Source organism: Mesorhizobium sp. M0954, from assembly GCF_040319155.1.
Lineage (GTDB): Bacteria > Pseudomonadota > Alphaproteobacteria > Rhizobiales > Rhizobiaceae > Mesorhizobium.
Map to the genome: position 1 here is coordinate 1 of NZ_JAMYNR010000018.1, position 115,343 is coordinate 115,343.

Annotated in this window: 91 protein-coding genes and 11 pseudogenes (1 of these 102 running past the window's edge); 65 read left to right on the forward strand and 37 right to left on the reverse strand. The window is 60.3% G+C overall.

The genetic code is table 11. From position 1 onward, the window contains the following. The 3 genes and pseudogenes from NKH93_RS22735 to NKH93_RS22745 all read right to left on the reverse strand — a co-directional run. Positions 1-162, reverse strand: a pseudogene (locus NKH93_RS22735) (ABC transporter permease); the annotation flags it as partial. Continuing rightward, complete coding sequence (locus NKH93_RS22740) at positions 155-1,669, reverse strand: sugar ABC transporter ATP-binding protein (protein ID WP_352692791.1); 1,515 nt, start codon at positions 1,667-1,669, stop codon at positions 155-157. The pseudogene NKH93_RS22735 and the gene NKH93_RS22740, both read right to left, overlap by 8 nt. A gap of 86 nt (positions 1,670-1,755) precedes the next feature. Further along, entirely contained in the window at positions 1,756-2,745 is a 990-nt protein-coding gene (locus NKH93_RS22745; RefSeq protein ID WP_352692793.1) for an autoinducer 2 ABC transporter substrate-binding protein, read from the reverse strand. A 161-nt stretch (positions 2,746-2,906) separates the two neighbouring features. Here NKH93_RS22745 and NKH93_RS22750 point away from each other — a divergent pair, with 161 nt between their 5' ends. Both NKH93_RS22750 and NKH93_RS22755 read left to right on the forward strand, forming a co-directional pair. Next, entirely contained in the window at positions 2,907-3,965 is a 1,059-nt protein-coding gene (locus tag NKH93_RS22750; RefSeq protein WP_352900603.1) for a LacI family DNA-binding transcriptional regulator, read from the forward strand. A 2,158-nt stretch (positions 3,966-6,123) separates the two neighbouring features. After that, positions 6,124-6,648, forward strand: a complete 525-nt coding sequence (locus NKH93_RS22755; protein ID WP_352749830.1) for a Ros/MucR family transcriptional regulator — start codon at positions 6,124-6,126, stop codon at positions 6,646-6,648. A gap of 99 nt (positions 6,649-6,747) precedes the next feature. On the opposite strand, the pseudogene NKH93_RS22760 reads toward NKH93_RS22755, so the two are convergent. The 3 genes and pseudogenes from NKH93_RS22760 to tssH all read right to left on the reverse strand — a co-directional run. Continuing rightward, positions 6,748-6,921: pseudogene (locus NKH93_RS22760) on the reverse strand (DUF736 domain-containing protein); the annotation flags it as partial. Between the two features lie 229 nt (positions 6,922-7,150). Then, positions 7,151-7,276, reverse strand: a pseudogene (locus tag NKH93_RS22765) (FadR/GntR family transcriptional regulator); the annotation flags it as partial. Between the two features lie 303 nt (positions 7,277-7,579). Next, positions 7,580-10,330, reverse strand: coding sequence for a type VI secretion system ATPase TssH (gene tssH / locus NKH93_RS22770; RefSeq protein ID WP_352972171.1), 2,751 nt, complete (start codon positions 10,328-10,330; stop codon positions 7,580-7,582). A 67-nt stretch (positions 10,331-10,397) separates the two neighbouring features. On the opposite strand from tssH, the gene NKH93_RS22775 reads away from it, so the two are divergent. The 18 genes from NKH93_RS22775 to NKH93_RS22860 are packed head-to-tail and all read left to right on the forward strand — an operon-like array spanning position 10,398 to position 30,814. After that, complete coding sequence (locus NKH93_RS22775) at positions 10,398-10,619, forward strand: hypothetical protein (protein ID WP_352746876.1); 222 nt, start codon at positions 10,398-10,400, stop codon at positions 10,617-10,619. A 47-nt stretch (positions 10,620-10,666) separates the two neighbouring features. Then, entirely contained in the window at positions 10,667-11,845 is a 1,179-nt protein-coding gene (gene tssA / locus NKH93_RS22780) for a type VI secretion system protein TssA (protein ID WP_352972173.1), read from the forward strand. A gap of 6 nt (positions 11,846-11,851) precedes the next feature. Then, positions 11,852-12,388 (forward strand): type VI secretion system contractile sheath small subunit, encoded by a 537-nt coding sequence (gene tssB, locus NKH93_RS22785; RefSeq protein WP_352452817.1) that lies wholly within the window; start codon positions 11,852-11,854, stop codon positions 12,386-12,388. 2 nt (positions 12,389-12,390) lie between these two features. Next, complete coding sequence (gene tssC / locus NKH93_RS22790) at positions 12,391-13,893, forward strand: type VI secretion system contractile sheath large subunit (protein WP_023720342.1); 1,503 nt, start codon at positions 12,391-12,393, stop codon at positions 13,891-13,893. Between the two features lie 46 nt (positions 13,894-13,939). Then, complete coding sequence (locus tag NKH93_RS22795; RefSeq protein ID WP_352972175.1) at positions 13,940-14,401, forward strand: Hcp family type VI secretion system effector; 462 nt, start codon at positions 13,940-13,942, stop codon at positions 14,399-14,401. Then, positions 14,388-15,143 carry a type VI secretion system baseplate subunit TssE gene (gene tssE / locus NKH93_RS22800; RefSeq protein ID WP_352749835.1) on the forward strand — a complete coding sequence of 252 codons (756 nt, stop codon included), beginning with the start codon at positions 14,388-14,390 and terminating at the stop codon, positions 15,141-15,143. The genes NKH93_RS22795 and tssE overlap by 14 nt, the downstream gene beginning before the upstream one ends. A gap of 1 nt (position 15,144) precedes the next feature. Then, positions 15,145-17,019 carry a type VI secretion system baseplate subunit TssF gene (gene tssF, locus NKH93_RS22805; RefSeq protein ID WP_352972177.1) on the forward strand — a complete coding sequence of 625 codons (1,875 nt, stop codon included), beginning with the start codon at positions 15,145-15,147 and terminating at the stop codon, positions 17,017-17,019. Continuing rightward, a complete protein-coding gene (gene tssG, locus NKH93_RS22810; RefSeq protein WP_352972179.1) occupies positions 16,983-18,044 on the forward strand; it encodes a type VI secretion system baseplate subunit TssG in 1,062 nt (353 codons plus the stop codon). Before tssF ends, tssG begins: the two co-directional genes overlap by 37 nt. Further along, positions 18,041-19,516 (forward strand): type VI secretion system-associated FHA domain protein TagH, encoded by a 1,476-nt coding sequence (tagH, locus tag NKH93_RS22815; RefSeq protein WP_352972181.1) that lies wholly within the window; start codon positions 18,041-18,043, stop codon positions 19,514-19,516. The genes tssG and tagH (NKH93_RS22815) overlap by 4 nt, the downstream gene beginning before the upstream one ends. Positions 19,517-19,519: 3 nt before the next feature. Continuing rightward, the gene (gene tssJ / locus NKH93_RS22820; protein WP_352452813.1) at positions 19,520-19,975 is read left to right on the forward strand and encodes a type VI secretion system lipoprotein TssJ; all 456 of its coding nucleotides are present in this window, start codon (positions 19,520-19,522) and stop codon (positions 19,973-19,975) included. Positions 19,976-20,014: 39 nt separating this feature from the next. Further along, positions 20,015-21,349, forward strand: coding sequence for a type VI secretion system baseplate subunit TssK (gene tssK / locus NKH93_RS22825; RefSeq protein ID WP_023720336.1), 1,335 nt, complete (start codon positions 20,015-20,017; stop codon positions 21,347-21,349). A 4-nt stretch (positions 21,350-21,353) separates the two neighbouring features. Beyond that, positions 21,354-22,676, forward strand: a complete 1,323-nt coding sequence (icmH, locus tag NKH93_RS22830; RefSeq protein ID WP_352972184.1) for a type IVB secretion system protein IcmH/DotU — start codon at positions 21,354-21,356, stop codon at positions 22,674-22,676. A 1-nt stretch (position 22,677) separates the two neighbouring features. Then, positions 22,678-26,214 carry a type VI secretion system membrane subunit TssM gene (gene tssM, locus NKH93_RS22835; protein ID WP_352972186.1) on the forward strand — a complete coding sequence of 1,179 codons (3,537 nt, stop codon included), beginning with the start codon at positions 22,678-22,680 and terminating at the stop codon, positions 26,212-26,214. Next, entirely contained in the window at positions 26,196-26,738 is a 543-nt protein-coding gene (gene tagF / locus NKH93_RS22840; protein WP_352972188.1) for a type VI secretion system-associated protein TagF, read from the forward strand. Before tssM (NKH93_RS22835) ends, tagF begins: the two co-directional genes overlap by 19 nt. After that, complete coding sequence (locus NKH93_RS22845) at positions 26,738-27,841, forward strand: DUF2169 family type VI secretion system accessory protein (protein WP_352692826.1); 1,104 nt, start codon at positions 26,738-26,740, stop codon at positions 27,839-27,841. The genes tagF and NKH93_RS22845 overlap by 1 nt, the downstream gene beginning before the upstream one ends. Beyond that, entirely contained in the window at positions 27,838-28,863 is a 1,026-nt protein-coding gene (locus NKH93_RS22850; protein WP_352725107.1) for a beta-ketoacyl synthase N-terminal-like domain-containing protein, read from the forward strand. Before NKH93_RS22845 ends, NKH93_RS22850 begins: the two co-directional genes overlap by 4 nt. Then, positions 28,860-29,978: a DUF4150 domain-containing protein gene (locus NKH93_RS22855; RefSeq protein ID WP_352692830.1), complete on the forward strand. Its 1,119-nt coding sequence runs from the start codon at positions 28,860-28,862 to the stop codon at positions 29,976-29,978. The genes NKH93_RS22850 and NKH93_RS22855 overlap by 4 nt, the downstream gene beginning before the upstream one ends. Next, entirely contained in the window at positions 29,975-30,814 is an 840-nt protein-coding gene (locus NKH93_RS22860; protein WP_352972190.1) for a hypothetical protein, read from the forward strand. Before NKH93_RS22855 ends, NKH93_RS22860 begins: the two co-directional genes overlap by 4 nt. On the opposite strand, the gene NKH93_RS22865 is transcribed toward NKH93_RS22860, so the two are convergent. Genes NKH93_RS22865 through NKH93_RS22875 form a run of 3 tightly spaced genes read right to left on the reverse strand, consistent with a single transcriptional unit; the run spans position 30,784 to position 33,944 of the window. Next, positions 30,784-31,176 (reverse strand): hypothetical protein, encoded by a 393-nt coding sequence (locus NKH93_RS22865; RefSeq protein WP_352746843.1) that lies wholly within the window; start codon positions 31,174-31,176, stop codon positions 30,784-30,786. The genes NKH93_RS22860 and NKH93_RS22865 overlap by 31 nt on opposite strands. Next, positions 31,176-31,601, reverse strand: coding sequence for a DUF6484 domain-containing protein (locus NKH93_RS22870; protein WP_352692836.1), 426 nt, complete (start codon positions 31,599-31,601; stop codon positions 31,176-31,178). Before NKH93_RS22870 ends, NKH93_RS22865 begins: the two co-directional genes overlap by 1 nt. Positions 31,602-31,613: 12 nt before the next feature. Further along, positions 31,614-33,944, reverse strand: coding sequence for a type VI secretion system Vgr family protein (locus NKH93_RS22875; RefSeq protein WP_352972192.1), 2,331 nt, complete (start codon positions 33,942-33,944; stop codon positions 31,614-31,616). Positions 33,945-34,187: 243 nt separating this feature from the next. Between NKH93_RS22875 and tagH (NKH93_RS22880) the strand changes: the two genes are divergently transcribed. The 8 genes and pseudogenes from tagH (NKH93_RS22880) to NKH93_RS22915 form a co-directional block, all read left to right on the forward strand. Then, positions 34,188-35,243, forward strand: a complete 1,056-nt coding sequence (gene tagH / locus NKH93_RS22880; RefSeq protein ID WP_502896479.1) for a type VI secretion system-associated FHA domain protein TagH — start codon at positions 34,188-34,190, stop codon at positions 35,241-35,243. A gap of 289 nt (positions 35,244-35,532) precedes the next feature. Continuing rightward, positions 35,533-37,041, forward strand: a complete 1,509-nt coding sequence (tssL, locus tag NKH93_RS22885; protein WP_352972198.1) for a type VI secretion system protein TssL, long form — start codon at positions 35,533-35,535, stop codon at positions 37,039-37,041. A gap of 22 nt (positions 37,042-37,063) precedes the next feature. Continuing rightward, positions 37,064-40,627 (forward strand): type VI secretion system membrane subunit TssM, encoded by a 3,564-nt coding sequence (gene tssM, locus NKH93_RS22890; RefSeq protein WP_352972200.1) that lies wholly within the window; start codon positions 37,064-37,066, stop codon positions 40,625-40,627. 172 nt (positions 40,628-40,799) lie between these two features. Beyond that, positions 40,800-41,573 (forward strand): PP2C family protein-serine/threonine phosphatase, encoded by a 774-nt coding sequence (locus NKH93_RS22895; protein ID WP_352692841.1) that lies wholly within the window; start codon positions 40,800-40,802, stop codon positions 41,571-41,573. Positions 41,574-41,578: 5 nt separating this feature from the next. Next, complete coding sequence (locus tag NKH93_RS22900; RefSeq protein WP_352972202.1) at positions 41,579-44,266, forward strand: serine/threonine-protein kinase; 2,688 nt, start codon at positions 41,579-41,581, stop codon at positions 44,264-44,266. 108 nt (positions 44,267-44,374) lie between these two features. Further along, complete coding sequence (locus tag NKH93_RS22905) at positions 44,375-44,785, forward strand: DUF1036 domain-containing protein (RefSeq protein WP_352725114.1); 411 nt, start codon at positions 44,375-44,377, stop codon at positions 44,783-44,785. Beyond that, positions 44,782-47,115: a M23 family metallopeptidase gene (locus NKH93_RS22910; protein WP_352972204.1), complete on the forward strand. Its 2,334-nt coding sequence runs from the start codon at positions 44,782-44,784 to the stop codon at positions 47,113-47,115. Before NKH93_RS22905 ends, NKH93_RS22910 begins: the two co-directional genes overlap by 4 nt. 225 nt (positions 47,116-47,340) lie before the next feature. Further along, a pseudogene (locus NKH93_RS22915) lies at positions 47,341-47,514 on the forward strand (HU family DNA-binding protein); the annotation flags it as partial. A 41-nt stretch (positions 47,515-47,555) separates the two neighbouring features. On the opposite strand, the gene NKH93_RS22920 reads toward NKH93_RS22915, so the two are convergent. From NKH93_RS22920 to NKH93_RS22935, 4 genes and pseudogenes are all read right to left on the reverse strand, one after another. Further along, positions 47,556-47,993 carry a TA system VapC family ribonuclease toxin gene (locus NKH93_RS22920; protein WP_352725118.1) on the reverse strand — a complete coding sequence of 146 codons (438 nt, stop codon included), beginning with the start codon at positions 47,991-47,993 and terminating at the stop codon, positions 47,556-47,558. Beyond that, positions 47,990-48,216: pseudogene (locus NKH93_RS22925) on the reverse strand (CopG family transcriptional regulator). The gene NKH93_RS22920 and the pseudogene NKH93_RS22925 overlap by 4 nt, the downstream one beginning before the upstream one ends. Then, entirely contained in the window at positions 48,191-48,349 is a 159-nt protein-coding gene (locus NKH93_RS22930; RefSeq protein WP_502896482.1) for a hypothetical protein, read from the reverse strand. Before NKH93_RS22930 ends, NKH93_RS22925 begins: the two are co-directional and overlap by 26 nt. 781 nt (positions 48,350-49,130) lie before the next feature. Further along, the gene (locus NKH93_RS22935; RefSeq protein WP_031212166.1) at positions 49,131-49,667 is read right to left on the reverse strand and encodes an OmpA family protein; all 537 of its coding nucleotides are present in this window, start codon (positions 49,665-49,667) and stop codon (positions 49,131-49,133) included. Positions 49,668-49,852: 185 nt separating this feature from the next. Here NKH93_RS22935 and NKH93_RS22940 point away from each other — a divergent pair, with 185 nt between their 5' ends. Then, a complete protein-coding gene (locus tag NKH93_RS22940; protein ID WP_031212167.1) occupies positions 49,853-50,446 on the forward strand; it encodes a DUF6931 family protein in 594 nt (197 codons plus the stop codon). A gap of 74 nt (positions 50,447-50,520) precedes the next feature. On the opposite strand, the gene NKH93_RS22945 is transcribed toward NKH93_RS22940, so the two are convergent. From NKH93_RS22945 to NKH93_RS22955, 3 genes are all read right to left on the reverse strand, one after another. Further along, complete coding sequence (locus NKH93_RS22945) at positions 50,521-51,774, reverse strand: caspase family protein (RefSeq protein WP_352694411.1); 1,254 nt, start codon at positions 51,772-51,774, stop codon at positions 50,521-50,523. Between the two features lie 11 nt (positions 51,775-51,785). Beyond that, positions 51,786-52,895, reverse strand: coding sequence for an OmpA family protein (locus NKH93_RS22950; RefSeq protein ID WP_352725121.1), 1,110 nt, complete (start codon positions 52,893-52,895; stop codon positions 51,786-51,788). A 447-nt stretch (positions 52,896-53,342) separates the two neighbouring features. Next, a complete protein-coding gene (locus NKH93_RS22955) occupies positions 53,343-54,425 on the reverse strand; it encodes a sensor histidine kinase (protein ID WP_352694415.1) in 1,083 nt (360 codons plus the stop codon). 335 nt (positions 54,426-54,760) lie between these two features. Here NKH93_RS22955 and eglC point away from each other — a divergent pair, with 335 nt between their 5' ends. The 3 genes from eglC (at position 54,761) to NKH93_RS22970 (ending at position 59,305) form a co-directional block, all read left to right on the forward strand. Next, complete coding sequence (gene eglC, locus NKH93_RS22960; RefSeq protein ID WP_352972208.1) at positions 54,761-56,152, forward strand: endo-1,3-1,4-beta-glycanase EglC; 1,392 nt, start codon at positions 54,761-54,763, stop codon at positions 56,150-56,152. Between the two features lie 97 nt (positions 56,153-56,249). Next, positions 56,250-57,995 (forward strand): type I secretion system permease/ATPase, encoded by a 1,746-nt coding sequence (locus NKH93_RS22965; RefSeq protein ID WP_352972210.1) that lies wholly within the window; start codon positions 56,250-56,252, stop codon positions 57,993-57,995. Next, positions 57,995-59,305, forward strand: a complete 1,311-nt coding sequence (locus tag NKH93_RS22970; protein WP_352972212.1) for an HlyD family type I secretion periplasmic adaptor subunit — start codon at positions 57,995-57,997, stop codon at positions 59,303-59,305. The genes NKH93_RS22965 and NKH93_RS22970 overlap by 1 nt, the downstream gene beginning before the upstream one ends. Before the next feature lie 37 nt (positions 59,306-59,342). On the opposite strand, the gene NKH93_RS34345 is transcribed toward NKH93_RS22970, so the two are convergent. Both NKH93_RS34345 and NKH93_RS22980 read right to left on the reverse strand, forming a co-directional pair. Further along, positions 59,343-59,681, reverse strand: coding sequence for a hypothetical protein (locus NKH93_RS34345; protein WP_502896480.1), 339 nt, complete (start codon positions 59,679-59,681; stop codon positions 59,343-59,345). Between the two features lie 386 nt (positions 59,682-60,067). Further along, entirely contained in the window at positions 60,068-60,493 is a 426-nt protein-coding gene (locus NKH93_RS22980; protein ID WP_352453897.1) for a YidB family protein, read from the reverse strand. Positions 60,494-61,015: 522 nt separating this feature from the next. Here NKH93_RS22980 and NKH93_RS22985 point away from each other — a divergent pair. Further along, positions 61,016-61,189 carry a hypothetical protein gene (locus NKH93_RS22985; RefSeq protein WP_352972214.1) on the forward strand — a complete coding sequence of 58 codons (174 nt, stop codon included), beginning with the start codon at positions 61,016-61,018 and terminating at the stop codon, positions 61,187-61,189. 384 nt (positions 61,190-61,573) lie between these two features. On the opposite strand, the gene NKH93_RS22990 is transcribed toward NKH93_RS22985, so the two are convergent. Genes NKH93_RS22990 through NKH93_RS23000 form a run of 3 tightly spaced genes read right to left on the reverse strand, consistent with a single transcriptional unit; the run spans position 61,574 to position 63,649 of the window. Continuing rightward, positions 61,574-61,978 carry a TadE/TadG family type IV pilus assembly protein gene (locus tag NKH93_RS22990; protein ID WP_352972216.1) on the reverse strand — a complete coding sequence of 135 codons (405 nt, stop codon included), beginning with the start codon at positions 61,976-61,978 and terminating at the stop codon, positions 61,574-61,576. Further along, positions 61,968-62,408 carry a TadE/TadG family type IV pilus assembly protein gene (locus tag NKH93_RS22995; protein WP_352972218.1) on the reverse strand — a complete coding sequence of 147 codons (441 nt, stop codon included), beginning with the start codon at positions 62,406-62,408 and terminating at the stop codon, positions 61,968-61,970. Before NKH93_RS22995 ends, NKH93_RS22990 begins: the two co-directional genes overlap by 11 nt. Positions 62,409-62,413: 5 nt before the next feature. After that, a complete protein-coding gene (locus NKH93_RS23000; protein ID WP_352972220.1) occupies positions 62,414-63,649 on the reverse strand; it encodes a pilus assembly protein TadG-related protein in 1,236 nt (411 codons plus the stop codon). Between the two features lie 201 nt (positions 63,650-63,850). On the opposite strand from NKH93_RS23000, the gene NKH93_RS23005 reads away from it, so the two are divergent. Continuing rightward, a complete protein-coding gene (locus NKH93_RS23005; RefSeq protein ID WP_352450274.1) occupies positions 63,851-64,024 on the forward strand; it encodes a hypothetical protein in 174 nt (57 codons plus the stop codon). A 322-nt stretch (positions 64,025-64,346) separates the two neighbouring features. On the opposite strand, the pseudogene NKH93_RS23010 reads toward NKH93_RS23005, so the two are convergent. Both NKH93_RS23010 and NKH93_RS23015 read right to left on the reverse strand, forming a co-directional pair. Continuing rightward, positions 64,347-64,563, reverse strand: a pseudogene (locus tag NKH93_RS23010) (transposase); the annotation flags it as partial. A gap of 119 nt (positions 64,564-64,682) precedes the next feature. Beyond that, positions 64,683-65,021 (reverse strand): hypothetical protein, encoded by a 339-nt coding sequence (locus tag NKH93_RS23015; protein WP_352972222.1) that lies wholly within the window; start codon positions 65,019-65,021, stop codon positions 64,683-64,685. Between the two features lie 176 nt (positions 65,022-65,197). On the opposite strand from NKH93_RS23015, the gene NKH93_RS23020 reads away from it, so the two are divergent. After that, the gene (locus tag NKH93_RS23020) at positions 65,198-65,500 is read left to right on the forward strand and encodes a KOW domain-containing RNA-binding protein (protein WP_352972225.1); all 303 of its coding nucleotides are present in this window, start codon (positions 65,198-65,200) and stop codon (positions 65,498-65,500) included. 489 nt (positions 65,501-65,989) lie between these two features. Here the strand turns inward: NKH93_RS23020 and NKH93_RS23025 are convergent, their stop codons facing one another. Then, the gene (locus NKH93_RS23025) at positions 65,990-66,460 is read right to left on the reverse strand and encodes a KTSC domain-containing protein (protein WP_352517826.1); all 471 of its coding nucleotides are present in this window, start codon (positions 66,458-66,460) and stop codon (positions 65,990-65,992) included. 20 nt (positions 66,461-66,480) lie between these two features. Between NKH93_RS23025 and NKH93_RS23030 the strand changes: the two genes are divergently transcribed. The 14 genes from NKH93_RS23030 to NKH93_RS23095 all read left to right on the forward strand — a co-directional run bounded on the left by NKH93_RS23030 (position 66,481) and on the right by NKH93_RS23095 (position 79,601). Continuing rightward, positions 66,481-66,714: a hypothetical protein gene (locus NKH93_RS23030; protein WP_352815993.1), complete on the forward strand. Its 234-nt coding sequence runs from the start codon at positions 66,481-66,483 to the stop codon at positions 66,712-66,714. Between the two features lie 313 nt (positions 66,715-67,027). Then, positions 67,028-67,270: a GcrA family cell cycle regulator gene (locus tag NKH93_RS23035; protein WP_352473685.1), complete on the forward strand. Its 243-nt coding sequence runs from the start codon at positions 67,028-67,030 to the stop codon at positions 67,268-67,270. 425 nt (positions 67,271-67,695) lie between these two features. Next, positions 67,696-69,723 carry a conjugal transfer protein TraG gene (locus NKH93_RS23040; RefSeq protein ID WP_352815991.1) on the forward strand — a complete coding sequence of 676 codons (2,028 nt, stop codon included), beginning with the start codon at positions 67,696-67,698 and terminating at the stop codon, positions 69,721-69,723. A 120-nt stretch (positions 69,724-69,843) separates the two neighbouring features. Then, complete coding sequence (locus NKH93_RS23045) at positions 69,844-70,257, forward strand: CopG family transcriptional regulator (protein WP_352547797.1); 414 nt, start codon at positions 69,844-69,846, stop codon at positions 70,255-70,257. Next, positions 70,254-71,222: a P-type conjugative transfer ATPase TrbB gene (trbB, locus tag NKH93_RS23050; protein WP_352547796.1), complete on the forward strand. Its 969-nt coding sequence runs from the start codon at positions 70,254-70,256 to the stop codon at positions 71,220-71,222. The genes NKH93_RS23045 and trbB overlap by 4 nt, the downstream gene beginning before the upstream one ends. 11 nt (positions 71,223-71,233) lie before the next feature. Beyond that, entirely contained in the window at positions 71,234-71,542 is a 309-nt protein-coding gene (locus tag NKH93_RS23055) for a TrbC/VirB2 family type IV secretion system protein (protein WP_352547795.1), read from the forward strand. After that, a complete protein-coding gene (locus tag NKH93_RS23060) occupies positions 71,542-71,814 on the forward strand; it encodes a VirB3 family type IV secretion system protein (protein ID WP_352571685.1) in 273 nt (90 codons plus the stop codon). The genes NKH93_RS23055 and NKH93_RS23060 overlap by 1 nt, the downstream gene beginning before the upstream one ends. Next, positions 71,808-74,258 (forward strand): conjugal transfer protein TrbE, encoded by a 2,451-nt coding sequence (gene trbE / locus NKH93_RS23065; RefSeq protein WP_352972227.1) that lies wholly within the window; start codon positions 71,808-71,810, stop codon positions 74,256-74,258. The genes NKH93_RS23060 and trbE overlap by 7 nt, the downstream gene beginning before the upstream one ends. After that, on the forward strand, positions 74,255-74,980 hold the full coding sequence (trbJ, locus tag NKH93_RS23070) for a P-type conjugative transfer protein TrbJ (RefSeq protein ID WP_023718720.1): 726 nt from the start codon (positions 74,255-74,257) through the stop codon (positions 74,978-74,980). Before trbE ends, trbJ begins: the two co-directional genes overlap by 4 nt. 36 nt (positions 74,981-75,016) lie before the next feature. After that, the gene (gene trbL, locus NKH93_RS23075) at positions 75,017-76,339 is read left to right on the forward strand and encodes a P-type conjugative transfer protein TrbL (RefSeq protein WP_352711461.1); all 1,323 of its coding nucleotides are present in this window, start codon (positions 75,017-75,019) and stop codon (positions 76,337-76,339) included. Further along, entirely contained in the window at positions 76,340-77,071 is a 732-nt protein-coding gene (gene trbF, locus NKH93_RS23080; protein ID WP_352458767.1) for a conjugal transfer protein TrbF, read from the forward strand. After that, entirely contained in the window at positions 77,061-78,089 is a 1,029-nt protein-coding gene (gene trbG / locus NKH93_RS23085; protein WP_352517829.1) for a P-type conjugative transfer protein TrbG, read from the forward strand. The genes trbF and trbG overlap by 11 nt, the downstream gene beginning before the upstream one ends. A 10-nt stretch (positions 78,090-78,099) precedes the next feature. Beyond that, a complete protein-coding gene (locus NKH93_RS23090) occupies positions 78,100-79,317 on the forward strand; it encodes a TraB/TrbI/VirB10 family type IV secretion system protein (protein WP_352972238.1) in 1,218 nt (405 codons plus the stop codon). Between the two features lie 11 nt (positions 79,318-79,328). Next, the gene (locus tag NKH93_RS23095) at positions 79,329-79,601 is read left to right on the forward strand and encodes a DUF2274 domain-containing protein (RefSeq protein ID WP_352517831.1); all 273 of its coding nucleotides are present in this window, start codon (positions 79,329-79,331) and stop codon (positions 79,599-79,601) included. 175 nt (positions 79,602-79,776) lie between these two features. Here the strand turns inward: NKH93_RS23095 and NKH93_RS23100 are convergent. Further along, a pseudogene (locus NKH93_RS23100) lies at positions 79,777-80,720 on the reverse strand (IS630 family transposase). Positions 80,721-81,031: 311 nt separating this feature from the next. Here NKH93_RS23100 and NKH93_RS23105 point away from each other — a divergent pair. From NKH93_RS23105 to NKH93_RS23120, 4 genes and pseudogenes are all read left to right on the forward strand, one after another. Continuing rightward, the gene (locus NKH93_RS23105; RefSeq protein ID WP_352518140.1) at positions 81,032-83,536 is read left to right on the forward strand and encodes a hypothetical protein; all 2,505 of its coding nucleotides are present in this window, start codon (positions 81,032-81,034) and stop codon (positions 83,534-83,536) included. A gap of 1,669 nt (positions 83,537-85,205) precedes the next feature. Next, on the forward strand, positions 85,206-85,922 hold the full coding sequence (locus tag NKH93_RS23110) for a hypothetical protein (protein WP_352518139.1): 717 nt from the start codon (positions 85,206-85,208) through the stop codon (positions 85,920-85,922). A gap of 173 nt (positions 85,923-86,095) precedes the next feature. Continuing rightward, a complete protein-coding gene (locus tag NKH93_RS23115; protein WP_352518138.1) occupies positions 86,096-87,418 on the forward strand; it encodes a hypothetical protein in 1,323 nt (440 codons plus the stop codon). A gap of 208 nt (positions 87,419-87,626) precedes the next feature. Beyond that, positions 87,627-88,785, forward strand: a pseudogene (locus tag NKH93_RS23120) (IS110 family RNA-guided transposase). An 840-nt stretch (positions 88,786-89,625) separates the two neighbouring features. Here NKH93_RS23120 and NKH93_RS23125 read toward each other — a convergent pair. Both NKH93_RS23125 and NKH93_RS23130 read right to left on the reverse strand, forming a co-directional pair. Beyond that, positions 89,626-90,351: a thermonuclease family protein gene (locus NKH93_RS23125; RefSeq protein WP_352815980.1), complete on the reverse strand. Its 726-nt coding sequence runs from the start codon at positions 90,349-90,351 to the stop codon at positions 89,626-89,628. Between the two features lie 99 nt (positions 90,352-90,450). Continuing rightward, on the reverse strand, positions 90,451-90,723 hold the full coding sequence (locus tag NKH93_RS23130; protein WP_352547770.1) for a hypothetical protein: 273 nt from the start codon (positions 90,721-90,723) through the stop codon (positions 90,451-90,453). Between the two features lie 923 nt (positions 90,724-91,646). Between NKH93_RS23130 and NKH93_RS23135 the strand changes: the two are divergent. After that, positions 91,647-91,925 (forward strand): annotated as a pseudogene (locus tag NKH93_RS23135) (integrase core domain-containing protein); the annotation flags it as partial. Between the two features lie 124 nt (positions 91,926-92,049). Here NKH93_RS23135 and gmd read toward each other — a convergent pair. The 3 genes and pseudogenes from gmd to NKH93_RS23150 form a co-directional block, all read right to left on the reverse strand. Continuing rightward, positions 92,050-93,120 carry a GDP-mannose 4,6-dehydratase gene (gene gmd / locus NKH93_RS23140; RefSeq protein WP_023718702.1) on the reverse strand — a complete coding sequence of 357 codons (1,071 nt, stop codon included), beginning with the start codon at positions 93,118-93,120 and terminating at the stop codon, positions 92,050-92,052. Between the two features lie 140 nt (positions 93,121-93,260). Then, positions 93,261-93,582: pseudogene (locus tag NKH93_RS23145) on the reverse strand (nodulation factor ABC transporter ATP-binding protein NodI); the annotation flags it as partial. A 482-nt stretch (positions 93,583-94,064) separates the two neighbouring features. After that, complete coding sequence (locus NKH93_RS23150; protein ID WP_352815978.1) at positions 94,065-94,439, reverse strand: hypothetical protein; 375 nt, start codon at positions 94,437-94,439, stop codon at positions 94,065-94,067. A 797-nt stretch (positions 94,440-95,236) separates the two neighbouring features. On the opposite strand from NKH93_RS23150, the gene NKH93_RS23155 reads away from it, so the two are divergent. From NKH93_RS23155 to NKH93_RS23175, 5 genes and pseudogenes are all read left to right on the forward strand, one after another. Next, positions 95,237-96,226: a nodulation protein NodZ gene (locus NKH93_RS23155; protein ID WP_352726134.1), complete on the forward strand. Its 990-nt coding sequence runs from the start codon at positions 95,237-95,239 to the stop codon at positions 96,224-96,226. A 242-nt stretch (positions 96,227-96,468) separates the two neighbouring features. Next, on the forward strand, positions 96,469-97,884 hold the full coding sequence (locus NKH93_RS23160; protein WP_352815976.1) for a mannose-1-phosphate guanylyltransferase/mannose-6-phosphate isomerase: 1,416 nt from the start codon (positions 96,469-96,471) through the stop codon (positions 97,882-97,884). Positions 97,885-98,521: 637 nt separating this feature from the next. Next, positions 98,522-98,830, forward strand: a pseudogene (locus NKH93_RS23165) (DUF4917 family protein); the annotation flags it as partial. A 237-nt stretch (positions 98,831-99,067) separates the two neighbouring features. Next, positions 99,068-99,526: a (2Fe-2S)-binding protein gene (locus NKH93_RS23170; protein WP_352739852.1), complete on the forward strand. Its 459-nt coding sequence runs from the start codon at positions 99,068-99,070 to the stop codon at positions 99,524-99,526. Between the two features lie 3 nt (positions 99,527-99,529). After that, on the forward strand, positions 99,530-101,731 hold the full coding sequence (locus tag NKH93_RS23175; RefSeq protein ID WP_352815974.1) for a xanthine dehydrogenase family protein molybdopterin-binding subunit: 2,202 nt from the start codon (positions 99,530-99,532) through the stop codon (positions 101,729-101,731). Between the two features lie 712 nt (positions 101,732-102,443). Here the strand turns inward: NKH93_RS23175 and NKH93_RS23180 are convergent. The 4 genes from NKH93_RS23180 to NKH93_RS23195 form a co-directional block, all read right to left on the reverse strand. Then, on the reverse strand, positions 102,444-103,634 hold the full coding sequence (locus NKH93_RS23180) for a tyrosine-type recombinase/integrase (RefSeq protein ID WP_352541476.1): 1,191 nt from the start codon (positions 103,632-103,634) through the stop codon (positions 102,444-102,446). Next, positions 103,634-103,879: a helix-turn-helix domain-containing protein gene (locus NKH93_RS23185; protein ID WP_352541475.1), complete on the reverse strand. Its 246-nt coding sequence runs from the start codon at positions 103,877-103,879 to the stop codon at positions 103,634-103,636. Before NKH93_RS23185 ends, NKH93_RS23180 begins: the two co-directional genes overlap by 1 nt. A gap of 64 nt (positions 103,880-103,943) precedes the next feature. After that, positions 103,944-104,192 carry a helix-turn-helix transcriptional regulator gene (locus tag NKH93_RS23190; RefSeq protein ID WP_352816193.1) on the reverse strand — a complete coding sequence of 83 codons (249 nt, stop codon included), beginning with the start codon at positions 104,190-104,192 and terminating at the stop codon, positions 103,944-103,946. A gap of 523 nt (positions 104,193-104,715) precedes the next feature. After that, positions 104,716-105,243, reverse strand: coding sequence for a DUF5996 family protein (locus tag NKH93_RS23195; RefSeq protein WP_352920909.1), 528 nt, complete (start codon positions 105,241-105,243; stop codon positions 104,716-104,718). A gap of 27 nt (positions 105,244-105,270) precedes the next feature. Here NKH93_RS23195 and NKH93_RS23200 point away from each other — a divergent pair, with 27 nt between their 5' ends. Beyond that, positions 105,271-106,146, forward strand: a complete 876-nt coding sequence (locus tag NKH93_RS23200; RefSeq protein ID WP_352449995.1) for a MurR/RpiR family transcriptional regulator — start codon at positions 105,271-105,273, stop codon at positions 106,144-106,146. Positions 106,147-106,219: 73 nt separating this feature from the next. Here the strand turns inward: NKH93_RS23200 and NKH93_RS23205 are convergent, their stop codons facing one another. The 3 genes from NKH93_RS23205 to iolD form a co-directional block, all read right to left on the reverse strand. Next, positions 106,220-107,035, reverse strand: a complete 816-nt coding sequence (locus NKH93_RS23205; protein ID WP_352541473.1) for an SDR family oxidoreductase — start codon at positions 107,033-107,035, stop codon at positions 106,220-106,222. A gap of 3 nt (positions 107,036-107,038) precedes the next feature. After that, positions 107,039-107,938, reverse strand: coding sequence for a myo-inosose-2 dehydratase (gene iolE, locus NKH93_RS23210; RefSeq protein WP_023676597.1), 900 nt, complete (start codon positions 107,936-107,938; stop codon positions 107,039-107,041). 125 nt (positions 107,939-108,063) lie between these two features. After that, positions 108,064-109,911, reverse strand: a complete 1,848-nt coding sequence (iolD, locus tag NKH93_RS23215) for a 3D-(3,5/4)-trihydroxycyclohexane-1,2-dione acylhydrolase (decyclizing) (RefSeq protein WP_352541472.1) — start codon at positions 109,909-109,911, stop codon at positions 108,064-108,066. Between the two features lie 107 nt (positions 109,912-110,018). Between iolD and iolG the strand changes: the two genes are divergently transcribed. The 5 genes in view from iolG to NKH93_RS23240 are tightly spaced (at most 10 nt apart) and all read left to right on the forward strand, a layout consistent with a single transcriptional unit that may run on beyond the window. Beyond that, complete coding sequence (gene iolG, locus NKH93_RS23220; protein WP_352972232.1) at positions 110,019-111,026, forward strand: inositol 2-dehydrogenase; 1,008 nt, start codon at positions 110,019-110,021, stop codon at positions 111,024-111,026. Between the two features lie 3 nt (positions 111,027-111,029). Beyond that, positions 111,030-112,466, forward strand: coding sequence for an NAD-dependent succinate-semialdehyde dehydrogenase (locus NKH93_RS23225; RefSeq protein ID WP_352541470.1), 1,437 nt, complete (start codon positions 111,030-111,032; stop codon positions 112,464-112,466). 10 nt (positions 112,467-112,476) lie between these two features. After that, a complete protein-coding gene (locus NKH93_RS23230; protein ID WP_352920914.1) occupies positions 112,477-113,292 on the forward strand; it encodes an HpcH/HpaI aldolase family protein in 816 nt (271 codons plus the stop codon). Then, positions 113,292-114,257: a hydroxyacid dehydrogenase gene (locus NKH93_RS23235; RefSeq protein WP_352541468.1), complete on the forward strand. Its 966-nt coding sequence runs from the start codon at positions 113,292-113,294 to the stop codon at positions 114,255-114,257. The genes NKH93_RS23230 and NKH93_RS23235 overlap by 1 nt, the downstream gene beginning before the upstream one ends. Then, on the forward strand, positions 114,247-115,343 hold the 5' portion of the coding sequence (locus NKH93_RS23240) for a Gfo/Idh/MocA family protein (protein WP_352920917.1). The gene runs 28 nt beyond the window's last position; the window shows 1,097 of its 1,125 coding nt (coding positions 1-1,097); it begins with the start codon at positions 114,247-114,249; its stop codon lies off the right edge, out of view. Before NKH93_RS23235 ends, NKH93_RS23240 begins: the two co-directional genes overlap by 11 nt.

Sequence of the window (115,343 nt, forward strand, 5' to 3'; positions counted from 1 at the left end):
ACCGACGGCGAAGATGATGTTGACCGAACTTGTGTTCAGGAGGTCAAACGCATTGCCGAGGGTGAAGAACCGGTCTGTCGCAAACGACAGAAAGGCGCAGATGACCGCGATCACGGCGAGCAAAGCCAGCTCTGTTGCATGAGAGCGGACAAACCTACGCATAGACCGCCTCTTCGATCGCCTGGAGGGACGTGGCGCCGGGAATATATTCGCTGACAACGCGCCCCTGAGCCATGTGCAGCACACGGTCCGCGTTGAAATAGACTTCCGGTACCTCGTCCGAGATCAGGATAATCGACAGGCCGCTGTCGGCCAGCTTGGAAACGATATTGAATATGCCGGCACGCGCGCCAACATCAACACCGACCGTCGGTCCGTCGAGGATCAGCAGTTTCGGTTGAGTGGCCAGCCATTTTGCAATGGCGACACGTTGCTGATTTCCCCCCGACAGGGTCGAAACCGCGTCTTCCTGCATTCCGATCCTAACGCCGAGATCCCTTATCCAGCTACTGACCAGGGACCTTTTGCGATCGCTCGAAATGAAACCGCCCGAAAGAACCTTGTCCAGCGAGGCAATGACAATGTTGTCGGCAATTGATTGGGGCTGAATGAGGCCGAGCGACAGCCGGTCTTCCGAAAGATAGGCGACGCCGGCGGCGATCGCGTCACGGTTGGAACCGAAGCGAACGGGCCTGCCATCCAGCACAACAGAGCCAGACCTCGGCTTGCGCATGCCGAACAAGGTCAACGCCAGCTCGGTGCGCCCTGCCCCAAGCAGGCCGGTGACGCCGAGCGTCTCGCCGCGCCGGACCGTCAATGACACATCCTCGAATTCACCGGGCCGCGACAGCCCTTTAACCTCAAGCATGACCGGGCTCGTGCTCAAATCGCGATGCAGGACGGAATAGTCGAAGGTCTTACCGGTCATCAGCTCGGTGATGCGCGATTGGGTCAGACCTTTGGTCGGGTACACGCCAACCAAGGCGCCGTCGCGCAGCACCGTCACACGGCTGGAGATTTCGAGAACCTCCGCCAGGCGATGACTGACGAACACAACGGCAACGCCCGACGCCGACAGATTGCGCACAATGTCCAGCAGATAGTCGGTTTCAGATTGGGTGAGCGAGGCCGTCGGCTCGTCCATGAAGACAAGCTTCGCTTCGCCGACGAGCGCGCGCGCTATAGCTACGATCTGCCGCTGTGCGATTGGAAAATTGTGGAGTGCGAGATCGACATCGAGGGTAACCCCAAGACGTTGCAAGGCGTTGGTCGCGACACGCCGCATTTCGGCATAGTTCACCAGTCGCGGCCAGCGGCCGATGACAGTCTGGAACGCGATGTTCTCGGCGACGGTCATCTCGGGGAACAGGGCGAGGTCCTGCCAGATGACCTGAATTCCGCCGGCCTGCGCCGTCACCGGTGACATATGGGCGTAGCTCTGGCCGTCATAGTCGATCTCGGCGCCGGCCTCGGGCCTGTACACGCCAGTGATGACCTTGATCAGCGTGCTCTTGCCTGAACCGTTCTCGCCGGCGAGGCAATGCACCTCGCCCGGCAGAACCTCGAAGCTGACATTCTTCAGCGCCTTGACGCCGCCAAACGTCATGTTGACATTTCGGAGCGATAGCAGCGGCCGTGACGCGGAGCCATCGGGTGCCTGATCAGCCATCGAGTTGAACCTGGATCTAATCGCGTTGACACATCCTCAGCCGGGCCGGCTCGAGGCCAGCCCGGCTGCCACAGCCTTGCGAGGCTTTACAGGCCCATCGCCGCAAGGCCGTCGACAGTGTCCTTGTTGATCGGGACCAGCTGATCGACGATGATGTTATGGTTTTCGAAGTCGGGCTTGACTGTCCCCAGCCCTTCGATCGTATCGCCATCCTTGACTTCTTTGCCCTTCATGAGCTGGTCGGCCAGCGTGACGAAAACCTCACCCGCCTGCTTCGGATTCCACATGAAGCCGCCGGAGATCGCGTCGCTCTTGATGAGCTTCTGTCCCTGCCCCGGCGAGAATGGGCCGAGCACGAATATCTGGCCCACCTTCCGGCGCTCTTCGATTGCGCGGCCAGCGCCGATCGGGCCTTGGCTGCCGAAGGCAAGGAAGCCTTTCAAGCCGGGATTGGCGGAAATCAGGTCAAGTGCAGTGCTGCGGCTCTTGTCCACATCCTCGGCGACGCCATAACGATCGCCGACAAGCTTCATGTCCGGATGGTTCTTCTTCAGATACGCGATTGCCGCATCGGCCCAGGCATTGTGCAGCGGCACCGTCAGCGAACCAACGAAGACTGCATATTCACCTTTGCCGCCCATCTTGTCCGCCAAGAGCTTGGCATGAGCCTCGCCGAAGCCGGTCGCGGACGCGAGTTCGAAATCCCAGTCGGCGCCCTTCTGGCCGGGCGATTCATGCGTGATGACGATGATGCCGGCGTCCTTCGCCTTCTGCAGGACAGGTTCAAGCACCTTCGCGTCATTCGGCACGACACCTATGACCTTGACGCCCTGTGCGATCAGATCCTCGATGGCGCGAACTTGCAGTGCCGGATCGGCACTAGTCGGGCCAACCATGAATGCGTCGACGCCGAGCTTCTGGCCGCGCTCCTTGATCCCCGCCTCCATTGCGTTGAACCAGGGAATGCCGCCGATCTTGACGACGACGCCGACTTTGCCGGCCTGCTGAGCCATGGCAGCGATTGATCCGCCAACCATAAGGGTCGCGGCGAGCGCCGCGATCATGATTTTTTTCATCTGTACTCCTCCCATAGCGTTCCCAAAGGGAACATACGTCCGCCACCGATTTGTGCTTGCACAATCGATGGTGCAAAAACTATCTTGCATCAAGATGCGCTCGTCAAGGGAGATATTGCTTCAGCGGGATATTGCTCTAAAGAGACCCTCCGGAGGGCCACATGGATCAGCAGGTCAAGAAGAAGGCGACGATCTATGATCTGTCCGTGCTATCGGGCAGTTCGCCGTCGACCGTGAGCGCGGTGCTGAATGGCACTTGGCGCAAGCGCCGCATCAAAGAAAGCACGGCGGAAACAATTCTCAGCCTCGCCGAACGCCACCAGTACACCACCAATCTGCAGGCGCGAGGCTTGCGACGGTCGCGATCGGGCCTGGTCGGCCTGATGCTGCCCATCCACGACAATCGCTACTTCTCCTCCATGGCGCAGACATTTGAGGGACATGTGCGCAGCCGCGGTCAATGCCCGGTCGTGGTCAGTGCCAGCCGCGACCCGGAAGAGGAACGGCGGACCGCGGAGACGCTGATTTCCTACTCAATCGACCAGCTCTTCATCGTCGGCGCCACCGATCCGGACGGCGTGCACGAGGTCTGCGAGGCGGCGGGACTGAGGCATGTCAACATCGACCTGCCGGGAGCAAAGGCGCATTCGGTGATCAGCGACAACTATGAGGGCGCGCGGATGCTGACGGAGGCAATCATCCGCCAATTCGGCAATGATGACCCCCTGCGGCCGGACGAGCTGTTTCTGTTTGGCGGCCGCAACGACCACGCAAGCCGCGAACGCATCGCCGCTTTCCATGCGACCAAAAAGGCACTGTTGGGCGCCGACCCTGATGACGGAGTACAGTCCTCCGGCTATTCGCCCGAGATAACGTTGCGTGCCTTCGAGGCATTTTGCCAACGCCGTGGCAAGCTGCCGCGCGCATTGTTCATCAATTCGTCGATCAATATGGAGGGTCTGCTGCGTTTCATGGCGGGCCGGCCGGCGGAGATGTTTAGCGAGCTTGTCGTCGGTTGCTACGACTATGACCCATTCGCCTCTTTCCTGCCCTTCCCCGTAATCATGGTGCGGCAGAATTTTGAGGCGATGATTGCGAAAGCGTTCGAACTGGTCAATGAACCGCCGACGGCCCCGCAGATTTTCCTGATTGCGCCGGAGTTGATCCAACCGAGGTCCGCTTTGAAAGGGCCGCTCGACACGCTGAAGGATATAGCGTGAGCGCCCCGAGAACGGATCTTTGCACAGCTCCCCGCACGCAGGTATCAAGACCCGAGACGTGTAGCGTCGTTATGGAAACCAGCGGCGGTTCGTACCTCACAGGGGTGCGCGGGTTTGCCTGTTCATGACGTGTGCACGGCTCTGATCTGAACCGGTCGGATGCAGCCGGCGTCGATCCCGTCGGGCAGGGCTCCGGGAACTGTCCTGTCCCTTGACAGTGGAAATCTGATTTCGGGCCAGTCCAACTGGCGGTTACTAGACGTATGGCCAACTCATGCGCCTAAGTTTGTCTACGGCTCGCGCGCACCTGGCAAGCCCGCCCACCTAGTCCCCAGCTTGGTGCAACAGCGCCCGTCCGGCTCCGCCGCACCCAACCGTGCGGCGGGCTTTTTCCGCGGTGGAACACCGGCGCGCAGGGAAGTTCGGCAAAGGCAGCAAACCCTTCGCCTCACAGTATTGCTGCGGGATCGCTTGTCCTGTCGCCCACGTTTCGATCGACAAGGTCATATCGACCGACAACGCTCGCTAGGGCTTCCCGATGATGGGAGTCATGCTTGGTCCTTTCTCGGCAGAGAGCCGGCAACAAGCCGAAGGCGTTCATAAAGAACAGCCTCGTCGAACTCGCCGTCCGAGAAGAGTGCCACTGCGGTCATGCTCAGGCGCTCCGCTTGCTGGCTACTAACCGAGATACCGGCCTCGGCGCAGACACGATGAAAGACCTCTGTTTCAACAAGGCCAAATCGCCAGGATAATATGCCACTCATTGAGACAGGCCCATGGCAGCTGCTTCGACGATCGCCTCGGTTAGCTCTTCGTCGGATGCGACCAAACAAGGCGGAGCCTGCCTAATTTGCTTCAGTGCCGTTTTCATCGAAACTGTGTCGCCATACTCGGCCCTATTTAGAAGTGCAGCGATGCTTGTTCTAGAACTGGAGTTACCCGTTGCGCATTGCTCATCCAATCCATCCCCAAAGACACGCCCCGCTGGGACTATTCCCGATTGGCTTCAATTGGATGTAACAAACGTACGGTTGCTCCACCGTTGCTTAGCCGCTCAGTCCGGAATATTGGTGAAAATTTATTCGGCCTGCGTCTTAATGCGATGGCTGTGTTTGGAGTGCGGGTGCATGCTACGGAGCTCTGGCCTTGGCCGGCTGTCCTTTATCGAATTCCAAATGCCCATATTGGTCGAGAAGCCGCCCAGGGCCTTGCAGGCCTTCAACCTCCCACACCTACGGCAAGGGTGGTCCTGTTCTAAGCGCTCGTTCGACGAACCTCGGAAGATCATCGTCGGTAGTGGGCCTACCTCTTCCGAGGCGGCGCCGCGTCCTCGAGTCCAACATTTGCGAGTAGAGCGTCAGAGCCTCATAGCCAAGCCAGATGCCACGTCGGTCCAGCTCAGCGTCGTGAACAACAATGTCTCGCTATATGGGGACTATGACTTTGACGTCGCTATTGGCCTGGTCGAGACGGACGCGAACGGCGCCATCAGGTATGAAGATGACGGCAGGCACCGTGCACGAGTTCGCTATAACTATTCGGCATATGTGAGCGTAGGTGCGCGAAAATATCCCATGGAGATGCCTCTGCACCGGTCCAGTATGCTGCCGTGGTCTTCGGCGGCCTGATGGCGGGGCTGGCAGGCGTTTCTTTCTGTCGGCCAAGCGGCGCGTTTCGTGCCGGACATGACCAACGGACGCGGCTGGCTGGCGATCATCATCCTCATCGCCGGCCTGTGGCGGCCCTACCCGATTTGGTAGCGGCACTAGTGTTTCCTTCCTCGACGCGCTGCAATTGCAAATCCAAGGCATCGGCATAGCCATTCCCTACCAATATATGTTGATGATGCCCTATGTTGCGGCGATCGTCGCGCTGATGATCCGTCGCTCGCGGGCCAGCGCCCCGGCCATGCTCGGCGTGCCGTACGCACGGAATAGGGCAGCGCTGTCCGAAGCCGCTGCTCGCTTTCAGTATTCCCGACCAGCACGGCTGTCGCCATCGAGCGCGTCCAAGCTTGTCTGGAGGCGATGAAAGCGAAGCTTGCCGGCTTGATATTTGTGGGGAAAAGGGTTTGTTGCGGAATAACCAATTGTTTGCCTGGTTGGCAATAAACAGCTCATCCATTTCAACGCGCGCCATTAGACAAGAGGAAAGCTCGATGACGGTTTCTCCAGACCAAAACGACCAGGCTGATCTCGTAGCAATTACCGCCGACATCGTTTCCGCCTATGTTTCGAACAATCCTCTGCCGGTCGGCGAGTTGTCGAAGCTGATCGGGGACACCCATGCCGCTTTGCAAGGGGTCGGCAAGCCCGTGGCTCCGGCCGCAGTCAAACTGGAGCCCGCGGTGTCGATTAAGAAATCGGTGACACCGGATTTCATCATCTGCCTGGAAGACGGGAAGAAGTTCAAATCCTTGAAGCGTCATATTGGGACGCATTACAATCTGAGCCCTGACCAATACCGCCAGAAATGGAACCTGCCCTCGGATTATCCGATGGTGGCGCCGAACTACACGGCTACCCGCTCGGCCCTGGCAAAATCGATAGGCCTGGGGCGCAAGGCAGCAGTGCCAGCAATAGCTGCGGCAGAAAAACCAAAACGAGCTGTTCGCACCGCGGCAGCGACAACCGCAATCAAGTCGCCGGTGAGGAAGGCGCGCAAGGCACCCGTTAAAGCTTAGAGTGCTGCACCCAACGTATGTGCTAGTCAGCAGCGGACCTGAACATGGCGAAGCCCCGCCTTTTGCGGCGGTGCTCCGTTTGGGCGGATGACTCTGCGGTGGGGCGGACCAGATGAGGGAGAACTCGCCCTCGGTCTCGGTTTCGACCAGGCTCGCATAGATCGGAGCGGGGAAGCTCGGATCGTCGAGCTTGACCGAGTGATAGTCGCGGCCCGCGCGCGAGGTCTTCTTCCATGCGGCGCCGAACTCGGTAGCGCCGGCGAAGATGCGGAAGCATTTCTCATTCGACTTCGACCGGGGTGAACCTCACCGTCCTTCACGCCGAGGTGGCGGCGATCCGAAGTGACGCTGGCGCCTCGCGCCAGTTGTTGGTGGCGGCTTTGGAGCGCCGGCTGACGCTCATCGCTCCGTGCCGTTGGTGATCGATACCATGCGGTCAAGACAAGGCCCGAGCGCCTTGAGGCTCCCAACCAGTCCGCCGAGGATGTGAACGCATGCTACATAAGCGCGGGTCTGTCGGCAATTTGTCACCAGGCGCGTAGAAGCCTGCTTCGATCTGGTCACGCAGCGCATCTGCGACCTCCGCAACGAACGACCTGCGGGACGTTCGATGTTCGACCTGCTGCATGGGTCCTCCAACTTTTGCGGGCCATGACGTCGCATACTCCCGGCGCGAGATAAAATCGAAGTCATCATACGAAAATTCAGCTTCCGAGGGCGGGATTGCTAAAGTCATCATGTGCCCTCTGCTATGCACCGCATCTCGCTCGCCGGTCGGCTGCGCGCTTTTCCAGCAGGCAGAACTGCGGGCGATGGCGGCGATGATTGTCCTCGGATAGCGAGCTGAGCGCGTGCAAGCCGCAGGTATCAATTAGCGGACATCAGCTCAATGCAGTAATCGGCCGAAAGGGGCCGCCATAATTCGCCTGGCCTATTCGAAGGAATAGGTAAACCCTTGGCCTGAGGCGCCAACCGTGACCTTCGTCATCTTTTCGCCCGTGAGCGACCGGTTCAGCACGCCGCGGCTCAGTTCCGGAAGAAGCGTGTTGGTTAGGATGGCGTCAATCATTCTGCCGCCGGATTCGATCTCCGTGCAGCGGGTCTTGACCAGATCCATTACACCGTCGCCGATTACCAATTCCGCATCGTTGGTCGCGCGCAGCCGGCGAGCTATCTTGGCGAACTGGTGACGGGTGATCGCTTCGATCATCGAATCCGAAAGCGGAAAGTAGGGGATGGTCACCACCCGGCCGAGAAAGGCCGCGGGGAAGACTTTCAGCAATGGGCTGCGTAACGCGGCGTCCAGTTCGTCGAGCCCTGCCCGGACCGCACCATTCCGTGTCCGGTCCATGATCACTTCTGAGCCGACATTCGACGTGAGAAGGATCAGCGTGTTCTTGAAATCGATGCGTCTACCTTCACTGTCGTCCATCATCCCTTTGTCAAAGACCTGGAAGAAGATTTCGTGCACGTCCGGGTGCGCCTTCTCGACCTCGTCGAGCAGGATCACCGAATAGGGTTTGCGTCGCACCGCCTCGGTGAGAATTCCTCCCTTGCCGTAGCCGACATAGCCGGGCGGCGCGCCCTTCAAGGTAGAGACCGTATGCGCCTCCTGGAATTCAGACATGTTGATCGAGATCAGGTTCTGCTCTCCGCCGTAAAGCGTTTCGGCCAGTGCCAAGGCGGTTTCGGTCTTGCCGACGCCCGAGGGGCCGCAAAGCAGGAATACACCCACCGGCTTTTCCGGAGCGCCGAGACCGGCGCGGCTGGTCTGCACGCGCTTGGCGATCATCTCCATGGCGTGATCCTGTCCGACAACGCGCTCGGACAGAGTGGCCGCGAGCCGCAGCGCCTTCTCGGTCTGACTTGACAGCATCCGCCCCGTCGGGATGCCCGTCCAGTCCTGGACCACGGCCGCCACGGCGTTGCGGTCGACCGATGGCAGGATCAGCGGTGTTTCGCCTTGCGCCTCGGCCAGTTCGCTCATCAGTTCGCGCAGCCGAGCGAGATCGGCAGCCGGATCGGGAGGAGAAGTACCGCCTCCCGCCGGAACCTTCGTCCCGGCGTTGGACCGTTCGGTCTCCGGCAGGTCCACGCTCTCTGTCTCAGTGGCGGCCTCCTGCCCTTCCACGGCATCGAGAGGCACGCCGTCACCGCGCAGCCTGGCGCGCAGTTCGAGTATCTCGGCCACCAGCGCCTTTTCGCGCTCCCAGCGCTGCTGCGCGGCTGCGAGCGTGCGTTCGGTCTCGGCAAGTCCGGCTTCGACCCGTGCCTGCCGCTGGGCCACTTCGATGCCGATTGCAGCCTCGCGGCCGATAATGCCGCGCTCGACCTCCAGCGCCTGATGACGGCGCATGATGTCCTCGACCTCGGCCGGCGTGGCGTACTGCGATACGGCGACACGCGCGCAGGCGGTGTCGAGAAGGCTGACCGCCTTGTCCGGCAACTGCCGCGCCGGGATGTAGCGATGCGACAGGGCGACCGCCGCGTCGATCGCCTCGTCCAATATCTGCACTTCGTGGTGCTGTTCGAGAACGCCGGCTACGCCGCGCAACATGAGGATGGCAACCGATTCCGAAGGCTCGTCGATTTTTATCACCTGGAAGCGGCGGGTCAGTGCCGGGTCTTTCTCGATGTGCTGCTTGTATTCCGACCAGGTCGTTGCCGCTATCGTGCGAAGTTCGCCGCGCGCCAGCGCCGGCTTGAGCAGATTGGCAGCGTCGCCGGTTCCGGCAGCACCACCGGCACCGATCAGGGTATGGGCTTCGTCGATGAAGAGGATGACCGGCGCTTCAGAGGATTGAACTTCGTCGATTACGGCCTTCAGTCGTTTTTCGAATTCACCCTTTACGCTAGCGCCTGCCTGCATCAATCCAACGTCGAGCATGCGCACGCTCACTCCCTGCAGTGGGGGCGGCACATCGCCTTTGGCGATGCGCAGAGCAAAACCCTCCACGACTGCGGTCTTGCCGACACCCGCCTCCCCGGTCAGGATCGGGTTGTTCTGGCGGCGCCGCATCAGTATGTCGACAATCTGCCTGATCTCCGGATCGCGGCCGACGACCGGATCAATCTTTCCGTCGCGGGCGCGCTGGGTCAGGTCGGTGGCATATTTGGCCAGTGCCGAATCCCCGCCCGGAACCCGCCGCGGCGCCTCTGCCGCGGCGACCGTAGGCGAAGCGCCGGCTTCGAGTGAGCCCTCCGTGATATCGGCGAAGCGCGCCACTACGGCGTCGGCGTCAATTTTGTCGAACTCGCCGCTGATCTTCGACAGCAGGCCTTCCAGTACCGGTGTCTTCAGGCAAGCAAGCAGAACATGTGCGCTGCGAACCTCCTCCACGCCGAATTCCAGTGTTGCCAGATTCCATGCCTCCTGGATGGCGTGGAAGATATGGTCCGAAAACTCTTCGATCGAGGTTGCGCCATAAGGCAGTTTGTCCACCGCGCGCGTCATATCGGCCGTAAGTCGGCTCGCATCCAGTCCCGCATCGGCGATCATCATTTGCACATCCGAGCGGTCGGAGAGCACGAGCTGCTCAATGAAGTGGACGAGTTCGACGTAAGGATTGCCGCGCAGCTTGGCACTGTCGGCCGCTGCCTTGAAGGCGCGCAACCCTAGAGGATTGAGCTTGCCGACCAGTTCCTTGCGTTTGAAACTCTGCGATGACCGGCGCTGTTCCATCGAACGTGCTCCTGCACTCTGCAAGTCGATAACCTGCCACATAAGCAGCCGCTTGACAAAGTGCGGGATGAACAAAGGTTTCGATCCCCGATTATGCGGGCTCCCATCATTGGTGGAAGATCCTGCATCGCCGGCTGCAAACAACCACGAGCCTGAGATCCCAGGCACGACATTTCCGGTCCAGGGCTCGGCAATCACGCCTTTCGGATTCCACAATCAAGACAAGGCTGCATTAGGTTTTGTTAATTTTTCCGCACTCGCTGAATTGTGGAAAAGCGCAACCGTGTGATAACGTAGGGGCAGGTCGGCCTCAGGGCCGGCGACTGGGGGATCGGTGTGATCGACGTCGCACTCTGGCTTGCTCCGCTCGACGGTGAAAATCCGTCGGGAGAGGATTTGCGTAACGATCCGGCGTTTCACGAACTGGAGCGCCTGACGGAGCCCCAGGTCAAGGTTGTCCATGACGGCAACAACAGGCCGGTCTCGCAAAGCACCATTCCCGTTGACTGGCCAGCAGTGCTCACCAAGGCTGAGGAATTGCGCGCGCGTGGCCGCGACTTGCGCCTGATTGTAATTGTCACACGCGCACTGGCCAACGAGCAGGGACTGGCCGGGTTGGCGCAGGGTCTGACGCTTATTGGGCGGACGTTCGACCTGCATTGGGAAACCATGCACCCGGCGCTGCGCCCCAACACGTCGCCTCGCGAGGCCGCCTTGCGCCGCATCAACGCGCTGCTCGAACTTCAAAATGGTCAGGACGGGCTGCTGGCCAACCTACGGCAAATGACTTTCTTTGCGCCACGCTCGATCGGGCCGATCAGCGGACGCGACCTGGAACACGCTGCGCTCGACGACCACGTCATGCTGCAAGAAGCAGCGTCAGGATTGAATGCGGCCGAAAAGGCAGCGCTTGTCAGTGCGCACGGACAACTGTTGAATCGGGTCCGTGCCGGGTGCGCGGCACAGGCGGATCAAGCCAATGAGGAAATGCAGTCGCTCATCGCCAATGCGCGCGCGGCGGTCGCGGCACTGGAAGCCGTCGAGACAGCCCTCAACGCTCGCCTTGAAGGCAGCGGCGGGACCACCATTCCGGAATTAAAACGGTTCCTGCAGCGTTTGTTGACAACCCTCGAGCGCAACTCGGCTGCCGGCGCGATGGCGAATGGCTCGGCAAAGCCGTCCCCTTCGCTTGCAGAACCGGTAATGCCTGCCCGAAACGGTCATGGAGCCGATGCAATGGCAAGTGTGGCTGGCTGCGCGGACTCGAGCACCGGACTCCCTGACAGGATTTCATCGCGCGACGACGTGGTAAAATGCCTGGACCTCGTAGTCGCCTTTTATGACCGCACCGAACCGTCGAGCCCGATTCCCCACCTCGCCCGCCGTGTGCGCCGGATGGTGCATATGGATTTTGTAGAACTGATGGAAGATCTCGCCCCGTCGGGATTGAAGGAGTTCCGGCTTCTTGCCGGCGTACCCGATGCCAAGAAGACGGCTCAGAAGGATGAAAGGTAGCAAGCAATGCCAGCCGAAAGCAAAGCCAAGGTCATCGAACGAAATCGCGCGCCGCGGGTGCAGATCGCCTATGACGTGGAAACCTATGGCAGTCCAACGACAATCGAGCTGCCGTTCGTCATGGCCGTCATGGCGGACCTTTCAGGCGCTTCGCAGACCAAGGAAGCGTCGAAGTCGATACTGGACCGCTCCCTTGTCGAGACCGATGCGAACCGTTTCCCGCGTTTCATGGAGGCACTTGGACCACGCGTGAAAGCCCGCGTGAAGAATACGCTGCCCCAGGCCGAAGGCGCCGAGCGGGACGAGGAGCTGGCGCTCGACCTCACCTTCACCAAGATGGGCGATTTTGCGCCGGACAAGATTGCCGAGCAGGTGCCCCAATTGGCCGAAATCCTCAAGATGCGCCGCCAACTCGAGGAACTTCTCGGCTTCATGGACGGGCGCGTCGACGCCGAAAAGCGTATTGCGCAACTGCTGAACAATGAACCGCTTCTTGGCCAGATCGCCAGCCAGGCACTGGCGGACGACAAGGCAGGGGAATGACCATGGCCGAACAGCAAAAAACCGCCGCCGTCGCCGAGGCGGAAACCATTGATCTTGGAGAATTCAGCGGACTCCTCGAGAAGGATTTCAAGGTCAAGAAGGACGACAGCGAAAAGCTGCAGCAATTGGTGCGCAATCTCGCACTTGCAGCGCAGACACGTTCCGATACCACGACCATCTCGTCGAATGCGATCAAGTCGATCAAGTCGCTGATTGCCGGAATCGACAAGATGCTTTCCGAACAGGTCAACGAGATCCTGCACGCGCCGGAAGTGCGCGAAATGGAGGGCACATGGCGTGGCCTGTGGTATCTCGTCAACAATACCGAGACGGATCAGAAGCTGAAGATCCGGGTGATGAACATCTCCAAGGAGCAGCTGGCCGACACGCTTGAGGATTATGAGGGCCAGATGTGGGATCAGAGCCCGATCTTCAAGAAAGTCTACACGGACGAGTATTCGATGCTTGGCGGCGAGCCGATCGGCTGTGTGATCGGTGCGTACGAATTCTCCAACCACCCGCGCGACGTCGGTCTGCTGCGCAACATCTCCGGCATCTGCGCCTCAGCGCACACGCCTTTTATCGCAGCTGCCTCGCCTCGCCTGTTCCGCATGGATAGCTGGCAGGAATTGCCGAATCCGCAGGACCTGCAGCAGATCGTCTCCAACCCCGCCTATGCCTCCTGGCAGTCGCTGCGCGAGAGCGAGGATGCACGCTACATCGGCCTGACCATGCCTCGCGTTCTGGCGCGGCTGCCGTATGGCACCGATACCGTTCCGGTGAAGGGCTTCACCTTCGAGGAGGAGGTGCATGGCGACCACAACAAATATGTCTGGATGAACGCTGCCTTCCCGATGGGCGTGAACATAAACCGCAGCCACAAGCTCTATGGCTGGGGTACGCAGATCCGCGGCGTCGAAAATGGCGGCACGGTCCTCAACCTGCCAGTGCACAGCTTCCCGACCGATGATGGCTCGATAGCGATGAAATGTCCGACGGAGGTCGCCATCGACGACCGGCGCGAGGCGGAGCTGGCCAAGCTCGGCCTGATGCCCATCCTGCATCGAAAGAACACCGATCTCGCCGCCTTCATTGGCGCCCATTCGCTGCAGGACGACGAGACAAGGGCGGGACGGCTGGTCGACCCCGATGCGCAAGCCAACGAGCGGCTGAGCGCCAACCTGCCCTACCTTTTCCCGGTCTCGCGCTTTGCCCACTACCTCAAGGCGATCGCGCGCGACAAGGTCGGTTCGTTCAAGGAGCGCTCCGACATGCAGATCTGGCTGACCGAATGGATCAACCGGTATGTGTTGGCCAACCCGGCCTTTGCCGATGACAAGGCGCGCGCCAAGCGCCCGCTCGCCGCCGCCGAGGTTCAGGTGGACAGCGTGGAGGGACGCCCAGGCTACTACAATGCCCGCTTCTATCTGCGCCCGCATTATCAGCTGGAGGGTATCAATGCCTCGCTCCGGCTGGTTTCGGAACTTCCGTCCGTAAAGACTTGATTTGCAGCAACAACATCTTGGTTTTTGAAAGCGGTGGAGAAAGACAATGCCCACAAATACGAAGATTGATGGCTTTCTAAAGGTTCCGGATATCAAAGGTCCAAGCACTCGTGATGGCCATGAGGACGAAATCGAAATCCATGGCGTCGATTACAAGATGATCGCACCCTATGATCCAAACTCGCTCTCGCGCCGCGGTCGTGTGTCCTTGGGTATGATCAAGTTCACCAAGCATTATGACAAGTCCTCGCCCTACCTGAAAAAGGCGCTGTTCGAAAACAAGGCCCTGGACGAAGTCGTGTTTTCGGCACGGCGGACCATTGATGGCGAGACCAAGGATTACCTGGTCGTCACACTCACCGACGCCTCGATTATGCAATACGACATGTCGCAGGCCGAGGATGAGGAGGACCTGATCGAGGAAGAGGTCAGCTTTGCCTACAAGAAAATAAAGTTCGTCTACGACGACAACGACGAAATCGAAATGGATGTCTATGTCGGCAAGTGAGGCCCGGCGGCCCGGCGCGGACAAGTCGCTGGGTAGCGGCAGCTCGCGAGCAAAGCGCGAAGCCGTCCAGCCCTCTCTATGGGACCGCCTCGTAAACGATCTGCCGGGTATGACCTCCGAGATAGACGGGCTGCGCCAGGCACTGCAGGACGAGCTTGGCGCGGAGCGGCTGGACAATCTTGTTGCGGCCAGCGCGCGGCTCATCGACGCCGACGCGGAGTTGACAGCCGACCAGAAGCGGCGTCTGCATCGCCTGGCCTTTCAGAGCCAGCACCGCGCTGAAATCGAAAGCCGCGGCGTGGTGGTGTCGGCGCGTGTGCTCAAGGAAGCCGTGCGGCGCGATGTCGAGGCTTTGTTCAATACCGAGCGCTTCGAGGCCGTTCCGCTGCTTTCCGACCTTGAAAGCGAACAGGCCACGGACAACCCACCGTCGCTCGCCGATTTTCCGGAGGTGCGTCGCAGCGTCGTCAATTACGGAGTGCCTTCCTTCTCGGGCCGTTCTTCCCGCGACTTTGATCGCGAGGCCCTTGCGCGCGAGATCCGCTCGGTGCTTGCCACCTTCGAGCCGCGTCTCAAGGACAGTGCAACAAAGGTTACCGTAACCCTTGGCGACAAAACCGTGGGCCTGAGGATCGAGATAGATGCGGTGTTGATCATGACGCCCACGCCCGAACGCATGCGCCTGCGCACCACGATCAATCTCGATAACGGCTTGGCTCGGACCGAATTTAGGGAAGCCTGAGATGGACCGGGTCTTCGTAGAATATTACGAGGAGGAACTGACCCATATCCGCGCGCTCGCGGCAGAATTTGCCGACATGCATCCCGCGGTGGCGCGCAACCTTTCACTCGATACGGTCCCCTGTCCGGACCCTTACGTCGAGCGGCTGCTTGACGGCGTTGCTTTTTTGGCCGCGCGGACCCGACTCAAGGTCGATGCGGAACGCTCGCGTTTCTCGCGCGCCGTCCTTGATGTTCTCTATCCCGATCTTGTCACGCCGGCGCCGGCAACGGCCGTGGTGGTGTTCAAACCCGGCCAGCAGGTCCAGACAATGATTGGGGGCCATGTCGTCAAACGCAATACGCGTCTGGTTTCCAGCCTCCAGCCAGGCCTGTCGACGCGTTGCACGTTCACCACCGCCCAGGACATCACGCTGTGGCCGATTGCCATCACCTCGGTCGGCTATTTTCAGGATCGCAGCGCCTTGGCTGCAGCCGGCATCGCGCGGATCGGCGGTGTGGATGGCGAGGCGGCGCTTCGCATCACGCTGGCTCGTACCGGAAAAGGCAAGCTCGACGAACTGTCGCTCGACCGGCTTGATCTCCACTTTTCCGCGCGCACCAAGGCACCACTGCTTTTCGACGCGATTTTCGGCGCCTGCGCGGCCGTTGGTGCACGGCCGGAAGGCAAGGCCAACCCGATATCGCCGTTGCCGGTACCTGAAATGGTCGGCATCAACGATGACGAGGCGCTGATGCCTCGTACACGTCCGACCTTCGAAGGGTACCGTCTTCTGCGCGAATATTTCATGATGCCGGAGCGCTTTCATTATGCTCGGGTTTCGGGATTGCAGCCCATCGTGCGCACATGCACAGCCGAACTCGAGATAATCTTCATCTTCAAGCGTCCGGTGCCTGAAGTTGCCGATGTGACGGCGGCCGATTTTGAACTTTTCGCAACGCCGATCATCAATCTGTTCGAACGTGAGTGCAACGTCGTCGAGCTCGATCCACGCAAGACGCGGCAGGTGCTGCATGCCGACCGCACGCGAGCGCGGGACTTCGAAATCTATCGGGTTATCCGCGTCGAGGACGCCGACAGCGAGGGGAGCGACGCCGCAATCCCGGAGCTCTTCAGCCTGGGACAGAACCGCGGCAGCGGTTGGGTTTATTCCACCGAACGGCGCCCACGCCGCCCGACGGAGGAGGAACGGCGCGACGGCCTCACCCGTACTTCATACACGGGCGACGACGTTTTCCTGGCGATTTCGCGTCCCGCGGAAAGTCCTGCGAACCGGCCGCTGAAGCGCGTCGACGTCGTGGCGCTCTGCACCAACCGCGATCTGCCGATTCTTGACGACAACCCTACCTTGACTCTGGAAGCCGGCGATCCGGTCGAGACGATCCGGCTTCTCGGCGCATTGCGCCCGCCTCGCCCAGCCATCCCCGCAGCGCTGCCGGCGGGCGCGGCGGGTGAATCGCGAGCAGACAATCTCGCCTGGCGGCTTGTAGCGCAGCTCGCGCTCAACTTTCTAAGCCTTGCAAAAGAAGGTCGCGGCGTCGATCCGCTGCATGCGCTGCTTGAGCTTTACGCCGACAGGGGAGACCCGAGCCTCGCCCGCAATGTGCACTCGATCGTGCGCATCGACTCCCGGTCGGTCATCGAACGGCTACAGATCGATGGGCCGATGTGCTTCGGACGAGGCACGGAGGTGACATTGCATGTCGATCAATCGGTTCTGGCGGGGCAGAGTACCTTGCTGCTTTCGGCCTTGCTGGCACGGCTGTTTGCCCGTCATGCCGGAATAAACGGCTTTGTGCGAACCCGCACATGGCTGCTGCAGAAGCAGGAGGATGTGCCATGGCCGATGACGCCCGGCAATCGCTACCTGATCTAGACAAGCCTGGTCGGTCCGAAGAGCTGTCGGATGCGTTCGACTTCTTCGAGCTGTTGCGCCGGCTCGAACGGAGAGGCGGGCTGTTCGGCTATTCCGGCCCGCCGGAGCGCGAACCCTCGCGGCTCGGGCAGCATGTCCGTCTCAGCTTTTCCGCCAAGGACTTGGCAGAATTCCGCGAAGCGACTGACAAAGCGCCCGCTCGGGTCACGGTCGCAAACATCGGTCTGATGGGACCTGAAGGTCCGATGCCCCTGCATTTGACGCGCTGGGTGCTCGATCGCCTGTCGCAACGCTGGTTCACCGGCGCCGATGCGCAGCAGACCAGCGACACGACGTTCATGGACTTCGTCAACATTCTTCAGAACCGCATGATTGCGCTGTATTACAGGGCGTGGGCGGATGCGCATCCGGCGGTTCAGGTCGAGCGCGCGGTCGGTGGGCGCGTTCGCGCCATGCTTGAAGCCATGGCGGGAATAGGGCTTCCCGGCACCCACAACCCCGAACTGGACGCAGTGAAGCTGCGCCAGGCCGCTTCGCTTGCCAATCAGGTCGACGGCCCCGAGCGGCTGACGCTGTTCCTGGCTGAGGCGTTCAAGGTGCCGGTCCAGATCAGGGAGTTCATCGCTGCCTGGATGACCATACCAGCCGCGCTCCAGACCCGCGTTGGCAAAGCCTACGCAGGGCTCGGTCGGGGAGCGACGATCGGTCCTCGCGTCTTCAACCGTCAAAGCAGGATCGAGCTCCGCGTCGGCCCACTGGGCTATGAGGAGTTCAAGGCGTTCCTGCCGGGCGGTCAACGCCTCAAATTGTTCAAGCAAGCCGTTAGGGACATGGTCGGCACATCGCTTGACGTCGATCTGCGCATCGTGCTGGCGCGCGATGCCGTTCCGCCGCCGCGTATTGGAACCGTGCAACTCGCCCGGACCGCGTGGCTTGCGCGGCCCGCTGAAAGGGGCGATGCTGACGACATGCGGCTGCGGACACTAGTCGGCTGGCGGCAGGAAGGGGCGGAGGTCGCGGCATGAGTCTGCTGCTGACGCTGGAGCAAGGGCCACGCACCCAGGCGGTACGGCAGACCCGGCTTGACGAGGGGGAACTGGTGATCGGCCGCAGCGCGGACGCCGGCTGGCAGATCGACGATCCCGACATGTTCGTTTCACGCGCCCATTGCAAGATCACTGGTGGGCGCGACGGATATTTCGTCACCGATACGTCGAGCAGCGGATTGTTCATAGACGACTCCGACAGCCCGCTCGGCGCAGGCAAGTCGACGCGTCTTCGCAATGGCATGCGGCTGAGACTGGGCGATTACATCGTGCATGTCGATCTGCAGACGTCGAGTGCCCAAGCCACAGCAGCAGCCGCAGCGCCGGTTCCGGAGCGCTCACCGCTGGCATCTCGGGCGCCGGTCAGCATCGGCCGCGACGATTTCTTTTCAGCCGCCGTGGAAGAAGAGCCGCAGCGGCCACGTCCAGCCGAGCTGCCGAACCCGTTCGAGCAGCCGATCCCGGGTGCGTTCGAACGCGCCAATTCCAGACAGCGCAGCTCGCCTGCTTTCGACGACCCGTTCAGCCTCGATCCGATCGCAACACCAGTATCCAAAGGCACCGCAAACTATCCAGAACCAGCCAGCGCACCCAAGCAGACAGACCCATTTGGCCTCGAGTCGGTGTCGTTCCCCAACGGCGCTACGGAGCCTGCGACGGCAAAGCTGCCGGAATTCAACGACGACTTCGGTTTTGGTCCAGCCGCAGCGCCCAACCCGGGAAGCGGCGCCAGCTCAACCGGGCAGCGCGAGCGCGACGCCCAGCCACAGCAAGCGGCCAATCCCTGGGACGTGCCCGTGCGAGGGGCAGATGCCCCTCCCCCAATACGGGCAGGCGCAGCCGCCAGCCCCGCCCGCCAGCCGCCTGCGAGGCAGCACGCCGACATGGCGCTTCGCACCGCATTCCTGCGCGGTATGGGTGTCGCGCAAGCCGATTTTCCCGGGCGCGACGCCGTCGCCGAGATGGAAAAGTTCGGCCGCGAATACCGCCTTATGATGGAAGGATTGATGCAGCTGCTGCGCAAGCGTGCCGAAGAAAAGGGAAATGCCCGCGTTGCCCAGACAATGGTCGGAGCCTCCGAGGTCAATCCACTCAAGTTTCTGCCGACGGTCGACGACGCAATCGTGACGCTTATCGCCGAACGCAGCCCCGGATTTCTCGCCGGCGAAGCGGCTATCGCGGATGCGGTTCGCGATCTGGCACAGCATCACGTGCGCGCCTGGCGCGGCGTGCAGGCTGCCTTGCGGCGGATGGTCGACCGTTTTGAGCCGGCAGCCATCGAAGAAGAGCTGAAATCGAGTTCCGCGATCGGCACGCTGTTGTCGGGCGGGCGCGGCGCGAAGCTGTGGGAGCTCTACCAGAAACGCCATCGTGAAATCGCCGAGAGCGCGGAAAAGAGCTTTCTCGGCGAAATCGGCGCCGATTTTCGGGATGCATATGAGGAGGAGTAAGACATGATCGATCGACGCGAATTTATCGTTGCCTTGGGCGCGACCGGGCTGCTTACGGCCTGTCAAAGCGCCGGGCCGCCAAAACCGTCGGTCATCACCGTCAAGCTGACAGGAGCGGCCGGCATGAACCCTGGACCAGGCGGCGGCGACCGGCCAGTGACGGTGCTGGTCATGCGGCTACGCAGCACCGGTAAGTTCAACTCTGCCGACTACTTTGCCTTGCAGGGGGATGCCGGCTCGGCACTGGCAGGTGATCTCATCGGATCCGACCAGATTGCCGTCGCGCCTGGAAAAACTGCGACCAAGACCATTACGGTCGAACCGGATGCGACCGCCCTGGGATTCGTGGCACTCATCCGTGAGCCTGGCGGGCGAAACTGGCGGACGACCAAATCGGTTTCGCCCGGATCAAACTTTACGACCAATGTCACACTCGGCAGCGGCGGCATTTCCGCCTGACGGCCAAGGCAAGGGGAGCTCGATGCAGAGAGTAGCCGGATGAGCGATGCAAACAGGGTGCTGTGGTCCGAGGGCCTTTTTCTGCGGACCCAGCATTTCCAGCAGCAGGATCGTTTCTTCGAGGCGACTGTGCGCGGCGCGTTGCAGGCCGGCCAGCTGCATACGTTCGGCTTTCAGCAATTGACCCTGGATAAGGCATTGCTCGATGCCGGCCAGATCTCGATCCTGTCTGCACGAGGCATTTTCCCGGACGGAACCCCCTTCTCCATTCCGGATCTTATGGACGCGCCGCGTCCGCTGCCGGTCACCCCGGATACAGGCGCCGGCCCAGTGCTGGTCGCCCTGCCCCTCGAGCCGGCCGGCGGCGTTGGCTTCGATCCGGCGCATGCGCCACCCAGCGGTGCGCGCTATCATGGACGGATCGTTTCGGTGCGCGATGCCGTCCAGGGCGGTTCAGATCCCGAAGAAATCGAAATCGCCCGACCGCAATCGCTGTTGCTTGCACCCGGCAAATCGGTCGGCGGCTATACCGCCCTGCCGATAGCCGACATCAAGGGGGTTCGTGCCGATGGCGGCGTTTCGCTGGACGAGACGTTCCTGCCACCAGCATTGGTTACCGGTGCAGTGGCCTGGTACCGGCAACTGCTTCTGGAAGTCGTCACAGGCCTCGACCAGATCGCCGAGGCGCATGGCAAGATGGTCATGGGCGGGCCAGGGCGCAGCGTCGAAGACCTGTTGATGCTCAACCTCGCCAACGCGGCGCGTCCGCGACTGGCCCATATGCTGGCGCAGGATGTCTTCCATCCGGCCGAACTTTACTTGGAACTGGCCGGGCTTGCCGGCTCGATGGCGACCTACGGCTCGAGCGCGCGGCGACTGGGCGAGCTGCCGGCTTACGATCACATGGCGCCCGGCCCACCGTTTTCGGCGCTGGCGGATGCATTGCGCTCACTGATCCTGAGCCTGCGCTACATCGAGCCGAAATCGCGCGCGCTGCCCGTCATGCGCCATTCGACCAATGTTTGGAAAATCCGCATCGACAATCCGAAGCTGCTGGTGGCCAGCCGGATCGTCATCCGGGTCGGTTCGGAACTGTCGGAGGACGCGCTACGCAAGATATTCGTCAACCAGGCGACCGTGGGCTCGGCGGATGAGTTCGAGGGCCTGTGGAAGTCCCGCCTGCCCGGCATCCCGCTGAAACCGCTTCATTCGCAACCGCGCGAGATTCCTTACGACGGCGATCGGCTGTGCCTTGAGCTCGACCAGAAAAGCGAGCACTGGGCATCGCTGCTCGGTGCCCCAGGCTTCGTCATTGGCGTTTCGGGTGTACTGCCGAGCGAACCGCAGGTGGACTGCTATTCGGTGAACAGGTGAAACCATGAGCCGGGATGATCCTTTCGGACTGTCGGAGGATCGCGAACGCACTCGCATCAGGCTGACCGGCACGCCGATGCCGCGACCGATGGCGGCATCCTTGCCCGGCGGGCCGGTAAAACGCTCGCGCACCCACCCGAACGGCCTTGTTAACGCCTTCGCGCCCCTGCTCGAGTTTGCGCCTGAGCTTGAAAGCGCGCTGCCACCGGAGAATCCGGAAGTGTTACGCACTCGGCTGCTCGAAGAACTGGTTCGGGCACGCGACACGGCAATGGCGGCGGGGTCGTCGATGGAACGGGCCGATCAGGCAGCATGGGTGGTGGCGGCCTTGCTCGACGATCTGGCCCTGAACACGCCCTGGGGCGGGGCCAGCGCATGGCCGCGTCAGCCGCTTGTGGTCATGTTGCGCGGCGACGTCGACGCCGGCACGCAGTTCTTCACACGGCTCGACGAACTGGAACGCCATCCGAACCGCGATCGCGAATTGCTGGAACTTCAGTATGACTGCCTGGCACTCGGTTTTCGCGGCAAGTATCGCGTGCCCGGCCGGTCGGGCGATCGCTCGCTCAATGCCGTTCGTGTGGCCGCGGCACGTTTCCTGCGCGATGCCGACGCCGAGAATGGACCACTGTCGCCGAACTGGAAAGGCGTCATCGCATCCGACGAGCCGCAGCGCTTCATCGTTCCGATCTGGGTGATGGCCCTGGCCGCGGCGGTCATCGCCACCGCGTCCTATGTCGGGCTCTCGATGGGACTAAGCAGCCAGGCGGTTGAGCTTTCAGCTCTGGTCCGCGCCTTGCCGCCGCCGACCCGTGGCGACATCAGCCGTGTATCGCCAACCGTCGATGTCCCGCCGCCGGAGACTGTGGATTTCGCGCTGCTGCCCGAATTTGAGGCCGGCGCGCCGGGCAATCTCAGATCGGCTCTCAGCGGCACGGAGAGCGTTTCGCTGGCCAAGCTGGTCATCCAGGCCTCCAATCCCGAACTGTTCCAGTCGTCGCGGCCAACGTTGACGGAAGGATTCGAGCCGCTGATCGGCTCGATCGCCAAGGTGATCCTGGCCAATCAGGACCTGATCGGCAACATCACTGTGGTCGGACATACGGACGGCGTCCCTCTGCAAAGAACCAATCCGCTGTCGACCAACCAGCGACTGTCAGAGGCTCGCGCCCAGACCATTGCCGACATGCTCGTACAAAACGGAGTGCCGCAGGAACGCGTCCATTCCGAGGGCCGGGCAGCCACGGATCCAGTGGCCGACGACGGCACGCGCGAGGGCCGGGCCCTGAACCGGCGCGTTGAGGTGCTGGTCGAAAAGAGGCTGTGAGATGTTCATCCTGCGCTTCCTCTGGGCGGTCCTGACATCGCGCTGGCTGTGGACACTGATTGGCATCACGCTGCTTTCGTTGGTTATCTGGGTATTCGGGCCGATCGTCAGGGTCGGGCCCTACGACCCTTTCGCCTCCGACAATGTGCGCATCGTCATCATCGCACTGCTGGTCATCTTCTGGCTGATCTGGCTGATCGCCGCCCAGCGTCGGGCGATCCGTGCCAACCGTATGTTCGTCGCCGAAATCGCCGCGCCGGCGGTAGACAAGCCACTCAGCCCCGGCGAAGAGAATGTCGCTGCCGTCGGAGCCAAGTTCGGCGAAGTCATGGCCGAGTTGAAGCGCCGCAAACTGGGTGGTCGCAAGTTCCTGCGCGAGATGCCCTGGTACGTGATCGTCGGACCGCCGGCCACCGGCAAGACCACGGCCTTGCGCCAGTCGGGGTTGAATTTTCCGATCGACCTGACCGACGACCTGCAAGGGGTCGGCGGCACGCGCAATTGCGACTGGTTCTTTTCGGAGAGTGCGGTTCTGATCGACACTGCAGGCCGCTATGTCCAACAGGAGAGCCAACCCGACGTCGACGCAGTGGAGTGGCTGGGCTTCCTCGACCTTTTGAAGAAGCACCGGGGCCGTCGGGCGCTCAACGGGGTGATCGTCGCGCTTTCGATCGATGTGCTTTCGGAGGGCGACGACGCCATCAAGGCGCATGGCCGCAAGATCCGCCGTCGGCTGGCCGAGCTCAACGACCGCCTCGAAATCCGCCTTCCGGTCTATCTGATGCTGACAAAAGCCGACCTGATCAAGGGGTTCGAGCCTTTCTTCGGCGGTTTGTCGACGGCTGCGCGCGAGCAGGTCTGGGGGACTACGTTCGCACTCGACGCGCATGTCGATGCAAAGACCATCGAGCGGGAAATCGCGACGTTAGCAACCGAGCTCGAGCGGCGGCTGGTGCCCCGGCTGGAGGACGAAGACAAGCTTGCTGCCCGCGCCGAAATCTTCAGATTTCCCGCCCAACTCGCCAGCCTGTCCGAGCCGATCCAGGTACTGATCGAGGCGATGTTCGGCGAAAGCCGGTATGAGGAGGCCGCCTGGCTGCGTGGCCTTTATCTGACGTCGGCGACCCAGGAAGGGGCGCCCATCGATCGGCTGACCGCAGTGCTGTCTGCCTCCTTCGGCCTTCCGCCGCGCCGGGCGTTGGCCGCGCCGCGTGTCGAAAAACGCAGCTTCTTCCTAAAGAACCTGCTCACAGAAGTCATCTTCAAGGAAGCCGGCCTCGGCACCTTCGATCCGCTGGCGCAACGCCGCCGCGCCTGGATCTGGCGTGGCGCGGCCGCCGCATGTGCCGCAGCCGCCCTGCTGGTCAGCGGTTTATTCACCTGGTCCTATTACGACAACCGCAACGCGATCACGGCCCAGGCAAGCCAGTTCGAGGCGCTGCAAACGCCACTGACCTCGGCCGCGGCAAACCCGGCATCCGTAGAACAGCCTGCCATCGATGTCGCCCTCGGTGCGATGGATGAGGTCGCAAATGCCCGCACCCCGCCGCCTGGCGCGGCACAGGATTTGCTGGGGCCATCAGCCTCGGCGGAATTGGTGCGGGCACAGACCGACACTTACGACCATGCTTTGCGCAACGTTCTCGAGCCGCACATGGTGGCGCTGCTCGAGGCGACGATGTGGCGGCAGATCCGCGATCCGGACTTCATGCTTGGCGCGCTGAAGACCTATCGCATGATGACCGGCCTTTCTCAGATGGATCCAGACTTCGCCCAGAGCTGGTGGGTCAACAGTCTGCCTGAATTCGCCGCGGCTGCCCCCTTTCCGACAGCTGACGCCGAAGAGCACCAGCTTGCCGCGATCCGTCGCATGGCGGTTGACGCCAGTTATATCGCCCCGGACCAGGCGCTGGTTGCGGAGGCACTGAAAACCGTCTGCACGATTTCCTTGCCGGCGCGTGCCTACAAGCAGCTGCTGGCCGACCCGGCGGTGGCTGCGCTCAAGGAATGGATTCCTGCCAACTTCGCCGGCCCCAACGGCGCCAAGGTCTTTGCGCGGCGTTCCGACAAGACGCTTCGGGTCGGCATTTCGGGAGCGTTCACCTATGCCGGCTTCCATGAGGCCATTCTCGACCGGGTCGAGGATGTCGCCGCCCAGGCAGCACTCGACCGGGCGGTGTTCGCCGGCGGTTGCTCGGAAAATTCCGAAACCTCGGTGTCGGCGCTGTCAGAGGATATTCTGAAGCTTTATTACGACGACTATATCGCGCAATGGGACAGCTTCCTGCGCGACATGAGGCTCGCGCCATTGACCGACCTCAACGTCGCCAGTGAGAACCTCAAGGATCTTTCAAGTGCCGACTCCGCGCTGAAGCGCCTGGTTACCGCGGTGGTCCAGGAGACCGAGCTTACGCGATCCGATGAAGCGCCGACAAACGACAAGCCCGCGGCGGCAGGTGGCTCGAAACTGCTCGGCAAGCTGGGCAAGCTTGGCAAGATCGTAAAAACCGGAGCAAAGCTTTTGCCGCGTGCGGGCTCCGCCGACGAAGTGGATCTTACCGGCAGTCTGGTAGCCGAGCATTTCAAGCCGCTCAAGGGTGCCGTTGCCGAGGTCGAGGGCCAGCCGCCGGCGCTCGACGCCGCAATCGTCGCGCTCACCGCACTGTCCAACGTGCTGCAGACGGTGACGGCCAATCCCGATCCTCAGGACGCCATCAAGAAGCAGGGCGGCCTCGCCGAACTGACTGGAGCGGTTGCCAGACAGGCGCAGATCCTGCCCGACCCGATCGACGATTGGTTGGGCGGCATTGCCGGCGATACCAGTGGCCTGACGCAGAAGGCGGTCACCTCGGAGCTCAACGCCATCTGGCGCGCCGACATCCTGCCGTTCTGCCAGGCAGCACTCAACAACCGCTATCCTTTCAGCCCGGACAGCGCCGTCGACGTCAATGTCCGCGACTTCGCCCGCCTGTTCGGACCGGCAGGACTGATCGACACCTTCATCAACGACCACCTGATCAGCTATGTCGACACGTCGGCGCAGCCATGGAAATGGCGCGCCGATTTCGGCCTCGACCCCTCGGCACTGGCCGCGTTTGAACAGGCAAGGCGGATCCGCGATGATCTCTTTCCCGGCGGCACAGGCCCGCTGATGAGCTTCACGCTCGAACCGAAGGATCTGTCGCCCAATGTCGCGCGCGTGACGCTCAATCTCGATGGCCAGAACCTCGTCTATTATAACAATGCAACAAGGCCGCAGCCGATGACGTGGCCCGGCAAGGACGGCACAGGCGTCATCTCGCTGGCCTTCCAGCCGATCGATGGCTCGCCCGAAATCTTGCTCAACGAGACCGGCAGCTGGGCGTGGCTGAGAATGTTGCGCAGCGGTCGCTTCACCGGCACCTCGCTGTCGGACGTCTACAGCCTGCGCCTGGGCACCAAAGCCATGTACGCCGATTTCCAACTCAAGGCCGCCAGCGTCGAAAACCCTTACAACCTGCAAATGTTCAAGAAATTTTCATGTCCGCCGCAGATCTGATCCTGCCCGGCTTTTACGGCAAGATGCCTGCCACCGGCGATTTCGTCACGCGGCGGCTGCCGGGGGATTTTGTGCGCGTCTGGGACCGCTGGCTGGCGCAGCACATCGTGCCGCTGATGGGCTCGGAAACCTGGCCGCGCGGCACGGCGCTACGGTTCCTAACGGGTCCGGGCTTTGTCGACGCGGCGGCGGGCATTATCTTGCAGAGCGTCGATAGGGTTGGCAGGCAGTTTCCGTTGAGCGTCGTCGCGCAGCTTTCTGAGGCTTCCGTTCAGCTGGCTCGCGCCGATGCGTGGTTTTCCGGGATCGAAGAAGCGGCCGTCGCCGCCCAGCAGGGCGAGCTGACGCCTGACGAATTGGATACCGCTTTAAGCGCACTGCCAGTACCGCCTGTCGAGCCGGGCGAAGAGGTCATCAGCGATATGGTGATGTGGACAGCGCGTTCGGACATTTTCGACGTCGATCCGCTGTCGCCGCAAGCTACGCTGGAGCAGATCTTTGCCGCCAACTGGGAGACCAGTTGATGCAGATCTGGAACCAGATGGGGTATCCGCACGAATTCACCATGGGCATGGACAAGGCCGGCCATGAGTGGATCGTCGTGGTGGTCAAAGGCACGTTCGACTTTCCCGCCACGCCCGGCGGACCGGTACAAAAATCGGTGGAACAGATTCCGCTGGTCATGGCCGACACGCACACCGGCGTGCCTGGTTATTCGGCCACGTTATGGGAAACCGATTTCGCCTTCCGCAAGCCGCGTTGTGACGTGATTGCCAATGCCTTTGCCTATGCGCCGGGAGGACGTCCGGCCGAACGCGTGCCGGTCGGCATCAAGGTGGGCAATTGGTCGAAGCTCTTCGAGGTCGTGGGCCACCGCGAGTGGCGCTCCGTCGGGCCAGTGTTTACTGCCACGTCGCCACAGCCCTTCTTGCGCATGGCAATTTCCTACGATGTCGCCTGGGGTGGCACCGACCGGCTCGATCCAGAGGACAAACTGCCAGCGAGTTACAAATACAACCCGGTCGGCACCGGCTGGTCGCGAACCAAGAACCAGCGCCTCATTCCCGGCCTGCGGCTACCGAATACGCAAGCTGTCGGTGAAGAAATCCGCTCGCCATTCGGCGACTATAAGCCGATGAGTTTCGGTCCGATGGGCCGCGGCTGGCCGGGACGCATCGAATTTGGCGGCACCTATGACCAGAACTGGATCGACAATGTCTTCCCCTTCCTGCCCCAGGATTTCGACGAGCGCTACTTCCAGATGGCACCGCCGGACCAGCAGATCGACCTGCCAAGAGGTGGCGAAGAAGTGCAACTGGTGAATCTGACACCTGACGGGCGGGTGAGTTTTCGGCTGCCATCGACAGCATTGCCGTTGACGCTGTTCGAGGGTAGGCAGAAGGCCCCCGAGCGCGTCACCTTTCCAGACACTGTCCTCTTCGACCCGGAGAACAGACGCTTCTCGTTGGTCTGGCGCGTATCGCAGCGCATTCACCGTACTATTCTCGATTTCAGCGAATGCTGGATCGGCCCGCCGACCGAGGCAATGGTGCGGATACGAGCTGCGGCTCGTGCTTATTCTCGCTTCGATGAAACGACTGCGGCGCAGAAGGCGGAGAACACGTGAGGCCGGCACTCGACATTCTTTCGGTCGGCATGGTTACGGCGGTTGGCCTTGACGCACCATCGGCTTGCGCAGCGATCCGGGCTGGGATTGATGGCTTTCAGGAAACGCGTTTCAAGGATGAGAATGACGAGTGGCTGATCGGCGCGCCGGTACCTCTGCCACGCAATTGGATCGGCGAGAAACGAATGGCGCATCTCGCCGCAGGCGCAATTGTCGAGGCATTCGAAGAAGTTCCGGAAGCGCGTGGGCAAGCCGCGCTGATCCTTTGCTTGGCAGAGGAAGATCGCCCAGGGCGGCCGGTAAGAAGCACGCTGCGTCTGCTCGACCGTATCGCCGAGATCACCGAAGTCGAAAAGCATTCGCGGTCACGGGTGGTTGCCCATGGGCGACCGTCCGGACACGTGGCGCTTGATCATGCGCGTCGGATGATTGTATCGGGCGAAATACCATACGTGATGGTTGCCGGCGTTGATAGCTATTTGACGACCTTGGCCACGACGTATTACCTTAAGGAGCGTCGACTCCTAACGTCCGACAATCCAAACGGGTTTATTCCTGGGGAAGCGGCGGCGGCAGTCCTGTGCGGGCCACCGAGGCGGGGGGGATTTCGGCTAGCGGGACTAGGCCTTTCGCGCGAGGCGGCCTCTATTTACAACAAGCAAGACTTGCCGCTCAGGGCGGACGGTATGACGTCCGCTTATCGCCATGCGTTGGGTGAGACTGGAATAGAGATGAACCGCCTCGGCTATCGAATTTCAGATCTCATCGGCGAACAGTATTGGTTTAAGCAGACGGCGCTGGCATCGATACGGCTGGTGCGCAATCCGTGTCCGTCCCAGGATCTGTGGTCGCCTGCGGAAACCCTCGGCAATGTTGGTGCGGCGGTCACGCCTCTGATGCTCGGAATGGCACTAATGGCGGCAAGAAAGAACTACGCGACGGGGAACCCGGTGCTTGTCGAGGCTTCCAACGATGCAGGCGCTTGTGGAGCTGCCGTGCTGGCTGCGAGGGCCGCCTGGTGACTGTCTTCGCCAACGGACTGGAGGTGGCCGCAAAGGCCCAGGGCAACAAGGTCATCGCGGCCTTTCCAGATGTCTGTTTCACTCCGCCCGAAAATCCAGCGACACCGCCAGGGGTACCGATCCCGTATCCGTCATTTGGAATGGACTCGGATACTGAGAAGGGCACCGGTACCGTCAAAATCGGCGGAGAGAACATCACCCAAAAGGACAAATCGGACTACAGCAAGACCACTGGCACGGAAGCCGGCAGCGCAGCCAAGAAAGGAGTCATCTCGTCCACTAACACCAGTAAGGAATACGCGCGAGCGTGGTCAAGCAATGTAAAGGCGGACAGCCTCCCTGTCAGCCGGTTCTCAGATATCTCGACAAACAATCATACAAGCGATCAGGTTGGAAACACACCTCCGCAGGCTAAGGTGGGGAGACCGGGACCTGGTGGCGGGTCGGCGCCAAAGACCAAGTGCCCGTGCTGCGGGACAGAACCCGCCCACGCCAATCAGGTGAAAGCCAACGGCGAGATGTGTGATACTGTCCCCGAGGCCGAATACTACAAGGAGCGCATGCAGCGGGCGAATGCTAAGATCGTCAATATTGAGGAAACAGCCAAAGCCGGTACGTTAGGCTTGGTGCCTCGCATGAAAGCGTGGGATCAGTACGAAAAACGCAAGGAGGCGTCTAAGACCGTAGCAAATGCACGAGCAACGGGAGAAAAATGCCCAAATCTGCATGAGGAGGATAAAGATTGCGGTGTCCACTTCAAGGGAACGCGTAGCTATTCCGAAATTCTTGAGCAAGCAGACCCGGAAAAGAAGAGAGAATTAGAAACCAAGCACGCTGGAAGAAAGAACGAAAAAGACCTTATTCACGTCGACATACTGCATCATGTCCGTACAAAAATACTTGGAATTACCGATTCTGTGAAAAAAGCGATAATAAAACGGGACGGCAAAGGCACCGGAACAAACACGGGCAAAGTGCACCACATGACCCCCATAGATGCCGGTGGATGTCCCGATTCCCCCAAGAACTTGATAGGCCAAGGCGCCCTTTCCGGCGAATGCGACAAAATCAATGAGGCGCAAGGCACGCTTCAAGGAATAAACCCTTATCCATGACATTCTCGGCGCGCGGCAAACTTTTCCACTTCGGGACGAACGAGTTTCGCAGCCGTTCGACGCCAGCCGGAGCGCGGCTGCTGCAGATATTTGAAGAGTGCAAGAAGGGAAACTTCGCATCATCTGCAATGTTTCCAACAGTCTTCGAAGCCTCCCCCTCGGTGGAAGTAGTTATCGACGCGTTTGCGCTGTTGCCGTACGTCACACCAAGGACCTTGCTCCTGGATGTGGCGGACCCAATTCGCCAATCGCTGCAGCAAGATAGCCAATCCATTGAATGGCTCTGCATCGCTCTCTCAAGGAGCGGCATTTTGGATGCGACGCAGAAGGCGGTCTGGTTCTACAGAGATGAAGTCACCGTCGACAGCGATACCGACCTTCCATACCATTTGTCGATCACCTTGGAGGCTTCGGTCGGAGATATCTTCGATGGACCGCAAGTTGTGCCGGATTCGATCGATGAGTATGAACCTGCGCGTCGCCAATATGACGTAGTTGAATACGCGAAAGCCGTTGAGCTAAAAATCGATGAGATCCGTGCAAATTTTCCTAATTCTTCGCGCCAGTCCTTTCTCTACGGCAAGCCCGTAAACATTGAGGATCTGGCGCTCAATTTGTTGAATACCCTTGGGGAGACCTATGACAACGAAGACGTCGTTACCGCCAGAAACCTAATAGAGGCATTCACCGGATTCGACCTTTCGCAATTTTACAAGAATATTCAGCTGAACCGAAAACCTGCGGCCGCTGCCCTTGAGCAACTCTTCGACGAAGTCGACCTGTTCGAATTCAGACCGGGAGTTCGCTATTTCTTTGGGAGGGAAATACCAGACTGACCAGGAGCACGTACGCTAGCCGCAACCGATGTGCCCGCATTGGTGAGATATTTTCGAACCTTCTCAAGATTGAGATCGACGATGCGAACAGTCGATCTGGTCGTCAGCATTCGAAGGACGAAAAGCTCTCCAGCCTCAGGAAACTCGTCGTAGCGCTCCTTGACGATTTCCTTTCCCGCATCTCCGGCCACCCGCAGCCCATCCAGATGTGCTTCTAGTCTCTCGACCAATCTAGCTATCCGCTCATCGTCCATCTCGGGATTTTCGCCGGGATGCAGCAGATTGTAGTCGTAGACAGTCCATAGAAACGCCGCCATTTCGGCGTGCTGGCGGACGATTTCGCGTAGGATGGGCGCCGGCATCAGTTCAGATTCACGGAACCGCCCCGGATACGATTCGCGGCACTGGCATGACTCGTCACATAGGTGCCGCGAATGGTGATGCGGCCATCCTTTTCCATGATGATCACGGCCTTGCCACAGCGCAGTTCGATGCGTTCCTCGCCTGTGATTCTCACCCGTTCGCCGTCGCGGACGACATGAGGAGCTACAGATTTTCCCTTTGGTTCAACGATACGCCCGACAATTAGTGGCCGGCCTAGGTCGCCGTCCTCAAACAACAATGCGACCTCGGAGCCAATCATATCGGAATTCAGTTCAGCGAGACTACGAGCCGGAAGGGCCGTATCCTTCGGATTGCCCGGAAACACAACGAGCGGGCCACCTTCGCCGAAACCGAGAAAAATCCCGATTACGACGCCTTCGATTCGTTCGATGATCTTTGCCACCTGACGGTTTCCTCAGTTTTGTTTGATTTCCGAACCCTTCATGACAATGTCACCGGACGCTTTGGCGAATATCTTGCCGCTGCCGGTTATTGTTATGTCCTTTCCTTTGATGCCGATCGTTCCATCCTTCTTCATTATAATGGAGGCGTCGCCGCATTTGATCGTGATCTCGTCTCCGGCGTCTATGACCAGCTTCTTCCCGACACCAATCGAGCCGTCTTCGGCAATGGTAATCCCGCTGCCCTTTGCTATCTTGAGCGCGTGGGCTCCGCCGATATCGGTGATATCATCCGCGGCTACCTTGGCTGTCCGAGCCTTGCCGATCTCTGTTGATTGCCCACCGCCGATGTTGACGCTCTGGTTGCCAGTTATGTCGATGCCCTGGTTGGCTCCGATCTTCCAACTGTCGGAAGCGCCGATGTCGTGACTTTGGCCGAGACCCACGCTGACCGACCGTGTCGCCCCGATAGTGTTCATCTGCACCGCCCCGACGGTTCGGGTCTCGGCGGCGCCGACCGAATCGATACGAGCCGCGCCAACAGTGATTGTTTGAACTAATCCTACGGTCTGCGAATGGTTGGCATCGATATTCTCGGTCGAATTCGCCACAACGTGAATCGTCTCGTTCGATCCGACCGTCAGCGACCTGTTCACCCCCACCGTCTCGGTATCGTTGTTGCCGATATCCGTGGTCTGGTCGACGCCCACCTTGACCGTCTTGTTGTTGCCGACGTCCTCGTCGAGGTTGTGGCCGACGGAGTGCTTGGCGTCGTGGTCGATGCGGTCGGACTGGTCGTGCTGCACAAGCTTGGTGCGGTCGTTCTTGATCAGAAGGTTGTGGTCCTTCTGCGCCTGGAAATTGACCAGTTCGGAGCCGGCCTTGTCCTCGAACATCAGCTCGTTGTAGCCGCCGCCGCCTTTCGACGAGTCGGATTTCCAGCCGGATTGCGTGGCGCTGCCCGGCAGTCCGTAGGGCGGCATCTGCGAGGCGTTGTAGACCCGGCCGGTGATGATCGGCAGATCCGGGTCGCCTTCGATGAAGTCGACGATCACCTCCTGGCCGATGCGCGGGATCTGGATGAAACCCCAGCCGCTGCCGGCCCAGGTCTGCGAAACCCGCACGAAGCAGGAGCTGTTCTGGTCCTTCTTGCCGAGACGGTCCCAGTGGAACTGCACCTTCACCCGTGCATATTTGTCGGTGAATATTTCCTCGCCGGACGGGCCGACCACCGTCGCCGTCTGCGGGCCGCGCATGATCGGCCGTGTCGTGACCCGCGGCGGGCGATAGGCCAAGGCGGTCGGCGCCACGCCGAGGATCACCTTGAAGTTTTCGCTTTCGACATCGGCAAGGGCTCTGTAGCCCGGATCGAACAGCCTGTATTCGGCGCTGACCACCAGATACTCCTGGTTCTGGTCTTCGCGCGGAAAACCGTCCAGCTTGAACGTGCAGCCTGAATACAGGCCGCGCACGGTTCCAACCGCGGCGATGCGCTGGTGCACCGCCTGGATTTCCTCGCGCCGGATTGCCGCCAGGCTGTCGCCGCGGCCTACTTCGAGATGCGCGCCGGGCTGACGGTAATTTTCACCCGTAGCCAGCTTATGACTGAACGGCTGGGCCGATTTGGCCATCAGGTCGGCGCCCGGCTTTTTGAAGTCATAGTCGGTATGGACATAGGCGCCCGGCCGCACGGAGCTGCCCGGAATCCATTCGGTAATGTATTCGACATCGCGCCGGGAGCCCTGCCCCTCAAAGTGGTACGGCACTTTTTCATAGCCCGGCGCCGGCTTGAGCTTGTTCATGGCATCGGCGAGCACAAGCGTGTGCTTGCCCTCACCATGCTCGAAGAAATACAAGATGCCCTCGTGCTCGAGCAGCCGCTGCACGAAGTCGAGATCGGTCTCATCATATTGCACGCAATATTCGCGCGGCGGATAGGAACCTTGCAGGCGTTTCTCGAATTTTGCCGTGCTGTATTTCGAGAAAACCTCTTCGACGATTTCGATGACGCTCATGTTCTGGAAAATACGGCAGTCGGTAGTATTGCCGAGAAACCAGAGCCATGGCCTGACGACTGCTTCGTAATAGGCCAGTCGATCCTCGATCCGGGTGAGGCGAAACTCCGACACGATGCCGCTGAACCAGCGCTGGGGGTTGGCTTCACCTTCGATCGAGACGGGGCCACCCAGCATCTCCAGCGGATCGATATCGTGGCTGGGGCTCACGAACCCGACCGTATAGGCCAGACAACGACTGATCTCATCGCGCCCGACGAGATGTGTAAAGGTCAACAGTTCAGCGCCAACTGGCGTTTGCACAACCGTGGCACGTTGTTCATTTGGCATGGGTCGTGCCCCTCCTCGGCCTGGCGGCCAGCCCAGTGGATTTGCAAGATCCTAATCAGGAACTCGAAATCACATCAAACCCTGATGGTTGCCAGTCCATTTCGAGCGTACCACATGTTTGTTGTGCAGGCCAAAGCTGACCACGAATAGGACCGACTGGGATGCGAATATTGGGATTAGCCACGCTAAAAACATGGAGTATCCTGTCGGCAAGGCCGCCAGCGATCACACAGGCGATTTCGCATGTTAATCAGTCTGCAGATCAGCAACGTTGATGCCCTGCCCGCTGGCGTGTCGCCCGGCTACAGATCGCGTAATCGCAGCTTCAAAATCGGGCGCGAACATTGCGACTGGATCTTGCCCGACCCTGACAAGTTCATCTCCGGCCGGCATTGCCAGATCCGATACGAGGCAGGCGCGTTTTGGCTGCACGACATTTCGCGCAATGGCACTTTCATCAATGGATCGAGCCAACGCATCACCGGTCCGCGCCGGCTAGACCACGGCGACAGGCTCCTGGTCGGCCGCTATGTCATCCTTGTATCGATTGACGACGAGCACGCAACGCCAGGTCATCCGGAGGCTGACCGAGGTTCGACGCAACGACACATGCCGGTCGCGGCCGATCGGCTGCCCGATTCCGGAGGCGAGCCTTTTTTCAGTTCGGCAGAGCGATGGCTCGGGCAAGCGCCGCCATCGACATCGTCGCCGCCTGCAACCTTGCCTTCGACGACAGACGAGGTGCTGCGGGAAATTGCAATCGCCGCAGGCATTTCGCCGGAATTGTTCCAGTTGCGTGATCCGCATGAAGTCGCTGCCGAAATCGGCGCGGTGCTGCGCACGGTGGTCGAGCAACTGGCCATGCTGCTGAAGGCACGTGCGGCTGCAAAGACATTAGCCAAGAGCCCACACCGGACGATGATAAGCTCCGCTGAAAACAATCCTCTCAAATTTGTCCCAGGCACCGACGACATACTTGAAATCATGTTCGCGCGGCGCAGGGCCGGCTATCTCGATGCCAGGCACAGCGTCGAGGACGCATTCCGCGATCTCAAGGCGCACGAATTTGCCACCTATGCCGCCATGCAAGCAGCGCTCTCGCGACTGCTTGATGACCTTTCGCCGGAGGCGATCGGTAAAAAGCTCCCGCCGACATCGTTTACCTCGAAGAAGGCCCAAGCATGGGACGCGTTTGTCGGGACGTGGAGGAGCATGGAGGAACCACACGAAAACGGCATGCTTGATATATTCTTGGCCTATTTTGGCGAAGCGTATGCAAAAGCTGACAAGCAAAAATAGACCGGCCCAACAGACTGCGGCGCTTTAGCAGACGAAGAAAAACGCATCGGCGCGCCGCATCATGTTCCAATCGACAACATCTGGGACTACGATCACATACGGCAGTTCGCCAAGCGGGTAAGCCTGATTGACCTGGGGGTCTGCGGCAAATGTCACATTGCGGCGCCATTGTTTCTTGTAGCTCCGGACCGCCTTGCCGGAAGGACCATTGCCTGCCCTATCCAGCCAGGAAAGATCTGGCGCCTCTCGCACGCGAGCGCGGACACTGCACGGCAGCGGCATATCGGCGATGAGCTCGAAGGACGATCCTTTCGGCCCGGTCCGCAAGACCGTCATCCGCACCAATCCACGACGCGGGCAGAATGCGAAACCAGCCGCAAACGAACCGATTGCGAAGACCGTCGCGCCCCCGCATGTCAAGGAATCGACAGTTTTCGATCCTGACATAGGTCGGCATATGCCGCCGGACTGGACATCCGGAACCATTCTTTATCAGGGAGCATCGTCCGGTACAGCGGTCAGAGCCGAGGCGGCCGGGTCAAGGCCGAGCATTCAGCAGGAGGTGCTGCTCGGCGCCGCAGACACGGTAAAATATTCGACGGCAAATCCGATCCTCGCTGGGTCAGCACCGTTGCTCGTCCTGTTCGGGCATCTCAGGCTCGTGCCGGTCGAAAGACAGGCGGCGCCATTGGCCCAACATATCGCCGAGGCGATGGAGAGGTTCGACTGGACGCTGGAGAAGTCAGGGGTTGCCGAAGAGGATGCGCGGATCGCGAAGTTTGCCCTTTGCGAAACGGCCGACGATCTTGTCGGCAACCTGCCTTGGGCCGGCGAGGACACCTGGGCACAGCACAGTATGCTGTCGCGGTTCTTTCACATCGAGCCCACCGGCGGCGGCTTTTACGAAGCACTGAACAAGGTGCTGGCCAATCCTGAGCCACACTTAGACCTGCTCGAGCTGATGCATGTCTGCCTATCCCTGGGATTTGAGGGCCAGTATCGTGGCCTGGCGCGCGACGATACCAGTCTCGAACCTGTGCGGCGCGACGTCTACGAGACGCTTCGCTACTTCAGGGCCCGCGCCGGAGAGGACATCTCCCCCCGCTGGCAAGGCATGGCCGCTATGATGGTGCCGTCTTCGACCCGCCTGCCGCTCTGGGGAGTTGCTGCAGCGGCGTCAGCCCTGGTGACGGCCGCGTTTTTCACGTTGCGGGCGTTCATGACCGATGAAGGCGATGCTGCAGCCAGACAATTGCTGGCGCTCAATCCCTCGACGACTGTGACGATCGAGCGCGCCAGTGTGGTACCCCCACTCGCCAAACCGGTGACAGCCGCCTCGCCTGCGGTGACCGGCCAGATCGACCGCATCCGCTCAGCACTGTCCACGCAAGTCGAGCTCGGCGGGATGACCATCGGCACAAAAGGCGACTTCATCGTAGTGGAGATCAACAATCAATTGTTGTTTCAGCCAGGGAAGACCGAAGTGAAGCCCGACTTTCTGCCACTGGCCACACAGATTGCCGCAGCCCTTGAGCACGAGCCAGGGCCAATCACGATCGTTGGCCACACGGATAATGTGAAACCACGGAAATCAAGCACGTTCAAATCGAATTTTGACCTTTCGGTCGCCCGCGCGAAGGCTGTTGAGACAATGATCGCCGCGAAGCTTAGCGATCCCTCGCGAGTAACCGCCGAGGGCAAGGGCGAAGATGAGCCAATTGCCGACAATGCGACGTCCGAGGGCCGCGCCAAGAACCGCCGTGTCGACGTGATGATCCTCAAGGAGGAAACGCTGTGAACACCGCCGGTGGGAAACGCCAATGATGCGTTGGCTGCCGCGGATATTCAGCACGGCCGCGTTGGCCGGTTTTGCGGCGGCGATCTGGTTTGCTGGACCTTTGATCCGCTTCGCCGATATCCGGCCGCTGGGACCTGTCTGGTTGCGTGCGACAATCATCGGCACGATCATGGCGACCGCGGCCCTCGTTTACGGAGTGCGCGCTTGGCATGTGAGAAAGGCGCAAAAAGCGCTCGAGACGGTCATTGCCCGCAACGACGGGCGCAATGACGATTCACCGGTGCTCGAGGCGCGCATGAGTGAGGCCATCGCAACACTCAAGCGGTCGAGCGGCAAGCGCAATTTCCTTTACGACATTCCCTGGTACATCGTCATTGGCCCGCCGGGCGCCGGCAAGACGACGGCACTGGTCAATTCGGGTCTGAATTTTCCGCTTGCCGGTTCAGGAGACGCCCAGCCGGTGGCCGGTGTTGGCGGCACCCGCTCCTGCGACTGGTGGTTTACCGAAAAGGCTGTGCTGATCGACACGGCGGGACGCTACACTACGCAGGATTCCAATGCTGGAAGCGACAGCAAGAGCTGGCTTGCGTTTTTGTCACTGCTCAAAAAACACCACACCAGACAACCGATCAACGGGGTTATCCTGGTCGTCAGCCTTGCCGATCTCATCAGCCTCGATGACCAGCAGCTTGACGCCCATGTCGTTGAAATACGCAGTCGCCTGAGGGAGATCCACGAGACGCTGAAAATCCAGTTTCCGGTGTACCTGCTGTTCACCAAGGCCGATCTTGTTGCCGGCTTCATGGATTATTTCGGCAGTTTCGAGGAGCCGCGCAGGCGCAAGGTCTGGGGCGCGACATTCCAGACCACGGACCGCAACAAGAACATGGCCGGTGAGGCTTCGGCCGAATTGGATGCACTGGCGATCCGCTTGGCGGACGAGATGCCTGATCGCCTGCAGGAAGAGCCTGACCCGGTCTCGCGCATATCGATCTTTGGCTTTCCGGCCCAGTTTTACGCGCTCAAGGGCCGAATTGCCAATTTCGTGACCAGCCTGTTCGATCCGGTCCGTAGCCAAGTGAACGTCAGCTTGCGTGGGCTCTACTTCTCGTCGGGGACCCAAGAGGGAACGCCGATCGATCAAGTGTTGGGCGCAATCGGCCGCAGTTTCGGCAACAATTCCCGCCCCCACCTGTCCGGGACCGGCAAGAGCTTCTTTTTGCACGATCTCCTGACTGATGTCATTTTCGCCGAATCCGGATGGGTTTCCTATGACCGAGCGAGCGAGAGGCGGGCAGCGGCCCTCAGATATGGCGGCTTTGGCATCATAGCCTTGATCACTGCAGCGGCCCTTGGCGCGCTCGGGATGAGCTTCATGGCCAACCGCTCGCTGATTTCCTCCACGACGCAGGCGACGAGCCAATATCGCGAGACAGCCGACGCTCTGCTCAAAAGCACGACGGTCACCGATGTCGACCTTGAAAACGTCATCGGGCCGCTCGACCAGTTGCGCAACATGCCGGCCGGTTTTGAAACCAGTGACTTACCGACCCCGATCGAGGAAACGGTCGGCCTTAGCCAGCGGGAAAGGCTTCTTTCGGCATCGACAACGGCCTACCGGCAAGCACTGGAACGAATGTTGCGGTCGCGTCTGCTTGTTCAGGCGGAGCGGACCGTCCAGGCGACGACGGCTGAGCCCGCCGCGCTCTACGAACCGCTCAAGATCTACCTGATGCTCGGCGGCAAGGCACCCAAGGTCGATGACGCATTGATCATCTCCTGGATGAAGCAGGATTGGGAACAGAACCGTTATCCAGGCGAGAGCAACCGCGAAGGACGTGCGCAGCTCGAAAAGCACCTGCGCGCCATGCTTGCGTTGGACGATGCCTATGATCCGGTTTTCGAACTCAACCAGCCGCTTGTGGAAGCCGCCCAACGTTCACTCGGGCGCATGAGCCTTACCGATCGTGCGTCCGCATTGATCAAGTCGGCGGTGTACGCGGCTGCGCTGGACGATTTTTCTGTTTCGCAAAAAGGCGGGCCGGAAGCGCAGCTTGTGTTCGAGCGCGTCGATGGCGGCGATCTGTCGAAGCTCCGTATTCCCGGTCTCTACACCTATGCCGGATTCAACAACTTTTATCTCGGACAGCTTTCGCGCATTGCGCAGACACTCGTCGACGACCAGTGGGTCCTGGGCGGTGGCGGCGAGCAAGGTGGGATCGATCAGGAGTTGCTCCAGCTCGGCCCCGAACTTCTCGACCGCTACGGCAAGGAGTTCGCAGCCGCGTGGAACAGCGTTCTCGATGGTTTGAAATTCAAAGCCATGCTGAACGACAAGCCGAACTATGTCGCGCTTTCCGCCGTTGCCTCACCAAGCTCGCCGATCGAACAGCTTTTTACCGCGATTGCCGAGGAAACAGCCCTGGCGCGCGACCCTGTCTCCGGCGATGACTCGGGCACTGGGGTGATAGCCGGCACCCTCATGCGCCAGTACCAGGATGTCGCGGACATGGCCAAGGGCCTGGCTCGCATCGGCATTCAAATTAGCTCCGCAAAGTCGCAAAGCCGTGCCGGTACGGGGTCCGCGAAATTTCAAAGCCAGAGCCCTGGGGCAAACATCGAAGCGCAGTTCAGGTCCTTCCAGGCTCTGGTAAGCGGTCCTTTTGGACACCGACCCATGGATGCGCTGACCCAGAATTTTCGCGACATCCACCAGAGTCTGCAACTGGCAACCGAGGGCCCCTTGCAGACGGAACGTGTCAACGCCAACCTGCAGCTGCAGATAGCCACCCTTCGCGCCAATGCATCGCGTCTGCCCAAGCAACTCGGCAGAATGGTCAACGCAACTGCAGACGAATTTGAGGGCAACGCGGCTGAAATTTCCTTGACGAATTTGAACGAGATGCTCGACCAGGCCGTGACGCAGCCCTGCGAGAAGGCGGTCAACGGCCGCTACCCCTTCGCCGGCGATGGTACCGAGGATATTGCGATGGCGGACTTCGCCAAGTTGTTCTCTCCAGGCGGCCTGATGGACCGGTTCTTCGCACAAAACCTTGCTTCCTTGATCGACATGAGCGGCCAGGACTGGAGCTGGAAACGGGATGCGCGCTTTGGGCGCGACCTGTCGAAGTCGACGCTGAAAAACTTTCAGCTGGCTGCTGAAATCCGCGGCGCATTTTTCCCGTCGGGTGGGTCAATGCCGTCGGTCAACCTGACCTTTACCCCGTTCTCGCTGAACGGTGATGCAGATACTGCGGTGCTCGACGTCGATGGCCAGATCGTCCAGAGCAATCAGGCGGGTAACACGCCAAGCACGGTGTCCTGGCCGAGCGGTGCGGCCTCGGCATCCGCCAGTCTGAGACTGATGCCGGAAATGCCGGGCCGCGAATCCGTTATCAGCTTCGAAGGGCCGTGGTCGCTCAAGAGGTTGCTGGACAAGGCGACGATCACCAGCAATGACGGCACTGTTGAGGCGCGCTTCGTAATCGGCGGACGCGACGTCAGCTACACGATCCAGACCGGTTCCGGACCCAGCCCCTTCTTCCTTCCCGCACTTTCCGCATTCAGCTGCCCGAAGGCGTTTTGAGAGGATTTGAGCCTCACCTGGTGCAACTAGGGCGCCAAAGCTGCTGCGATCCCGCGTCACGGGCTCAAAGCTAAATTTCGATACTTTAATATTCCAGCCTGTGGCAAAGTGGCAGCAGCGAGCGCCTGAAGGTGCGCCGCAGAGGACGCTTTGAGAAGCGCTTGGTGGCAAGGTGAGCGATGTCGCCCTTTCCTTTGAAAGCTTCGGCGTGAGCCACAATGGCTGTGTCCGTGAGCACAATGAAGACAACTATCTAGTCGAGCCACGAACCGGCCTGTGGGTGGTGGCCGACGGAATGGGTGGACATGAAGCCGGAGAGGTCGCTTCAGCCAGCATTGTCGATCATCTGGCCACGATCGGCATTGCCAGTTCCGCCCCGGATCTTCGTGCGCGCTTCGAAGACAGGCTGAGCCGCGCCAACGCCGAGATCCGCAGGATCTCCGAATCTCGCGGCATAACCATCGGCTCCACCGTTGCCGCCCTGTTGGCGATGGATGGGCGATTTGCCTGCCTGTGGGCGGGCGACAGCCGGGTTTATCTGGTCCGTGATGCCTCGATCTCGCAGATCTCGAGGGACCACACCGAAGTTCAGGAACTTCTCGATCGCGGCATGATCAGCGCAGCCGAGGCGCTCACCTGGCCGCGCCGCAATGTCATCACGCATGCCGTCGGCGTCAGCGACGAAATCGTCATCGATTTCCAGCAAGGCGAAATTATGCCGGGAGACATCTTCGTGTTGTGCACAGATGGGCTGACGGCGCATTTGACCGACGCCGAGATCGGGGCCGTGGTGGTGTCTGCGACGCCTCAGGCGGCTTGCGAAAATCTGCTGCAAATGGTGCTGGCGCGGGGCGGAACAGACAATGTCACCATTGTGCTGGTGAAGTTCGCAAACGGACACAACGGACACCCCCCCTACCCTGATCTGTCCAGAGCGGAGGGTTGAGGCTGATGAGCGCCGACGACAAGACGCGAATATCGCCGCAGCTGGCCAATACCGCCGTCGGCACGCAACTCAGCGGCATCTACGAACTTGACGAGCGGATCGCATTCGGTGGCATGGGCGAGGTCTACCGTGGCCACAACATCCAGACTGGCGACCACGTCGCGATCAAGATCGTCCTGCCCGAATTTGCCCGCGACCCGACGATCTTGTCCTTGTTCCGCAAGGAAGCGTCAATCCTCAATCACCTGTCGCATGATGCGGTCGTGCGATATCACGTCTTCACCATCGATCCAGGCATCGGCCGTCCCTACCTTGCCATGGAATTTGTCGACGGCGAGTCGCTGTACGACATGATGCGACGTGGCCCGATGCCGACTGAAGAGGTACGCAAGCTCTGCCATCGCCTCACGTCGGGTCTGAGCGCCGTGCATCAAGCGGGAGCAATTCACCGCGACCTCTCGCCCGACAACATCATCTTGCCAGGGGGTAGAGTCGACCACGCCAAGATCATCGATTTCGGTATTGCGCGATCGGCGACCGTCGGCGGGGAGACCCTGATCGGCGGAAAATTCGCGGGAAAGTACAACTACGTTTCGCCCGAACAGCTGGGGCTGTACAGCGGCGACGTCAGCGAGCAATCCGACATCTACAGCCTGGGGCTGGTGCTGGTTGCCGCTCTGCGCGGGAAGCCGATCGACATGAGCGGGTCGCAATTCGAGATCATCGAAAAGCGCCGGACCGTGCCCGACCTGTCCGACATCGAGGACGATTTTCGTAGCATTGTTGAAGCCATGCTGCAGCCGGATCCGCGAGACCGCCCGGTGAGCATGGCGGAAATCGCCAGAATGACGCGTGACGAGGACGAAGGGACAACGCCACCAACGTTCGTCCCGACCCGCGATCGGCCGGGTTTGCCACGAGCGGGGCAAACCCTTGCGCCTGAGTTCAAGGCCCAGCCTTCCTATGATTTGGGGCGTGACGCGCCTGTGACGGCAAGTTCAGGTGGGCAGCGCTTCGTCCCGCATGTCCGGCCTGCGCTGCTGTCCGAACCGCGGGCTTCAGCAGTCGCCAGCCCGCCACGCGCGGGCGCGCGGGGCGGGCCTGGAAAATCCACAAAGACCCGAACCATCGCGATTTCTGCCTTCGCGACGCTGGCTCTCGCCGCGGTTGCTGGCCTCTATGTCAGCGGTTTTATGACGCCTACCAAGCCGAGCGCAGGCACGACATCGTTGTCCGCCCCAGAACCATCAGAGCCCGCACCAGAGGCATCAAAGCCGGTCGCGACGGATAATGTTGCGAACGCTCCTAAGCCGCCAGAGTTAGCTCCACCCGCGCAGCCGCGAACGCAGACCACCGCATCGCCAACTAAAAATCAGGCAGAGGCGGCTGCGCCTCAAAAGCCGCAACCGCCAGAGTCGCCCAAGATACTCCCACAAACCGGGGAAGCCCCGAAGCCATCAGCTAGCGCAGCGCTGCCGCCGGCCGAAAACGTAGCGCCGGCAATTCAGCCCGATACCGCTGCCAACGCCAGCCCGACAACGCTTCCGCCGCAGGACAAGCTCGTTCCAGCTCCAACACCAGCCGAAAAAACGTCAACGCCGCAAGCGCCGCGGCCCGACGTCGCCGAGAGCCAAAAGCCGCAGCCGGCAGAGCTCGCCAAGATCCCCCTGCAAGCCAGGGAAACACCGAAATCGTCAGCAAGCGCGGCACAGCCGCCGGCCGAAAAAATGTCGCCGGCAGTTCAGCCCGACATCGCGGCCGGCGGCAGCCCGAAGACGCCTCCCCCGCTTAGCAAGATCGCTCCAATCGCTCCACCAGCCGAAAAAGCTTTAACGCCGCCAGCCCCTCAGCCCGATGTCGCGGTGAGCCAAAAGCCTGAACGACAGGCAAGCCAGCCGGCGGAGGCGAAATCGGCCGCGCCCTTTCCCGAGCCGGCTGCAGGCCAGGCGGATGCGATGAGCGCAAAGGGGCAGCAGGCCGACCAGCAAGCCGCCAGACAGCCAGACCAGGCCACGGTCGCCTTGAACGTGCCCAAGCCGGAAGTTCCTCCGGTCATCGACGACGTAGCGCAACGGGTCTCGTGGGTTCGCGACTTCAGCGGCGGCGACTGTTTCTATGCGGCCGTCACGTCGATAACCGACAAGACGGCGGCCATCGAAGGATTTGGAACGGCGGTTCATCCATTCGAACAAATGTTGACTGATTTCCAGGCAAAGTTCCACGTTGAACCGGACATAAGCGTGCGCCTCATCGAGCCGCCCCAGTGCGAAGTCACCAACTTCCTGCGCTTTCTGGGCCAGACTGCAGTCGTCAAGCCGCAGCTGGTTCTCGATCGAACATCGGTGCCGAACGGCACGCCGATCAGCGGCACGCTGGTGACGCATGGCGGGCTCATTTCCAGCGTGCTGTTGATCGACCACAAAGGCATGATGTTCAACCTCGACGACCGCATGGTCATACAGTCGGACAAGGCCACCTTCAGCATCCCGATCGGCCTCGGCGCCGCCGACAGGGCTGCAGGCAAGGCCGTACCGCAGATCATTATGGTGATCACCGGCCCCCAGGACATTCAGGCGGCTGCGTTCTCTACGCCAATGCCGGCCTCGCAACTGTTGCCCAAAATTCTCGAAGAAATCGAGACCAACGGGTCTCAGTTCTCGGCCAGTGCCAAATATTTCCGGCTCGGCGGGTAACATGGCCGCCCGATGGAACGCCACCGCTCGCCTTTGCCCCGCTCGTCTGACGGCCTGCCCATAAAGCAGCGCGATCGGTTTCGAGCGTTGCTTGTCTTGACAGGCCGCATGAGGCTTGCGGTCGTTTCGGGCGCGGCACTCCTGGCCGTGCTCTCATGCAATGAAGCGCGCGCCGAATTCACGGTCTGCAATCAGACACTCGACGTCGTCAACCTCGCTATCGGCCAGACAATCGACAATGCCGACCAGACCGATGGCTGGTGGACCATCGGCGCAAATCAGTGCGTGAACGTCATTCGCGAGGAACTGACGAACCGCTACATCTACATCTACGCCACGGACGTTTTTGGCCACGCGATCCTGACCGGGTCGACCGAAATGTGCATCGAGCGTCGACGGTTCTCGATACGCGGCATCGACGAGTGCTGGCAGCGCGGCCATATCGCGGCGCGATTTGTTGAAGTCGACACACTTGAACAGGTGCGGTGGACGTTTTTCCTGACCGGAAGCACTCCGTGACGCACGCGATCGACACCAGCTTCAAGGCGAAAAAGCAGGCGCGCGCCGCCCTTCGCCGGCGCACGCTTTGGCGCAGGCTTTTTGCCGGCTTCGCCTTGATTTTCCTGTGTTCGATCGCCGTCGGCTTCTACCTCACCGCGGACTATTGGTCATTTGGCGACGAAGACGAGGAGTTGCGCGCGGTAGAAGGAGCCGACGATGTGCCGGCCGATGCATCTGTCTACGTGCCTGCGATTATCGGCCTGGCGGGGGACCCTATGTGGATCACGCTCGCACCCGATAACGGCGCATCAACGAAAGGCCGCGTGATTCCGCGTCCGGCAGAACTCGACCCGGCAGGGGTTTCGCCACAGATCGAGATTTTGTCCGACGTCATGCTTAGCGCCAGCGAGAAATTCATGACCACCATACCGTCGACGCAGGAGGATTTTGCATTCTTCCAGGCGCAACGAAAGACGGCTCCAGCAGCCTCCAGCGATCTGCAGAACAATCTTCAGCCATTTCCTGCCCCGGATGAACCCGCGCCTGCTGCCGATCAACTGGCCGAAGCCGACGACCCGGAGGCCGGCTGGGGTGAAACAATCGATGCAGGCGATGCAGCTCTTCCGGCGTTCCACAAGACCCAGATCGAAAACAACACCAGCGTCGCAACTGTCACGAATGAATATCAGCGGTTCGAGGCCACCGAAGACACTTTCGTGAAGATCCTCAACAGTCGCAGTCTGGACAGCGTTGCGCTCGATGCGCATTTCTCCGCCGAGGACGCCAGGCTGGCAGGCGAGGCCCTGAAGGCGCTCTTTAGCCGGGACGGCCTGGAACCGGGTTATGTCGTTGCCCTGCGTGGATACCGACCCAACCGCGAGACGACAACAATGTCCCTCATGCAGGTGTCGATCTACGCCAAGAACGTTTTTGTCGGGACGCTGACGCGCGATGGCGCAGGCGTGTTCGTCTCGGGGGCTGATCCCTGGGTACGCGAAGATTTGTTCAACTACTCGGGTGCGCCGGAAGAAGGCGCACACAAAAGGCAGTATCGTCTGCTCGACGCGATTTACTCGACAGCGGCACGCAACAGCGTTCCGACCGGCGTGATCGGCGAAGCGATCATGTATCTGTCGAGAGGACAGGATCTGGACGCTTTCGCAAGCGAGGACCAGCGTCTTGTACTGATCTATTCGCAGACGCCGCGCGGCAAGGACGAAGGCGCCGGGCGGGTGCTATATGTGGGTGTCCAGGGCACGACAAAAAGTCTCGACTGTTTCGTCTTCCAGCAGGGCGATGGCCAGTTTGCATGCGTGACAGGCGACGATCAGGTCCGCTCGCTGACGGTCACCAACGGCATGGTCACACCGGTCAACGGGGTCTTGACCTCGACCTTCGGGCCGCGCAAGCATCCAATTCTAGGCACCGTTCGCATCCACAAGGGCGTCGATTGGGCGGCGCCGGTCGGCACGCCGATCGCAGCCGCCTTCGATGGCGAAATCAGCTTCCAGGGCGATGGGCGCGGCTACGGCAATCTGGTCAAGATTTCGCACGGAAACGGGCGCGAGACGCGCTACGCTCATATGCAGAAATTCGCAATCGAGGGCGGCGTCGGCACCAACGTGAAGGCTGGCGACATCATTGGCTATATCGGCACCACCGGCCTTTCGACCGGACCGCATTTGCATTTCGAACTCTATCAGAATGGCGCGGCGATCGACCCACTGGGCACCGTTACCGCGGTCGCTTCGGATCTTTCCGCCGTGGAAACGCTCACCGACCGTATCGTTCATGTCGAAAGTGGCGGCAGCGCCCGTGCCAAAAACCCAAATTCTTCAGCGACCGGCGCCGGCCAATTCATCACAAAGACCTGGATCCGGATGATGAACACTTACCGCCCCGAACTTGCACGCACACTCTCGACTGCCGACCTGCTCGCCCTGCGATACGACGCCACGATCTCGCGCGAGATGGTTCGCAATCTGGCGCGAGAAGGCGAAGCCTATCTTCGGGCGCGCGGCCACCAGATTACAGCCGGCCGGCTCTATCTCTGCCATTTTCTCGGCATGGAGGGCGCGCATCAGGTGCTGTCGGCATCGGGTTCGGCGCAATTGAGCGCCGTGCTCGGGTCAGCCGTCATTCAGGCCAATCCCTTTCTGACGGGCAAGACCGCCAGCTATGTCGCGGACTGGGCCGAAAGAAAGATGGGTCGGAAGCTGAGCCCAGCCACAACCACGGCGGGCCAGCAGACGACGACCACCACGGAGGTCCGGCAGACGTCGCCCGAGTTCGCAAAGTACAAACAGGCGATCACGGCGATGCTGAGCTCTGTTCAGAATGCGCTTTGAGCCTGTGCATGGCGCGGCAAATCGTAACCGCTTCGGTGCACGCAGACGACCGGTTTTCGGTCCAACGAGTGCTGTACTTCGACCTTGTTAGCAGATGTTTTTCTGGTCTGCGCACTATCGAACCGTGGCCAAGATCACGTACGCCACGGCGGTTGTATTCGTCACGTTCTGCAAGAATGGCCGGCTATTTTCGAGTAGAAGCGTCCGGCACCGAGAGAATTCAAGGCGATCGCTGATGCGGCCGATGGCGGTGCTGAGCCGAGCCTGCCCGGTTTCGACAATTTCAAGGTGAAGGAAACACCTGAACGCGAGGGCCGCAACCCGTCGACGGCCGCGACCATCAAGATCTCCGCCTCGAAGAAGCTGTCCTTCACCCCGGCTAAGGCCACCAACGGCTGATCCTTTGCCGGTATGTACCCTGACAGAAAGAGCCCCGCGGTCTACCTTGTGGGGATCAGGTGCAGTGTAGTCTTCCCGGCCTTCACCGCCGCCGCCGACAGCTTGCGGTCAAAGCTGGCAAGTTGGCCGCCATGCGCCTTGGCGAGCGCAAGAAGATAGGTATCGGTGACCTGTGCCGAGGTCAGGATTTTCGCCGCATCGATATCGCCGGAGCCAGCCAGGCTCACATCGTCGGACCAGAAGCTGTGCCCGTGCAGGGCTCGCAACTTGGTAACGATTTGCGCAACGATTGCGGGCGAGCCGGGAGAATTAGGATATTTTTGGTTTCCGACGATGCGCAGGACGCCGTTTTCGGTAATGGGGCAGGTAGCCCATGCGGCATGACCGGTCACTTCGAACCAGCCATGCGCGTCGTCATGGGCGACATGGCCAGGATCGATCAGCGCGATCAGCACATTGACGTCGAGCAGGAAGGTCACAGCAACTCGTCACGCAAGGCATTGACCGTCTCAAGCGTGACAGGAGGTGCATCCGGCCGAGGCGACAGCAGAGGTATCCCGTTGCGCTCGCCGCCGGCTTGCGGGCGGCGCAGCGAGCGCCGGGCGAGATCGGTGATGATCTCGCCCACGCTTCGGTCCTGCTGCCGGCCATGGCCTTGGCCGCGATCAGGACGTCGTCATCGATCGCCGACCGGCGCCGCATCCCTTGCGAGACCGGCGACATACGAAACATAGCCCGGCACCAGCGGCAGCATGCAGGGCGAAAGAAACGACACGATGCCCGTCGCGAAGGCGGCCAGCCCGCCGATATTCGAATTTCGGGCATTGGTCAGCACCACCCCATCGTTGGGTTCATGCTCATTATCGATCAGTTACCGAACGGTCGCTTCGCCGCTGTGGCGCGGCTGAGCATCGATAAGTTGAACACGCCCAAAGCCCAAAACTAACAGATCGCGGCGCGCGATGAGGACCAGGCGAATGCCAGCTCGGATTTTGCGGTGCGCACATCGGTCGGCGTTTCGGACCAGGTAAGCAAACAGCGGGCACCGAATTGACAGAAAGTGCGATCGGTCTTGACCGCGAAAGCCGCATCGACCTGCAACTGCGCATCGAGGGATTGGGCAACGAACTTGGCCGCATCGACGGAAACATAGGTCCGCAGACCGCCGGGCGATCGGCATCTGGCAAGCCAAGAATGGTCTTCCGCCGACCACCTATCTGCCGCGCGAGCAACTTGCATTCCTCGTGGTTCGGACAAATCCGACGATGGAAGCCGTGCGTGCCGGATATACTGCCGATCAAGCCCGTACGACGCAGCCGAAAAAGCAGGTTGCGCAGAAGGTCCGCACCCAGCGGCCGGTGGCGCAGAACCCCGCAAACAACAGCAGGTCGTTCAGAAACGGCGCTTCCGCAAGACCGTGGTGCGGCGGGACGATCCTCCGCCGCCCCAGGATAACGACTTCCTGACCAAGGCGTACGGATGCCGCCTGAAACTGTGCAGCAGTGCGTCAGGAACTGAGTGGCAAGCGCAGCGGCAGTCAGGCGAATAGGCTTGGAACGATCCCGGGCAGTTCTTGAGCACGCCGCCCACCACCACACCGGAGCCGAAGAGCAACGCTACTCGGCCTTTATACGCATTTCCACGCGGCGGTTGACGGCGTCGTATGGATTGGGGCTACGCGGATGCGCTTCGCCCAACCCGATCGCGTTGATGCGGTCAGCCTCGATGCCACTGGACGTGAGGAAGGACGTCACCGATTGCGCTCGTCGCTGCGACAGCCGCTCATTGTAGTGCGCCGGACCGGAAGCGTCGGTGTAGCCTTCGACGACGAAGTGGAAAGTACTGATCCGGCTGTCCTTCAGGGCCTTGGCATACTCCTCGAGTTCAGCGCGTGCGGTCGCGTCGAGTTCGGCCGAATCCAGCCCGAAATTGATCAGCATATCGAGACTGGATTTGTCGGCCGGCCCCTCTTTTGCCTTGGTCTTGCTCTTGCACTGCTCCTCCGTCCCGACACAAATCCCCCGAGACTTGCCGAGGTCGGCCGCGCCAGCAAAAAACTTGACGATGTCTTCTGATTTCTGGACAGGGTCGGCGGAAACATGGGTCGAGAAAGCCACGACCGCCAACACCAAGGGTGAACTGGCCCACCGCATAGCGGTTACTCCTGTTGAGCATCCGATATTACCAAGCGTGAATATACCAAATTCCCACGCATTTGTCTGTCAATAAACGCCGAGCCTGGCTGCGTCGGCCGATCTCCCGTCCCCACGAGTTGAGACTTGACCGGCGCCACGCCGGGGGCTTGAGTACGACTGGTCCTCGATGAAGGCGTGGCGTCATGGCCAATGGGCTCCGATTCAAAACGGCACGGGATCTTTTTGTGGCTTGTCCCGCTGTCGCCAGAGACATGAGAGCCCTTCCAACCGAGCAGCGTTCGATCGAGTTTTGCCGCGATCTCCTCGCCGGGCCCATTCCCGAAGAGGCGATCACGTTTTGTGCCTACCTGCTTCCTGATCGGGCTGCGGTCTGGTGGGCCCATGAATGCTTGGGGCATCTGAGCGAGCTGCTCGATAAGACAGATCAAGAGCTGCTCGCGCTTGTTCGCGACTGGGTCAGCGAACCGGACAGTCCCCGCCACCGCGCCGCAGTAAGCGAGGCTGCGGCAACCCCGCCGGCAACGCCGGGCGCCTGGATTGCCTTGGCTGCCGAATGGCGTGACAATGGTTTTGGCGTTGCCGGATCTGTCGTCGGCGCAGCCGCGCCAACGGCCTTGCAGCGACATCCTGCCGCCCATGCAGTCAATGCCGGTGTTCTAGCAGGGCTGGCGCGCGTCGCACTGGCGGACCGCTTTGCCGTTCTCTCCGCCTTTGTTGAAATGGGCCTGCAGTTGGCCGAGATCGAGGCGCAGCGCCAATCGGCTGATGCGTATTAGACCCGAACCATTCCAATAGAGGCAGCTCCATGGTCTTGATTGACCAGGGGTTTTCGAAGCGAAGGGCGCAGATCTCACTTGCAGCCGCCTTGCGCCCATTTGGCCAGCGCCACCTTGAAGCGTGTCCCAAGCGGATGTTGCAGGCGTAGAACGGAGACATCGTTGGCGGCGAAATTTTTCGCCTGTTCGCATAGCCGATCCTCACTCCACTCATGACAGCCGTTGCAGTGCTTGCCCTCCCACACCGCCTTATCGAGCCCTTCCACGGGAGTGAAGAGTGGTTTGCCTGTGATCAGCTCGGCGATACTCTTGCCGTCGATTGCTGGATCTCCGAAATCGACAGGTTGGTCGAAAAAGATCGGCTCGTCCGAAGCCAGTCTCGGGATTTTCTGACGCAGCACATTGAGCGCAAGCTGGGCATCGTCAGCGCCAGACGGATTTGCGGCGGCGTTGCGTCCATCCGAGCCGTCTTCCGCTTGTTGCGGAGCCGTCGCGTCGCCGACGATCAGCGGCGCGTTGAGATCGACTGTGTGCAAAACGACCTCGGTGGTCAGCGAGACATTGATCCACGGGCGCTGCTTGCCGGCGGTTGCTTTGAAAACATCGGCGGTGACCATGTTCATCGCGTCGGTGATGGAGATGTTCGAAGCCCCGATATGGGCAAGCAACGCGGACGTGAACGGCGAATGTTCGCTCGATCCGTCATAGGCGACCTGATTGGGACTGGTGGAAAAGGCGACCAGCGTACCCGCACCGCCATTCTCGATCGGGATTTCGGCAAGCCCGCTTCTCGCTCCCTTGACGCCGGCGGCCTTTGCCAACACTTCGGCCAGGGGATTGTCGCGACAGGCATCGAGGAAAATCAGTCTTATACTGGTCTCGCGCGACATTTGCCGCAAAACGAACTCGACAGGCACCGCCTCGAAATCAAGCGAGGTCTCGTCTTCCAATGCGGCATCGACCGGAAGCAGGTAGTTGCTGCCTGAAACCTGCAAACCGTGGCCGGCGTAAAAGAAAAGGGCAATGTCGGCGCCGCGAACCTGCTTTGCGAACTGCGCAATCGTCGTCTGGGTCTGCAATTTGGTCAGATCGAAACCGGAGACGACTTCAAAGTCCAACTTCGCAAGGCGATCGGCAACAGCCTGCGCGTCGCGGACCGGGTTGGTCAGCGCCGGCGCATGCTGGTACTGGGAGTTGCCAAGGACTAGAGCAACACGGCGTTCCGCATTGGCCGCCGTCAATGTCCATAATAGCGAGAGTGTCACCAGCCCGATCGCGCGCAGGGCACTGCCAAAACAGGCAATCAGATCGAAGCCCCACCGGAACAAGAGGTCCTTCCTCAGTTGACGAGCTTGGTGGCGGAAAACTCGATCCGCCGGTTGAGCGCCTTGTTCTTCGGCGTATCGTTGGTCGCAACGGGCCGCTCCTCGCCATACCCGGTTGCCGTGATCTGCGTTCGTGCAATACCCGCGGCAACAATGGCATCGGCAACGGCCTGGGCCCTGCGCTCCGACAGCAGCTTGTTGGTTACAGGCGAACCATCGGAATCGGTGTGGCCGGAAACCTCTACCTTCAGGCGGGGGCACTTGCCGACCACGCCAACCACCTCTGCCAGCAGCGGACGGCTTTGGTTGTCGAGCCGCGCGCTCGCCGACCGAAAGTAGATGGCCCCAGTGCGGGAGAGCACCGCGAACCGGTTGAGGCACTCCTCATCACTGAAATTCGCTTTCGCGGCATCGGTGGCGACGGGCCCGACGTCGGCAGTACTTGCAGCGATCGTCTGCACGGCCGCGGGCTTGCTGCCGCCGGCGTTGAAAACGAAATCGAAAGACACGGAAGCGGTCGGGACAATGTTGGTCACATTGGCGGCCTGCTGTAGCTTGTCGACATTCGGCAGCAGTCCGAAATCCTCGACATGTACGGCAACAGGCGTCTCCGAAGCGACGGAGACCATGCTGTCGCTGATCATGGTCACGACGATATTGGCCTCGAAATCCTTGTCGACCCCGTGCAGGTTGAGGCGGAATGGCAGCACTGCCTTGACCCTTCGCTTGGTCGCCAGGTCGGCAAATGCGCCAGGGTCAACTTTTGCGGTCAGTTCGGCGGACGGATACTTGAATGTCTCAAAGAAAAGGAACCGCATGCGGACATTGCGAAGGTCGACACCCGTGTCGACAGAGTTGAGGTCGAAGGTGATCTTGGCCTCACCCGTCGACGAAAGAGTGCCGGCTATGTTCCTGATCTTGTTGGTTTCGACGATCGTGTTCTTCTTGACCGACTGATAGGTGAGCACGGAGGCCGTCGGGTCGAGTGTCCAATTCGTCTGTGCATTCGCGCTTTCCAGCCCAGGCAATAACAGCACCGATAGCGCGACGAACAAGCCAAGGGTGTTTAGGGCTAACCAGCTTCTCGAGCCCGTTTTCCGCCAGTCTCCGACGACTTCGAACATTGAACCCCCACCAGGACAACAGCCTTCCGTGTCGCAATCACCACCATGCCGTGCCAAGGAGAGCATAGAACAATTGTCAAGGCTTGGCGAGCATCGGCCAATCGACCGCAATGGTGTAAATTCCGCTCAGGTCCCGGGCTGCGGAACTCCGGCAAAATGGTGTTGCGGGAACAAGCAGTCTTGTTGGCGAACAATGGAGCTGAGTGGAGAATATTCGCTGCGCTACCTGCCGCTGTCTTGAAGCCGGTCACGCTGGACCAGCCAAGCGAGGGAAACGCCCGGCTTACTCCATCCTGCTTCTCCCGCGGAATGCAGCTGGCGGCTCTTCGATTGAAGATTTCGACCATACGAAGCAGGCCGCGAAGCGCGTCCGGGCCTATTTGCAGGCACCTGCTCAAAGCCGCGACATGAGCCAGCCGCTAGCCCTTTATGTTCGACAGCAGTCTTTCAGCTTGCTGCCGCCGACCGTTTGAAAACGATGGTCACCTTCGTCCCTTTGTTGGGGCTGGACTCGACAGCTAACTGCGCCTTGGCGTTCTCGGTCAGCGATCGCGCGATCAGCGCTCCGAGCTTGCCTGGCTTGGGCCACACCTCGCCTTCCGGCAGGCCGATTCCGTCGTCCGCCACTATAACCCGGCAGCCGTCGCCATCGACGATGCTGTGCAGCGTTATCGTGCCGCCGTCGCGCCCCCGGAAGGCATGCTTTAGTGAATTGGTCAGCAATTCGTTCACGACCAGCCCCGCCGGCATGGCGACGTTTATTGACACCGGATATGTATCCACCTTCATATCCAGCCGGATCCCCTCGACTGCATGCGAGCTCATCACCGCGGACGCAATCTGGCTGAGATACACACCAAGATCGACCTCCTCTTTCGGCTCGTCGGCCGTTAGCGTCTGGTAGAGGATCGCCAAAGCGTCGACGCGACCGGCAAGCCGCTCAAACCGTCTCCGGTCGGCCTCGGTCGCGTTGCGGCTTTCCAGCCGGATCAGTGCGGTGATCATCTGCAGGTTGTTCTTCACCCGGTGCTGCAGTTCGCGCAGCAGTGTGTCTTTCTCGCTGACAAGCTCCTCCACCGAGCGCTCATCTCCCGCCTCGCCATGGGCCGATACGTCGACCAGCGCCACCAGCCGGAAGCACATCTTGCCGTTGTCGTCCTCGATCACGTTGGAATAAACGTCCACGATCGTCGGCTTATCTTCGTTGCGTTCCAGCCTGTAGGTGCCGACAAAATCGGTTTCCTCGACCACGGCCTCGGCAAGTGGCCGGTCCTTCTGCTCGTGGAGGCCTTTGCCCAAAAGGGCTGCCCAGTTTCCTCGTGTGAGCATAGCGGCCGTCAGGCCTGACAGTTTCTCGAATTCCGGGTTGGCGTAGACTACGCGCTCCTCAGCGGCCAGGTTCGCAACGGCAATGGCGATCGGCACCTGGTCAAGGAATTTTTTGAACTGTTCGCTTTCCAGTGCCGTTGCAAGCTCAGGTGTATCAAGCAACTGCTCGACCGCCTCGGCCTTTTCTGAATCCGGTGTCATTTGCGCGCCTGTTCCGTGCGGAGAATATCAACAATGCAGCGCGCCCGCCATCGCCAAAGCTGCATTTGACGCACCGCGTCATGCACCTGACAACAAGCTTGCGTCCTGCGCAACGGCCATACGTCTAAGATTGCGACCGGCCGAAGCAGAGCGGCTGGCGCCGGGTGCCACGCCTTGTGCCTTGAAGGGGTGATGCGGCCCCCGGGCAAGTGGCTCCGCTGAATATTAAACTTTTGGTAACCCTCCAAGCTCGAAGGCTAAATGGTAATGGCTCCTTTTGGTCTCAATAGGTGTTAGGCCCGATATCGAGGCGAGAAAGAGGAGAAAGGACCAAAATGGCCAACGTATTGAACGCCAAGGGTGTTCCACTCCCCTACAGCGGATCCTCCGTAAAGTGGTATTCGGCGACGAATTCCGGCCCGACACTTTATGGCAGCATCTACAACGACTCGATGTACGCCGACGGTAGCGTCACCGTCACGATGTACGGCGGCAAGGGCGATGACATCTATTATCTGTATTCATCCAAAAACAAAGCGGTCGAGCTGCCCAACGAGGGTGTCGACACCATATCGACATGGATGAGTTACAAGCTCCCGGCGAATTTCGAAAACCTGACGGTCACCGGCGACAAACACTATGCTTTCGGAAACGAGCTAAACAACATCGTTGCCGGCGACTCCGGCCAACAGACGCTCGACGGCTTGCAGGGGGATGACGTTCTCAAGGGCGGATCCGGGGCGGACATTTTCGTCGTGACCCCCGGCAACGGCAGTGACCGGATCCTCGATTTTGGCGTCGACGATACCGTGCGTGTCGGGAGTTACGGCTTCACCTCCTTCGAGGACGTGCACGCCAACATGGTTCAGTCGGGAGCGAACGTCCAACTTAATCTGTCCGATGACGAATTTCTCGTTTTCGCCAACAAGACCGTCGACCAGTTCACCCCAGGCCAGTTCGATCTGGCCCTGGACAGGTCGCATCTGGAACTCACCTTCTCGGACGAGTTCAACACGCTCAACCTGTGGAATGGCTCGAGCGGTACCTGGGACTCGAACTTCTGGTGGGGTGCCGCGAACGGCAGCTCGCTCACGAGCAACAAGGAGCTTGAATGGTATATCGACACCAACTACGCCCCGACGAGTTCGGTCAACCCGTTCAGTGTTGAGGACGGTGTTCTCACGATTACCGCGGCCCAGGCTCCCGCGGCAATCCAGCCCTACATAAACGATTACAAATACACGTCAGGTTTGCTGACGACCTATGAGTCCTTCGCACAAACCTACGGCTATTTCGAAATTCGGGCCGACATGCCCCAAAAGCAAGGTGCATGGCCGGCCTTCTGGCTTCTCCCGGCTGACGGCTCCTGGCCACCGGAACTGGACGTCGTGGAAATGCTCGGTCAGGATCCAAACAAGCTCATTCTGACAAGCCACTCCAACGAGACGGGAACTCATACGACAGTGTCCTCGACGGCCTATGCCGCCGATACCGAAGGGTTTCACACTTACGGAGTGCTGTGGACAAAAGACGAACTCGTCTGGTATTTCGACGACATCGAAGTTGCTCGTGCCGCAACGCCTTCCGATATGCACGACCCCATGTATATGCTGGTCGATCTGGCGGTTGGTGGCCTGGCGGGAGCGCCCGCCGACGGGCTTGCGACACCTGCGGAAATGCAGATCGACTACATCCACGCGTACGCGCTGAACGATTGGCATATCTAGGCGCAACACCTGACGGTGGCTGCGGTATGGAGACACCGAGCCTGATTGCGGGCACGATCCTTGCGCCGGGGACCGAACTGGAACCGATGTGAAGGCGATGTCGCATTCCCATTCGTCCGAGCCGCCACGAACAATCCTCGCTGCGGTTTTGGCTTCTTTCCGCCGCGCGTTCGCTGGAATTGCCCTGATGAGCGGCGTCGTCAATGTTCTGGCGCTGACCGGCTCGTTCTTCATGCTGCAGGTCTATGATCGGGTCGTACCCGGCCGCAGTGTGCCGACGCTTGTCGGGCTTGCCGTATTTGCCAGCATGCTGTTCATTTTCCAAGGGGTTCTTGAGCTTATCCGGTCGCGGTTGCTTGTGCGCATCGGGATGGCTTTGGATGCGCGATTGAGTGGGCAAGTCTATACCGCCCTTATGCGTTTGCCCTTGCGCACCAAGCTCCCAGGCGACGGCCTTCAGTCGTTGCGGGATCTTGACCAGGTGCGTTCGTTTCTGTCGAGCACTGGTCCGACTGCGCTTTTCGATCTGCCCTGGATGCCGCTGTATCTGGCAATATGCTTCCTGTTCCATCTCTGGATCGGCATGACGGCGCTGGCAGGCGCCATCATTCTCTCTAGCCTGACTGTGCTTGCCGAAGTTCGCACCAGGGAGCCTGCGACGAGGGCAAACAGCCAGGCGGCAGCGCGCAATACGCTTGCGGAGGCGACGCGTCGCAATGCAGAGGCTCTGCAGGCGATGGGCTTTGGCGCGCGCATCGCCGAGCGCTGGTCAAGCGTCAACGCCGACTTTCTCAACACGAACGCAAGAGCCAGCGATCTGGCTGGGACGCTCGGCACGATCTCGAAGATCCTGCGCATGATGCTGCAGTCGGGTATACTGGCGATCGGCGCCTATCTAGTCATTCATCAAGAAGCGACAGCCGGTATTATGATCGCCAGTTCGATTATGATGAGCCGGGCGCTCGCGCCGGTCGAACTGGCTATCGCCCACTGGAAGGGTTTCGTCAGTGCTCGCCAGGCATGGACCCGGCTGAGCCAGCTTTTGGCCCTGCTTCCTGAAACTGCCACGAGTGTCTCGCTGTCTGCACCTGTATCTTCTCTTGCGGTAGAAAGCATCTGCGTCACGCCACCCGGCGAGCGTCGTGTGGTTGTGCAGGACGTCGGGTTCGCGCTAGAAAGGGGTGCCGGCCTTGGCATCGTCGGACCGAGCGCGTCTGGAAAATCATCGCTTGTCCGAGCAATAGCCGGGATATGGCTTCCAGCCCGCGGGACCGTCAGGCTGGACGGAGCAACGCTCGACCAGTGGTCGCCGCAAGAGCTGGGCAACCATGTCGGCTATCTGCCGCAGGATGTGCAACTGTTCGATGGCACCATTGCCGAGAACATCGCACGCTTCGAACCTCAAGCCTCTTCGGACAAGATACTGGCGGCTGCGCGCGCGGCCGGCGTTCATGACCTTGTCGTCCATCTGCCGGAAGGCTACGAAACGCGGATCGGCGAGGCCGGATCGGCGCTTTCGGCGGGCCAGCGACAGCGGGTTGCGCTCGCACGGGCCCTTTATGGCGATCCGTTCCTGGTTATCTTGGACGAGCCCAATTCCAACCTCGATTCCGAAGGGGAGGCCGCGCTGGCGGCTGCAATTGAGGGCGTGCGGGCGCGAGGCGGCATTGCTGTCGTCGTCGCCCATCGGCCGAGCGCCCTAGCAAGCCTGGATCAGGTACTCGTCATGGCCAACGGCCGTGTCCAGGCGTTTGGCCCCAAGAATGAGGTCTTGAGCAAGGTAACCCGTTCGGGCGGCGTTCCCCTGAAGGTCGTCTCCGGCCCTGAGGAGGCGACACACTGATGACCCAACACGCGGCATCCGCGATCGACCGGACCATCCGACGCTATCTGTTCGGCGGTGTCGCGGTCTGCATGCTCCTGGTTGGTGGGGCGGGAAGCCTGGCCGCGGTCACGGAGCTTTCTGGAGCCGTCATTGCTTCGGGAAGGCTGGTCGTCGATTCCAGCGTTAAAAAGGTGCAGCATCCAACGGGTGGCGTGGTCGGTCAGATCCTCGTGCGAGAAGGCGACGCCGTGAAGGCGGGCCAGGTTTTGATACGTCTCGATGAAACCGTGACCCGGGCCGATTTAGCCATGGTCGCCAAGAGCCTGGACGAATTCGAGGCCCGTCTGGGCCGCCTCGAAGCCGAGCGCGATGGCACTGACACCATCGCCTTCCCGTCTTCGCTGACGTCGCGGCAGGACGATCCTGAGATCCGGCGTGCGATGGCCGGCGAGCAGTCCTTGTTCGAATTTCGTCGCCAGGCACGCGCTGGCCAGAAGGCTCAGTTGAGAGAGCGCATTGCTCAGCTCGCCGAAGAAGTCGCCGGCTTGAGCGAGCAAAGGGATGCTAAAAGCCAGGAAATCAAATTGATCGGGCTTGAGCTCGACGGCATGCGCAAGCTCTGGGAACGCAAGCTGGTTTCAATCGATCGCATAACGACACTTGAGCGTGACGCAGTCCGGCTTGAAGGCGAACATGGGAAGCTGACTGCGGCAATCGCGCAATCGAAGGGCCATACATCCGAAATCCGCTTGCAGATCATTCAGATCGGCCAGGATTTGCGCAGCGAGGTGGCAACCGAGCTCCGTGACGTCCAGGCAAAGCTCGCCGAGTTGGTCGAGCAAAAGGTCTCGGCCGAAGATCAGCTCAAGCGTATCGATATACGCAGCCCGCAAACTGGCGTGGTCCATCAGCTTGGCGTGCATACGGTCGGCGGCGTCATATCCGCGGGAGAGCTCATCATGCAGATTGTCCCTGTGACAGACGATCTGACGGTCGAGGCGCGTGTGGCACCGCAAGACATCGATCAGCTGATGCCAAGGCAGAGCGCAACGTTGCGACTTTCGGCCTTCAACCAGCGGATAACGCCAGAGCTGAATGGTGTCGTCAGTGAGATCTCCCCCGATCTCAGCATCGATGAGCGAAACGGCGCGAGCTTCTATACTGTGCGTGTCAGCCTGCCGCGCACAAAGCTTACAAGGCTGAAGGGCCTGACCTTGTCGCCCGGTATGCCTGTCGAGGTGTTCTTCTCGACCGGCAGCCGCACAATGCTGTCTTACCTCGTAAAACCTCTGGCAGATCAAATCCAACGGGCGTTCAGGGAGGATTGAGTTCGCGTGACGGACTCGGCCATAACCCATGCCGTGCTTAGAGCGTGACGATTTTAGGTTGCGGCATACTCGGCCTCGGTGAAGGAGTTGGCGCATTCCTTTGATGTGAGAGTGTCGTGGATTTTCCCGATGCTCGCAGACGGCGTCGGTGTTGCGTCTGGCGGCCGTTCTCAGCAGGTGTTTGGTTTGGCGAGGAGCATCTCGATCGGATCAGGTCTGGCGAGTATTTCGGCAGGAAGAAGAGCTTGGCGCCGGCGTTGCTGACGGCGTGCCGGACGGCCTTGTCGATGAGGACGATGTCGCCCGGCTTGAGGGTCGGCAAGAGCACCTTCTCGACATAGAGCCGGAAGCCATTGATCGGCCCGTCTGTGAGCATGGGGCGGCCCGGTCCACTGCGCCCGCCGACGCGCCAAGTCGGGCCGATCTTGCGCGCCCCGCTGGATGATGACGAACGGCTATCGACATCTTCTTCGTTGTCGCTCCAACCGTCGGCTGGTGCACTGCCGGTGAGAGCCTAAGGTTCCTGGACGGTACGCGCGCACCGGGCAAGCCCGCCCCCGCATCCCCCATGCATCCCCCATGCCCGGTGCAAAGGCGCTCCGATCGGTCCCGCCGTCCTGGCAGTACGGCGGGACTTTTTGCGATAGGCCTTGGAACCCGCGGTGAAGGCCAGCAACTTCTTCCCCCTCACACGATTGCTGCCAGGTCGGCGGCCCCGAAGCCGGCGTCTCCTAGTTTCAGCCTGCTTTGTCGCAGATGGCGCTAAGTACGGCCCGCTCCTGGTACCTCGTCCAAGAGATCTGGACCGTTGCCCGCGGGCATCTGGCCGTCGGGCGTAAGCTTGTCCACCGCGTCGGGCAATTCTCTTGTGAGCCGGTCGAGAAGTTCCTCATGGGACAATCCGGTTTGCTCAGCCAGATCGCTCAATGTTTGCGGGTCGATTGCTTTCTCAACCTGATCGCGCTGAACGGGCCGGTTTGATCCTTTACTTACCCACGAATCGACCTGATCGCCCGCACCCGCATTTCTGAGACGGTCCAGGATGTCGCCGAGACCGCCAGTGGAGCCAGCGCTAGCGTTGGGATTTGTCGATTTCCTACCAGCGATCAACTCGCCGATCTTGTCCCTATTCTTGTAGGCAAGCAGGCCAAGCAACGCTATGGCGACCTTTCCTATATCAAGGCTCATTTCGCATCTCCTTCTATAAGGAAGAGACAAGGCATGCGGCTTTGAAAGGTTCCATGGTTATGCTGCTGGGCCGATATTCGATTCGGTTTTTAGCCGGACGATTGCGGCTTCTCGGCTCGTTCTGGCTAGCCTTCAGCATCCGTGCCTCCGCAGAGTCAGCTGGCAGCTCGCGTCGTCTCTCCGGAGGCTTTCTACATTCCGTCACCGATCGTGAGCGACACGCTCATTCAAAATCTTGCATTAGAAACTTCGAAGATAAATGCAGCGGAAAACACTGTTGGCGCCATGGACAAGAACGATGGCGACACAATCGTCCTGGTTGGCTTCCGAGCCGCCTGCCCGGGGACTCGTGATCCGAGCAGATAGGCGACAAGGATTTCGAGAGAGACCGACGGCAAAATGGGCTGGACGATAATGGTCACGAAAGCCAGGTGAGATCACAATCTTGGCGAGGAACAGGAGGACGCCGCCCTCGACAGCCAACCATCCGTGGTTCCGTTGCTCCTGGTCTATGTGCTCTCGATGTTGGGACTGATCGGTACGCGCTCGCTCCTTCGTAATTTCTACGACGCCCGCTCACTTCGGCTCGCGCGGCTCTTCAGTATTCAGGCCTCGCGCAGCAATGATGCATGGTCGGTGCCGATCATCGATCTGCTCGCGCGCCTGCGCCTGCGTAATGCCGGTTTCATCGGCTAAGACTTGGGCCTGCCTCTCCTTCAGTCGCTCGCGGGCGGACATGTCTTTTCCCATGTTGAAAGCCTGCCAAGTTTATGTTCGGCCCCTTGGAAAACAATGATTGGCAAAGCGACTTGTTCGTTGAGCATTGAACTGCCCGCGCCGCACAAAGTCTAACTCGGCTCATCGGGCTGGCAGTTGTTCAACAAACGTGCACTGCTGCTGAATATGAAAAAGCCGCTGGTCCTTGTCGCTGAGGATGAGCATGATCGCGTCCGATCTGGAAGTGAACCTTCGCGAGGCCGGTCTTACAGCCGCTCTGGCATCAACCTGTGAGGAGACTCAAGGTGGTTGGCAGAGGAACGTCCGGATGTGGCGGGCCCCAGCGTCCGACGAGAGTGAGCCTTATGTTCCAATCAACGGAACCGTGACGGTTGTCGCATAATTAATTGGATACCGGTCGAAATACGGGAATTCGATCACGAACGCATATTGGGCGGTCAGATGTGCCATGCGAAAGCCGCCGATGGGGGCGTCGATTGCTATTGTTACATCGACGTCTTTCAATCCCAAATCCAGTAATTTTTCCGTGGCAATGGCTTGGATCTGGGCCTGCGTCAGCGAGTTCTTCATTTGCAGCGCACGTGACGACGTTTCCAGCGTGTACCGAACACTCGACATAGCATTCAGAGCCCAGCCGAATGCAAAGATGCCGATCAAAAGCATTATCAGAAAAGGCGCGATCAGCGCGAACTCTAATGCAGCTCCGCCTGATGCATCCCCCGTGAAAGCTCTCGACTTAGCGGACACGAATCACCTGTTGATGACTGAGTTCGCGCGAGAGGGAAAACGCGCCAAAACTGAAGGGCGGTGACCAGGTGGCTGTCGCCTGTATTACGAGGAAGACCGAGGGGGCTTTCAAAGCGTCGCACAGGACCGATGGATCGGCCACGATGTTCCCGCACATGTATTTCCGGCTCACTGCCACCTGCGCGCCATCAGGATGGTTTTCCCAGCTCGAAAGAGCGACAGCTTGGATGGTCGTATCCTCGACTGCTCCTTGCATCACGAGGTTCGCCGCGGTTTTGACGCCTGCACGCATCGACAATGCGCTCGAGACAAAAGACCAGCCGTCGATGATGCCAAGAAGTACCAGGCAAAGGATGGGCAGAACCAGCGCAAACTCTACCGCGGCAACACCCGAATCACTCCGGAACATCCGGACTTGTAGCCAATCCACGAAAACTACTCGACAAGCTGAACGGTTTGCGTGGCCGGAATGTCTCGCATTCCAAGGCTCGTGCAATCCTGATTGACGTTCGCGTTGCCGGACCACTGCACGGTACTGGCGACGACCTGAGTGCAACCACCTTTGCCCGAGAAATTGCCGAGATAATTGACATCCTGTGTTGGAAAATACAAAGCGCCGGTCAAAAGCGAATCTGCCGTGCCATTAAACGTGTTCGATCCAGTCAGGTTAGCTTTGTCGCCATAGAACAGCACACCTGAATAGGTGCCCGACGTCGGTGCGCTGAGCTTGACGGTCGCCGTGCCGTTCATGCTAACGCCGGAGGTACCGGCCAGATAAATGACGACACCCTCGCCAGAAATATTTGCATTCGAGTTCGCTTTGAAATCACCGCCTTGAAGGACGTATACCCCGGGCGAGAGCGTTACATTGCCGCTCAAGCTGAGTCCCCTGCAGTATGTTCCAGGTTGCAACGCCGACTGATTGCTGTTTTGACAGGGGTTCGTGGCCGGTGGCGCCGGCAAGTCGGCAAAAGGATCGGCAGCGGGCAACGCCTGGGTTATCGGGCTGGCGCACACGGTCGTCACGGGGTTGCTCAACGAAACACCGCCTGCCGATACCAGGCAATCGACCTGCAGGCTTGCCGATCCTTGAAGCTTGATGGCGTCCGCAGCTATCGAATTCGACATCACGACGCAGCCGGTCAGTTTGAGGTTCGAACTGCCGGAAAAGAGCGCCGCTTTCGGAGCGGAATGATTGAGCGCCGTAAGGCAGGCCTTTGAACCATCGATGATAAGAGACACGGCTCTTGCCTGTGCGCCAACCGCATTTTGCGTGAATATCGATGTAAAAAACCGATCGAGGGTCTGATGAACGATGACCTCGACAGCCTTTTTCGCGACATTCGGACCGGAGGACGGGGGCGTGAAGATTTCGATTGTGCCTGTTGAGGGGTCCCAGCCATTCGTTGTCGCCGACAGTGTCGCGGCGGAGACAATCGTTGGCTTGTCGGATCCAGAAACCTTTTCCAAAGCGCCAGCATAGGCTGCCGCGTCTGCCACCGCCTGCAATTTCAGGCTGCTATAATACCAGTAGGATGTCTCGATACCGAGACCCGCTGCACCGACGACAATCGGCAATGACAGGGCAAAAATAGTAGCAACGTTACCGCTCTCGCCTGTTTGTCGCAGACGGCTAACAGACCGCCTCAAGATACGGGCACCCCATTCCATGGAAATATTTAAGCCAAGATGAATGAAGGAACGACTAAGGATTTCACTCCATTTGCTATGGTCACTCTTTAGCCCCGACCTGCACAAAGTCCGGCGACCAGCTGCTCGGCGTTGAGCGAGCTGGCAAGCCGGCATTCGCCCTCGTGGGTGAGATCCGCACCCGAGCGATCCGCGCGCGGCTACGGAAGCCGGGCCAGGAGCATGCCGGGCCGCCGCCAAAGCGGCATGAAGCGCCCAGCCACCCAATGGGCCAAGCCGGGGCTGATTGGCCCCGTAAAGCATCTGCACAGCGAAGAGGGGCTACGCAACGCCTCGCTGCTGGACTTCTGGGATCAGGATCAGGGTGACACCGGCCATGCCGCGCTTGACCCTTAGGCAAAGCCGCCTAGGCTTAGCGCAAAGCAGAGTTGAGTTGTCGCAACGCCCCCTGGGCGGCCGACAGCCTGTGTTTTTCGAAGATTGCTAGCTTCTGCTGATAAGTGATCCGCACCTTGGCGTTGCACCCGTGGCATCTGAAGTGCGCGATCGTTCTTAGTGCAGAGCCTTTCCTTACTGCCGGATAGGAGCAATCCGGACAATTGAATGTGAGCGCAACATTAGACAAGTCTTTGGCTAAACCCATTTTCAGATCGTGTCCCAGGATGTGGTGGAGCTGACGGCTTGGTCGCCGCGCTCTCCGGCATGGGGGCCGGGATGATCAGCGTGCCACCGCTGGCAGGCTGATGAGCGGATCATCGCTCATTTGGGTGGTGGTTTCCAGTGTCATGTATCTGGCTTGGACGGCCCATTCGTCGTTCTGCTCAAAGAAGGAGCGCGCGTACGAGGTGGACGATAGCGTCGTCGTTGGGCAAGATGCCGACGACCTCGGTCCGCCGCTTAATCTCGCCGTTGAGCCGCTCAATCACGCGCAGAGATTCCTCAACTGATGCTCGACTGGCGGCAACTTGCTCGCCAGCCGAGTTGAGTTCAGGCGGTGGTCGGGGGAGACTGGCCAGCCACACACTGGTGATTCCAACCTGTGCCGATGTGCCAATCAGCAACCTTCGTCGGTCTTTTTCACCTGGCCTGGCGCGGCGGTGTTGGCTGCCGTGTCCTGCTGACCTGGCGCCGCCTGCTGAGCGCTGCCAGTCTGCTGGCCGGGCGCGCAGTCTCTGGCCGAGTTCGGATTTGTGGTGCCGCTGGTGGTGGTCGTGTCGGTGCCCTGATCGCCGGACATGTTGGTCCCGCTGCTCGTCGTGCCGGTGCCCTGATCCGTCGTGCTGGGCATGGTTGTGGTGGTCGAGGTTCCGCTCGAAGTTCCGCTCGTCGTCTGGGCAAAGGAAAGCCCGGCCGACACCGCCAGCACGGCCGAAGCCAAAAGGATGCGTTTCATCTTCTTTCTCCTGTCTGAATGCGCGGGATGCGCCTGGCAAATTGAACAGGCAGACAGAAGGAGTGTTCCCCGGTGAAGTTCAACTTTTGTAACTCTGGTCGTAGGTCAGCCTTAGGATGGCCGGCGTATATTAGAGGCCTCTTGAAGAAGACACTGCCCGCACCAGAATCCATGGCATGGCTCGGAGAATAGGCATTGGTGACCAGGTGGCGATTACGGCCAGGGTTCTGACGCGGGTAACAGAGGACCGCGTAAGGGTCTCGATCCCAGGTTACGACTTCCCACATTCCATCATCGACAACACCAAGGTGAACGGAGGCCAGCAAATCAACCTGAAAGGCGAGGTCACGCGCATCGACCAGGACACCGTGACTATCGACCTCGGGCCGCTGGTCACGGTCGACCGTGACAAGGTCCGGCTAATGGAGAAATATCGGCCGCCAAAACGACGAAAGGCACTTGTCGTTGCCCCGGATTAGAACCGACAACATCGCGACAGGCTATGAGGGCAGGCCGCATGACGGGCCGGTAGAGGACGAGTCGAAGCACTTGGTCTACTGCCCAGTCTGCGGCCAAACGTTCGACGCGCGCGATCTTGGACAGGTGTTCCACCACGCTGAGCCGCAGCACGAGCCGCTTCCGGTCGAGCAATAGTCCAGCTAGTTGAGCTCCGGCGGCAGACCGACGTTGAGACCCTTCAGCGCGCCACCGACGTACGTTGGATGAGAAAAGGGTGCTGCGTGCACCGCGCCTTCCCCGCGCGCCGATGTTCCACCTGGACCGCAAAAAAGTCCCGCCGCACTGCCAGAACGGCGGGACCGATCAAACGCTTTGCACCAGGCGGGGGGATGCGGGGTGGGCTTGCCAAGTGAGCGCGGACCGTAACCAACCCTAAGCGCAACGGCGGCAACGCGTCCACCAACCGCCGGTTGGAGCGACAGGACGATTGAAGCCGCCGGCAGGTCAGGTCATCCCGGGTCGCTATCGCTCGCAACCAGACGGTAGCGGAAATTGTTGCGGATGTGGTCGTTGAAATAGCGGCCCTTGGCGAACGCGGCCCGGAACGCGGCAAAGGTTTCCGGCGGTACCCCCTCAAACTCGTACCGCTTGCTGCTGGCGACGAACCACACCGAGAGGGTCCTTCTATCCAGATCATATTCCATCTTGCGGATCGAAGTAGATGGCATGAGCACCACAGGCCGAGGCCCGCGCCCTTGCGGGGAGCGCGGGCCGATCGGGATACCGATCTGCAGCAATACCTGGAGGGGAGGAATGGCTGCGTGCACCGAACTTGCGCGGCGGTCCCGTGTTCCAACCAGGATACACAAAAAGCTAGCCGCACCTTTCGGCATCATGCGGACGTTGGATTTCTGAGAAAGCGGGAGCGTCAATACCAACTTCTGGCGATGGAATTTTCCCGTGAGATAGGCACGCTCCACGGCGAAAGGAGTGCCCCGCCATGGCCGTCCTCGCCTATAACCTTGCCAATGACATCAAAGGATCGTGGAGGGTCGTCTTCGTGCCGGACGAACTGCATCTGTATGTGGAATTCAGCCAGCCAGACGCCGACACAAACCCGGCTGATTGGATGAGCGTTGATGATTTCCTTGCATGGCGGCCGAAAGGCGCACTCCACGAGCGAGCGCGCGACAGCTTGGTTTCGCTCATTTGCAAGGCGCTGACACGGCGATGAGACACGGCAAACCCGCACCGAGATCGAGTGCGAGCGCCGCGAGTGGGCCTAGGGCCCCACAAGCCAGTGCCACCCCGCCGCCGGCAAACCGCGGCGGGCGAGTGCCTCGGGGACACGATGGTAGATTGCTAATGCGTTCGCGCGTGTGGCCTTAAGTCGCAAACTATTGGCTTCAGAAGCAGGGCGTAGGGCTTCATTGATGGTGCTACCAACACCATATGGTGACCCATAGCCCTCCAAAACGAGAGAAGCTCGTCCCGACGGGTCGCACTGCGGCCGTCAGCTGGTAATTGCTACGAACTAGGAAACCATCATGCCTGAAAATCCTGAAAATATCAGACCAACTTCGAGAGACGTCCCCCTCATTCAGCTAGGCCTCTATCAGTGCCGCTTCCCGGTGAGCGAAGACGCTTCTGTACCTGGCGGTTATCGTTTTTGTGCTGGGCCAACTTCGCCGGATCGCGTCTACTGCGATCACCACCACAACATTGTGACCGCCGTGGACCCTCGTCGAGCCCGTTCGGGTCTTCACCTCGCTCAACGACGCGCCGCGTAAGCCTGACTGGCGGCGGCCTCCCGGCCAGGCGCTATGCGCTCCAAGGCCTTGGCTACGACCTTGCCGTCGGCTCGGTCTGGCCCATCCTGCCTTATGCCGTCTTCGCCGATGTATCCCCGTCGCCCGATTGAGAACGACGACTTCTCGCCGAGCCCTTCAGCTCGCTAATCGCACAAACGCGTCGGCTCCAAAGGTTTGTCTGTCAGCACATCTTCAATGTGCCCGCGCCTGAAGCCCCAACATCTTCTGCGACCAAACCGCGTACCTGGCACCGCCGATCGGTTGCTGCGGCGGATTTTTGCTGTTCGCAGCTGAACAATGCCTATCAACCTTGTCATCGCACCTAATCGCACGTAGCGGCCGTTCGAATTCTCATCGCTCGGCGCGATGTTTGGTCCGTCTGCCCAGAAGAGCGGAGCAAGCCATTGACACCCACGAAGTTGCTGATTGGGCAGATCGCTGTCGTATTCGCAATTGTCATTCTTGGCGTGTGGACTGCAACCCAATGGTGCGCCTACATGCTCTCCTATCAGCCGCCACTGGGCGCGCCATGGTTTGTGACAGTCGGCTGGCCGATCTACCAGCCGTGGAAACTGTTCGAATGGTGGTTCCAATTTGACGCCTATGCGCCTGAAGTCTTCGACAAGGCTGGCATACTTGCCGGAGCCAGCGGGTTCCTGGGCTGTGCCGCCGCGATAGCTGGGTCCCTCTGGCGCGCACGGCAGCGGGGGTTGGTCACCACCTATGGGTCCTCACGATGGGCCATGAAGCTGGAGATCGAGAAGGCGGGGCTGTTTCAGCCGGCCGGCGTTTTCCTTGGCGGACTGAATTATCGCTATCTGCGCCATGACGGACCAGAACACGTCATGGCCTTTGCGCCGACACGTTCGGGCAAGGGCGTCGGACTCGTTGTTCCAACCCTTCTTTCCTGGACCGGCTCGGCCGTCATTCACGACATCAAAGGCGAGAACTGGCAGCTGACCTCTGGCTGGAGGTCGAAGTTCTCGCACTGTCTCTTGTTCAATCCGACCGATCCGAGATCGGCGCGGTACAACCCGCTGCTGGAAGTGCGCAAAGGTCCAGATGAGGTCCGCGACGTTCAGAACATCGCCGACATTCTCGTCGATCCGGAAGGCGCGCTGGAGCGGCGGAACCATTGGGAGAAGACCAGTCATTCACTCCTGGTTGGCGCCATCTTGCACGTGCTCTACGCCGAAGAGGAAAAGACACTCGCCCGTGTCGCCACCTTCCTGTCGGACCCGCAACGCTCATTCGCTGCGACACTGCAGCGGATGATGACCACAAACCACCTCGGCACGGTGGACAAGCCTCAGGTCCATCCGGTCGTGGCCTCGGCGGCTCGTGAGGTGCTGAACAAGTCAGAGAACGAGCGCTCAGGCGTTCTCTCGACCGCCATGTCGTTTCTCGGGCTCTATCGAGATCCAACGGTTGCCGCGGCAACATCGGCCTGCGACTGGCGCATTGCCGACCTTGTGGATGCCGAGCGACCGATGTCGCTGTATCTGGTCGTGCCGCCGTCGGATATCTCGCGCACTAAGCCCCTGGTGCGATTGGTGCTCAATCAAATCGGCCGGCGGCTGACCGAGCGCCTGGAAGGTGACCCGAAGAAGAGCCGTAAGCACCAACTTCTCATGATGCTCGATGAATTTCCGGCGCTGGGACGGCTCGATTTCTTCGAGACCGCGCTGGCCTTCATGGCGGGTTACGGCATCCGCGCCTATCTCATCGCGCAATCGTTGAACCAAATCTCCAAGGCCTATGGCGAGAACAACGCCATTCTCGACAATTGCCATGTGCGGATTGCCTTTTCCTCAAATGACGAGCGCACGGCCAAACGCATCTCGGACGCGCTCGGTACCGCGACGGAACTCAGATCGATGCGCAACTATGCCGGCCATCGGTTGGCGCCCTGGTTGTCCCACGTCATGGTAAGCCGCCAAGAGACCGCTCGCCCCCTGCTGACGCCGGGTGAGGTGATGCAGTTGCCGCAGGCTGACGAACTAATCCTGGTTTCGGGATTGCCGCCGATTCGCGCCAAGAAGTTGCGTTATTACCAGGATCCGAATTTCACGGAGCGAGTGCTGCCTTCGCCGGTGCTGCGCGACGGTGCCTACGCGGATCGGCCCACGTCGCGCCCGGACGATTGGAGTGGACAGGTGCGCGGCGTGGATCGGCGTCTTGCTGGCGATGACGACAGTGCCGGCGCGGCAATCGAAGACGGAGGTGTCCAGCAGCAGCGCCATCCGGGCCTGCGCGAAGAACGGACCCTCGTCGTCCAGGAGCCTGATCAGGGCGATCTGTTCACGCCCGCAGACGATGACTGCGAGACGCTCGCCGACAAGCGCGTCATGGATCGGATTTCCACCGCCGCACGTGCGTACGGCCTCAACGAGGGAATGGGCGACGACAAGGACATCGTGCCCGGCTTCTGAACGGCGCGCCATACGCGGGCGCATCTCAGCGTAGATAACGGCCGTAAGCGATTTCGAGGATCTCGACGATGCTCGTTCCCGTCGCCGGTGCATCAGCGCCGGTCAGAGGGAACGAGCAGCATGAAGCCCCACCGCATTCGTCACCAGTTTTTGCTTGAACCCGAGTTGAGCCAGAAGCTGGAGAACCTCAGCCGCAATCCATCGACCACCAAATCGGCCATTGTGGCGCACGCGGTCGAGACCTTTATCGAGCGGCGTGGGGAGAATGAACTCGACCAGCGCTACGGCAAGAGGCTCGACCGTCTTTCCCGCGACCTCGGACATGTCAGGCGCGATGTCGAGATGATCCTGGAGAGCCTGGCGCTCTTCATCCGCTTTTCGATCACGCTTCATGCTCACACGCCGGTGCCGGACAGGGCCACGCAAGCGATTGCCCAGGAGCGCTTCGACAAATTCGTCGAACAGGTCGGCCGCCAAATCGCTTCCGGGAAACGGTCACTTGGCACCGACGATCGCAGGGGAGGGGAAGGATGAGTTCTCATCCGGAAGCCGACCATCGCCGCCGCGTCATGCTGCGCACCGCCATGGGTCCGGCGATCACCGAAGCCCTTGCCGATCCGACCGTCATTGAGGTGATGGTCAATCCCGACGGTGCGCTGCGGCTCGACCGGTTGGGTGAAGGCCGGGTCGACACCGGCGTGCACATGCATCCTTCTGAGGCCGAACGCATCATCCGCCTGGTCGCCTCCCACGTGCGCGCCGAGGCGCATGCTGACAATCCGATTGTCAGCGCCGAATTGCCATCGGGCGAGCGCTTCGAGGGTCTGCTGCCGCCTGTCGTGCTGGGGCCATGCTTCGCCATCCGAAAGCCTGCGGCGAAACTCTACACGTTGGCCGACTATGTCGCCGACCGGGTCATGCTGCCGCTGCAGGCCGATGCGCTGCAGAAGGCGGTCCGCGAGCGGCGCAACATCCTGGTCGCCGGCGGCACGTCGTCGGGCAAGACAACACTTGCCAATGCGCTGCTGGCACAAGCCGCCGATTGCGACGAGCGGGTGATCCTGATCGAGGACACGCGCGAACTGCAATGCGCGGCGAAGGATTGCGTTGCCTTGAGGACGAGGCGGGGGTCGGTCACGCTCGCCGATCTCGTGCGCTCGACCCTGCGGCTCAGACCCGACCGCATCATCGTGGGCGAAGTCAGGGGCGCGGAAGCCCTGGACATGCTGAAGGCATGGAACACCGGGCATCCCGGCGGCATCGCGACGGTTCACGCCAATTCGGCGCGCTCCGCTCTCTACCGTATCGAGCAGCTCGCCCAGGAAGCCGTCGTCACCGTTCCCCGCCGCCTCATCGCTGATGCGGTAGATCTGATCGTCTTCATCGCTGGGCGCGGATCCTCGCGCCGCATTGACGCGATCGCTGAGGTCACCGGTCTCGACAGCAGCGGTGATTACGCCGTCACCCCGCTCACGCTTCCGCAACTCCAGCAGTTTTGAAAGGTCACCTCATGCTCAAGAAGCTTCGCTTCCTTTCGTCCACCGCGCTCGCGTTTCTTCTCACCCTCCCGGCCCACGCAGCGGGCTCCGGCATGCCTTGGGAACAGCCGCTGCAGCAGATCCTTGAGTCGGTGCAGGGACCGGTCGCCAAGATCGTCGCGGTGATCATCATCATCACCACCGGCCTGACCCTTGCTTTCGGTGACACGGCAGGCGGTTTTCGCCGGCTGATCCAGATTGTCTTCGGCCTGTCGATCGCCTTCGCGGCATCGAGCTTCTTTCTCTCCTTCTTCTCCTTCGGCGGCGGGGCACTCGTCTGATGGCCACCGGAGAGCAGCATGTCGAGGGTTTCGAAGTCCCCGTTCACAGGGCATTGACTGAGCCGATCCTGCTGGGCGGCGCGCCGCGAGCGGTGGCGATCCTCAACGGCACGGTGGCCGCGGCAATAGGCCTTGGCCTGCAGCAGTGGATCGCCGGACTGGCGCTCTGGATCGCCGGCCACACCCTCGCGGTCTTTGCCGCTCGCCGCGATCCGGACTTCGCCAGCGTGCTTGTCCGTCATCTTCGCCTGAAGGGGTGGCTTGCATGCTGAACCTTTCGGAGTATCGCGGCAAAGCCGATCGGCTTGCCGACCATCTGCCCTGGGCCGCTTTGGTCGCGCCCGGCATCGTGCTCAATAAAGACAGTAGCTTCCAGCGAACCTTCCGGTTCCGTGGCCCCGACCTTGAAAGCGCGACCGAAGCCGAGTTGGTCGGCATCTGCGCACGAGCCAACAATGCGCTACGAAGGTTGGGCTCCGGATGGGGGTTGTTTTTCGAGGCCGAGCGCGTTGAAGCGCTGGGCTATCCGAGCTCGGCTTTTCCCGATGCTGCCTCATGGCTGGTCGATGAGGAAAGGCGCGCGGCCTTCGAGGGCAAGGTCGCGCACTTCGAGAGTCGCTATCATCTAACCTTGGTCTTCATGCCGGCGCCAGATGGCCAGGCGCGGGCGGAAAGCGCACTGGTCGACTCGCATCACTCGGGAGGGGCTAGAGACTGGCGCCAGGAGCTGGCGTGGTTTCGCGACGAGACCGACCGCGTCCTGGATTTGCTGTCCGGGTTCATGCCGGAAGTGCGCGCCCTCGATGATGCCGAGACGCTAACCTATCTGCACGGCACAATCTCGACCTACCGCCATCCGGTCGCCATGCCGGAAACGCCAATGTATCTCGACGGTGTTCTGGTTGACGCGCCGCTTACCGGCGGCCTGGAGCCGATGCTGGGTGAGCAGCATCTGTGCACCCTCACCATCCTTGGTTTCCCGAACGTCACCCGGCCAGGGATCCTCGACGCGCTCAACCATCAGGATTTCGCCTACCGCTGGATGACGCGCTTCATCCCGCTCGACAAGACGGAAGCCACAAAGACACTGACCCGGTTGCGCCGTCAGTGGTTTGCCAAGCGCAAATCGGTCGCAGCCATCCTGCGCGAGGTCGTGACCAACGAACCCGTCCCTCTCGTCGATAGTGACGCCGACAACAAGGCGCTCGATGCGGATGTCGCCCTTCAGGCATTGGGCGGCGATCACGTCGGCTTCGGCTATCTCACCACAACGGTGACGGTATGGGACCAGGACCGACAGGCCGCCGCGGAAAAGCTCCGAGCGGTTGAGCGCATAGTCAATGGGCTCGGCTTCACCACGATCCGTGAAAGCATCAATGCGGTCGAGGCGTGGCTCGGCTCGTTGCCCGGTCATGTCTACGCTAACGTTCGCCAGCCGCTCGTTCACACGCTGAATCTTGCCCATGTCATGCCGCTGTCGTCGGCGTGGGCCGGTCCGGTGGATAACGAGCATCTCACCAACGTGACTGGGACCGAATCCCCGCCGCTTCTCTTCGCAGAGACCAACGGGTCGACACCGTTTCGGGTTTCCACCCACGTTGGCGATGTCGGCCACATGCTGGTCGTTGGGCCGACGGGTGCCGGCAAGTCGGTTCTGCTTGCGCTAGTCGCTCTGCAGTTTCGACGCTATGCCGGGGCGCAGGTCTATGTCTTCGACAAGGGCAATTCGGCTCGTGCGGCAACACTGGCCATGGGCGGAGAACACCACGCGCTGGGCGCGGATGGTGCGCTTGCCTTCCAGCCACTGAGCAATATCGGCGACCAGACTACTCGCAGCTGGGCGGCGGAATGGATCGCCGGCCTCATCGCCCATGAGAATGTCACCGTAACGCCTGAGGTGAAGGAGGCGATCTGGTCGGCCCTGACCAGCCTTGCCACCGCGCCGGCGCAGGAACGCACGCTCACTGGACTGTCGGTCCTGCTTCAGTCCAATGCGCTGAAATCCGCGTTGATGCCGTACACGCTCGATGGCCCGTTCGGGCGTCTGCTCGATGCCGATGAAGATCGGCTGGCTTTGTCGGATGTGCAGTGTTTCGAGACCGAAGAGCTGATGCACCAGGAAGGCGCCGTGCTGCCGGTGCTCACCTATCTCTTCCATCGCCTCGAGGAGCGGTTCGACGGCCGGCCAACACTGCTCATGCTCGACGAGGCCTGGGTCTATCTCGACAACCCGCTCTTTGCCGCCCGCATCCGCGAATGGCTGAAGGTGCTGCGAAAGAAGAACGTCTCCGTCATTTTCGCCACGCAGTCACTTGCAGACATCGCTGCCTCGTCGATCGCGCCGGCAATCATCGAGAGCTGCCCACAGCGCATTTTTCTTCCCAATGACCGTGCCGTGGAACCGCAGGTGCGGGCAGCCTATGAGTGCTTCGGCCTGAACGAGCGGCAAATCGAATTGGTCGCCCGTGCCACACCGAAGCGCCAGTATTATCTGCAGTCGCGCCGCGGCAACCGCCTCTTCGAGCTCGGGCTCGGCCCGATCGCTCTTGCGCTCTGCGGCGCCTCTGATCCGGCCACGCAAGCTTTGATCGACAGCGTCCTGTCAGAGCACGGGCAGGACAGCTTTGCCTCCCGGTTCCTGAGTGCGCGCGGCCTCGATTGGGCTGCCGAGCTTCTCCAGCAATTCCCTCAACCAGACAAGGAGCAATCGTCATGATGCGGCGCCGCCTTCTCACCAGCCTGATCACCGTTTCCCTGATCGCAAAACCGATGGCCGACTACGTCCAGCCGGCCCACGCCCTGATCGTGTTCGATCCGTCGAATTATGCGCAGAACGTGCTGACAGCGGCACGTTCCCTGGAGCAGATAAACAACCAGATCCAGTCGCTTCAGAACCAGGCGACCATGCTGCAGAACATGGCGCGCAACCTTCAGCGCCTGGATTTTTCTTCCGTCGGCCAGCTCACAGGTTCGCTCCAACGGATCGACGGCCTGATGACCCAGGCCAGCGGCCTGAGCTTCGATCTCGACAAGCTTCAGAACCAGTGGCGTGTGCAATATCCGGAAAGCTACGACGCCACAATCAAGGTCAGCGATGTGGCGAGCGCCGCGCGCGAGCGCTGGCAAAACGCCATGCAGGCGTTCCGCCAAACCATGAGCGCGCAGTCGCAGATCGTGGAGAACGTGCGGGCCGACGGCGACCTGCTTACCGATCTCGTCAACCGCAGTCAGGGCGCGGCAGGTGCCCTTGAGGCAAGCCAGGCCACCAATCAGCTGATCGCGCTTTCGACCAAGCAGCAGATCCAGATTCAGACGCTGCTCGCGACCCAGTTCCGGGCTGAAGCCGAAGATGCTGCCCGCAAGGCGCAGTCCGAGGAAGCCGCCCGCGAGACGACGAAGCGTTTCCTGGGCACCGGTACGGCCTATCCCGGCAACTGATCAGCAGTTCTTCAAGACAACGAGGAAGGCGGCGACATGAATGACCTCGGCGTCATTGATCGCTTCATGGAGACTTTTACCCGCTATATTGATAGCGGGTTCGGTCTGCTTTCGGGCGACGTCGCCTTTCTCACCACCATCCTGATCGGCATCGACATCACGCTGGCAGGCCTGGTCTGGGCGTTCGGCGGCGAGCCCAATGTTCTTGGCCGGCTTGTCCGAAAAGTGCTCTATGTCGGCGCCTTCGCCTTCATCCTGAACAATTTTAAGAACCTCGCCGACATCATCTACCATTCCTTTGCCGGCCTCGGCATCAACGCATCGGCCGGCAATCTGTCCGCCGACAGTCTCCTGCGGCCAGGCCGCATTGCCGCGGCCGGCTTCGAGGGCGCCTGGCCGCTGCTCAATCAAGCGAGCCAGCTAGTCGGCTTCCCCGAGATTTTTGGCAACGCGCTGACCATCTTCGTGCTGCTTCTCGCCTGGTTCCTGGTCCTCATCGCCTTCTTCATCCTTTCCATCCAGCTTTTCATCACCATCCTGGAGTTCAAACTCACCACATTGGCCGGCTTTGTTCTGGTGCCCTTCGCGCTCTGGAACCGCTCGGCGTTTCTGGCCGAGCGCGTGCTCGGCAATGTGATCTCGTCGGGCATTAAGGTGATGGTGCTTGCCGTCATCGTCGGCATCGGCTCCACGCTCTTCGGCGAGTTCGCTTCCGCCCTGCAAGGCAAGGAGCCGGACTTGGCCGCGGCCATGTCACAGGTACTGGGCGCGTTGGCGCTGCTTGGGCTCGGCATTTTCGGACCGGGAATTGCCTCGGGTCTTGTTTCCGGCGCGCCGCAGCTTGGCGCGGGAGCCGCACTCGGAACCACCGCGGCGGCCGCCGGATCAACGCTCGTTGCCGGAGGTGCGGCGCTTGCCGGCGCGCGCATGGCAACCGGCGGCGGTCTCGCCGCCGTTCGAGCCGGCACGGCCATGGGATCGGCTGCTTCCACAGCTTGGCAGATGAGGCGTGCAACATCGCCCGAGTCCGGCCTCTCCGGCGTAGCTGCTGGACTGCAGGGCGTTGCCGGCGCAGCTGGCGGCGCCGCGATTCGGGGAATGCGATCTGCAACAGAACCATTCCGGCGCAGCGCCGATGCCGGCCGCGATGCCGCCTGGACCGCGACGGCCGGCACGCCGACCGCATCAACGACCGGAAACCCTGCCGCGTCAGGTGCCGATGCCGCGCCGGCGTGGGCGAGGCGCTTGCGTTCCGAACAGACCGCGCGCGCCCATCGCCACGCCGCCACGCAGGCCGTCCGCGATGGCGATCGGGGTGGAAGCGGCGCCAACCCCTCTCTCAACGATAAGGAAGACTAGATGCTCTTCAAGCGACCTGTTCAGCGTTACGGGAAGACGCCCCACCCCGTCACACCATACCAGAAGGCCGCCCAACTTTGGGACGAGCGCATCGGCACTGCGCGCGTGCAGGCAAGGAACTGGCGCCTGATGGCCTTTGGCTGCCTCGCTCTGACCACCGGGCTCTCTGGTGGACTCTTGTGGCAGTCGATGCAGGGCCGCGTCGTGCCCTATGTCGTCGAGGTTGATCGTTTCGGCGAGGCGCGCGCCGTCGCTCCAGCAATCCGGGACTACGAGCCCACCGATGCCCAGATCGCCTGGCATCTCGGCCGCTTCATCCAGAATGTCCGCTCTGTTTCCACCGATGCGGTGCTGGTGCGGCAGAATTGGCTCTCGGCCTACGACTTTGCCACCGACCGCGGAGCCCTCTTTCTCAACGAGTACGCTAAGGCCAACGACCCGTTCGGCAAGATCGGCACGCGCAGCGTCTCGGTGCAGGTGACGAGCGTGGTTCGAGCGTCCGACAGCTCCTTTCAAGTCAAATGGACCGAGCAGGTCTTTGAGCGCGGCAGCCTCGCCAGCACAACGCGTTGGACCGGGATCCTCACCATTGTGATCCGGCCGCCGAACAATACCGATCAGCTGCGCAAAAACCCGCTCGGCGTCTTCATCAATGCCATCGACTGGTCGCGCGAGCTCGACAGTGCCGCGCAGACTTCCGTTCCCCCAAAGGAGCCCGCCAATGATAAATAGACTCTCGTCGCTCCGCACTGCGCTGGTCCTGTCGACGTCGGCTGCGGTCATCTCCGCCTGTGCCTCGAAGCCGGTGCCGCCACCTCAGATTTCCTATGATGCTGCCAAGTTCCAACCGGCGGCAATCGAGAAGGCGCCGGAGAAGCCCGTCAAAGTCGTGGAAGTGCCGAAACCGCTACCGCTGCCCGGCCAGTTGCAGCCCGAGCCGGGCAAGGCTGCTGAAGACAGGCGCTCGCCTGAAGAACGTGTCGCCGATGCCAACAAGGCGGCGACGCAGCAACCCACCAAATATGGCTATGTGAATGCGGTGCAGGTTTACCCCTTTGCCGAAGGCGCGCTCTACCAGCTCTATGCCGCACCGGAGCGCGTCAGCGATATCGCTCTGCAGTCAGGCGAGAAACTCCAATCCGTGTCGGCCGGCGATACAGTGCGCTGGGTAATTGGCGATACCGTCAGTGGCTCCGGCGATGACCAGCGCACCCATGTGCTGGTGAAGCCCTTCGCGCCAGGACTTGCCACCAATCTGGTGATCACCACGGACCGGCGAAGCTATCACTTGCAGCTTCAAAGCACGGATAAGACCGCCATGGCGGCAATCTCCTGGACCTACAGCGAGGACCAGATTATCGCGCTACGCCGGCGCGATGCGCAGGCCGAGGCTGCTATGCCAGTGGCGTCGAATGTGGCTCTCGAAAATATTCGCTTCCGCTATTCGATTACCGGCGACATGCCGCCCTGGAGGCCGACGCGCGCGTTCGATGATGGCAGCAAGGTCTACATCGAGTTTCCGCGCCGCATCGATCAGGGCGAGGCCCCGCCGCTCTTCATCGTCGGTGCTGACGGGGACAACCAGCTCGTCAACTACCGCATACGCGGCAACTATTACATTGTCGATCGCCTCTTCGCCGCGGCCGAACTGCGCCTCGGCGCCAAGCAGCAGCAGGTGGTGCGCATCACGAGGACCGACGGCAGGCAAGCGCCGTGGCGGAAATTGCTCTTTTCGCGTTCCAGCAGGTGAGGGACGGCCCATGACGGATACTTCCCGCTCCGATGCTCCACCGAAACTCGATCCAGAACAGCTGCAGCTGCGGGCCTCGCCTCGCCGCGCTGTGCGCTTCAAGCGCAGCATTATTGTCGCCATTGCTGCTGTTGGTTCCGGCGCCGTTCTAGGCGTCACCATGATGGCGCTGCAGGGACCGGCGCTGCGCATCAAAGAGCAGGCTGAAGAGCTTTACAACACTGAGCGGAAGCCAACCGCGGAGGCAATTGAAAGGCTGCCTAAGGACTATTCCGGGATCAAGCCCAAGCCTCCGGTGCTTGGACCACCGCTGCCCGGCGACCTCGGCCGCCCCCTCCTTGAGCACCAACGCCAGCTGGGCATCGCGCCGGGCCAGGAGGTTTCGGCGGAGGAGCAGCGCCTTGCACAGCAGGCGATCGAGGCGCGCGAATCGCAAGTCTTCTTCCGGATCGAAAATCGACCCCGGCAAGCAGATGCCGCCGGCAACGGGCAGGGCGGGCGTCCACCCTTTGAGGCAACGGCTCCACAATCCGATGCCGCACGCGATTCAGCTTCCGTTGCACCGGCCGAGGGCGACCAAAACAATCAACAGCGCAAGCTCGATTTTGTCGGCCAGCGGAACACAAGTGGAATCTACAATCTGCATGCACTGCAGACGCCGGCTTCGCCCTATCAGCTGATGGCCGGCAGCGTCATCGCAGCGAGCCTGATCACTGGCATCAATTCCGACTTGCCCGGCCTCGTCGTCGCACAGGTCACCGAGAATGTGCACGACACAGTCACCGGCAGCACCTTGCTCATTCCGCAAGGCTCTCGCCTGATTGGCACCTATGACAGCGTTGTTGCCTATGGACAAAGGCGCGCGCTGCTGGTCTGGCAACGGATACTGCTGCCCGACGGCTCTTCGATCGAAATCGACAATCTGCCGGCGACGGACACCGCCGGCTATGCCGGGCTTGAGGACAAGGTGGATTTCCACACCTGGCAGCTGATCAAAGGCGTTGCGCTGGCCACGTTGCTAGGGGTCGGCACGGAGCTGAGCCTCGGGGAAGAGGAAAGCGACCTGGTCAAAGCAATCCGCGAATCCGCTCAGCAGAACGTCAGTCGAGCTGGCCAGCGCATCACCGAGAAGAACCTCAATATTCAGCCCACGATCACCGTCCGCCCTGGTTGGCCACTGCGCGCCATCGTGCACAAGGATCTTGTGCTACGGCCGTACCCGAATTGACTGGAGTCATCATGACCAATCTGAAACTCGGCAAACTTCCGGATCGGACACCTTCGAAGATCACCATAAGCGTAAGTGCAGACCTGAACCAAGCACTGAAGGACTATGCGGCGCTTTATCGTCAGACCTATGGCGAGTCCGAATCGGTAGCGGAACTGATCCCGTTCATGCTGGCGGAGTTCCTGGAAAGCGATCGAGCGTTTGCCAAGGCCAGAAAGGAAGGGCTCCCTGTCGTCGACATGTCAGAGAAATCGCGGCGGCAGGCAATTTCAGGGTCCGAATAAGTGACAGCGACCAGTGAATCCGAGGGGGCACCTTTCTAGGCGGGCAAATGCATTGAAGCAATTTGCCGGCGGCAAGCCGAAACATAGGGCACAATAGACGAGCTGATCTGCCCCGAACCAATGCCGGCTCTGCGCCCAAATCGGTCATTGGCGTTTGCGCTAGAGCACGTCCTGTTTAATCCGGTTCATATCCTGCGGCTTTGAAGTAGTTGGCGCATTCGGCTGGGGTGAAGAGGTCGACGACCGCGCCGACCGCGTCCCAGAGAGCCTTGATGGTTCTCTCGGCCTTTGCTCGCAGCAGCGCCTTGAGTTTGGCGAAGGCGTTCTCAATCGGATTGAAGTCGGGACTGTAGGGCGGCAAGTAGAGCAGGCTCGCACCTGCGGCCTCAATCGCGTCGCGCACGCCGGCGGCCTTGTGGGCGGGCAGGTTGTCCATGACGACTACGTCGCCCTCCGACAATGTCGGGACCAGCACCTGCTCGACATAGGCCAGGAACACGTTGCCGTTCATGGCGCCGTCGTAGACGAAGGGCGCAGTCATGCCCGTCAGCCGCAGCGCTCCGGTGAAGGTCGTGGTCTTCCAGTGGCCATGCGGCACGCCGGCCCGGCAGCGCTCGCCGCGCGGCGCTCTTCCACGCAGGCGGGCCATCTTTGTGGAGAGGCCAGTCTCATCGATGAACACGAGCTTCGCCGGATCAAGATCGAGCTGGCCGTCGAACCAGTCCCGGCGCCGCTTCAGAACGTCGGGGCGATCCTGCTCCAGTGCGTGCGCGGACTTTTTTTGAATGTCCAGCCGTGACCGCGAAGCCAGGCGCTCAAGGCGCTGCGGCTGATCCGCACTGACTGCTCGGCGACGAGCCGCTCCACCATCTCGTTCAGCGTGATGTCCTTGCGCTCCTCGATCGCCCGACGATGAAGGCTTCATGCGCATCGAGGCTGGAGGCGCGGCGGCGGCCCTGCGGGCGTGGCGGCCAGTTCACCAATGTTCGCCCCCGCAATCCAGCGGATCGCGCTGGACACTCCCACGCCGAACCGCGCCGCCGCTTGCCGCGCCGACATGCCCTCGTCCGAAGCCTTCAAGACCCGCGACCGAAGATCACCGCTCAATGCTCTTCCCATCGTCCACCTCCATCGAGGTGGATGTTGAATCAGCACAAAACGCAGCCGTCACATCACATCGATTCATCGATCACAGGACGTGCTCTAGAAGAATTGAAAGCAGACATTCACTGCTGACGCGCACGACAGGGCGTCTGGGTTCATTCCCGACTCTTTCTGCGGGATTTCGATAGGGGTGGTCGAATCACTGGCACCACTTGCTTGAGAAGGGATCCTAGATATGGTCACAAGCTGGAAATGTTGAATGGCGCTCACTTGCGCCGTCAGGCGAGAGTTTTCGCAATAGCGAAGAGTGGGATTCAGAAACAAGAATGAACCAGCCTGCCGCATCGCCTGACAAAATGACCAGTATTACCGATCTGATACAGTGGTCGGCCACGCGAGATCACAATGAGGCAGATACGCGCCACAAGGTGATTGATACCGTCCTGCATGAATTCCTAGCTTGGCCGAAGAACCGCGTGGCGACAGAGGAGTACATTCGGCCCGGGTTCGCGGACTACATCCTCAAAAAGGCCAATGGCGACGATCTGATCTTCATCGAGGCAAAGAAGGATGGTGTGTTTTTCGAGCTTCCGGATGCGGCCACTGCTGGCGAGGTATCGAGCTACATATCTATCCAAAAGCTGCTTTCCGATCCAAACATCAATGACGCGATGGGGCAGGTTCGCAGGTACTGCTTTGATACGGGCTGCGAATATGCCTGTATCACGAACGGCATTCAGTGGGTGCTCTTCAAGACCTTCGAGAAGGCAAAGCGCTGGGAAACACTCTCTGCCTTTGTGGTGAGAGACCTCACGTTTTTCGCGAAGGAATACACGCGCGCGGTGAACGCGCTCTCATTCAAGGCGATAACGGAGAACTCTTCGCTTGTTTCCCTATTAACAAGCGCTCCTCCCAAAGACCGGCAGCTCTATTTTCCTAAAGACGACATTCCGGCCTATTCTCACACAATCACCGCCAATCGGCTCGCCTCTACCCTCCGCCCTATAATCAATCACTACTTCGGCATTATTGGGGATGACGACACCGAATTCATGGAGCGGTGCTACGTTTCTCAGAGGGATTCGCAGGCGTCCTACGACGGTATGCGCACGCTTATCCACGACTCTCTCTCTCCCTACTTCCAGTCGTATGGCGTTCAGCAACTCGATGAGACCGGCAAAGGCGGACAACTTGGGGGCAGGCTGACCAAGAACATCAAGAAGGGCCGCAAAGGCGAGGTGCTGGTTCTCTTCGGCGGGAAGGGGTCGGGCAAGTCCACCTTTATCAAACGTCTGTTGCACCACAATCCGCCGCGGTGGCTAAAGGACCACTCGGTGGTCGCGATTGTGGATCTCCTGAAAATACCAGAAGACATTGAGGGTATACGGGTCGCCATCTGGGATATTCTTGTTCGAAGTCTCGACGTTGACCGCATCCTGGAATCGGATCGTTCGACGCTCATCGCGAAGCTGTTTTCCGATCGTTTCCAGACTGCTTCGAAACAGGAGCTTTCTGGCCTGCCGAAGGCGTCCGAAGCATATAATCTGCGACTAAACAATTTAATCAGCGAATGGAAGTTGGACAAAACATACTGCGCGCGTCAGTTGGTGGACTACTGGAAAGATCGGGCCAAAGGCATAATTGTCGTTGTCGACAACACTGACCAGTACGCAGGCCCGACGCAGGATTTTTGCTTCGCTTCGGCGCAGCAGATTGCGGACGAGCTTGGCTGCGTCACGCTGATTTCGATGCGAGAAGAGAGGTTTTATAACTCAAAGATTCACGGTGTTTTGGACGCGTTTCAAAACGCCGGCTTCCATATCAGCTCACCCAAGCCCGCAGAGGTCTTCAAGAAGCGCCTCGCCTACACGGTGGGCCTTCTGGAGAACGAGGCGCGGCGAAGTGACTTCATCCACGGCGCTGATAAAGCGACGGTCGACGACTGCTGCAAGTACCTCAACATTCTCTGTCGAGAGTTCATGGGTACGGCCTCGCCGCTGAACAGCTTTCTCACCGCTTGTGCGCATGGCGATATCCGTCTGTCGCTTGACCTGTTCCGCAGCTTCCTGCTGTCCGGCTACACAAATGTGGAAGAAATGCTCGCAGCCGGCACCTGGAATTTCTTAATCCACCAGGTCATAAAGCCGGTGATGATACCCACCCGCTACTTCTACGACGAGGGGTTGAGCGATATTCCGAACATCTATCAAATCCGGTACGCTCGTCACGGCTCACACTTCACCGGACTGCGAATTCTCCGCAAACTGTCAAAGAACATAGATGGCTCTGCGCCAGCCTATATGTCAGTTTCGGAATTGAAATCGTACTTCGCCGAGACATTCAACATGTTGGACGATTTCGTGAAAAATGCCGATATACTCCTCAAGCATGGTTTCGTGGAATCCAACAACAGGGTGGACGCCTATTCAGATGAAGTGGACTCGATCAAGATCACGAACTACGGGCTCTACATGTATGAAGAGCTCGCCTATGATTTCACGTATCTTGACTTGATTTGTACGGACAGCGCCGTCTTTAACGAGACCGTGAACAACTACCTGGCTGAAGCCGCGCGCCGCGAGTACGGCCTGTTCATCAAGGGAGACCGGTTGGAGCGAGTAAAGGTTCGATTGCACCGCGTCGGCGAATACATCACCTACCTCAGATCGGAAGAAGATCGCGAGCGATCGCTTTATTCGTTGGGTATGCCTGAAACCGAAATGTTTGCGCACAAGTCCCACCAGACATTCCAAGCCGCCAAGACGCGCGTGCTTGCCAGCGCAAAGCGGCAGTCCGATATCCGCGGAAGGCGCCCCCGGGCAGGTCGATAGTCAGACTCGGCGCTGCTTGCGGACTCACAAATCGTCGACATCGAACAGCGTTTCAAATCCGAGATGCTGCAATAATTCGGGCTGTTTCGCTGTTTCCAGAACGTTGGAATGAACTCTCAATTCGGACGATCGCCGCCCACAATTTGAATAGAACTGACGGACACGATTGGGGCCTATGCGTCCTCATGGGTTTGATTGATGAGGAAACCCAAGCACCCATAGACCAGTGTGCGTGGCTTCGATCGAGAAGGCCATCGGAACGATTGGGCAATCGGGAAGAATAGCAGAGATTGGGCCGAAGAGCGGCTTACCGCAAAGTTTTTCGTAGTCCGGACCGTCACGTCACGGCCCCAAGCCGCTCTCCGAAGCGATTGAGAGCGGCAGTGATACCTAGTATCGTCCGCCACATGGCAAGATGCACAGCACCAGTACATGGCCATCGCACAACGAGCGGCGCGGCGGCCTGCCCTACATGCGGTGCCGGCTATGGCTATGGCCGCAACGGCGGCTACGGGTCGTACTCGTCCCCGTCCTACTACTCCCCGTCGGGGAGCGGCGGGGGCGGCCGCAGCAGCGTCGGCAGGTCCGGCAGCAGCGTAAGGCCTCGCTGGTCGCGAGCAGGATCGTCCGTGGTGTACACGGACGCACAGGTGCGGGCACTCGCGCCGGTCCGCAGCAGCGTCGAGATCGAGCGTCCCTGCCGGACAGTCGGGACGTCTTTTTCTGCCACGCATGGGACGCCCGGAGCGGGGCTGCCAAGCAGCTGCACGATCTGCTCGAGTCGCGCGGTGTCTCGGTCTGGTTCAGCGAGAAGGACGTGGCCTTGGTACGCCGTTGCTCCGCGAAATCGACAAGGGACTGGCGAAGTCGCGCGGGGATCGTGCTTGTGACCCCTGCGCTGCTGCGCCGCGTTCATCGCCGACAAAGAGCTTTCGGCACTCCTAGCGCGAGACCTGCTCGTTCCCATTGTGCATGACACGACGTATGAAGCTCTCCGCGAAGTCAGCCTCCTGCTCGGCTCGCGAAGCGGCCTGAGCACTGCAGAGGAGGCCGAGGGCAGACGTCGCGGCCAAGCTCGCCGAGCTGGTCGCCCTCCAGGTTTATTGCCGGTGGTTGGCCCGATCTCGCGCGAGCGGTACGGGCGCCGGCGTGGCGGCACTCACCGGACCACCGCGGCAGTGTATTTCCACACACCATTGCTAACACCGCTGCTGCCGTTTCGACCCCTTAAACACGCGTTTGCATGGAACGAGCCGCTGCGCGTCTCGCCGTTAAAGCGCGCGTCTGACCGAGGCTTCAGCGATCCGAGTTCCTAGCGCAGATTTCCGCTATGGGTCGGATGCGGAATGGTAGCTTGGCGCGAGTCCGGACCGAAACCGCACAGTCCGGTATCGGCCACATTGCTGCCGGGCAGGAGCGCGCCCATCTCGGCCATAGCGATGGGCGTCGCCCAGACCTGAAAGCTACTGGTCCGCTGGGGTCGCTGCAGTGTCCTGATAGAGCGGGTAGTCGCGGCGCGCAAATGGCCGCAAGGTATCAGTCTCTACCGCGGTCGCCCCAAGATCACTACGTGCGCTGGGCTTCCGAGCGTTGGATATAGGACGATTCGGGCGACGAGATAGCCTGCCCCTGGTCCATCGAGGGGCTCGCCAATGGCTATTTGGAGCGTATGGGAGTCATCGGCTTCAAACGGGCTTTCATGCGGGAGATCACCTACGAAGGTCTCGACGTCATCGCGTCTGCTGAGGATGAGGTCTACAAGCAGCGGGTCGAAAGCATCCATGCCCATTTCGGCGGCGGCATAGGCGTGTGCCGTTTTCGCCAGCGACCGCAGGTAGTGCCGACGATTGACTTCACCGACCTTCACTGCCACGTGCTTGGCTCCAGTCTCTTCCGCAACCTGCTTGACTATGCTCGCCATAGCCTGCCGATCGACGTAGTTCCAAGGTTGGCCAATTGGCGCCGACCCGGCGCAGCTAGGGTTGAGCAGCTTGGGGAGAGGCGACGACCAGAGGCTGATCATCAAGGGCGCCTCTGCCAAGACGACTCTGCGCTTGCCGAGATTCCGTATAGGTTGACCCTGTTCGTTGACCTCGACAAAATGCATTGGGACGTCGGAAGGTCGATCCTTTCTGTTCCTGGTTGGGGCATCCACCTGCGCCCTGAACACCCCGAGTTGCTTCTTAAGCACCTCTTGCTCGTATTTCTGGATGATCTTTTGGCAATCGGAGCAACAAGACTTCTTGAGGACGAGGCTGTTGGCGCCCAATGCGAAGGGTATCACGTGCTCGTCCGTCAACGGCGCTCCTACGACCCCGCAGTAGATGCACCTGCCCGGGGAGGGAATCCGGCGACTCCGGCGTTGCTCCAGGTCGAATTCTGTTAGCTTCATTGAAACGACATCTCCCCTCACCCGATGGAGGCAATCACGTTTGCAATCGAGAATTCCGAAGACTTCTACAAACTGCTCGTGACGGACTCCGACAAGGTCTGCGCCGACCCGACATCATCTCAAAGATTCTGTTGATGCCCGTATTCTCCCGGCGTCGACTCCAGCAGATGCTTGATGACCTTTCGGCTTATCTCGATCAAGAGAAATTCTGCGATCTCGTTCAGAGACTCGAATCGAAGAAAGTCGATCAGGCACTGCCAGGCGAAATGGAATTGGCGATATTGTGGGCGATTGCGAACACCGGCGACATCGTCGTCGAGCCGGAGTGGTGGGGTGACACCCGGCGGCCGGATGCCGTCTCCGAGACCGTCGTGTTGGGCACGCAAGTTGCTGTTGAGATCGCGGCGGCCACGGATAACTCAATTTCGCCAGAAGAGGCGATGGACCGTGTTGCTCTTTCCATTATCGACTTCTGCAATCGGCTGTCCAAGGGAGTGGGCCACCACCTCTATTTTCGTTTCGGCGAAACCACAAAGCGCGTCGAGGGACGAAGCTTTCGACAAGTCTTGGCACCTTTTGATTTTCAGTTGAGTGAAGAGCTGGGGAAGAGGTTAAGGGAATGGGTACGTGAAGATCGATTTAAGTCAGAGAAAATCACTCTAAGTGAGCTGGGACTTTTGGTAGAAGTGGAGTGGAAGACGTATCGCCAGATCCGATACCATAACATCTGGACATCCTTGCCGCCGCAGGCCTATTCGCTTGAGGAGAATCCGCTTTTCGCGCTTCTTCGTCGAAAGGCAGATCAGCTTCGCGCGGCGACAACAGGAACAGTCCGCATCATCGTCGTCGCCGATGTTGGGTCGACCCTTTTGAACCGCATGGGTAAGATCGGGGAAAATGACCCAGGGGGACGAAATTTTTCCGCGCGGCAGATTATTCACCGCTTTGTCCAATTACATAACCGGAAGATCGACGGCGTCGTGGCATTGAGCCCGCGAAAAGAACTGCGAATGGGGAGTAGCGAACGAAAATGGGTGGCTCGGGGCTTCTATACTGACGTGGGGGAAGATGCGTGTGTGGCGCTCTCGAAAATCCTTGAAGCCTTGGCACTTCCACGCTTCGCTGGATATCAGGTTAGGTCGTTATTCCGTCAGGGCTGTTTTTCGCCGAAGGCAAGGGGATGGTATCTGGGAATGAGTATGGAGAGCAAACTTCGAGATAGGAATCCAAATAGTGGGCGACAGGAAAGCGTGAGAATTCCTGCACGGATGTTCTTGGATCTTATGGCGGGACGCATCACCGAGGCACAATTTCGATACTTCCTCGGTGAAAGAAACGGTGAAAAGAATTTTCTTGCTAGTTGGCTCAACAAGGGCCTGACGATCTCAGGCGCGGAGATGGCTCCACGGAATCTGGATGAGGAGGACGATCACATCATCCTTCATTTCAGTGATGATCCAGTTGCTCGTCCGTTAACAGCCAAGGGATAGACTTAGCAAAGCTGATCCTAAGCTGGAAAATCTCATGGACGGGCGAACTTGTACCAAATCCCAAAATCGTTCACGGAATAACGGAACGACTGCTCTTTGCATATGCTACCCGAAAGCAGACCGTCACCTGGCGTGAAGATCCTATGGGGATGGAAGGCGACCAGCGCTCTGCGAGAGTGAAGTCGCCAAACATCACCTGGAGGTCAGCATGCAAGCCAACACCACCAAAGCCCCGGCCGCTATCCGCGTCGTTCTTGCCGCAATATTTGTCTCGTTAGAGCTGTCTCGTTCAAAATGGCTCGTGACTTCGCTTTCGCCAGGTGGGGGCGAGAGAATGTCGAGACACCTCGTGCCGGGGGGCGACATTCCGGGTTTGCTCGATCACTTCGCAGAGCTGCAACGAAAGGCGGAAGCGCGGACAGGGCAGCGTTTCCGGGTCATATCAATCCAGGAAGCTGGTCTGGATGGATTCTGGATACATCGGGTCCTCGAACGCGAAGGCATCGAGAGTTATGTCGTGGACCCGGCATCCATTGCCACATCGCGTCGCCGCCGGCGGGCCAAGACCGACAGGATTGATGGGGAAGCACTGGTTCGAGCGTTGTTGGCCTACAACCGCGGCGAGCCTCGGGTTTGCGCGATGTTGCGAGTGCCAACGCCGGAGGAGGAAGACCGTCGCCGGTTGGTGCGGGAGCGGAAGGCGCTGACGAACGAGCGGATCAGGCACGTCAACAGGATAAAGGGGCCTTTTGTTCAGCCAAGGTGTGTCCGGATACGAACCGTTGAAAGGCGATCGACGCAAATGCCTCGACGCGCTCATTACCGGAGATGGGCGTCCACTGCCGCCAGCGCTCATGGCGCAGATCAGCCGCGAGCTGGATCGCATCGAGTTGCTGATCCAGCAGATCAAGGATGTTGAAGAGGCACGCGACGCCTTGCTCGTCGCGGCAGATGAGCCAACACCGGCCCTGCTGCTCAGCCTCAAGGGAATAGGTCCGGAGTTCGCGGCCGTCCTGTGGTCTGAGGGATTGTCGCGCAAGTTTGACAATCGACGACAGGTTGCCGCCTACGCTGGTTTGGTGCCAACGCCCTGGCAAAGTGGGCAGATTAATTGCGAGCAGGGAGTCTCGAAGTCCGGCAATCCTAGGCTCCGGTCGACGCTTGTCTAGGTTGCGTGGCTCTGGGTGCGCCATCAACCCCATTCCGCACTCAGCCAGTGGTTCAGGGCGCGAGTCATCCAGAATGGTGGCCGGTACAAGAAGACGGCGATCATCGCCCTCGCTCGGAAACTGCTTGTTGCGCTGTGGAAATACGTGAACGCCGGAGTCGTTATAGAAGGAGCTCTCCTGACGAAACCATCAGCGTAGACGCCAATCGATCATAACAATCTCCAGGCCAATCAGGCCTGGCAGATCCTCGGTAGACGAACCGACGAAACTCATGGCCTCAAACAGCCGCCGTTGAAGAATGGTTTCGTCTCTTGGGTCCGAATCCGCCGCAAGCGGGATCATGGAACAGGTGCATGCGCCCTGACCGAATATAAGGTGGACTGGGTTCGTTCGCGAACCGCGTCACGCAAACGGACCCATCGAATGGATCTGCGGATTGCCCGGAGGTACATGAGAATGTCGACGTGACGCCGTTTGTGGTTGACCATCCCCATATAAGAGTTTCGGGCGCCGGCAGGCGTACGAAAGTCCCCGAGGAAGGAACCCGCGGGCCGCAGACGATGGCTATGGGGATTTTTCTTGGTGAGCTCCGCGATTGCCATCATGAGAAAGGGTGCACTGGCGAGCGTCAAATCCATTGCAGTGGCAGACTCGCTTGCAGAAAACGCTTGTACGCCTAATGCTACACCTGTCGTAAGACCAATCGCTGCGACCGCAATCACTAGGGCCCAGGCACCACGGTAGGTCCACTGCCATAGCTTGCCAGCTTTGACTCATCACAGTCTGCATTTTACTCGAACCCCCGACAGGACAACATCACGCCTTGATCGCCTATCAGCATACACTGAAAAATAACTATGTTAACGATTTTGAACACTTAGTTAAGGCGTCTTCTCTCTATTGCCGCAACAACTTTTTCTGCCCTTCAGATATAGAATACCTCGTCAAAAATGGGGCTAGCAGACCGCGCCGCCCATGGATGGTCTTCGTTGGATCGGTGTAAGCGGAAAGCCCAACAGGCCGTAGCTCGCATTTCAGCTAGCAGAGTGTTTCGCATGCGATCCCATCCTTGTCGCGATCGAGTTTTCCGCCCCAAGAGCAGTTTTGCAGGTACCAGTTGGCTTCGTCGCAGGAACCGATCTGCTTGCACGTTCTCCGCGGCTCGCAAGAATAGCCGCTCTGCGCGAGCAGTTTACGGCTGATGATGCCCAGCGGGCGACTCGACGGTGCCGCGCCGTCGGCGTGCGCAGCGCGCCATTCCCAGGGTGCCTGAAACGTCCCGACCCACAGGCCGATCTTTGAGGCTTGGGCTTGCGCCTGCTGCCCCGCATAGGTGCCCTGGCTGTAGTGAGGCCAATCCAGCGCCTGGCCGTGCTCGACCATCCAGGCGGCCACGCCCGCGCCGTCGGCGCGCCGACAATCGCCGACAAAGCGGTGGTAGCGGTCCCACGTCACGAATGTGCATTCGAGCGGCCTCGACGCGGCCAGGAAAGTGTCCAGCGCTTCGGCCGATCGCCGGCCGCAAGGATACTCGGCGCCATTCGCATCGCGGCACAGCTGCCGGCTCTCTGGCGCGTCGATGCCGTTGAAGCGGACGCGCTGGCCGTGGATTTCGATCGTATCGCCGTCAATGACGGAAGCGACACCGGTAAGCGAGGCGGGCGCCGCCCTTCGTGGGCTGGCCTTTGATGCATCGTCGCTACGTTGCGCGCCCGACGGCGCCAGGAAGGCGGCCACCGCCGCCGCTGCCGTAAGACCGAGCATTGCCGGCACGCTCGCAAGTTGGTGGGGCCGCCACAGCTTGGCACCGGTGGGTCTCTGCCACCGATTGGATCGATATTTGCGGTATGGCCTGCTCATCCGCTACGCCGACCAGCCCGGCCATGCGCTGTCGACCATGGGCAGGCCGGCGCAATAGTAATCGTCAAGGAACCGCCCGGTGGACCGGTCGCGGCAGCGCCAGATAACGCTGTAGTTCTGGCCATAGAATTGGTCCCACGCGACGCCATAGGTTTGTGGTGGCGGTGGCCGGTAATATGTTCCGCCTCCATAGCCGTTGTTGGCAGCGACACCCACGACTGCGCCGCCGACAGCCGCGATCGCTATGCCTGTCGCGACAGCATTGTCGGTTTGCACAAGCCTGGTGCACTTCTCTGCTGTTGCGCCCCTGCGCACTAGAAGGGCCGCTACCCTGCTACGATACTGTTCGTCCGTGCTGCTGGCGAGAACGTGACATAGCGCAACGGTATTCATTGCCGTGAGATCGCTGTCCGACACGACAGTGCTCGTAGAGCAGCCGCTGACGCACAGGGCTGCACTTGCGATGAGTGCTCCAATTTTCATGTGAATTCCCCCAAACAAATATTGGGGCGAGTCCGACCTAGAAGTCCAGAGTTTTGTTTTTCACATTGCTACGATTCACAGCATGCTGCGGCTAGCTGGCATCCACTGCAACCAACTCTTCCGCCGGTCGTTGACTGATGCTGGGTTGATCTCAGCCACTCCAGAACTTGCCCGCTGGCTCAAAACCGGCGGGCTTTTTTTCCGCGACGCCGGAAGGCTCTATCTCGCCGCATGTTGTGGTACATCGGCACGCCGTCATCGGGCCGTGCCGTTGACCAAGGTGGTCCCTCCGCCATGGTCGGCCGGCGCAGCCTTGACCGTCCGCGCGGGCCATCCCAATCAAGCCCGCTGGCTTCGGTCGGCGGCTTTTTATTTGATCCCCGGCGCCGTCGGCTTGGATCTAGATCCTCGCCAGTGCCGGATTTGAAGGTAAGCTGCGGCGGTATGATCGCACTTCGCGCGGGACGGACCATTGGTGTGCAGCAAGAGCGCCGAGTTCATTCGGCCAAGATTCTGCACTAGGCCGAGGTAGGTGAAGGCAGATAGCTATCCGGTAATCGCTGAGATATTGGAGATAATGTTCCCCCATGGAGGTGTGTACCAGTATTATAAGTTTCCAAACTTCATGTACGAACGCCGTGGACGAGCTGCTGTGTGCGCTTGCCGTAAATCGCTTCCGCGAGTTCACAGTCGGAGGTTGGCTAGGACCCTAACGCGAGAGCTTCAACGGGCCCCTTCGCGATGAACTCCTCAACGAGACGCGGTTCACGTCCCTGGCCCAGGCCCGCGCGAGGCTCAATGTATGGCGCGCCGATTACAACGGCGCGCGTCCGCACTCGCACATCGGATGGCAGACACCCAACGAATCTGCATCGACCTTCAACCCGCGACGGTCGCTCGCGCTGCGCAACGTGAAACGCTCCGCGCCAGCACCCGTCGCGTCCACTGGCCATCAGGGCAAATCCACCCCCGGAAACGAACTCAAGACTGGATAAAATTTGGGGGAAACGTCAGGGCGGCCATAACTTTGCAGTCTTCAGACGCGAGGCGGCCTACAACAGCGCTGCCCACCATGCTTGTGGCCCGCGACCCACACGGCTTTTCCCTTCAGGTCGTACACTATGCTTCCTTCATGATTACCGATGTCTGCATGACCTTGAGGTCTTCCCGCACCATTTCCGCGGCGAGCTCGCGCACGGATGTCTCATGCACCCAGCCAAGCTTCTCCTTCGCCTTGGTGGCATCGCCCAGGAGAAGATCGACTTCCGTGGGGCGGAAGTAGCGTGGGTCTACCTGGACTAGGCATCTGCCGGTCTCGACATCATAGCCCTTTTCGTCGACTCCCTCACCACGCCATTCGAGCTCGACGCCGACATCTTCGAAAACCCATTCGACGAATTGGCGGACAGGGGTCGTCTTGCCCGTCGCCAGCACGTAATCATCCGGTTGATCCTGCTGCATCATCATCCACATACCACGCACGTACTCACGCGCATGGCCCCAATCGCGTTGAGCATCGAGATTGCCGAGATAAAGCTTGTCCTGCTTGCCGAGGTAGATAGCAGCGGCGGCGCGGGTGATCTTGCGCGTCACAAAAGTTTCGCCGCGCAGTGGGCTTTCATGATTGAAGAGAATGCCGTTGGAAGCATGGATACCATAGGCCTCGCGATAGTTGACCACGATCCAGTAGGCGTAGAGCTTGGCGGCGGCGTAAGGGCTGCGCGGATAAAAGGGCGTTGTTTCGTTCTGCGGTACGGATTGCACGAGGCCGTAGAGCTCTGAAGTCGAGGCCTGATAGAAGCGGGTCTTGTCCTTCAGACCGAGGAGGCGGATCGCCTCAAGAAGTCGCAATGTTCCGATACCGTCGGCGTTTGCTGTGTATTCCGGCGTTTCGAACGACACCTGGACATGGCTCTGAGCGGCCAAGTTGTAAATCTCGTCTGGCTGGGATTCCTGAACTACTCGGATGAGATTAGTCGCATCAGTGAGGTCACCGTAATGCAAAATTAGGCGCGGATCGGGATCGTGCGGGTCTTGGTAGATGTCTTCGATGCGACCCGTGTTGAAGGAAGAGGAACGTCGCTTAATCCCATGAACGACGTAGCCTTTTTCCAGCAGAAGACGGGTAAGATAGGCACCATCCTGTCCCGTTATGCCCGTAACCAGAGCAACTTTCCTGTTCTCGCCCATTTTCTTCCTGCTCTATGGTAGTTGAAGTTTCGAATCTGGCTCGCACACCGCCAGCAAACTGCGGCCCGCCCCATACCCTATGGTAGGATTTCGACAGATGCGGCGCGGAGCTCGTCATTGACAGTGTCAGCCAGCGAGCACACCTGCTCCTGCTTCGAGGCATAGCAAAACAGAGTCTCGCCGCTAACCTGCCTAAGTCGCACATGCGGCCTGAGTGCCGAACTCAGCTCACGGGGTGAGCGACATAGATTTCAGTCACGTCGCACCCGATTTGCTCATCAATCAGCGAGTGAGGACGCCCTTCTGGGATTCTACGTCCGTTCTCAAGCACGCACAGTCGGTTGCATAGCCGCTCCGCTTCTTCCACGAAGTGGGTGGCCAGTAGAATCGTCTTGCCCTGCGCCAACAGGGCAGTAGCCGTTCCCAGATAAAATAGCGGGCATGTGGGTCCAAGCCGACACTAGAACTCCACCTTACCCTCTTTTGCGCTAACCAAGTAATCTTTGCCTGCTTCGGCGTCTTCTAATGGAAATTGTTTTGATCAGTGAAATCGATTGTTTGGATGAGGTGCATCCATAAAATGGATTGTTTGACAGGGCAGGGCGGCACCATCGGCGGCACAAAGTCGTGGGTGCGAGGTTTCGCTCCGCGCGAAGACAAAGTTCGTGTCAGTGGGCGGCTTCGGGCGAACCGCACATCTGAGACGGCGGCGAAAAGCGCGGGTAGGGCATCACATATTGACCTCCATGAATTTCGGGCGGCGAGCCGGAAAACGGTGGCTGGGCTTCAACGATGGGGGGACGAAGCGACCATCAAACTGTGTTTCATACTGTAGGCGATTCGCAGTGCGGCGACTTTGAACGGCTGCCTTTGCCAGCCCTCGCCATCGCATCCGGCGAAGGTCGTAGCTTCGTTTCCAGGTACCGAAGATCTTCTCGAACCGACTACAAATTCTGTGGATCGGTTGGTTCCAGGCGTCGAGCTTTCGGCCTCGTCGCGCCCCCACATAGCGGTTGCGACGATGCGCGGCCTTCCACCCTTGGCGCGCACCGCGTCGCCGAGATGATTGCCTCGGTAGGCGCTGTCGGCAAACACTTCGCCGGGATTGTCGGGCAGAGCATCAGGAACGGCGTTGCCGTCCTCGGTGTGGGCGCCGTGACGGCGATCTCCTCGACAAGGGCCGTATCGGCGTAGGCACCGAAATGGGCTTTGAAGCAATGAAACGCTGGTCGGCCCTTGTGCTTGACCCAATGGCCCTCTTCATCATCTTCGCTGGCCGAGGCGATGATCGCCGCATCGACAGGCGTGCCGATCTTCACCTGGATCGCTGAACTGGCGGGTGATCTCGGCGAACAACAGGGTCATGAACCTCAAGGGCCTGTCGAAAACGGACGAGAGCGGGTTCGCACAGGTGTCGGCTCTGACACCGAGAACCCGCAGAACCGTCGGAACGATCCTCCACGTGGCTGCAGACGCCAAAATTCCTCTCTCGGCCATCGTCGCACAGCATCGCGTGCCAGTCGCTCAGTCCAGCCGGCTCGAAAGCTATCCGGCAGGAGTTGCGCCGTGTTGGCGCACTTGAAAGCGTCAGAGGGCGCCGTGTCGCATCTTTCGATGGGACCGGACACCATGATGGCCATAAATGACGTGGATGGCCTGTGCCTGACATTCGACGGCTGGCGGGTCCTGCACATCCGTCCTTCAGGAAACGCCCGCAAATGACATGTTACGTTGAGGCAGTTAAGAATTGGACTTGAAAAAGGGACTTTGTGGACTGCCTCGACCGGCTGTTTCGCTTAGCAAAGCGCGGCCCCACGTCAGCAGAGGCTCATGGTCAAGGAACGCCTAAGTATCCATCACATGGATGGGCCACATTCACGCAATCAATTTTACACATGTCGCCGGGCGCATTAGAGAACGCTGAATTTAAACCGGAAGCGAGTGTACCCGGCGTCAAGATTTGCGAGCGTCACAGAGATAAGGATAGGCAGTGCTGAGGGAGCTCTTCTGCCCCACGCGCAGCCTCTACCAAATCGCCCGGCGTAACGGTCGACTAGTATCGATTAAGAGATCCCAAGCCAGATGCAACCTCGTCTCTGAAACGAGATTTCCGAAAATGCAGGTCAGTGGATTGGTAAAGCGCAGGTTCGTCGTCTCTCAGAGGCGTACGGGGTTCGGTGATTGTCTGTGGTCGCTGGCGGCCGCTTGGCGCTACGCTCAGCGGTCGGGACGAACGCTAGCCGTCGACTGGCGCGGGTCCTGCTATCTCGACCAACCCTTCGCAAATGCCTTCCCGGTGTTCTTCCAACCGATCAATGACATCGCTGGGGTACCGGCTATTTGCGACGACCGGATCAACGACTTTTCCTTCCCGGGTCCATTCTTCCCGGAGTGGTGGAATAGGCCAGCGATCGACTGCCTTTACCGCCCAGATGAGCAGATTTTCCAAGAGCGCGACGAGTTGGGCGAGCTCTTTCAGGCCGAACACGATGTCGAAGCGAACACAGTAGTGTGTGACGCTTGCTTGATGTGGCGCTGCGATGAGGATGCCGAGCGGCAGGTCTTCCAGAGTGTCAAGCCTCGGTCTGAAATTCAAACACGCATAGATGCCATTTACCAAGAATGTTTTGAGGGGCACAGCATCATCGGGGTTCATGTTCGACATGGTAACGGTGAAGACATCATGGACCATGCGCCTTACTGGGCCGATCCGGAGTTCGCCGTTCGACAAGTGTGCACTGCGGTTGATAAGGCTAAAGCGTTACCGCACCCCAAGCCTGTGCGGCTGTTCTTGTGCACGGACAGCGCGCAAATCCTGGATCACCTGTCGGCCAGGTTTCCCGATCTTCTCACCGTCCCCAAGCATTTCCGATCCGATCAAGACGGCCCCTTACACACTGCAGCACTTGGGATGGACGGCGCAATTTCCGCCCTCGTTGAGATGTATCTTCTCGGGCGCTGCGATACTGTAATTCGGTTTCCTCCGACGAGCGCCTTTACACGATATGCACGCCTTTTCGTACCACGCGTAATTGAGTTCGATCTGAAGGAGCCAAGTCGTTTGATTTTGATAGAAGACAGCCAAAGAATCTCTGGTCTCAGTTAAGACCCGTCACCTGCACAATTCGGCGGATGCAACCAACAGGCATAGTTGAATGTCCATTTCTCATCGAGGCCATGGAAGCGTCGTACGATACCGATAGCGTCGTCATCTGAGGCCGTTCGGCAACGCGCCAGAACTTCGCTGTTACTCGGAGGCCGCAGACCAAGCCAGAGCGACGGCGATCGTGACGCTAACGCTCGAAAGGGCGCGGGCAATCACTCCAGAGACGAAATCGAGGTTGTTATATGAAAGTGGTTCCCGTCATCATCAGCGGCGGAGCCGGATCGCGGCTATGGCCCGCCTCAAGGCAATCGCACCCTAAACCTTTCCTCAAAGTGGCAGACGGGCATTCACTGATGCAGCACACTGTGTTGCGCGTCGGTTCGATAAAGGGCGTAGTGGAACTCGTCGCCGTGACATCTGGGGAACACCTCTTCCTTACCAAGGACGAGTTCGACGAACTAGATTCCGTGGTCCTGCCACGCACCTTTCTGCTCGAGCCTGAAGGCCGGGATACGGCCGCAGCCGTTGCGGCAGCCGCCATCCATGCCAAGGCAACGCAAGGCCCTGACGCGATTCTATGCGTCTTCCCAGCCGATCACATGGTTGGCAACCTGCCTGCATTTTTAGACGTCATGTGCCGGGCCATCGAACATGCGAAGCTCGGGCGGATCGCCACATTGGGCATCACCCCAACCAGACCGGACACGGCATTCGGCTATATCGAAGCGGATGGTGAGAAAGTCGTCCGTTTCGTTGAAAAACCGGATCTGGACACAGCCAAAGCCTATGTCGCGTCCAAGCGCTTCTTCTGGAACGCCGGCATTTTCTGCTTTAGCGCACAAACCATGCTCGACGAGATGGCATCGCATTGCCCCGCGGTGATCCAGGCCGTCTCCGACAGCTACGAGAACGGCCGCTTCAGTCAAGGCGAAGGCTTTGCCAAAATCGAACTCGCGCCTGAGCATTTCGGCTCCGCCCCGCGAATCTCGCTCGACCACGCTGTCATGGAGAAGACGAACAAACTTGCCGTGGTTGCCTGCGACATGGATTGGAACGACATCGGATCCTGGAACGCAATGGCCGATTTGATCGCCCCCGACCAAAGCGGGAACAGGATACGCGGCGATGTGCATATGGTCGACACGACCGGCAGCTATGTGAGCTCCGACAAGCGCGTCATCGGCACGGTCGGTGTCAGCGATCTGGTGATCGTCGATTCCCCGGACGCTTTGCTCGTCGCATCCCGCGACCGCGTTCAGGACGTCAAGAAGCTGTTCGAGGGCCTCAAGGCTTCAGGACATGAAGCTCACCTGGTCCACAGCACGGTACACCGGCCGTGGGGTACCTACACGGTTCTTGAGGAAGGCGAGCGCTTCAAGATCAAACGCATCGAGGTGAAGCCCGGTCGGCGGCTGAGCCTGCAGATGCACTATCATCGTTCGGAGCACTGGGTCGTGGTCAGCGGCTCCGCGAAAATCGTCAATGGCGAGCAGGAGTTGTTCCTGGCGACAAACGAATCAGCCTACATCCCCTGCGGCCATAAGCATCGGCTGGAGAACCCAGGCAGAATTGACCTGGTGATCATTGAAGTGCAGAGCGGCGATTATCTCGGCGAGGATGATATCGTTCGCTTCGACGACGTATATGGTCGAACGTAGATTTCACCCGCGTGACGAGAACGGTCAACGTGTCGCTGACTAATTACCACTAGGAAGCCCGTCTGCCCACTCAGGACCGGATGCTTGTGGAATCGGGAATTGACCAAGTCAGCGGCGAATGACCGCAATCGGCATCAGGGGTGGGACAAATCAACCGGAAAAGACCGGAGAGCATAGTAACGCAACACAGTCCCACTGTCGAATAGCCTTTGATATTTCTGACTTTCCAAGCACCCTCAGGGCCCACCAAAATTATATCAATGGCTTATGGCCGACTTCGCTCTGAAGTGGGCCAAATCGACCTCGCTATCCCCGCAGCACTCAGTTCGATTGTTTTCGCATGAAAACGAGCAAGGACCGGGGGAGGGCGATCTTGTGCTGGCTTCTATGTCCAATCTTGCTCCTGTTCGTCGTCAGGTTGTGTGCAGCCACATAGCGCGGCTATCGCGAGGCTGGAAGGCCTCCGATCGATAGGTGCGGCGAACGGCGGCAACGAGGTGCGAATAGGATGGCTGAGCGTATGATCGAGAATACCGCAGTTGCGGTCTAGCGCGAAATGCAGCGTCTGTGACTCATCGGTCATTGCAGCGGGAAATCATGACCCTAAGCCGCCCTTCATCAGCCCACCAGCGCCCAGAAGAAGGCGAAGATCCGTCACAATGCCTACCTGTACCAAGGCTTCAAGCAGTTCACCGCGAATGTGAAGACCGCCAGCCATTGCTTCTTCATTTTCGGCCATTCGCTCGCCACGAATGACGACCACATCCTTAACCGCATAGCGCGTGGCAAGTTTCTCTATGGTGAACCAGCATCCGCGGATAACCAGCGGATCATGAACCACGCGAACGAGCTAGCGGTGCAGCGCAACGAAAAACCGCCGCTTGATGTCGTCTTTTATGATGCTGCTACAGTTCATGTCTGGGGTTTAGGCTTAGAAGCGGAATGACTGCCAACCAGGTCATCGAGCCGGAAACTGACCGGCCGGTCGGCCCAAAAATGACATTCAGTTGCCTCCAGCCTTTCGACACGAGCCACTTCACGATCTCGCGATTGCCAGCTAGCGGCTTGTTGCTCGAGCTGCGCGATCCTAGTCTGTGGTCGCTATGCCTCAGCAAGAAGAGTCCGGTTCCTAGCCGGGCGGAGGCGCAACGAGATAGCCAGCTCAGGACAAGGAGAGCAAGCCATGGTCGCTTTTACCCTCAATGGCGAGGCGCGAACACTCGACGTCGATCCAGAGATGCCGCTGCTCTGGGCGATCCGTGACGGCATCGGACTCACAGGAACGAAATTCGGTTGCGGCCTTGCCCAGTGCGGCGCTTGCACGGTTCACGTTAACGGCATGCCGACGCGCTCGTGCCAGACCGCAGTCGGCGACATCGAAGGAGCCTCGATCACCACCATTGAGGGCGTGTCGGGCAAGATCGGCGAAACGGTCCAGGCCGTGTGGGCCGAGTTCGACGTACCTCAATGCGGCTATTGCCAGTCTGGCCAGATCATGTCGGCCGTGGCCCTCCTGACAGCGACGCCGAAGCCGACGGACGATGATATTGATTCGGCGATGAGCGGCAATCTCTGCCGCTGCGCCACCTATCATCGGATCCGCGCGGCCATCCACGAGACCGCCAACCGGCTGGAGACTTGAGGCATGTTGCAGTTTCTCCCGAAGCATAATGCCGTGGGGCCCACGCGCCGCCAGTTCCTCCTCGGCACGGCCGTCACCACCGCGGGCCTCGCCGTGGGCTACCGGCTAATGATGGCCGCGCCCGCCAACGCACAAACGACGCCTGCAGCGGTCCAGGCGAACCCCTTCCAGACCTATGTCGAGATCACACCGGAGAACCGAATCGTCATCCACTCGTCGCAGTTCGAGATGGGACAAGGCTCCTATTTCGGCATCGCCACCCTGGTTATGGAAGAGCTCGACGGCGCCTGGGCGCAGGTCCACGTGGTCGGCGGATATGGCAATACCGCGCTCTACGGCAATCTCGCCTGGGGCGGGGCCGCGCAGGGAACCGGTGGCTCCACGTCGATGAGCTCGTCGTGGGAGCGCTACCGCAAGGCGGGTGCTGCCGCACGGGCCATGCTGGTGGCGGCCGCGGCGCAGCGGTGGGACGTGCCAGCCGGCGAGATCACAGTCGCTTCCGGGGTCGTGTCGCACGCCTCAGGGATGCAGGCGCGCTTCGGTGACCTGGCTGAAGCCGCAGCGGGAATGCCGGTTCCCGACGACGTGCCGCTAAAGCCGCGCGACAAGTGGGCCCAGATCGGATCGGACAGCCTCAAGCGCTACGATTCCGCCGGCAAGACCAATGGCGCGCAGACCTACACGATCGACCTCAAGATGGATGGACTCAATACGGCCGTTATGATCCATCCGCCGAAGTTCGGCGCTGAGATCGAGAGCTTCGACGTCTCCAAGGCCAAGGCACTCGACGGCATTGTCGATGTCGTCCAGACGCCGCGCGGCATTGCCGTGGTCGGCAGGGACATGTGGACGGCGCTCAAGGGCCGCGATCTCGTGGAGGTGACCTGGAACGAAGAGAAGGCCGAAAGGCGCGGCACGGCCGAGATCATGGCCGAATACACTAAGGCAGCAGACGATCCGGGCGCGGCCACCGCGCGCGACGACGGTAACACTCCAGCAGCGTTGGCCAGTGCTGAGAAAGTCATCCAAGGGCACTACGAATTCCCCTATCTTGTCCATGCTTCGATCGAGCCACTCAACGCGGCCGCCCGAATCAACGAAGACGGCACCATCGACGTCTGGGGCGGACACCAGATGCCCGACCTTTATCAGGCGGCTGCCGCTCAAGTAGGCGGCACCACGCCGGACAAGGTGAGGCTGCACGTGATGAAGACCGGCGGCAGCTTCGGCCGCCGAGCGGTCTCGGACGCAGATCTCATTATCGAAGCTGTTTCCACAGCGCGTGCACTGGGACCCGGCAAGCCAGTGAAGGTGCAGTGGACCCGCGAGAACGACATGCGGGGTGGGCGGTACCGGCCGGCCTATGTGCACGCAGTCAAGGCGGGGCTCGACAAGGAAGGCAATGTCGTCGCTCTCCATGACCACATCGTGGGCCAATCGATCGCGGGCGGTTCGCCCTTTGCGGCGATGATCGAGAACGGCATCGATCCGACCTCCGTGGAGGGCGCCACCAACCTGCCCTATGCGATCCCGAACCTGAAGGTCGAGCTGACCACCACGGACGTGAACATCCCAGTGCTGTGGTGGCGTTCGGTAGGCTCCACCCACACCGCTTACGCAATGGAAACCCTGATTGATGAGCTCGCCGCCGCTGCGAACCGTGATCCGGTCGACTTCCGCTTGTCGATGCTCGGTCACCATTCACGGCATGCCGGCGTGCTGAAATTGGCTGCTGAGAAGGCAGGCTGGGACAAGCCTCTGCCGGAAGGCCGTTTCCGCGGCGTGGCCCTGCATGAAAGCCTCTCGACCTATGTCGCCGAGGTGGTGGAGATCACCTTCAACGATGGAAATGATTTCAAAGTCGACCGCGTCGTCTGCGCGGTAGATTGCGGCACCGCGATAAATCCTGACCAGATCCGCGCTCAGATGGAGGGCGGTATCGGCTTCGGGCTAGGCGCGATCCTCCAGGAGGAGCTGACCCTGACGGGCGGTGTCGTAGACCAAGAGAACTACGACACCTATATGCCGCTCAGGATCGAGCAGATGCCGCGCGTCGAGGTGCACATTGTGCCGTCCGACGAGCCGCCCACGGGCGTTGGCGAGCCGGGTGTGCCGCCGATCGGCCCGGCCGTCGCCAACGCGCTACGGGCGGCGACGGGCAAGACGATCCGCAAGCTGCCGATCATAAAGAACTTGTCAGCATAGCCGGGAATGACACCATGAAAACGGCCGCGATGAAGATCGCGGTCGTAGGTCGTTTTTGAACGCCTCCTGACAGGCGATCACCTCCATTCGATCAATTTTCCGGCGGCTGCCCGGTCCACTATCCGGTTTAGAGACGGTAACCCGTGTTCTGAACGACCGCAGACGGTCGTTGGTGCTGGTAGCACTGAAGAACCGCTTTCGAGACGCAAATGCCGCACGAAAATGTCTCGAAAGGGTCACGCTAGAGACTTTTGTACCCCCTATTGCATGTCTGCTATCGCTTTCTGGGCGCGAGAAGGGGCCGGTTCTCTGACGGCCCCATAACAGGACATTGATGTCTTCGCGCTGAGCGTCAGCAGTTGGCTCTACCGCGACCTTTCTCAGGAAGGCTGCACACCGACGCGATCTTCCTTTCACCTTGCGCAAACCTCCCTTCCGAGTGAGGCGTTCAGTGCGTCGGCTTGGTGGACTGAGGCACTTCTGAGTGGGACAACAACATTGAAAAATATTGGAAAAGATTTGAATGCTCTGAAGTCCCACTGATCTCTTACCAATTGATTTTTATAGTTTTCTGAATACCCTCCGGGCCCACCAAGATCTTTGATTTTAGTGCGAAAAAGTGGCCTCGGCCCAAAACGTTTTGGGCCGATTATGGGCCCAACAAAAAAGGGCGGCCGATAAGCCGCCCTGCACCGGTCCGAATTGAAACCATTCACTTGATGACGCGAAGCGGTGTCCGCTGCTTTATGGCGTCGCGTTTCGCCTCCCGCTCGTTGATCGCGCGGGCGATATCGACGGCCATCCGCTTCTTGTTGGCTTCCCGTACGTACGCGTCCGTCACCGTCATGGAGGAATGTCCCATCGCTTCCATAATGGCGCGTGCCTGGATGTTGCATTCGGCGAGATACGTGCCGAAGGTACGCCGGAGCCCGTGCAGGGTGTAGCCCTCCGGAATGCCGGCCTGCTTGTTCCAATGTGCCATCATGCCGGTGAGGCTTTTTTCCGCAAACGGACGCCCATAGCCATTCCTCAATACCGGTCCACCTTTCGAACGGTCTAGCGGCTCCAGAGCCTGCGCCAGCTTGTCCACGACGGGGATAAACACTTCCCTGCCGCCGTGGCGGTTTCGGTTCTTTTTCTGCCGGAACTCGAAGGCCTCGATCAAAACCAGCGAGCCATCGAACAGTTCGATTTCCTCGCTGACCAGATCTTCCCATTCCAGTGTGGCGATATCGCCGCGTCTATTCCCGAGCCAGAAGCCGAGGGCATAGCAGGTGCGCGCCGCCGAGCCGACCGCATGGCGCGCCTCGAACTTTTCACGAATGGCCATCGGCCACCCGGGATTGGCCGTCGATTTGGGAATGCGAACGCGAATTGACAGCGAAGGATCGTCCTGCGGCTTGATCCACTTCTCAACGTCAATCGCCACCCAAAGGAGCTTTTTGATCGCTACCAGCAGGTGCTTTGCGACTGTCCGTCTGGTGCCAAAGACGCCTTCGATAATCGCACGCAGACGGTCGGCATCGAGATGCTCGATCGGCGTGTCGCGCCAGGTCAGCGGATAGGCGGGATCGACCTTCATCTCAAGGAAGCGTTCAATAAGCCGAGCATTCTTCTGCTGGGTCGCTTGGTCGAAGTCCAGCCATTCCATCGTCGTTTCAAGTCGGCGGGCAGCATGACCGAAAGTCTTTGGCAACGCCCGTCCAGGCAAGTCGATGATCACGGCCTTCTGACTCTGGCCTTGAGTTGCCCGTCCATAGGCGGCTTCGAACTCTGGATCACCCGGCCGGCCTGGAAGCCGAATTTCGGGCTTTCCCTTGCCGCGGTAACGATAGACGAGTTTACCGCCTTTTAGGCGCGACGAGACTCCGGGATATTTGTCATCCTTGAATGGCCGGCCCATTAAGCCCTCCTTCCAGCCTTCTGCTGTTCCAAGCGCCGGGGCACCTCGATCGTCGCCGGAGGCGAAGGGCCTTTGCTCTCCATGGCGACCCGAAGGAGCAACGGGTAAGGGAAGCCCCTGCCTTGCTCAATGCCTTCAAATGTGCGCTTGGGTATCCCAAGCACCTTGGCTGCGGCTTCGGCCGTGAATCCTGCCTTGGCGCGCCAAATTTTAACTTCTTGCGCAAGCTTTTCACGATCGTTCACGTCGCGTGTTCCGTACGAGCCCGCGACTTTATTACGCCAGCAGCGTATGCGCAAGCTGCCTATTCTATCTCCTTGCTTCCTTTTTGCTCCGCTCCAAAAGCTGTTGCAGACCGTTGTTTTTGTCGGGTAACGAGGTGAACGCGATGTCGAGCGCTACACGGTCCCAGACGGCCCGACTGTTGATGTGTTTAGGTCTCGGCATGCGCCCGTCAGCAACCATCTCTTCAAAAAGCGTCGATCCGACACCGACGTAGCGTGCGGCTTCGTCGCGAGAGAGTCCTCTCGGCGGATAGGAAATCGCGTCACTCTTCATAGACGCTGCCTCGGAGATATCGGCGCGCAAAAGCCGCAGCCGCGCGAAGCCAAAATAGGCAGTTGCTTCGGCAGCTTCGTGGCAAAGAAACAGGGCTATGTTGCCATGAGTGCAACCAGATCCGCATATCCATATCATCCCAACAGGGCGAGATCATCCTGCCATAATAGGATGTGGCTTTGTGCGGAAGCTGCCTCAATAGTTCGTTCGGCAAAAGCGAACAGCGACGTGTAAATCGGACAAATGATACTCACAGAATATTCCGCTGCAAATGTGGGGGGCCGAGTCGCTAGACCGCTACATCGCAAGACCCCCTATCGAGGAGGCGTTCTTTTGCTATCGTCGGCAAGCGGCCTGACAACAAATCGAGATCGAGCAACCACGAACTCGAAATTGCGAGTCGGGACGATGATGGACTGGACGGACTGATCCGGAAAAGATAATAAAAATCAAAGCTTAATGGGATTTAAGTTGGCGATGCAGTACCAAATGCAGTACCGCTGAAGCGCAGCCGATGATGTTTTCAGGGTCGTAGGACGGACTTGCCGTTGCGAACGTCGGCGCGACAGAGCACTTGCGGAGCCCGTGGTCGCAGAGGTTGCCCGAATGCACATTCGAGACCGGCTGAATCCCAGTCCGCGAGGTCTGCGGCGGCGCGATATGTGCTCTCCAAGAAGACTATGAGGCTTGCTTCCGGATCGGTAACTCTGCGGATCGCATAAGGCAGCAGGTATTCTCCAAGTCGTAGTGGGCGGCGTCGGCAAAGATCTTCGCCGCCGCGAAGCCTTTTGGTAGGGCGGTGGAGCGGTCGACTTTCCGGCCTTCTATTCCTAAGCCTGTCCGAAACCGCTGCTCCTCTGACGCGTCTCCTTCGCACGGACCCGTCGCAGCCCTCTTGGTGCGCGGACGCGCGATGCGCACTCTTCGGCGCTCCGATCCGTTTTTCTAGCGCGAAGCTGACCTGCGCAGTACGACCGGAAGTCACAACTTGTGGCCCCATGACAGAGTTGACAACTCTCTGCTGGTCAAAAACCTTCAAAGACGCCATCATGCAACAAGAATTGCAAGGATGTGCATCGTGGACGAGAAGGTCGAGGCTCCCAAGGACTATGAGGATCTCATCCGCGTGATACACGACCGGTATGATGGGATGAGCAAGTCGTACCAGAAGATTGCGTTGTATCTCACCCAAAATCCGAATGACGTCGCGGTGCGATCGGTGAACTCGATCGGGGAAGGCAGCGGCGTTCACGCGTCCAGCTTCGTCCGATTTGCCCAAGCATTGGGGTATGAGGGGTTCAAGGACCTGCAGAGCCTCTTCCAGAAACGATTGTCCACCGCGGCTCCTGGCTTCGAAGCCCGCGTCAAGGCGTTGGAGAAGGAACTGGGGGAGCGGACGGATCGCAGCGAGATGGGATTCATGCACGATCTGGTCGTCCGTGACATCGCGTCCCTGAAAGAGATGCTCACCGGTATTCAGCCCGAGGATCTGGCGGAAGCCGTTAGCCTGCTCGAGAAGGCCGACGTCGTCTATCTGATGGGACAACTTCGCTCGGCACCGGTCGTCGAACTCCTTCGCTATATACTGACCATGCTGGGTAAGCGCTGCGTGCTCCTGGATCCGGGCGGCGGACTGGCCACGCATATGGCCCGCGCGATGCGGAAGACGGACCTGCTGTTTGCGGTGTCGTTCCGCTTCTATGCGAACGAGGTCGTCAATGTTGTGGAAGAAGCCGCGGGGAGAGGTATACCCATCGTGGCGATCTCGGACAGCACGCTGTCTCCATTGGCCAAGAGCGCGCGCGTTCTCTTCGCCGTTCCGGAGCACGAATACACTTTCTCGCGCTCGCTGGCGGCTCCTATGTGTCTTGCCCAGGCTTTGACCGTGGCCTTGGCGGCCAGGCTTCAGAACAACGCAGTCAATCCCCGCATTCCAACGGTTACCGAGCGGTAGGGACTCCAAACCGCGAAACCTGTCGCAGCACCGGCGATCCTCCGGCCGTCGATTCTCAATCGGTGTCGGAAGGTTAAAACGCCATCGCCTTTTCAGGCACGGCCATGGGGCCGGATGCGGCACCAAGGACTGTCTGGTCGTAATCCACCACCGAACCTGTCATGAGCCCGGCATCGTCCGAAACAAGGAAGTTTACCGCCCGCGCGACCTCGCGGGGGTCGATCAGGCGCCCGAAGGGCAGGTTTGCGACCGCTTTCGCTTCCCAATTGGAATCGCCCGTCTCACTCGCCTGTAACTCCCGCTCATGGTCGGAGGCCATCCAGCCGACATCAAGCTGGTTGACGCGGATGCGGTTCTTCATCACGGAAAACGCCGTGTTGCGGGTCAGCGTCGCCAGCGCCGCCTTAGTGGCACAGTAAACGTTGATGAAAGGCTGGCCGGCATGTTCCGAGATCGAGCCGATGTTGCAGATGGCGCCTTCAATGCCGTCGCGGATCATGCGGCGGATGGCCTCCTGCATCAGGAAGTAGGGTCCGCGCACGTTGACGGCGAACAGGGCGTCGAAAAGTTCGGGCGAGGTATCGAGGATGGTGCCACGGTCCGTGCGGGCACCGGCGTTCACCAGCACATGTATCTTGCCATAAACGCGCTCGGCCTCCGCCATCACGCTTCGGCAATCTTCGACTTTGCCGAGATCGGCCTTGACAAAGTGGACAGGCACGCCGGTGTCGTGCGTGATCGCCTCGGCCGCGGCACGGCCCTTCGCCTCGTTGCGGCCGAGAGTGACAAGACCGGCAGCGCCGGCTTCCGCCAGCCGGCGCGCAATGGCCGCTCCCAACCCCTGCGTTGAACCCGTGACAACGCAGACCTTTCCATCCATGCGATTCATACTTCAGCTCTCCACAGTGTAGCCAGCCGCGGCCATGACGCGCCGCAATTCCTTATGCCCGATCTTCGCCATTTCGAGTGGCGGACTTTTGACGGGATCCTGCTCGGCTTCAACGACGAACCAGCCTTCGTAACCGTAGGAGGCCAGCCGCTTCACGATCGCCTCGAAGTCGAGCGAGCCGTCACCGGGTACGGTGAAGGCCCCCTTTACCACTGCGTCGAGAAAACTTTCCCGGCTGCGGTCGAGCCCGTCCACGACCGCTTGGCGGATGTCCTTGGTGTGTACATGCGAAATGCGGGCGTGGTGCTTGTCCACCACCCGCAGCACGTCGCCGCCGGCAAAGGCCATATGGCCGGCATCGTAGAGCAGGGGCAGACCCTCGCCGGAATGCTTCATCAGCAGATCGACGTCCTGTTCGCTTTCGATCGGCGCGGCCATGTGGTGGTGGTAGCAAATCGGCATGCCCTGACCCGCGCACCATTCGCCGAAAGTGGTGAGCTTACGGCCGTAGGCCTTGATCTGATCGTCGTCGAGACGCGGGCGCATAGCCAGCGGCGTTCCGCGGTCGCCCTGAATGGTGCGACCCGTCTCGCCATAGACGATGCAGGGCGCGTTGGTCGCCTTGAACAACTCCATCTGCGCGGCGATGCGGTCCTTCTCTTCATCGATATTGCCGACCAGCAAGCGGCCGGAGAACCAGCCGCCACAGACGCTCATGGCATGCTGCCTCAGGATGGGCTCAAGCACGGCCGCGTCCATCGGGAAGCGGCGGCCAGTCTCCATGCCGGTGAAGCCGGCCTCACGGGCCTGCCGCAGGCACTCCTCCAGCGAGACGTCGTCGCTCAGTTCGGGAAGGTCGTCGTTCCACCAGGCGATCGGCGCGATGCCAAGCTTGGCTCTCATCGTCATCTCCAATCATGATTTTCGAATGCTGCTGGCTGCCTGCGCAGCGACAAAAAACTGCCGGAACAATGCTCAGGGAGTTTTGCATCGTTCCGGCAGGGGACGCCCCCGCGCGCCCGAACGGTTCAGACACCCACGCGCTGCTTCTTGCGACCTTCGGTTTGCGCGGCATGCGCGTCGCGGACCTGCTGGCGCCCGCTGATCTCGGGCACGCCGACGTCCCACCATGCATCCCCGGGCGTCCAGCTGAAGGCGTCGGATACGATGGCAATGACGGTGGTTCGGTCGGTGGTCTTCGCCCATTCGATCGCTTGGCCGAGATCGGCAAGGCTTTCGACACGCCGCGCCAGCGCGCCCATGGCTTCCGCGTGCTTGGCGAAGTCGACCGAGAACGGCTCCTTGACCCGGCAGTCCTTGATAAGGTTATTGAAGGAGGCGCCGCCCTTGGCGTTCTGCAGCCGATTGATCACCGCATAGCCGCCATTGTCGCATACCACGAGAATCATCTTGTGGCCGGCGAGCACCGACGAATAGATGTCGGAGTTCATCATCATGTAGGTGCCGTCGCCGATCATGACGATCGGCGTGCGGGTAGGGTCGGCCATGGCCGCGCCCCAGCCGGCAGAGATTTCATAACCCATGCAGGAGAAGCCGAACTCGCAGTCGAAAGTGTTGGGTTCCTTCACCCGCCAGTTCTTCATCACCTCGCCGGGCAGTCCGCCGGCCGCGGTGATCAGCAGGTCACGCTCGCCCGCCTTGGCGTTCACCACGCCTACGACCTGCGCATAGGTCGGGACCGGCTCGTTGGTCGGCTTCTGGAAGCCGTCAAGCATCGTGTTCCACTTGGCGAACTCGATGCGACCCTTGTCTGTCCAGGCCCTCTCCGCTTTCCAGTCGCCGAGGGCACCTTCGAGTTCGCTCACCGTCTCCAGCGCGTCGCCGACGACGGCGAGCGCCCGGTGCTTGGTGGCATCCCAGCGTGCGGCATTGATCGAGACGAACTTTGCGTCGGCCGAGAAGGCGCTCCAGGATCCGGTGGTGAAGTCCATGAGCCGTGTGCCGACGGCGATGATCACGTCGGCTTCCGCCGCCAGCGCGTTGGCGGAGGTTGAGCCGACGATGCCGATCGGTCCGACATGCGCGGGGTGGTCGTGCGTAACCGTGCCTTTGCCGGCAATCGTCTCCGCGAGCGGGATCCCATGCCTTTTGGCGAAATCGCCAAGAACCTTCTCGGCACCCGAATAACGCACGCCACCACCCGAGATGATCAGCGGCCGCTTTGCGCCTTTGAGGAGGCGGGTCGCTTCGGCGAGCCGGCTGCGATCGGGCCGGGGGCGCGGCACCTCATTCACCGTCTGTTCGAAGAAGGCTTCGGGATAATCCCAGGCGATCTCCTGCACATCCTGCGGCAAAGCGATGAAGGCAGGCCCGCAATCGGCCGGATCAAGCAGCACCGCAACCGCCTGCGGCAACGACGAGATGATCTGCTCGGGATGGACGATGCGGTCCCAGTAGCGCGTGACCGCCTTAAAGGCGTCATTGACGTTGATGGTTGGGTCGCCGAAGTGCTCGACCTGCTGCATGACCGGATCGGGCCGGCGACTGACGAAGGTGTCGCCTGAGAGCATCAGCACCGGCAGCCGGTTCGAATGGGCGACACCCGCCGCCGTCACCATGTTCAGCGCACCCGGACCGATCGAGGTCGCCGCAACCATGATCTGGCGCCGGCGCTTCGCCTTTGCAAAGCCGATCGCTGCAAGCGCCATCGACTGCTCATTCTGGCCGCGCCAGGTCGGCAGCACGTGCTTCACCGCCTCGAGTGCTTCAGAAAGGCACGTCACGTTGCCGTGCCCGAAGATGGCGAAGACTCCCGGAAAAAGCGGAACTTTCTCGCCGTCGACGACCGTGAACTGGTTGCACAGATAGCGCACGAGCGCCTGTGCCATGGTCAGACGGACGGTGGCCCTGGTCATCTTTGTCTCCTCCCTAACGACGGTCTTTCCAAATCTATACGGAATGCCCATTGACAAATCAATATGTTTGCAACGATCATTGCAAAAATTCAAACCGGGAGGATTTCTTGCTCAGGATTACTGTGCTCGGCTGTGGTCGGATAGGTAGGATGCATGCGGCAAACATCGCCGCGCATCCCCGTGCGGAACTGGCCACCGTCTATGACATCGACGAATCGTCCGCGGAGGCTGTCGCGGCGCGGCACGGCGTTCGCGCTTCGGGATCCGCCGACGAGGTATTTGCCTCGGCAGATGTAGATGCGGTCCTTGTCGCGACGGTGACTGACACGCATGCCGACTACATCGAAAAGGCGGTGGCCGCTGGCAAACCCGTGCTCTGCGAGAAGCCGATCGATCTTAGTCTGGAAAGGGTGAACCGTTGCGCCGAAGCAATTTTGTCCAAGGGCGTGCCGGTCCAGATCGGCTTCAACCGACGTTTCGACCCCGGTCATCGTGCGGCGTGGAACGCCGTACGATCCGGCGAGATCGGCGACCTGCACCAGGTCATCATCACCTCGCGTGATCCTGGCATGCCGCCCCGTTCCTACTACGAGGTCGCGGGCGGGCTTTTTCGCGACATGACGATCCACGATTTCGACCTCGCCCGCTTCATGCTGGGAGAGGAGCCGGAGGAGGTGTTCGCCATAGGAGGCCGGCTGATCGACCCGGCGATGATGGAGGAACTAAACGACTACGACAGCGTCATGGTCGTGATGCGAACCAAAAGCGGCAAGCAGTGCCACATCAACAATTCCCGCACCTCAACCTATGGATACGACCAGCGCGTCGAGCTTCTGGGCAGCACCGGCATGGTGATCAGCGGCAACCGGAAGCCTCATGAGTTGCGCCGTTACTCGGCCGCGCGGGCCGAAGCCACCACGCCCTACCTCGACTTTTTCATCGAGCGATACCGCGAAGCGTTCGATGCCGAGATCGACGCCTTCGTTACCTGCGTCGAGAAGGCCGAGCGGCCGCTGGTCGGTTTCGAGGACGGGCGCCGCGCTCTGGTCTTGGCCGAAGCGGCGATGAAATCGGCGGTCGAAGGCCGCTCCGTGAAGGTCAGCGAGATCGGATAAGCCATGTACGCGAAATACGGATTGTTTATCGATGGTCGTTGGCGACCGGCGTTCGGAAATGCCACCTCCACGGTCCTGAGCCCGGTCACAGAAGAGTCACTTGGGAATGCGCCATCTGCCGCCTTCGTCGATACCGAGGAGGCTCTGGAAAGTGCGGTCCGCGGCTTCGCCGCCTGGAAAGTCAAAAGCGCCTTCGAGCGGGCTGACGCGCTTCACGCCATCGCCGACGAGATGATCCGCCGCAAGGACGAAGCGACGCGGATGATCTCGACCGAGACCGGCAAGCCAATCGCCCAGTCTGAGCGGGAATGGGGACTCTCGATCGACCAGTTCCGCTGGTATGCCGAAGAGGCGCGGCGCATCTATGGTCGAGTCATCGAAAGCCGCGTACCGGGCGGCCGGTTTGAGGTCCTGCGCGAACCGGTCGGGGTTGCGGCAGCGTTCACGGCCTGGAATTTTCCGGCTGCTCTGGTTGCCCGCAAGGTGGCGCCGGCGCTAGCTGCCGGCTGTTCGACTATCATCCGTCCGTCGAGCCAGACTCCCGGCGTGGCGATGGTGATGGTCGACTGCATGCGCGCCGGCAGGCTTCCTGCCGGCACGGTGAACCTCGTCATCGGCCTGACGGACACGACTTATGCGCCCATCATGGCTTCGCCTGCTGTCCGCAAGGTATCGCTGACCGGCTCCACTCGAGTCGGCCAGCAAATGATCCGCGATGCCGCCGACACGGTGAAGAAGGTGTCGATGGAGCTTGGCGGCAACGCGCCGCTGATCGTCTTCGACGATGCAGATCTAGACACTGCGCTCAACCTGTCGGTGCCAACCAAATACGCTAATGCCGGGCAGGTCTGCGTGACGCCTGATCGCTTCTTCGTCCACGAAAGCCTCCACGACTCTTTCGTCGAAGGCTTCGTCGAACGCGCAAGAGCATTGAAGCTGGGCGACGGCCTCGACCCCTCGGTTCAGATGGGACCGCTAATCAGCGACCGCCGGCTTGCGGAGATCGAAGCCATCGTCGACGACGCGGTGGGGGCCGGAGCAAAAGTAGCGACCGGAGCTGGTCGCGCCGCCTCGTTCAATGCGGGCCATTTCTATGAGCCCACCGCTCTCAGTGACGTTACCGACAACATGACGGTCTTTGCCCAAGAGAACTTCGGACCCATCGCGGCGATCGCCAGATTCAGCTCCGACGACGAGGTGCTCGCGCGAGCAAATGCTTCGCCGGTGGGGCTTTCGGCCTATGCGTTCACCCGCAGTCCAGACAGGGCCAGGCGAGTTGTCGCGGAGCTCAAGGCGGGCATGGTGGGCATCAACAGCTTCGCTCTTGCCGCGTCCGAGGCTCCGTTCGGCGGCACGAAATATTCCGGAATGGGTCGCGAAGGCGGCAGCGAAGGTATCGGTGACTACCTCGACACCAAGCTTGCGCAGATCGTGTTCTGAGGAGGCCGCCTTGATCAAGAACGAGCTCAAGCAGATCTGGGCCGAAGGGCGGCCCACGATCAATGGCTGGCTTTCGATCGGCAATCCATTCACCGCCGAGATCATGGCCGCGCAGGGCTATGACAGCGTGAGCATCGATGTCCAGCACGGCGCGCTCGACTATTCGATGCTGCTTCCGATGTTCCAGGCGATGCGTGCATCCAGGGTGGTGCCCATGGCGCGCGTGCCGTGGGTGGAGCCGGGCATCATCATGAAGGTGCTGGATGCCGGCGCCTATGGCGTGATCTGTCCCATGATCAACACGCCGGAACAGGCGGCTCAGCTCGTCAGCTACCTGCGCTATCCGCCGGCCGGCCAGCGCAGTTTTGGGCCGACGCGTGCCAACTTCTCGGCGGGTGCCAACTACGCGGCCGAGGCCAATGACGAGATCCTGGCTTTCGCCATGGTCGAGACCGCCGAGGCAATGCGCAATCTCGATGCGATCGCCGCAACGCCAGGGCTCGACGGCATCTATGTCGGTCCCGCAGACCTGACCTTCAGCCTGCACCAGGGGCGTCTCGCGCCGTCCTTCGATCGCGAGGAGCCTGACATGATCGCCGCTCTGCGGACGATCGTTACGGCCTGCAAGAGGAACGGCAAACGCGCCGCGCTCCATTGCGGCACGGCCGACTACGCCGCACGTGCCGTCGAATGGGGTTTCGAGATGACAACCATCTCGGGTGACTCCCGACTGCTTGCCTCCGCCGCGCAGGCAAGTGTCGCTCGCTTCCGCGAATTGACGGGTGCGAAAGCCGTCCCGGCCGAAGCCGGCAAGGGAGGCTATTGATGCCCCACGTCCTGGTCGCCGGAAAGCTTCATCCGAGCGGCATCGAACTTCTCGATGGGTCGCCCGGCGTCACCTACGACTATGTCGAAGATGTCTCCGAGCCAAGCTATGCACCTCTGATCGGCAAGGCCGATGGTCTCGTCATCCGCACCCAGCCCTTGTCGGCTCCGACCGTCGCACGCGCCGAGAGACTGAAGATCGTCTCGCGCCATGGCGTCGGCTACGACGCCGTGGATCTGCCTTCTCTCAACGAACGTGGTATCGCGCTGGCGATAGTCGGCGACGTGAATTCGGTGTCGGTGGCCGAGCACGCTATGATGCTGTTGCTGGCGGCAACCAAGCGGCTCATCCGCGCGGATCGTTCGGTCCGCGACAACGAATGGGGTTGGCGCAACCGGCTGGAGCCAAATGAACTCGCGGGCAAGCGACTGCTGATCCTCGGGTTCGGCCGGATCGGCCGCCACTTGGCGCGCATGGCGGCAACATTCGGCATGAACGTGCGCGCATATGATCCATTCCTTGCAAGGCAAGGCTGGCCGGAGGGGCCGGTCGCGTCGGTGAGCGACTTGCAAACGGGACTCGCCTGGGCCGATGCGATCTCCGTCAACGTACCCAAGGCCGAGCGCCCGGTGATCGGGCCAATGGAACTCTCGGCGATGAAGCCGACTGCCGTACTCATCAACACTGCGCGGGGCGGCGTGGTCGACGAGGCGGCGCTGATCGCGGCGCTGCGAGAGGGGCGCATCGCCGCAGCCGGTATCGACGTCTTCGACGATGAACCGCCTGCCGCGAACCATCCGCTCTTCGGCTTCGACCAAGTGATTCTGACGCCGCATATAGCCGGGCTCACCGCCGAATGCGGAGAACGCATGGCGATCTCGTCCGTGCGGAACGTGCTCGATTTTTTCGCCGGGCGGATTGACTCGGCGCTGGTGGTAAACGGAGCCGCGTTGAATGGCCGGTGAAAAACCTCAACTCAGAATCGGCCTGATCGGCACCGGCTTCATGGGCAAGACCCATGTGTTCGGCTTTGCTGCCGCACAACGTGTCTTCGATCTTCCCTACGAACTGGTGCTCCACACGGTTGCGGACAGAACCGATGACCTCGCCGCGCAGGCGGCGCAGGCCTTGGGGTTCGCGCGGGCGAGCGGGGACTGGAGGCGTCTGGTCGAGGACTCGGAGATCGATATGATCGATATCACGGCGCCGAACGCCTTCCACAAGGAGATGGCGCTCGCCGCCATTGCCGCCGGCAAGCACGTCTATTGCGAGAAGCCGCTGGCGCCCGTTGCGGCGGATGCCCGACGGATGGCCGAGGCGGCGGAAGCGGCCGGCGTCAGGACGCAGGTCGGGTTCAATTATCTCTGCAACCCGCTGCTCGCGCTGGCGCGGAAGATGATCCGCGCGGGCGAGTTGGGCGAGATCCGCAGCTATCGCGGCATTCACGCCGAGGATTACATGGCGGATGCGGAAAGCCCATTTACCTTCCGGCACGATCCTGTCGGCGGTGGCGCATTGGTGGATCTGGGCAGCCATGCTCTGGCCACGGCGGAGTTTCTGCTTGGCTCGGTGGAACGGGTCCTCGGCGATTCCGTCACCGTCATAGCGAGCCGTCAGGATGGCCGAGGCGGGCGCCGGACCATCGAGGTCGACGACATCGGTCGCGCATTTCTGCGTTTTGCCAATGGTGCATCCGGCAGCATCGAAGCGAGCTGGGTCGCCACCGGCCGCAAGATGCAGCACGATTTCGAGGTCTATGGCACCAAGGGGGCGCTCGTCTTCAGCCAGGAGCGCTTCAACGAGCTGCATTTCTACAGCACGGCCGATCCCGGCGGCCGGCGTGGCTTTCGGCGCATCGAGGCCGGTCCGGATCACGATCCCTATGGATTCTTCTGCGTCGCACCAGGCCATCAGCTCGGCTTCAACGATCTGAAGGCTATCGAGATTGCGCGGTTCGTCGATGCGATCGCCGGGAAGCGAGACGAGTCTTTCGGCTTCCGGGCCGGCCAACGCATCCAGGAACTCGTGGAGGCAATTCAGGGCTCGGCCCG

Excerpts from the sequence above, each read along its gene's own strand:
- tssM (WP_352972186.1), top strand. The coding sequence starts at position 22,678 with ATGTTCATCCTGCGCTTCCTCTGGGCGGTCCTGACATCGCGCTGGCTG.
- eglC (WP_352972208.1), top strand. The coding sequence starts at position 54,761 with ATGGCCAACGTATTGAACGCCAAGGGTGTTCCACTCCCCTACAGCGGA.
- NKH93_RS23235 (WP_352541468.1), top strand. The coding sequence starts at position 113,292 with ATGCCCCACGTCCTGGTCGCCGGAAAGCTTCATCCGAGCGGCATCGAA.
- NKH93_RS23125 (WP_352815980.1), bottom strand. The coding sequence starts at position 90,351 with ATGCTCGGTCTTACGGCAGCGGCGGCGGTGGCCGCCTTCCTGGCGCCG.
- trbB (WP_352547796.1), top strand. The coding sequence starts at position 70,254 with ATGAGTTCTCATCCGGAAGCCGACCATCGCCGCCGCGTCATGCTGCGC.
- trbL (WP_352711461.1), top strand. The coding sequence starts at position 75,017 with ATGAATGACCTCGGCGTCATTGATCGCTTCATGGAGACTTTTACCCGC.
- trbJ (WP_023718720.1), top strand. The coding sequence starts at position 74,255 with ATGATGCGGCGCCGCCTTCTCACCAGCCTGATCACCGTTTCCCTGATC.
- tssF (WP_352972177.1), top strand. The coding sequence starts at position 15,145 with ATGGACCGGGTCTTCGTAGAATATTACGAGGAGGAACTGACCCATATC.
- NKH93_RS23155 (WP_352726134.1), top strand. The coding sequence starts at position 95,237 with ATGCAGGTCAGTGGATTGGTAAAGCGCAGGTTCGTCGTCTCTCAGAGG.
- NKH93_RS22775 (WP_352746876.1), top strand. The coding sequence starts at position 10,398 with ATGAACAAAGGTTTCGATCCCCGATTATGCGGGCTCCCATCATTGGTG.
- NKH93_RS23105 (WP_352518140.1), top strand. The coding sequence starts at position 81,032 with ATGAACCAGCCTGCCGCATCGCCTGACAAAATGACCAGTATTACCGAT.
- tagH (WP_352972181.1), top strand. The coding sequence starts at position 18,041 with ATGAGTCTGCTGCTGACGCTGGAGCAAGGGCCACGCACCCAGGCGGTA.
- NKH93_RS23090 (WP_352972238.1), top strand. The coding sequence starts at position 78,100 with ATGACGGATACTTCCCGCTCCGATGCTCCACCGAAACTCGATCCAGAA.
- tssL (WP_352972198.1), top strand. The coding sequence starts at position 35,533 with ATGAGCTCGAAGGACGATCCTTTCGGCCCGGTCCGCAAGACCGTCATC.
- NKH93_RS23030 (WP_352815993.1), top strand. The coding sequence starts at position 66,481 with ATGGCCGTCCTCGCCTATAACCTTGCCAATGACATCAAAGGATCGTGG.
- NKH93_RS23045 (WP_352547797.1), top strand. The coding sequence starts at position 69,844 with ATGAAGCCCCACCGCATTCGTCACCAGTTTTTGCTTGAACCCGAGTTG.
- NKH93_RS23170 (WP_352739852.1), top strand. The coding sequence starts at position 99,068 with ATGGTCGCTTTTACCCTCAATGGCGAGGCGCGAACACTCGACGTCGAT.
- NKH93_RS22940 (WP_031212167.1), top strand. The coding sequence starts at position 49,853 with ATGGCCAATGGGCTCCGATTCAAAACGGCACGGGATCTTTTTGTGGCT.
- NKH93_RS23195 (WP_352920909.1), bottom strand. The coding sequence starts at position 105,243 with ATGATGGCGTCTTTGAAGGTTTTTGACCAGCAGAGAGTTGTCAACTCT.
- NKH93_RS22740 (WP_352692791.1), bottom strand. The coding sequence starts at position 1,669 with ATGGCTGATCAGGCACCCGATGGCTCCGCGTCACGGCCGCTGCTATCG.
- NKH93_RS22985 (WP_352972214.1), top strand. The coding sequence starts at position 61,016 with ATGTTGGGACTGATCGGTACGCGCTCGCTCCTTCGTAATTTCTACGAC.
- tssG (WP_352972179.1), top strand. The coding sequence starts at position 16,983 with ATGGCCGATGACGCCCGGCAATCGCTACCTGATCTAGACAAGCCTGGT.
- NKH93_RS34345 (WP_502896480.1), bottom strand. The coding sequence starts at position 59,681 with ATGCTCACAGACGGGCCGATCAATGGCTTCCGGCTCTATGTCGAGAAG.
- NKH93_RS22980 (WP_352453897.1), bottom strand. The coding sequence starts at position 60,493 with ATGAGCCTTGATATAGGAAAGGTCGCCATAGCGTTGCTTGGCCTGCTT.
- NKH93_RS23205 (WP_352541473.1), bottom strand. The coding sequence starts at position 107,035 with ATGAATCGCATGGATGGAAAGGTCTGCGTTGTCACGGGTTCAACGCAG.
- tssC (WP_023720342.1), top strand. The coding sequence starts at position 12,391 with ATGGCCGAACAGCAAAAAACCGCCGCCGTCGCCGAGGCGGAAACCATT.
- NKH93_RS22745 (WP_352692793.1), bottom strand. The coding sequence starts at position 2,745 with ATGAAAAAAATCATGATCGCGGCGCTCGCCGCGACCCTTATGGTTGGC.
- tssK (WP_023720336.1), top strand. The coding sequence starts at position 20,015 with ATGAGCGATGCAAACAGGGTGCTGTGGTCCGAGGGCCTTTTTCTGCGG.
- NKH93_RS22970 (WP_352972212.1), top strand. The coding sequence starts at position 57,995 with ATGACCCAACACGCGGCATCCGCGATCGACCGGACCATCCGACGCTAT.
- NKH93_RS23095 (WP_352517831.1), top strand. The coding sequence starts at position 79,329 with ATGACCAATCTGAAACTCGGCAAACTTCCGGATCGGACACCTTCGAAG.
- tssE (WP_352749835.1), top strand. The coding sequence starts at position 14,388 with ATGTCGGCAAGTGAGGCCCGGCGGCCCGGCGCGGACAAGTCGCTGGGT.
- NKH93_RS22865 (WP_352746843.1), bottom strand. The coding sequence starts at position 31,176 with ATGCCGGCGCCCATCCTACGCGAAATCGTCCGCCAGCACGCCGAAATG.
- NKH93_RS22755 (WP_352749830.1), top strand. The coding sequence starts at position 6,124 with ATGACGGTTTCTCCAGACCAAAACGACCAGGCTGATCTCGTAGCAATT.
- gmd (WP_023718702.1), bottom strand. The coding sequence starts at position 93,120 with ATGGGCGAGAACAGGAAAGTTGCTCTGGTTACGGGCATAACGGGACAG.
- NKH93_RS22955 (WP_352694415.1), bottom strand. The coding sequence starts at position 54,425 with ATGACACCGGATTCAGAAAAGGCCGAGGCGGTCGAGCAGTTGCTTGAT.
- tssB (WP_352452817.1), top strand. The coding sequence starts at position 11,852 with ATGCCAGCCGAAAGCAAAGCCAAGGTCATCGAACGAAATCGCGCGCCG.
- NKH93_RS22750 (WP_352900603.1), top strand. The coding sequence starts at position 2,907 with ATGGATCAGCAGGTCAAGAAGAAGGCGACGATCTATGATCTGTCCGTG.
- NKH93_RS22795 (WP_352972175.1), top strand. The coding sequence starts at position 13,940 with ATGCCCACAAATACGAAGATTGATGGCTTTCTAAAGGTTCCGGATATC.
- NKH93_RS22860 (WP_352972190.1), top strand. The coding sequence starts at position 29,975 with ATGACATTCTCGGCGCGCGGCAAACTTTTCCACTTCGGGACGAACGAG.
- trbE (WP_352972227.1), top strand. The coding sequence starts at position 71,808 with ATGCTGAACCTTTCGGAGTATCGCGGCAAAGCCGATCGGCTTGCCGAC.
- NKH93_RS23060 (WP_352571685.1), top strand. The coding sequence starts at position 71,542 with ATGGCCACCGGAGAGCAGCATGTCGAGGGTTTCGAAGTCCCCGTTCAC.
- NKH93_RS22845 (WP_352692826.1), top strand. The coding sequence starts at position 26,738 with ATGCAGATCTGGAACCAGATGGGGTATCCGCACGAATTCACCATGGGC.
- NKH93_RS23180 (WP_352541476.1), bottom strand. The coding sequence starts at position 103,634 with ATGGGCCGGCCATTCAAGGATGACAAATATCCCGGAGTCTCGTCGCGC.
- NKH93_RS22950 (WP_352725121.1), bottom strand. The coding sequence starts at position 52,895 with ATGTTCGAAGTCGTCGGAGACTGGCGGAAAACGGGCTCGAGAAGCTGG.
- NKH93_RS23015 (WP_352972222.1), bottom strand. The coding sequence starts at position 65,021 with ATGAAACGCATCCTTTTGGCTTCGGCCGTGCTGGCGGTGTCGGCCGGG.
- NKH93_RS23020 (WP_352972225.1), top strand. The coding sequence starts at position 65,198 with ATGGCTCGGAGAATAGGCATTGGTGACCAGGTGGCGATTACGGCCAGG.
- NKH93_RS22965 (WP_352972210.1), top strand. The coding sequence starts at position 56,250 with ATGTCGCATTCCCATTCGTCCGAGCCGCCACGAACAATCCTCGCTGCG.
- iolE (WP_023676597.1), bottom strand. The coding sequence starts at position 107,938 with ATGAGAGCCAAGCTTGGCATCGCGCCGATCGCCTGGTGGAACGACGAC.
- tssJ (WP_352452813.1), top strand. The coding sequence starts at position 19,520 with ATGATCGATCGACGCGAATTTATCGTTGCCTTGGGCGCGACCGGGCTG.
- tssH (WP_352972171.1), bottom strand. The coding sequence starts at position 10,330 with ATGGAACAGCGCCGGTCATCGCAGAGTTTCAAACGCAAGGAACTGGTC.
- NKH93_RS23160 (WP_352815976.1), top strand. The coding sequence starts at position 96,469 with ATGAAAGTGGTTCCCGTCATCATCAGCGGCGGAGCCGGATCGCGGCTA.
- NKH93_RS22900 (WP_352972202.1), top strand. The coding sequence starts at position 41,579 with ATGAGCGCCGACGACAAGACGCGAATATCGCCGCAGCTGGCCAATACC.
- NKH93_RS23115 (WP_352518138.1), top strand. The coding sequence starts at position 86,096 with ATGCTTGATGACCTTTCGGCTTATCTCGATCAAGAGAAATTCTGCGAT.
- NKH93_RS23225 (WP_352541470.1), top strand. The coding sequence starts at position 111,030 with ATGTACGCGAAATACGGATTGTTTATCGATGGTCGTTGGCGACCGGCG.
- NKH93_RS23005 (WP_352450274.1), top strand. The coding sequence starts at position 63,851 with ATGCCGGGCCGCCGCCAAAGCGGCATGAAGCGCCCAGCCACCCAATGG.
- trbG (WP_352517829.1), top strand. The coding sequence starts at position 77,061 with ATGATAAATAGACTCTCGTCGCTCCGCACTGCGCTGGTCCTGTCGACG.
- NKH93_RS23175 (WP_352815974.1), top strand. The coding sequence starts at position 99,530 with ATGTTGCAGTTTCTCCCGAAGCATAATGCCGTGGGGCCCACGCGCCGC.
- NKH93_RS23190 (WP_352816193.1), bottom strand. The coding sequence starts at position 104,192 with ATGAAGAGTGACGCGATTTCCTATCCGCCGAGAGGACTCTCTCGCGAC.
- trbF (WP_352458767.1), top strand. The coding sequence starts at position 76,340 with ATGCTCTTCAAGCGACCTGTTCAGCGTTACGGGAAGACGCCCCACCCC.
- NKH93_RS22905 (WP_352725114.1), top strand. The coding sequence starts at position 44,375 with ATGAGGCTTGCGGTCGTTTCGGGCGCGGCACTCCTGGCCGTGCTCTCA.
- NKH93_RS23000 (WP_352972220.1), bottom strand. The coding sequence starts at position 63,649 with ATGGAATGGGGTGCCCGTATCTTGAGGCGGTCTGTTAGCCGTCTGCGA.
- tagH (WP_502896479.1), top strand. The coding sequence starts at position 34,188 with ATGTTAATCAGTCTGCAGATCAGCAACGTTGATGCCCTGCCCGCTGGC.
- NKH93_RS22875 (WP_352972192.1), bottom strand. The coding sequence starts at position 33,944 with ATGCCAAATGAACAACGTGCCACGGTTGTGCAAACGCCAGTTGGCGCT.
- tssM (WP_352972200.1), top strand. The coding sequence starts at position 37,064 with ATGATGCGTTGGCTGCCGCGGATATTCAGCACGGCCGCGTTGGCCGGT.
- NKH93_RS22935 (WP_031212166.1), bottom strand. The coding sequence starts at position 49,667 with ATGCGGTGGGCCAGTTCACCCTTGGTGTTGGCGGTCGTGGCTTTCTCG.
- tagF (WP_352972188.1), top strand. The coding sequence starts at position 26,196 with ATGTCCGCCGCAGATCTGATCCTGCCCGGCTTTTACGGCAAGATGCCT.
- icmH (WP_352972184.1), top strand. The coding sequence starts at position 21,354 with ATGAGCCGGGATGATCCTTTCGGACTGTCGGAGGATCGCGAACGCACT.
- iolD (WP_352541472.1), bottom strand. The coding sequence starts at position 109,911 with ATGACCAGGGCCACCGTCCGTCTGACCATGGCACAGGCGCTCGTGCGC.
- NKH93_RS23055 (WP_352547795.1), top strand. The coding sequence starts at position 71,234 with ATGCTCAAGAAGCTTCGCTTCCTTTCGTCCACCGCGCTCGCGTTTCTT.
- NKH93_RS23110 (WP_352518139.1), top strand. The coding sequence starts at position 85,206 with ATGGGAGTCATCGGCTTCAAACGGGCTTTCATGCGGGAGATCACCTAC.
- NKH93_RS23035 (WP_352473685.1), top strand. The coding sequence starts at position 67,028 with ATGCCTGAAAATCCTGAAAATATCAGACCAACTTCGAGAGACGTCCCC.